The 114,395-nt window shown below is 62.0% G+C and carries 100 protein-coding genes and 20 pseudogenes (1 of these 120 only partly in view); 29 read left to right on the forward strand and 91 right to left on the reverse strand.

The features are described from left to right. Nucleotides 1-44: 44 nt before the first annotated feature. Both KPB06_RS02720 and KPB06_RS02725 read right to left on the reverse strand, forming a co-directional pair. A complete protein-coding gene (locus tag KPB06_RS02720; protein WP_275920323.1) occupies nt 45-1,241 on the reverse strand; it encodes a hypothetical protein in 1,197 nt (398 codons plus the stop codon). 158 nt (nt 1,242-1,399) lie between these two features. Continuing rightward, nucleotides 1,400-2,446, reverse strand: coding sequence for a helix-turn-helix domain-containing protein (locus KPB06_RS02725; protein ID WP_200161380.1), 1,047 nt, complete (start codon nt 2,444-2,446; stop codon nt 1,400-1,402). Nucleotides 2,447-2,604: 158 nt separating this feature from the next. Here KPB06_RS02725 and KPB06_RS02730 point away from each other — a divergent pair, with 158 nt between their 5' ends. Genes KPB06_RS02730 through KPB06_RS02740 form a run of 3 tightly spaced genes read left to right on the forward strand, consistent with a single transcriptional unit; the run spans nt 2,605 to nt 3,853 of the window. After that, nucleotides 2,605-3,009, forward strand: coding sequence for a plasmid fertility inhibition factor family protein (locus tag KPB06_RS02730; RefSeq protein ID WP_200161381.1), 405 nt, complete (start codon nt 2,605-2,607; stop codon nt 3,007-3,009). Nucleotides 3,010-3,047: 38 nt separating this feature from the next. Continuing rightward, on the forward strand, nt 3,048-3,617 hold the full coding sequence (locus KPB06_RS02735) for a hypothetical protein (protein WP_275920324.1): 570 nt from the start codon (nt 3,048-3,050) through the stop codon (nt 3,615-3,617). Continuing rightward, nucleotides 3,614-3,853: a hypothetical protein gene (locus KPB06_RS02740; RefSeq protein WP_134257871.1), complete on the forward strand. Its 240-nt coding sequence runs from the start codon at nt 3,614-3,616 to the stop codon at nt 3,851-3,853. The genes KPB06_RS02735 and KPB06_RS02740 overlap by 4 nt, the downstream gene beginning before the upstream one ends. A 152-nt stretch (nt 3,854-4,005) precedes the next feature. Here KPB06_RS02740 and KPB06_RS02745 read toward each other — a convergent pair whose 3' ends face one another. The 13 genes from KPB06_RS02745 to KPB06_RS02805 all read right to left on the reverse strand — a co-directional run bounded on the left by KPB06_RS02745 (nt 4,006) and on the right by KPB06_RS02805 (nt 16,701). Next, on the reverse strand, nt 4,006-5,403 hold the full coding sequence (locus KPB06_RS02745) for an AlbA family DNA-binding domain-containing protein (RefSeq protein WP_134257872.1): 1,398 nt from the start codon (nt 5,401-5,403) through the stop codon (nt 4,006-4,008). Between the two features lie 47 nt (nt 5,404-5,450). After that, complete coding sequence (locus KPB06_RS02750; protein WP_134257873.1) at nt 5,451-6,494, reverse strand: hypothetical protein; 1,044 nt, start codon at nt 6,492-6,494, stop codon at nt 5,451-5,453. Between the two features lie 358 nt (nt 6,495-6,852). After that, nucleotides 6,853-8,697, reverse strand: coding sequence for a phage integrase family protein (locus tag KPB06_RS02755; protein ID WP_134257874.1), 1,845 nt, complete (start codon nt 8,695-8,697; stop codon nt 6,853-6,855). 3 nt (nt 8,698-8,700) lie between these two features. Next, nucleotides 8,701-9,042, reverse strand: a complete 342-nt coding sequence (locus KPB06_RS02760; protein ID WP_038785438.1) for a hypothetical protein — start codon at nt 9,040-9,042, stop codon at nt 8,701-8,703. Between the two features lie 72 nt (nt 9,043-9,114). After that, nucleotides 9,115-9,732, reverse strand: coding sequence for a hypothetical protein (locus KPB06_RS02765; RefSeq protein ID WP_134257875.1), 618 nt, complete (start codon nt 9,730-9,732; stop codon nt 9,115-9,117). A 72-nt stretch (nt 9,733-9,804) separates the two neighbouring features. Beyond that, nucleotides 9,805-10,608: an HNH endonuclease gene (locus KPB06_RS02770; protein ID WP_134257876.1), complete on the reverse strand. Its 804-nt coding sequence runs from the start codon at nt 10,606-10,608 to the stop codon at nt 9,805-9,807. Between the two features lie 116 nt (nt 10,609-10,724). Then, complete coding sequence (locus KPB06_RS02775) at nt 10,725-11,156, reverse strand: hypothetical protein (RefSeq protein WP_134257877.1); 432 nt, start codon at nt 11,154-11,156, stop codon at nt 10,725-10,727. Further along, on the reverse strand, nt 11,131-11,346 hold the full coding sequence (locus tag KPB06_RS02780) for a hypothetical protein (protein WP_134257878.1): 216 nt from the start codon (nt 11,344-11,346) through the stop codon (nt 11,131-11,133). Before KPB06_RS02780 ends, KPB06_RS02775 begins: the two co-directional genes overlap by 26 nt. 574 nt (nt 11,347-11,920) lie before the next feature. Next, a complete protein-coding gene (locus KPB06_RS02785; RefSeq protein ID WP_275920325.1) occupies nt 11,921-12,247 on the reverse strand; it encodes a hypothetical protein in 327 nt (108 codons plus the stop codon). Between the two features lie 282 nt (nt 12,248-12,529). Beyond that, nucleotides 12,530-12,940, reverse strand: coding sequence for a type II toxin-antitoxin system VapC family toxin (locus KPB06_RS02790; protein ID WP_275920326.1), 411 nt, complete (start codon nt 12,938-12,940; stop codon nt 12,530-12,532). After that, nucleotides 12,937-13,179 (reverse strand): antitoxin, encoded by a 243-nt coding sequence (locus KPB06_RS02795; protein ID WP_175810152.1) that lies wholly within the window; start codon nt 13,177-13,179, stop codon nt 12,937-12,939. Before KPB06_RS02795 ends, KPB06_RS02790 begins: the two co-directional genes overlap by 4 nt. Before the next feature lie 1,348 nt (nt 13,180-14,527). Continuing rightward, nucleotides 14,528-15,496, reverse strand: a complete 969-nt coding sequence (locus KPB06_RS02800) for a ParB/RepB/Spo0J family partition protein (RefSeq protein WP_275920327.1) — start codon at nt 15,494-15,496, stop codon at nt 14,528-14,530. Beyond that, on the reverse strand, nt 15,493-16,701 hold the full coding sequence (locus KPB06_RS02805) for a ParA family protein (protein ID WP_175810155.1): 1,209 nt from the start codon (nt 16,699-16,701) through the stop codon (nt 15,493-15,495). Before KPB06_RS02805 ends, KPB06_RS02800 begins: the two co-directional genes overlap by 4 nt. 781 nt (nt 16,702-17,482) lie before the next feature. Between KPB06_RS02805 and KPB06_RS02810 the strand changes: the two genes are divergently transcribed. Beyond that, nucleotides 17,483-18,865, forward strand: coding sequence for a replication initiation protein (locus tag KPB06_RS02810; protein ID WP_275920328.1), 1,383 nt, complete (start codon nt 17,483-17,485; stop codon nt 18,863-18,865). Nucleotides 18,866-18,892: 27 nt separating this feature from the next. On the opposite strand, the pseudogene KPB06_RS02815 reads toward KPB06_RS02810, so the two are convergent. Beyond that, nucleotides 18,893-18,985 (reverse strand): annotated as a pseudogene (locus tag KPB06_RS02815) (oxidoreductase); the annotation flags it as partial. 127 nt (nt 18,986-19,112) lie between these two features. On the opposite strand from KPB06_RS02815, the pseudogene KPB06_RS02820 reads away from it, so the two are divergent. Further along, nucleotides 19,113-19,229: pseudogene (locus KPB06_RS02820) on the forward strand (IS3 family transposase); the annotation flags it as partial. 208 nt (nt 19,230-19,437) lie between these two features. Here the strand turns inward: KPB06_RS02820 and KPB06_RS02825 are convergent. The 3 genes from KPB06_RS02825 to KPB06_RS02835 all read right to left on the reverse strand — a co-directional run bounded on the left by KPB06_RS02825 (nt 19,438) and on the right by KPB06_RS02835 (nt 22,611). Then, nucleotides 19,438-20,573, reverse strand: a protein-coding gene (locus KPB06_RS02825) for an IS3 family transposase (RefSeq protein ID WP_275920329.1) whose coding sequence is annotated in 2 segments (ribosomal slippage) — nt 19,438-20,309 and nt 20,309-20,573 — 1,137 coding nt in all. Because the reading frame shifts where the segments join, the coding sequence is not laid out codon by codon here. Nucleotides 20,574-20,783: 210 nt separating this feature from the next. Then, complete coding sequence (locus KPB06_RS02830) at nt 20,784-21,653, reverse strand: SDR family NAD(P)-dependent oxidoreductase (protein ID WP_275920330.1); 870 nt, start codon at nt 21,651-21,653, stop codon at nt 20,784-20,786. Beyond that, nucleotides 21,640-22,611 carry an alpha/beta hydrolase gene (locus KPB06_RS02835; protein WP_275920331.1) on the reverse strand — a complete coding sequence of 324 codons (972 nt, stop codon included), beginning with the start codon at nt 22,609-22,611 and terminating at the stop codon, nt 21,640-21,642. The genes KPB06_RS02830 and KPB06_RS02835 overlap by 14 nt, the downstream gene beginning before the upstream one ends. Nucleotides 22,612-22,693: 82 nt before the next feature. On the opposite strand from KPB06_RS02835, the gene KPB06_RS02840 reads away from it, so the two are divergent. Further along, nucleotides 22,694-23,266, forward strand: a complete 573-nt coding sequence (locus KPB06_RS02840) for a TetR/AcrR family transcriptional regulator (protein WP_275920332.1) — start codon at nt 22,694-22,696, stop codon at nt 23,264-23,266. Nucleotides 23,267-23,675: 409 nt separating this feature from the next. Here the strand turns inward: KPB06_RS02840 and KPB06_RS34535 are convergent, their stop codons facing one another. The 4 genes and pseudogenes from KPB06_RS34535 to KPB06_RS02855 form a co-directional block, all read right to left on the reverse strand. Continuing rightward, complete coding sequence (locus tag KPB06_RS34535; RefSeq protein WP_420831923.1) at nt 23,676-24,506, reverse strand: NAD-dependent epimerase/dehydratase family protein; 831 nt, start codon at nt 24,504-24,506, stop codon at nt 23,676-23,678. Then, nucleotides 24,466-25,440: pseudogene (tnpC, locus tag KPB06_RS34540) on the reverse strand (IS66 family transposase); the annotation flags it as partial. The gene KPB06_RS34535 and the pseudogene tnpC (KPB06_RS34540), both read right to left, overlap by 41 nt. 31 nt (nt 25,441-25,471) lie before the next feature. Next, entirely contained in the window at nt 25,472-25,822 is a 351-nt protein-coding gene (gene tnpB, locus KPB06_RS02850) for an IS66 family insertion sequence element accessory protein TnpB (protein ID WP_275920334.1), read from the reverse strand. Then, nucleotides 25,798-26,300, reverse strand: a pseudogene (locus KPB06_RS02855) (transposase). The gene tnpB (KPB06_RS02850) and the pseudogene KPB06_RS02855 overlap by 25 nt, the downstream one beginning before the upstream one ends. 82 nt (nt 26,301-26,382) lie before the next feature. On the opposite strand from KPB06_RS02855, the pseudogene tnpC (KPB06_RS02860) reads away from it, so the two are divergent. Together tnpC (KPB06_RS02860) and KPB06_RS02865 are read left to right on the forward strand one after the other, a co-directional pair. Then, nucleotides 26,383-27,368: pseudogene (gene tnpC / locus KPB06_RS02860) on the forward strand (IS66 family transposase); the annotation flags it as partial. Continuing rightward, nucleotides 27,340-27,783 carry a GNAT family N-acetyltransferase gene (locus KPB06_RS02865; RefSeq protein WP_275920335.1) on the forward strand — a complete coding sequence of 148 codons (444 nt, stop codon included), beginning with the start codon at nt 27,340-27,342 and terminating at the stop codon, nt 27,781-27,783. The pseudogene tnpC (KPB06_RS02860) and the gene KPB06_RS02865, both read left to right, overlap by 29 nt. Here the strand turns inward: KPB06_RS02865 and tnpB (KPB06_RS02870) are convergent. Then, entirely contained in the window at nt 27,778-27,981 is a 204-nt protein-coding gene (gene tnpB / locus KPB06_RS02870; protein WP_275920336.1) for an IS66 family insertion sequence element accessory protein TnpB, read from the reverse strand. The two genes, KPB06_RS02865 and tnpB (KPB06_RS02870), sit on opposite strands and share 6 nt — an antisense overlap. Then, nucleotides 27,969-28,352, reverse strand: a complete 384-nt coding sequence (gene tnpA / locus KPB06_RS02875; RefSeq protein WP_275920337.1) for an IS66-like element accessory protein TnpA — start codon at nt 28,350-28,352, stop codon at nt 27,969-27,971. The genes tnpB (KPB06_RS02870) and tnpA overlap by 13 nt, the downstream gene beginning before the upstream one ends. A gap of 1,135 nt (nt 28,353-29,487) precedes the next feature. Between tnpA and KPB06_RS02880 the strand changes: the two genes are divergently transcribed. Continuing rightward, nucleotides 29,488-30,840 (forward strand): glycoside hydrolase family 28 protein, encoded by a 1,353-nt coding sequence (locus KPB06_RS02880; RefSeq protein ID WP_420831924.1) that lies wholly within the window; start codon nt 29,488-29,490, stop codon nt 30,838-30,840. Nucleotides 30,841-31,877: 1,037 nt separating this feature from the next. On the opposite strand, the pseudogene KPB06_RS02885 reads toward KPB06_RS02880, so the two are convergent. The 6 genes and pseudogenes from KPB06_RS02885 to KPB06_RS02910 all read right to left on the reverse strand — a co-directional run. Then, a pseudogene (locus KPB06_RS02885) lies at nt 31,878-32,837 on the reverse strand (porin); the annotation flags it as partial. A gap of 1 nt (nt 32,838) precedes the next feature. Beyond that, nucleotides 32,839-33,783: pseudogene (locus KPB06_RS02890) on the reverse strand (IS481 family transposase); the annotation flags it as partial. A gap of 299 nt (nt 33,784-34,082) precedes the next feature. Continuing rightward, nucleotides 34,083-34,805, reverse strand: coding sequence for an SDR family NAD(P)-dependent oxidoreductase (locus tag KPB06_RS02895; RefSeq protein WP_275920339.1), 723 nt, complete (start codon nt 34,803-34,805; stop codon nt 34,083-34,085). Next, nucleotides 34,783-35,900, reverse strand: a pseudogene (locus KPB06_RS02900) (alcohol dehydrogenase catalytic domain-containing protein). Before KPB06_RS02900 ends, KPB06_RS02895 begins: the two are co-directional and overlap by 23 nt. A gap of 1 nt (nt 35,901) precedes the next feature. Beyond that, on the reverse strand, nt 35,902-37,203 hold the full coding sequence (locus KPB06_RS02905; RefSeq protein ID WP_275920340.1) for an MFS transporter: 1,302 nt from the start codon (nt 37,201-37,203) through the stop codon (nt 35,902-35,904). 18 nt (nt 37,204-37,221) lie between these two features. Continuing rightward, nucleotides 37,222-37,755 carry a 2,4'-dihydroxyacetophenone dioxygenase family protein gene (locus tag KPB06_RS02910; RefSeq protein WP_275920341.1) on the reverse strand — a complete coding sequence of 178 codons (534 nt, stop codon included), beginning with the start codon at nt 37,753-37,755 and terminating at the stop codon, nt 37,222-37,224. Between the two features lie 177 nt (nt 37,756-37,932). On the opposite strand from KPB06_RS02910, the gene KPB06_RS02915 reads away from it, so the two are divergent. Further along, a complete protein-coding gene (locus KPB06_RS02915) occupies nt 37,933-38,907 on the forward strand; it encodes a helix-turn-helix domain-containing protein (RefSeq protein WP_338083642.1) in 975 nt (324 codons plus the stop codon). A gap of 22 nt (nt 38,908-38,929) precedes the next feature. Here KPB06_RS02915 and KPB06_RS02920 read toward each other — a convergent pair. The 3 genes and pseudogenes from KPB06_RS02920 to KPB06_RS02930 all read right to left on the reverse strand — a co-directional run. Then, nucleotides 38,930-39,448: pseudogene (locus tag KPB06_RS02920) on the reverse strand (transposase); the annotation flags it as partial. A 96-nt stretch (nt 39,449-39,544) separates the two neighbouring features. Then, nucleotides 39,545-40,933, reverse strand: coding sequence for a cation:dicarboxylate symporter family transporter (locus KPB06_RS02925; RefSeq protein WP_275920343.1), 1,389 nt, complete (start codon nt 40,931-40,933; stop codon nt 39,545-39,547). 17 nt (nt 40,934-40,950) lie between these two features. Then, nucleotides 40,951-42,324 (reverse strand): class-II fumarase/aspartase family protein, encoded by a 1,374-nt coding sequence (locus tag KPB06_RS02930; protein ID WP_275920344.1) that lies wholly within the window; start codon nt 42,322-42,324, stop codon nt 40,951-40,953. A 164-nt stretch (nt 42,325-42,488) separates the two neighbouring features. Here KPB06_RS02930 and KPB06_RS02935 point away from each other — a divergent pair, with 164 nt between their 5' ends. The 3 genes and pseudogenes from KPB06_RS02935 to KPB06_RS02945 all read left to right on the forward strand — a co-directional run. Continuing rightward, complete coding sequence (locus KPB06_RS02935; protein WP_275920345.1) at nt 42,489-43,220, forward strand: GntR family transcriptional regulator; 732 nt, start codon at nt 42,489-42,491, stop codon at nt 43,218-43,220. A gap of 131 nt (nt 43,221-43,351) precedes the next feature. Then, entirely contained in the window at nt 43,352-44,893 is a 1,542-nt protein-coding gene (locus KPB06_RS02940; RefSeq protein WP_275920346.1) for a methyl-accepting chemotaxis protein, read from the forward strand. 60 nt (nt 44,894-44,953) lie between these two features. After that, a pseudogene (locus tag KPB06_RS02945) lies at nt 44,954-45,423 on the forward strand (transposase); the annotation flags it as partial. A gap of 353 nt (nt 45,424-45,776) precedes the next feature. Here the strand turns inward: KPB06_RS02945 and KPB06_RS02950 are convergent. From KPB06_RS02950 to KPB06_RS02975, 6 genes are all read right to left on the reverse strand, one after another. Beyond that, nucleotides 45,777-45,995: a tautomerase family protein gene (locus KPB06_RS02950; protein ID WP_006480105.1), complete on the reverse strand. Its 219-nt coding sequence runs from the start codon at nt 45,993-45,995 to the stop codon at nt 45,777-45,779. Between the two features lie 58 nt (nt 45,996-46,053). Continuing rightward, complete coding sequence (locus KPB06_RS02955) at nt 46,054-47,505, reverse strand: MalY/PatB family protein (RefSeq protein WP_420831920.1); 1,452 nt, start codon at nt 47,503-47,505, stop codon at nt 46,054-46,056. A gap of 138 nt (nt 47,506-47,643) precedes the next feature. Next, a complete protein-coding gene (locus tag KPB06_RS02960; RefSeq protein ID WP_275920348.1) occupies nt 47,644-48,753 on the reverse strand; it encodes an alkene reductase in 1,110 nt (369 codons plus the stop codon). Between the two features lie 154 nt (nt 48,754-48,907). Continuing rightward, nucleotides 48,908-49,588 (reverse strand): DsbA family oxidoreductase, encoded by a 681-nt coding sequence (locus tag KPB06_RS02965; protein ID WP_275920349.1) that lies wholly within the window; start codon nt 49,586-49,588, stop codon nt 48,908-48,910. Nucleotides 49,589-49,657: 69 nt separating this feature from the next. Then, the gene (locus tag KPB06_RS02970; protein WP_275920350.1) at nt 49,658-49,999 is read right to left on the reverse strand and encodes a carboxymuconolactone decarboxylase family protein; all 342 of its coding nucleotides are present in this window, start codon (nt 49,997-49,999) and stop codon (nt 49,658-49,660) included. Nucleotides 50,000-50,124: 125 nt separating this feature from the next. Continuing rightward, nucleotides 50,125-50,688, reverse strand: a complete 564-nt coding sequence (locus KPB06_RS02975) for a TetR/AcrR family transcriptional regulator (RefSeq protein WP_275920351.1) — start codon at nt 50,686-50,688, stop codon at nt 50,125-50,127. A 247-nt stretch (nt 50,689-50,935) separates the two neighbouring features. Between KPB06_RS02975 and KPB06_RS02980 the strand changes: the two genes are divergently transcribed. The 5 genes from KPB06_RS02980 to KPB06_RS03000 all read left to right on the forward strand — a co-directional run bounded on the left by KPB06_RS02980 (nt 50,936) and on the right by KPB06_RS03000 (nt 56,363). Continuing rightward, nucleotides 50,936-51,490 (forward strand): OsmC family protein, encoded by a 555-nt coding sequence (locus tag KPB06_RS02980; RefSeq protein WP_275920352.1) that lies wholly within the window; start codon nt 50,936-50,938, stop codon nt 51,488-51,490. 145 nt (nt 51,491-51,635) lie between these two features. Then, nucleotides 51,636-52,406, forward strand: coding sequence for an SDR family NAD(P)-dependent oxidoreductase (locus KPB06_RS02985; protein ID WP_275920353.1), 771 nt, complete (start codon nt 51,636-51,638; stop codon nt 52,404-52,406). A 144-nt stretch (nt 52,407-52,550) separates the two neighbouring features. Then, the gene (locus KPB06_RS02990) at nt 52,551-53,423 is read left to right on the forward strand and encodes a fumarylacetoacetate hydrolase family protein (protein WP_275920354.1); all 873 of its coding nucleotides are present in this window, start codon (nt 52,551-52,553) and stop codon (nt 53,421-53,423) included. A gap of 351 nt (nt 53,424-53,774) precedes the next feature. Further along, nucleotides 53,775-54,920 carry a mandelate racemase/muconate lactonizing enzyme family protein gene (locus tag KPB06_RS02995; RefSeq protein ID WP_275920355.1) on the forward strand — a complete coding sequence of 382 codons (1,146 nt, stop codon included), beginning with the start codon at nt 53,775-53,777 and terminating at the stop codon, nt 54,918-54,920. Nucleotides 54,921-55,076: 156 nt separating this feature from the next. Further along, nucleotides 55,077-56,363, forward strand: a complete 1,287-nt coding sequence (locus KPB06_RS03000; protein ID WP_275920356.1) for an MFS transporter — start codon at nt 55,077-55,079, stop codon at nt 56,361-56,363. A 245-nt stretch (nt 56,364-56,608) separates the two neighbouring features. Here the strand turns inward: KPB06_RS03000 and KPB06_RS03005 are convergent, their stop codons facing one another. Next, a complete protein-coding gene (locus tag KPB06_RS03005; RefSeq protein WP_275920357.1) occupies nt 56,609-57,604 on the reverse strand; it encodes a hypothetical protein in 996 nt (331 codons plus the stop codon). Here KPB06_RS03005 and KPB06_RS03010 point away from each other — a divergent pair. From KPB06_RS03010 to KPB06_RS03030, 5 genes and pseudogenes are all read left to right on the forward strand, one after another. Beyond that, nucleotides 57,570-57,698 (forward strand): annotated as a pseudogene (locus tag KPB06_RS03010) (IS3 family transposase); the annotation flags it as partial. The gene KPB06_RS03005 and the pseudogene KPB06_RS03010 overlap by 35 nt on opposite strands. Before the next feature lie 48 nt (nt 57,699-57,746). Beyond that, nucleotides 57,747-59,144, forward strand: a complete 1,398-nt coding sequence (locus tag KPB06_RS03015; protein WP_172843443.1) for an IS30 family transposase — start codon at nt 57,747-57,749, stop codon at nt 59,142-59,144. 4 nt (nt 59,145-59,148) lie between these two features. After that, nucleotides 59,149-59,460: pseudogene (locus tag KPB06_RS03020) on the forward strand (integrase core domain-containing protein); the annotation flags it as partial. Between the two features lie 783 nt (nt 59,461-60,243). Beyond that, nucleotides 60,244-60,732, forward strand: a pseudogene (locus KPB06_RS03025) (IS110 family transposase); the annotation flags it as partial. A gap of 172 nt (nt 60,733-60,904) precedes the next feature. Further along, nucleotides 60,905-62,053: a glycoside hydrolase family 53 protein gene (locus tag KPB06_RS03030; RefSeq protein WP_275920358.1), complete on the forward strand. Its 1,149-nt coding sequence runs from the start codon at nt 60,905-60,907 to the stop codon at nt 62,051-62,053. A gap of 44 nt (nt 62,054-62,097) precedes the next feature. Here the strand turns inward: KPB06_RS03030 and KPB06_RS03035 are convergent, their stop codons facing one another. The 6 genes from KPB06_RS03035 to KPB06_RS03060 form a co-directional block, all read right to left on the reverse strand. After that, on the reverse strand, nt 62,098-63,396 hold the full coding sequence (locus KPB06_RS03035) for a sugar efflux transporter (RefSeq protein WP_275920359.1): 1,299 nt from the start codon (nt 63,394-63,396) through the stop codon (nt 62,098-62,100). A gap of 4 nt (nt 63,397-63,400) precedes the next feature. Further along, the gene (locus KPB06_RS03040) at nt 63,401-65,371 is read right to left on the reverse strand and encodes a beta-galactosidase (RefSeq protein ID WP_275920360.1); all 1,971 of its coding nucleotides are present in this window, start codon (nt 65,369-65,371) and stop codon (nt 63,401-63,403) included. Nucleotides 65,372-65,407: 36 nt separating this feature from the next. Next, nucleotides 65,408-66,259: a carbohydrate ABC transporter permease gene (locus KPB06_RS03045; RefSeq protein WP_124555436.1), complete on the reverse strand. Its 852-nt coding sequence runs from the start codon at nt 66,257-66,259 to the stop codon at nt 65,408-65,410. A gap of 11 nt (nt 66,260-66,270) precedes the next feature. After that, entirely contained in the window at nt 66,271-67,188 is a 918-nt protein-coding gene (locus tag KPB06_RS03050) for a carbohydrate ABC transporter permease (RefSeq protein WP_275920361.1), read from the reverse strand. A gap of 82 nt (nt 67,189-67,270) precedes the next feature. Further along, nucleotides 67,271-68,509, reverse strand: a complete 1,239-nt coding sequence (locus KPB06_RS03055) for an ABC transporter substrate-binding protein (RefSeq protein WP_124555438.1) — start codon at nt 68,507-68,509, stop codon at nt 67,271-67,273. A gap of 63 nt (nt 68,510-68,572) precedes the next feature. Further along, the gene (locus KPB06_RS03060; RefSeq protein ID WP_275920362.1) at nt 68,573-69,727 is read right to left on the reverse strand and encodes an ABC transporter ATP-binding protein; all 1,155 of its coding nucleotides are present in this window, start codon (nt 69,725-69,727) and stop codon (nt 68,573-68,575) included. Nucleotides 69,728-69,962: 235 nt separating this feature from the next. Here KPB06_RS03060 and KPB06_RS03065 point away from each other — a divergent pair, with 235 nt between their 5' ends. Beyond that, entirely contained in the window at nt 69,963-70,988 is a 1,026-nt protein-coding gene (locus KPB06_RS03065; protein WP_275920363.1) for a LacI family DNA-binding transcriptional regulator, read from the forward strand. Between the two features lie 24 nt (nt 70,989-71,012). Here KPB06_RS03065 and KPB06_RS03070 read toward each other — a convergent pair. The 3 pseudogenes from KPB06_RS03070 to KPB06_RS03075 all read right to left on the reverse strand — a co-directional run. Then, nucleotides 71,013-71,398, reverse strand: a pseudogene (locus KPB06_RS03070) (DDE-type integrase/transposase/recombinase); the annotation flags it as partial. 295 nt (nt 71,399-71,693) lie between these two features. Continuing rightward, nucleotides 71,694-71,788: pseudogene (locus KPB06_RS34465) on the reverse strand (IS3 family transposase); the annotation flags it as partial. Next, nucleotides 71,784-72,050: pseudogene (locus tag KPB06_RS03075) on the reverse strand (transposase); the annotation flags it as partial. The pseudogenes KPB06_RS03075 and KPB06_RS34465, both read right to left, overlap by 5 nt. On the opposite strand from KPB06_RS03075, the pseudogene KPB06_RS03080 reads away from it, so the two are divergent. The 4 genes and pseudogenes from KPB06_RS03080 to KPB06_RS03095 all read left to right on the forward strand — a co-directional run. Continuing rightward, a pseudogene (locus KPB06_RS03080) lies at nt 72,004-72,276 on the forward strand (helix-turn-helix domain-containing protein); the annotation flags it as partial. The pseudogenes KPB06_RS03075 and KPB06_RS03080 sit on opposite strands and share 47 nt — an antisense overlap. Further along, nucleotides 72,275-72,713 (forward strand): annotated as a pseudogene (locus KPB06_RS03085) (ABC transporter); the annotation flags it as partial. The pseudogenes KPB06_RS03080 and KPB06_RS03085, both read left to right, overlap by 2 nt. Nucleotides 72,714-72,862: 149 nt before the next feature. Then, nucleotides 72,863-73,243, forward strand: a complete 381-nt coding sequence (locus tag KPB06_RS34635; RefSeq protein WP_476695703.1) for a hypothetical protein — start codon at nt 72,863-72,865, stop codon at nt 73,241-73,243. 17 nt (nt 73,244-73,260) lie between these two features. Then, nucleotides 73,261-74,538, forward strand: coding sequence for an NAD(P)/FAD-dependent oxidoreductase (locus KPB06_RS03095; protein ID WP_275920364.1), 1,278 nt, complete (start codon nt 73,261-73,263; stop codon nt 74,536-74,538). Between the two features lie 100 nt (nt 74,539-74,638). On the opposite strand, the pseudogene KPB06_RS03100 reads toward KPB06_RS03095, so the two are convergent. From KPB06_RS03100 to KPB06_RS03180, 17 genes and pseudogenes are all read right to left on the reverse strand, one after another. After that, nucleotides 74,639-74,752, reverse strand: a pseudogene (locus KPB06_RS03100) (transposase); the annotation flags it as partial. Nucleotides 74,753-75,058: 306 nt separating this feature from the next. Then, nucleotides 75,059-76,084 (reverse strand): IS110 family RNA-guided transposase, encoded by a 1,026-nt coding sequence (locus KPB06_RS03105; RefSeq protein ID WP_275920365.1) that lies wholly within the window; start codon nt 76,082-76,084, stop codon nt 75,059-75,061. A gap of 81 nt (nt 76,085-76,165) precedes the next feature. After that, nucleotides 76,166-76,650 (reverse strand): annotated as a pseudogene (locus KPB06_RS34470) (SOS response-associated peptidase family protein); the annotation flags it as partial. 675 nt (nt 76,651-77,325) lie between these two features. Further along, nucleotides 77,326-78,219 carry a hypothetical protein gene (locus KPB06_RS03115; RefSeq protein ID WP_027811104.1) on the reverse strand — a complete coding sequence of 298 codons (894 nt, stop codon included), beginning with the start codon at nt 78,217-78,219 and terminating at the stop codon, nt 77,326-77,328. 8 nt (nt 78,220-78,227) lie between these two features. After that, a complete protein-coding gene (locus tag KPB06_RS03120; protein ID WP_153260042.1) occupies nt 78,228-78,365 on the reverse strand; it encodes a hypothetical protein in 138 nt (45 codons plus the stop codon). A 261-nt stretch (nt 78,366-78,626) separates the two neighbouring features. Further along, a complete protein-coding gene (locus tag KPB06_RS03125) occupies nt 78,627-80,069 on the reverse strand; it encodes a DUF1173 domain-containing protein (protein ID WP_275920367.1) in 1,443 nt (480 codons plus the stop codon). 15 nt (nt 80,070-80,084) lie between these two features. Further along, the gene (locus tag KPB06_RS03130) at nt 80,085-80,297 is read right to left on the reverse strand and encodes a hypothetical protein (RefSeq protein ID WP_275920368.1); all 213 of its coding nucleotides are present in this window, start codon (nt 80,295-80,297) and stop codon (nt 80,085-80,087) included. 29 nt (nt 80,298-80,326) lie between these two features. Then, nucleotides 80,327-80,995, reverse strand: coding sequence for a hypothetical protein (locus KPB06_RS03135; protein ID WP_275920369.1), 669 nt, complete (start codon nt 80,993-80,995; stop codon nt 80,327-80,329). A gap of 14 nt (nt 80,996-81,009) precedes the next feature. After that, on the reverse strand, nt 81,010-85,578 hold the full coding sequence (locus KPB06_RS03140) for a beta strand repeat-containing protein (RefSeq protein ID WP_275920370.1): 4,569 nt from the start codon (nt 85,576-85,578) through the stop codon (nt 81,010-81,012). Between the two features lie 379 nt (nt 85,579-85,957). Beyond that, a complete protein-coding gene (locus KPB06_RS03145; RefSeq protein ID WP_275920371.1) occupies nt 85,958-86,440 on the reverse strand; it encodes a protein-disulfide reductase DsbD N-terminal domain-containing protein in 483 nt (160 codons plus the stop codon). After that, nucleotides 86,437-86,910 (reverse strand): hypothetical protein, encoded by a 474-nt coding sequence (locus KPB06_RS03150; RefSeq protein WP_175810088.1) that lies wholly within the window; start codon nt 86,908-86,910, stop codon nt 86,437-86,439. The genes KPB06_RS03145 and KPB06_RS03150 overlap by 4 nt, the downstream gene beginning before the upstream one ends. Before the next feature lie 50 nt (nt 86,911-86,960). Continuing rightward, nucleotides 86,961-87,470: a hypothetical protein gene (locus tag KPB06_RS03155; protein WP_275920372.1), complete on the reverse strand. Its 510-nt coding sequence runs from the start codon at nt 87,468-87,470 to the stop codon at nt 86,961-86,963. Nucleotides 87,471-87,596: 126 nt separating this feature from the next. Next, nucleotides 87,597-87,995 (reverse strand): outer membrane protein assembly factor BamE domain-containing protein, encoded by a 399-nt coding sequence (gene bamE / locus KPB06_RS03160; RefSeq protein ID WP_275920373.1) that lies wholly within the window; start codon nt 87,993-87,995, stop codon nt 87,597-87,599. 55 nt (nt 87,996-88,050) lie between these two features. After that, entirely contained in the window at nt 88,051-88,467 is a 417-nt protein-coding gene (locus KPB06_RS03165; RefSeq protein ID WP_275920374.1) for a hypothetical protein, read from the reverse strand. An 8-nt stretch (nt 88,468-88,475) separates the two neighbouring features. Next, nucleotides 88,476-90,455, reverse strand: a complete 1,980-nt coding sequence (locus tag KPB06_RS03170; RefSeq protein WP_275920375.1) for a zeta toxin family protein — start codon at nt 90,453-90,455, stop codon at nt 88,476-88,478. Nucleotides 90,456-90,469: 14 nt separating this feature from the next. Continuing rightward, complete coding sequence (locus KPB06_RS03175; protein WP_027811093.1) at nt 90,470-90,730, reverse strand: hypothetical protein; 261 nt, start codon at nt 90,728-90,730, stop codon at nt 90,470-90,472. Nucleotides 90,731-90,763: 33 nt separating this feature from the next. Then, a complete protein-coding gene (locus KPB06_RS03180; RefSeq protein ID WP_275920376.1) occupies nt 90,764-91,390 on the reverse strand; it encodes a phospholipase D family nuclease in 627 nt (208 codons plus the stop codon). A 263-nt stretch (nt 91,391-91,653) separates the two neighbouring features. Here KPB06_RS03180 and KPB06_RS03185 point away from each other — a divergent pair, with 263 nt between their 5' ends. Further along, on the forward strand, nt 91,654-92,040 hold the full coding sequence (locus KPB06_RS03185; RefSeq protein WP_275920377.1) for a hypothetical protein: 387 nt from the start codon (nt 91,654-91,656) through the stop codon (nt 92,038-92,040). 43 nt (nt 92,041-92,083) lie between these two features. Here KPB06_RS03185 and KPB06_RS03190 read toward each other — a convergent pair whose 3' ends face one another. The 24 genes from KPB06_RS03190 to KPB06_RS03305 form a co-directional block, all read right to left on the reverse strand. Next, nucleotides 92,084-96,025 carry a conjugal transfer protein TraG N-terminal domain-containing protein gene (locus KPB06_RS03190; RefSeq protein WP_275920378.1) on the reverse strand — a complete coding sequence of 1,314 codons (3,942 nt, stop codon included), beginning with the start codon at nt 96,023-96,025 and terminating at the stop codon, nt 92,084-92,086. After that, nucleotides 96,022-97,467 (reverse strand): conjugal transfer protein TraH, encoded by a 1,446-nt coding sequence (locus KPB06_RS03195; protein WP_275920379.1) that lies wholly within the window; start codon nt 97,465-97,467, stop codon nt 96,022-96,024. Before KPB06_RS03195 ends, KPB06_RS03190 begins: the two co-directional genes overlap by 4 nt. After that, a complete protein-coding gene (locus KPB06_RS03200) occupies nt 97,467-98,276 on the reverse strand; it encodes a conjugal transfer protein TraF (RefSeq protein ID WP_275920380.1) in 810 nt (269 codons plus the stop codon). The genes KPB06_RS03195 and KPB06_RS03200 overlap by 1 nt, the downstream gene beginning before the upstream one ends. Further along, entirely contained in the window at nt 98,273-98,467 is a 195-nt protein-coding gene (locus KPB06_RS03205) for a hypothetical protein (RefSeq protein ID WP_175810098.1), read from the reverse strand. The genes KPB06_RS03200 and KPB06_RS03205 overlap by 4 nt, the downstream gene beginning before the upstream one ends. Before the next feature lies 1 nt (nt 98,468). Next, on the reverse strand, nt 98,469-98,963 hold the full coding sequence (locus tag KPB06_RS03210) for a hypothetical protein (protein ID WP_275920381.1): 495 nt from the start codon (nt 98,961-98,963) through the stop codon (nt 98,469-98,471). A 58-nt stretch (nt 98,964-99,021) separates the two neighbouring features. Further along, on the reverse strand, nt 99,022-99,414 hold the full coding sequence (locus KPB06_RS03215) for a hypothetical protein (protein WP_275920382.1): 393 nt from the start codon (nt 99,412-99,414) through the stop codon (nt 99,022-99,024). Continuing rightward, nucleotides 99,411-100,691, reverse strand: coding sequence for a conjugal transfer protein TraN (locus KPB06_RS03220; protein WP_275920383.1), 1,281 nt, complete (start codon nt 100,689-100,691; stop codon nt 99,411-99,413). Before KPB06_RS03220 ends, KPB06_RS03215 begins: the two co-directional genes overlap by 4 nt. After that, nucleotides 100,688-101,833, reverse strand: coding sequence for a hypothetical protein (locus KPB06_RS03225; protein ID WP_275920384.1), 1,146 nt, complete (start codon nt 101,831-101,833; stop codon nt 100,688-100,690). The genes KPB06_RS03220 and KPB06_RS03225 overlap by 4 nt, the downstream gene beginning before the upstream one ends. Before the next feature lie 140 nt (nt 101,834-101,973). After that, nucleotides 101,974-102,762 carry a type-F conjugative transfer system pilin assembly protein TrbC gene (gene trbC / locus KPB06_RS03230; protein ID WP_275920385.1) on the reverse strand — a complete coding sequence of 263 codons (789 nt, stop codon included), beginning with the start codon at nt 102,760-102,762 and terminating at the stop codon, nt 101,974-101,976. Continuing rightward, a complete protein-coding gene (traU, locus tag KPB06_RS03235; protein ID WP_275920386.1) occupies nt 102,759-103,790 on the reverse strand; it encodes a conjugal transfer pilus assembly protein TraU in 1,032 nt (343 codons plus the stop codon). The genes trbC and traU overlap by 4 nt, the downstream gene beginning before the upstream one ends. Beyond that, nucleotides 103,787-104,479, reverse strand: coding sequence for a hypothetical protein (locus KPB06_RS03240; protein ID WP_275920387.1), 693 nt, complete (start codon nt 104,477-104,479; stop codon nt 103,787-103,789). The genes traU and KPB06_RS03240 overlap by 4 nt, the downstream gene beginning before the upstream one ends. A 46-nt stretch (nt 104,480-104,525) precedes the next feature. Continuing rightward, nucleotides 104,526-105,146: a type-F conjugative transfer system protein TraW gene (traW, locus tag KPB06_RS03245; RefSeq protein ID WP_275920388.1), complete on the reverse strand. Its 621-nt coding sequence runs from the start codon at nt 105,144-105,146 to the stop codon at nt 104,526-104,528. A gap of 65 nt (nt 105,147-105,211) precedes the next feature. Then, nucleotides 105,212-105,496: a hypothetical protein gene (locus KPB06_RS03250; RefSeq protein ID WP_275920389.1), complete on the reverse strand. Its 285-nt coding sequence runs from the start codon at nt 105,494-105,496 to the stop codon at nt 105,212-105,214. Nucleotides 105,497-105,546: 50 nt separating this feature from the next. Next, on the reverse strand, nt 105,547-106,056 hold the full coding sequence (locus KPB06_RS03255) for a S26 family signal peptidase (protein WP_275920390.1): 510 nt from the start codon (nt 106,054-106,056) through the stop codon (nt 105,547-105,549). Nucleotides 106,057-106,270: 214 nt separating this feature from the next. Beyond that, the gene (locus KPB06_RS03260; RefSeq protein WP_275920391.1) at nt 106,271-106,639 is read right to left on the reverse strand and encodes a TrbI F-type domain-containing protein; all 369 of its coding nucleotides are present in this window, start codon (nt 106,637-106,639) and stop codon (nt 106,271-106,273) included. A gap of 2 nt (nt 106,640-106,641) precedes the next feature. Next, a complete protein-coding gene (gene traC, locus KPB06_RS03265) occupies nt 106,642-109,236 on the reverse strand; it encodes a type IV secretion system protein TraC (RefSeq protein ID WP_275920392.1) in 2,595 nt (864 codons plus the stop codon). A gap of 14 nt (nt 109,237-109,250) precedes the next feature. Continuing rightward, the gene (gene traV, locus KPB06_RS03270) at nt 109,251-109,931 is read right to left on the reverse strand and encodes a type IV conjugative transfer system lipoprotein TraV (RefSeq protein WP_275920393.1); all 681 of its coding nucleotides are present in this window, start codon (nt 109,929-109,931) and stop codon (nt 109,251-109,253) included. A gap of 2 nt (nt 109,932-109,933) precedes the next feature. After that, nucleotides 109,934-110,845: a DsbC family protein gene (locus KPB06_RS03275; RefSeq protein ID WP_275920394.1), complete on the reverse strand. Its 912-nt coding sequence runs from the start codon at nt 110,843-110,845 to the stop codon at nt 109,934-109,936. Next, a complete protein-coding gene (locus KPB06_RS03280; RefSeq protein WP_275920395.1) occupies nt 110,842-111,117 on the reverse strand; it encodes a hypothetical protein in 276 nt (91 codons plus the stop codon). Before KPB06_RS03280 ends, KPB06_RS03275 begins: the two co-directional genes overlap by 4 nt. Then, nucleotides 111,114-111,467: a hypothetical protein gene (locus KPB06_RS03285; RefSeq protein ID WP_275920396.1), complete on the reverse strand. Its 354-nt coding sequence runs from the start codon at nt 111,465-111,467 to the stop codon at nt 111,114-111,116. The genes KPB06_RS03280 and KPB06_RS03285 overlap by 4 nt, the downstream gene beginning before the upstream one ends. A 2-nt stretch (nt 111,468-111,469) precedes the next feature. Further along, nucleotides 111,470-111,928 (reverse strand): hypothetical protein, encoded by a 459-nt coding sequence (locus KPB06_RS03290; RefSeq protein ID WP_275920397.1) that lies wholly within the window; start codon nt 111,926-111,928, stop codon nt 111,470-111,472. Beyond that, nucleotides 111,925-112,353 carry an HNH endonuclease gene (locus KPB06_RS03295; protein WP_275920398.1) on the reverse strand — a complete coding sequence of 143 codons (429 nt, stop codon included), beginning with the start codon at nt 112,351-112,353 and terminating at the stop codon, nt 111,925-111,927. Before KPB06_RS03295 ends, KPB06_RS03290 begins: the two co-directional genes overlap by 4 nt. Beyond that, nucleotides 112,350-113,201, reverse strand: coding sequence for a hypothetical protein (locus tag KPB06_RS03300; RefSeq protein ID WP_275920399.1), 852 nt, complete (start codon nt 113,199-113,201; stop codon nt 112,350-112,352). Before KPB06_RS03300 ends, KPB06_RS03295 begins: the two co-directional genes overlap by 4 nt. Beyond that, nucleotides 113,194-114,395, reverse strand: the 3' portion of a protein-coding gene (locus KPB06_RS03305) for a TraB/TrbI/VirB10 family type IV secretion system protein (protein WP_275920400.1). 121 nt of this gene lie beyond the right edge of the window; the window shows 1,202 of its 1,323 coding nt (coding positions 122-1,323); its start codon lies beyond the right edge, outside the window — the gene reads right to left on this strand; the stop codon is at nt 113,194-113,196. Before KPB06_RS03305 ends, KPB06_RS03300 begins: the two co-directional genes overlap by 8 nt.

Consider the following 114,395-nt stretch of genomic DNA (forward strand, 5'->3'; position numbering starts at 1 on the left):
TTCCTGCCTGGTGTTAGTCAAAAACACAGTCTTATGCCTACCCGTTATTGTAAGTGGGTGACTGTGTCCGGCGTTTCAGGGGGCTGCTCCAGCGACCTTGCAGCACGATACGCTGCGTGTTGCGCCTGCATCGTCAGGATTTCGGCACGCAGTTCCTCCCCGTATTCGAAGCTGCTTGTCACTCCCTCGGTGGCGTCCTGGACGGCCTTTATCAGGCGCAAAGCCAACACATCGTGAAATGGGTTCAAGCCAATAAAGTTCCCGAGTGTGTTGTCGCTAGGTTGTGCCGCGGAAATCAGCGCAACGAGTTTCTCTGCAGCCGTCAATAGGTCCCATCCGGATACAAATAAGAGAAGCGCGCAAAGGGCGAGAACCGGAGCCCCCTTCGATTCCTCGCCGATCAGATTCGGTCTGCTAAATGCCCGCCTGAGCGGCTGCCAGTGAAAGGCGGCAAAATCGGCCAACGCGATCGTGCGGCCGTAGTGGATTTCAAGCGGCGTCGCGTCGAACATGGTATGACCCATATGCTGGTTAATCAGCGACATCGCTCGCTCTTTCGCATGGAACCAGCCGACGCCAAATGGAAGTATTGCGAGGAACCGCTCGATCACGACGCGATATCGAGTGGACAGCTCGCGTGCTGCCGCGTGCTTCCAGTCGAAATCAAGAAGATCGCCGAAGCACGGTTGAAATGGCAAATCGCTTGCGTGGCCGCGCCGACCTACAAGCTCGACGCACCAGCTGACGGCTGCTGCCGGCCGGGTGATGCGGAACTGATGCGTGGATCGAAGTTCGAAATGCCACTTCCGGAGCGCGCGCATATCGGACTGATCGAACATTTTCCGCTCAATGCCAACGCATACAAGCTGCCCGATCGCACGCGTCAACGCGGACTTTGTTTCACCGAAGTCGACACTGCCCTCCCGCTTAGTGTCGGATGTATCGTTGCGATAGAAGTCACATAGGGGATGATGCGCGGTCTGCTCTCCGGAATCGAGGAAGCGATAATGAGCCTGTCGAACCACCCTCCCGTTGCTGCTACGGCCTTCGCGTATCAGGACAGCTCCTTTCGCGAAGCACGACGGGCACTCGAGCCCCGGCATCGCGGCATCGAGAGCGTCTCGCGTCGCCGCTAGAGAGAGGTTGATCGGAGTGTCTGTCGGCGTCCCCGTGCAAAGGCGCGCCAACTGCTCTACGTCCAGTTCCCGGCCGAATTGTTCTGAATATGCCGTTCGTGTCATTTCGAATCCCCGCTGGTACCAAATCCAATTGAGGTCTTGCCCGTCGACCCTCGACCATACCCTTGCGCATCTCCATGATCGACGCGTCGTTCATGGGTGGTCCCTCAAGGTGGTTGTGTTCGTGGTGTTATCGCGCCCGGCGTGGCCGTCCGTTGTTCCTAACGCAGCGGTTCGGTACGGCCGGCCACTTCGTATAGAAATTCTACGATCGCGAGCAGTTCGTGCAGGCGAGTCGCGACCCGCGGCGACACCAGCAAGTCGACGTCGGACCGGCGGGCATACTCGAGGCGGTCCGGGCCGACGCCAGACATGCCACCGCCGCCGACTTCAAACAGGCTCAGCTCGCCGAGGTCCGTTTCGCCAAACGACCGTTCCTGCAGCTCGTACGAACTGTAGATGTTGTAGATGTAGCCGCGGTCCGTCCAACGGTTCGTATCGACGCCCCAGGCAACGGCAAGCAGCCGCTCCAGGTGCGCCGCCGATCCTGCGGAGCTCGGCGCCTCATAAAACACAACACGTTCTTGAGAAAGCCGACCGGGCTCGCACAACTCGTCAGGCAACGCGACGATCGCACGATGCAGGATACCGGTGGCTCGTGTGTTGATTGACAGCTTACGCTTCAGCTGCTTGAGCAGCTCCGCCGAGGACTTGCCGTGCGTTAGCGGGTGTGCCGCGATGCGAGGATGACCGTGCGACGGTGCACGTTGTTCGAGATGGATAACATTGCCGCGCGAGAAGGTCACGCGCTCGCCAATCCGAAAGCCTTCATAGTGGTCGCCGGCATCCTCGACCCCGACGAATTCCGTCACGAGCGCACTGTAGCGCTCGTCATGAGAGGGCGGCTCGGGCGCGGGATCCTTGCTAACCGTCGCACGCAGCAGCGGTCCCTGAATGGGCTGCAATTCAACCACGTCGCCCGGCTCGATCGTGTCGCGGACCGTGTCGCGCTCGGTGTCCCAGCCGCGTGTCGGATCGGTCCGGAACTCGAAGTCGATCGGCTGGCGGGCTCCCCATACGCGCAGCAGCAATTCCCAATTCGCGAGTGGCATCTCGGATTCGCCGGCCTCCCAGCGCTGATACTGGCGTTCGGTGACGAGCAACAGGTGCGCCATCTGACCTTGAGTGCGACGACTGCGCAGGCGCAATGCGCGCAACGTCTCGTTATTGGGTTCCCCGATCGTGAGGTGTTCCGTTCCATTGGCCATGCCGCCTCCGTTAAACGACAGAATGTCGTTCCCATAACCTTAGCACGACATTTTGTCGTGTCAAGGGTAACGAGAGGCCGAGCGGTGCCACCGGAATCGGTCCCTGTGCCGCTTCCACGTTACAGTGGCGGTGGAACAACCACAACGCGGGCACAGCGATGGACTTCGAGCAGCTGGTTTGGATACAGCACCCAATCGGCAACGGCTGGACCGACGAGCCTGATCCGGTCATCTGGGCCGCCGTGGAATCGCTCGACGCGGTATGGCGCGGCACGCCCGAGTACGTCGGCCGAAAGGGTCTCGGATCGGACCAGGATGGCAGATACGAGGCGGTCGGCCAGTTTCTGCGCAGCGCGATCGGAGCGCGCCCAATTTTCATCCCGACTGTTTCGATGGTCGACGGAACGGTCTCTTTCACGGACGGACGCCATCGGTTTGCTTGGCTGCGCGATCACGGCCTGCGAGCGTTGCCGGTCGAGGTTGACGAGGACTCCATCGAGACCTGCAGAACTTGCTTTGGGACCACCGAGCGCGTTGGGCGATTTGATCTCGTCGCGCGTTAGGCCGCATTCGATCGAACCAATTTGAAGAAAGGGGGGCTATGTCACTCACGTTACTCGATCCGCGGTTCGTGCGGCGGGTCTGTTTGCTCTGCTGCCACTGCGTGCGCAATATCGCGTACTACCGTATGGGCTTCGTCAACGAGGATGGCTCGGGTGCGCTGAAGCAGCACACGCAATTCGGGGCAACGGTCAACGGCAATATGCTCGATATCGCCGTGCTCGAATGGTGCAAACTGTTTGCCGACCGCAATGCGGTTCATCACTGGAAGCGCGTGATTCGGGACGACACCGAGCGGCAACGATTTCTTGGCGACATGCTGCAAGATGCAGCCACGAGTCCGAACGACTGGAAGCGGTACCTGGACACCGTGCGCGTCTACCGTGACAAGTTCGTCGCACATCTGGACGACCTCGACGAGATGCACACTCCGTCACTGGCGATCGCATTGAAGTGTGTCCTCTTTCTGTACGCGCACATCCGCTCGAACTTCCCCGCATCAACACTTACGATGCCGGGTCGCGCGCCCCTGCCGGAAGACCTCTCCACCTACTACGGGGACTGTCTCGACGAGGCACATCAGGCATACGCCGCAGGGAAAGGCGTATGAATGGGCAATTTTTGTCACCGATGCTCGCCGCGTGGGGCGCAGTGCTCTCGACGACACTCGCAGGAATCAAGCTCGGGGAACTGTCGCGAGATCGGCATCGCATCGACATCAGATACTCGTTCTGTACCGACGAGCAGCTCGGTAACACCATCACCATCCGCAACCTGTCCGGGCGGCCTCTCATCCTGTCCTACTGGGAGCTTCAGCTTCGTCACGGGCGCTGGCCGCGGGCCTGATATTCCACGTTGATTTCACCTGAGTTCGACGTGTTGGCCGATTGCCGAATTGAACCGTATTCGAGCTACCCCTTGGTGTTCGCCGAGGCAGACCACTTCAGCTTCGACTGGGCGACGCGTCGCGGCGGCTCCCCCAATCCTGAAAAATCAAATTAGAAGTCCGCTTTGCGTTCGACCAGCAATCTCGATTTGTCTTCGATAATCTTTGCCCCGAGTTCAAAACCTTTGAACAGTGAATACAACGGCTGCAGCGATCGAGCCAGCAACCCACCAATCGCGGAAAGTGGCGTGCTCAAGGGCACAGACTGAAACACCGTGATGGTGTCCTGATGCGCTATTCTTCCCGGGGAGATGACACCGCCTCGGCGGTCGTACCACGCAGCCAACTCGCGGCCGTTAAGACCAGACCAGCGAAAAGCGAATTCCAGCGTGCAGTCGTCCTCTGAACATCCCATCGCCTTGGCAAAAGCCAATCCCACGGCGATGGCCTCCGCGCAGTCATAAACAGGTAGCGCGTAGTCGAATGCTGTGCCTGGTGTCGGGCTGTAGTTGGTCAATTGGGAATCATCGAACAGCGCCCGCAAATAATAGAAATGGCCTTCGGTACCGAAACGCTCGAAATCAATGTGACGGCCGTGCGCGAGCGCAATCAGTGCTTCCCAAACACCGTCGATTACATATGGGCGATCCGCCTCGTGTTCGAAATCATCAGACACGAGCCAAACTGGCCAACCGGTGTACTCGGGGTTGCTTGACTTCATCAGGTTCATGAACCTGCTGAAATCTTGCTTCGGAATCGGGCCGTCCAGGTACATCGCCACTTCCCAATAGCCGGTCTGCGGCACTAGCAAACTGCGCTGCTCAACTGCCGCCGAAAATCGATCCTTTCCGGTGTCCAGTAGCTTCTGCAGGCGCCCCTGCTCGGCGGGCACCCCAGCATCGACGTCACCCATCGCGCCGAATATCGCCGTGACCGTCTCCGGGGTGAGGCCACTCAAGTGACGGCGGACAAAGCGACCGATATCCGCCTCCCGATTGTCGAAACAGATGTCAATCAGCGCGGGCCAGTCATTCCATTGCACTTTGGCACTGCTGGGTACTCGATTGGCGTTTAATGTCCGGACGTAAACGTCGCCCACCGCAACAACGCTTTTGTCGTCCAATTTCAGGTCGGACTTTGCCGCCACCGGCGTCCGGACACCGGGAGGGATTATGATTACTGGATACATCACGGCATCCCGCTCGACGAACTCGACCGCTACGTCGAATTGCTCCGATGCAAATCGGGCAACCAAAGCAAAGATCTTGTCAGGATGGAAGGTACTCCTCACATCTAGCGGGACACGCGCGAGGTCCGGTTTCAGCGACTTGTCGTCGAAACCTATGAGCAAGTAACCACCGTTCGCATTTCGTAGCGCCAGCATGCCACGAACGAGCTTCATTTTCCCTTCTGGGGAATCGGGATCAAACCATGTCTTAATTTCGACCGAGAGGCTTTCGCTCGGTCGTTCGACGAGTGCTTTGACGCGCGAGCTGTCCACATCTGCCACTGCGTTCTCCTTTCAGAAGAGATGAATCGACTACCATCGTGCTCGACCTATCGATCCCGAAGAACCTCATCTGGCCATTGAAGACCTCGGGTGGCCATGATCCGCCCGCCCGTGCGGAACTTGTTCATCACGGGGAGCAGCGACTGCGCTAGCTTCCGATTGTCGTCGGAGATGAGACCAACCGGGCTTACATAAACATCGCTGCGGTGGATCATGAGGCTGCGCAACGGGAGCCACCCCTCCTCACCCAAGTTTCCGGCCAGCCCGCGCCGGAGAGCATTAGTTACAATATCAACCAGTTCGAGCCCGGGCTCAGGCTCGCTCGAAAACCGAAAGCTCTCGCCATACATCAATTGGAGATCGACGCCTGCTCCGTACGCTCGGTCCCCAGGCGGCGCAACATCGCGGAGATAGGCAGGTAGTTCGGCTAGGATGAACCGCCGGAAATGCCGATAATCGCCGCCGGGTAGCATCGCGCCAGGCCGTTCTAGAGACATTGCCTGTAGCCATATGACCAAGGTCTTCGACCACCAATCTTCCCAATCGGTGACCACGGCTGGGGCCTTTGCATCGATGATCCAGTGGAACTCGGCAAGTTCCTTCGGGAACCGCTGACAGTGGTACATGATCATGTCCTGCATGATCCGATAGAGCAGGTCAATCGTCACTGCGCCTTGTACATACAGTTGATCGGGGAACCCGGCCATCCTCGCCTGTAAAGCGGCAACGGAGTCGCGCAATTCCTGCGTGTGGCCATCGGTAAGGTTGGCGGCGAGACTAGCGCTTCGGCGATTACGGTGCGCGGCTATGTCGTCGGTCGTATGCCCGGCAAGATCGATCATCGACGCGCAGAAAATCGCACCGTTCTTGCGGAGCAATTCCACTACCGCCGCGACCTGCGTTTCGTTGAGCTTGCTTCCTTTTACCTCTCCCTTGCCGTTCTTCGGAAGATTGATGCGTAGCCGCTCATATTTTCTAAACAGTTTAGACAGGCTGTGCGAGGTGAGGATCAACGCACCAATCGTTGAGACGGCCGGCGCGCCTGCGCCAATGCCCGTGAAAGTCCCAGATTCGTCGATGAAGATATGCAAAGCCCCTCCGGGGAAAACCGTATCCGTTAAACAGAATTCGGAGGCCGATCACGCAACAGTTCGTCAGTTTTCTTGAAAAGGAAAATTTCTGCTGCGGAGATAGTCAACAAAGTCTCGATCCATCGATACGAATCGAATCTATAGCGCCTCCCTCGATTCGCCTTCCTTATCGCAGATAAGCCGGGTTGCGACTTTGGGTGCGTGTCGAATCTGACGAAGCTCGATAACAGGTGCCTTTGCCGATCTGTCATTTCATCGATTTCGTATCGTGTTTCGAGGAATTATGGCGGCAAAGCATCGCTCATCACAATCGGAGGCTCGGCAAACCTTCAGCTCCCCGGACGGGCGAGTGCGCCACTTAGGCAGAACGTCCGAGCCGGGCGTGGTATTTCGCCGCCTCCCGGCGCATCCGCGCCTCTTCCGGCGACACGTAGATCGACGTCGTGCCAAGCGACGCGTGGCCGAGTGTGCGCTGCACGACCTCGAGCGCGACGCCCGCGGCCAACATCTGGGTGCCGACCGTGTGGCGGAAGGCGTGAGGCGACGTGCTGGCCAGCTTGCGCCGCTCTGGCTCGGTCAGATCCTCCATCACCTCCAGCAGCTGGGCGATCGCCCATTGCGTGAGTCCGCGCGCGCCGCGCACGGAATAACCCGCCCCCGTTGCACTGCCGGCTACCGCTTCGGTAGTGTCGAGGGGTTCGCCGAATTTCTCGCGCGCCCGCGGCGTCGGCGGAATCACCAGCGGCGCCACCAGCGGCAAGCCGGGCGGTTCGGTCGCGGCCGCCGCGTCGAGATCCTGGCCGCGGTCACGCCAGTGCGCGCGCAGCGCGTCGACGCACTCGTCGCTGATCGGCACGTAACGCTGCTTGTTGCCCTTGCCGATCACCTCAAGCAACCAGCTGGCCGGCGTGTCGTCCTCCGCCGGCATCCAGACGAGCGCGGCACGCGTCACGGCGGCCGCCTCGGCGATCCGCAGGCCGCCATCCCCCATCAGCAGCAATAGCGCACGCGCGGCGCGCCAGCGCGGTCCGCTCGGGCCTTGCAGCTCGCCGCGTTCGGCCAGCGTCGCGCGTACGCGCGTCCAAAGGCTGAGCGGGAGCGCCCGCTCGACCTGCAGCTTGCGCACACGCTTGACGACGCTGGGATCGGAGACGGCCGCCCACGGGTTACCGGCCAAATACCGCACCGCGACCAGCCACGCGAACGCCGCGCGAATCGCGCGAACCGCATATCGCTGGCTTTCCGGTGCGAGGCCGCCCGGCGCGAATGGCCGCCACTGGCGACTCGTGCGCGCGACTGGCGGCCCCGTAAAGCGCTCGCCCGGCGCGGCGAGGAACGCCTTGTACGCCTCGCAATCCTCGACGCGCATCGATGACAGCGCGACGCCGCGCTCCGCCACGCACCACAACACGAGCCGCTCGAGCTCCTTCTTGTAGACTCGCTGCGTCGCGGGCCGGTCGTCGTAGCGATGGAGGTACGCGCGGACCGCATCCAGATCGTGCGCGGCACCGAGGTACGCGAACACGGGCGCCCGGTTCGCACCGTGCACCCCGGACAGCGCGTCGGGCAGCGCGAGGCGCTCGAGCGGCGCCAGCTGTCCAGCGCCGGCGGTGACGCCTGCGGACGTCGGCGCGAGCGCGTCGCCGGCGTCGACTTCGACCTCCACAGCGGCGCCGATCGACGCCGCGTGACGCCGGAGCCAGGCAACCAGCGCACGTGCCCGGCCAACACCGATACGTGGTACCGATCGCCACCACTGCCCGCCGCGGCGGTTCACGAACGCGACGAGCTCGCCGAGCGTGTGGATGCCCTCGCCCTCCAGGCGCGCGGCGACGATCGAGCGGAACCAGCGACCGACCGGATGTTCGGCCTGTGGCAGCGCGACTGCCCACTGCGCGGCGACCTGCTCAATCAGCTGCAGCGACACGGGCGTCAGGCGCGGCTCGCCGTATTTCTCGATCGCCGCCTGCAGGTGAGATTTCAATATCGGCGACCCGTCGCGCAGCGCGGCCGCAACCAGGTCATCGCGCATCGTGCGTAACAGCTGCGCGACATCGACCGGCTCGGCGGCATCGCGATCGAAGTACAGCCGCTCGATCGTCTCGATCGGCAGGCCTTTCACGCGCGCGCGCAGCGCCGTGAATTCGGTGCGGCTGTAACTGCGCAAGGCCATCTGGGCCAGCTGCTGGGGACGGTTGGCCATGGTTCAGGCGGTTGCGGGTTGCGCTGTGACGCCGAAGGCCTCGGCCCAGGACGTGTCGGTGACGGCATCGAGGGTCGCAATCGCCGCCGCGCGTGCTGCGTCGAGCGTCTGTGCCTCGCTGCCCGGCACATGCCGGCCCGTGAGGACGTCGGACACCGTGTAGACGGGCGCCGCCTCGATCGGCAGGCCGACGATGGCATGGATTGCCCACGTCCGTCCACGATGGTCAAACGGGATGCCGATGACTTCGACGTCGCCGGTTTGCATCGCGAGCGAAAACACGATCGCGTCGACGCGACGGGGTACCGGGCGCGCGGGCGGCTTCGTGGATGATTTACGGGCCATGAATTCAACTCCTGTACGGTACCGTCAGGTGGATTTCGTCGATCGGCGCTGCGAAGCGGTTCGCGTCAAGCATCACCGACCTCGCTGGGCGTTCTGAAGAATTTCGACGACGGCGGAGGTGCGCAGGGCCGCGCCGATCGCGGCATAGTCGGGATGGTCGCCCCGTGTCTCCGAAAACACGCACTCGCTGCCGAACCCCATCGCGAACGCCATCGCCTGCGCGGGCGTGCTCTGGTCGAGCACCGTGCTGGCCACCACGTCGGCGATCACCGCCTGCTCGTGCGGCGCCGGCGCACGGCCGAGCATCGGCTTGGCCGCGTCGCCTACACCGAGTGCGACCAGGCTAATCAGATCGATGCGCGGTAGATAGGCCGACAGCTGTTCGGCCATGCCCTCCTCGAGCGCCAGCGTGAAACCCTCGCGAAACAGCGGCGCCCGCTCGTACGCGACGCGCAGACAGCGCATTTCGCGCGCGTCGACCGCTATGTCGACTAACCTGAACTCGTGCCGGACGTCATATGCCTCCAGGCGGACATTCCGGTCATCTCCAGTCAGCTCAGCGCGCGCCAGGACACTCACGCTCACGGTTGGCGAACTGAGCGTGTTGGCCGAGCTGACCGGGGTCAGCTGGATCATGTAGTGCGGGCCTGCGAGTATGACGCCGGCCTGCAGGCGCTGGACTTCGATCATGGTTGGCTTCCTCGTTGGTTGTTGGTCAAAGCCGTCGCGGGTTGAATCGATGCGACACGACGGCGTGTGAAATCACGCTGGTCCGGCCGGCGTCAAGGGGTCAGCTTCGCCATCGGCCGCACCGAGTCCAATCGGTGCGCGACCCGGCACACGTTTCGTGTTGCGTGCCGCGATCCAGTCCGGCGCGTCGTTGGTCGCGACAAACAGGCTGCGTGCCGTCTCGCCTTTCTGGCGATCACTACCGAGCTCGACGCCGCCAAAGAACTTCATCTGCCATAAGGTGATGCGCGGATTGGTGCGCAGATACACGCCGCTGTACTCGAACACGCCGTTTCCGAGCGTGTGGTCGACGCGGCCGCCGGCCTCGCATCGCGCCAACAGGTCTTCGAACGTCGCCTGCCCCGGTCGCGTAAACATATTCGCGGACGCCACCGCGTGCGGTGCAATCTGGAGATGCCAGTGGTGCCAGGCGAGCCCGAGCGCGATGTAGCAGCACAGGATGGCCAACTTCTCGCCGTCGAACGGCACCGACATCCCGGTGGCCCAGCTGCCGTCAGGCTGTCGGATCAGGCGATCGCGCTGCCCGATAAACAACGCGCGGCGCAACGCGTCGTTCTTGGCCAGCCGCGGACCGAGCTGCGTGGCGAGCGCCTCGATCGAATCACCGTGCACGCCCCCCATCAGCAACACGGACAGCACGTAATGTTCGAGGCGCGACTTCGTCGTGTTGCATTCCAGGCAGGCCGGCACCATCGGCAGGTTGTCGCGTCCGCTCGTCAGAAAAAACTGGCGCGCGATCACGTGGTCCGCCGTATGCGCGCCCTGCTCCAGCCCGCAGTACACGCACGTCTTATTTCGAAATCGCTTGCTGCCCACGTGGTCTCTCCTGGTCAGTGCGGATCCGCGCGGTCGCGTCGACCCGTGTGGACGTCACGATGGACAGTGCGCCTGGTCGGTCGAATGCAACGTTCATGGTGGATGTGCCCGTCGTGTTATTGCGCAGCCGGCTCGTCGAGTGACCGTGGTCGAGCAGTACTTTGCTCGAGGGCCGTGAGGTAGCGATGAAACGGAACGCGCGCCAGCTGCGCGTCGTGAACAACCAGCGCGACTGCAATCGCCGTCCGTTCGACTTCGGTGAGCGTGAACCGCTGGTCGCGCTCGGCGCGCGCGACACACGATTCGATCGCCGCCGCGGCCTTTTCAAATGCCGACGCTTGCGTGTTCTCGATCCGTTGCGCGATGTCGATGACGTTCGACAACGTCGACAAGGATTCGATACCGCCCTGCCCCGCAGCCAGGCAAGTCTGCGCGAGGTGGTGCTTGAGCGATAGCCTGCGGGTTTGCGCCGTCGGCAGCGGCAGCAGCTGAGCTTTGCTCAGCGGCGCACGGCGGGGCCCCTTAGACACGGGTGCGGCACCAGGCACGAATGCCGGTTTGCTTAGCGCCGAGTCCGAGGAAGCGCGGCGCCCACACGGTTTCGATCGACACCACTTCGAGGACATTGGGCGCATGCGCGAGACGCGCATTCAAGGCGTCGATCGCGGCGTCCAATGGTGCCTTTCGGATGTTGGTGTCGAGCTGGAAAAACGGAATTTCGATCAGTTGAATTGTCATGGGGGTGGGTCGTGTTGGGCCCGCGCTATGCACGCTGGCCGGTCCGCTTACCTGGGGGCGCGCCCGACGAACATGGTGCCGCAGCGCGCGCAACGATAGACGTAGTCCCCGCTGTCGGAGAGGATCGAGGGCGAGTGGCCGCTCGCGTCCGGGCGGTGCATGCCGAGCCAGCAGGTGAGCCAAGAGAACATCCGATGCTCCTTTTCGGTCAGGGCCGCCCGCCCTTCACGGGCGGGCGGGATAGTCAGTGTAGGCCCGTCATCAACAACGCCAGTTTCCACGTCCAGTACACCAGCGCGGCGCTGGCCGCTGCGCCGCGCAGCATGAGAATCACCGTTTCCAGTTTCATGTGAGCACCTGTGCTCGTCGTGAAGGTGCCCCTACAGGTGTTCAAGAATGCGCTGTGCCGGCGCCCTGGCCGATAGTCATCGAACGTCAAAACAAGGGTTTTCCCTTGCTCTTCTGAGGTGTAATCCGGCCCCACGGCATTTTAGACCATTAACCGCAATGCCGATAAGGAGAGTTATCGGCATTAACCGCACAAAAAGCCGGCCGCAGCCGGGTTCGACGTCATTCAGGACCGCATGATCAGATACACGGCCAGCAACGGCAGGCTCGGCAACCAGTCGTCCAGGGTCGTACACACGCGCTCGTAGGCCGCGTCGAGCCCGGAACCCTCCGGGGCGTTCGGCGCGTCCGGAAACAGGCGCCGGCCGGTCTCGATCATGTCGTCGCAGAGGAACCCGTACCGGCCCTTTTGCAGCATGGTCCACAGGGCATCGTAGCGCTCAGCCTCGAGGGACATCAGACCGACCGACATCGCGTCGGCGATCCGGAATTTCATGTAGGCGATGCACCACTCGAGGAACATCTGCTGGACAGCCGTCATCGGCGTTGTCACTTCGCCCTCTCCTTCGCCACGCCCACCTATCGCAGGGCCGCGATCGGCAAACCTGATGCGCCCTCTCGTTGGCCGGCGCTCAGGGCTCGCGCCGGGACGCACGCGGCAAGCGTTACCGCCGCGAGCTGCGGCCAGCCGAGCGCGACCCACCCGACAGTCAATTAAAAGGCAAAAATCGCAGCACCGCCGAATCCGTTCATCCCCGCTCCTATTCTGTTCTCAGGCGCACTGTCGTGCGTCGGTGGCTCCCATCGACGTGCCGCCGGCGGCCGCCACGCCGTGTTACGTCGCCGGCCGCAGCCAGTTTTCGACTGGCAGCCCGGCGACACGGGTGAATTCCGCCGTGTTGTCGGTGACCAGCACGGCGTCGACCGCCAACGCATGCGCGGCGATCAGCATGTCGTTGGCGCCGATCAGCTGGCCTTGCTTCTCGAGCTCGGCCCGCAACCGCCCGTAGCACCGGTCCGCGTCGGGCTGCAGCGGCAACACGGTCAGGCTCGCGAGCAGCTGCTCGACGCGTTGCGCGAGCGTCGACGAGCCGCGCTTCCAGACGCCGAACCGCAACTCCGCGGCCACGATAATCGAGGTGCACACTTGTTCGGGCGGCGTTTCCCCGATCCGGGTGGCGCATGCGCCGCGCGGGTCGCGGATCACGTTCGACAGAATGTTGGTATCGAGCAGATACAGCGTCATTCGATGTCAACCGGTTCGGGCGGGAGGTCCTCGATGTCCGGAAAGGTCTCGTCTAACGGGGTCCATTGGGCGAACAGCTCACGCAAGGGCGCGGCTTCCACCGGCTCGATAATCAGGCGCCGGCCTTCCCGGTGGATGGTGACCTCAGAGACCAGCAGCTCGAATTCGCGCGGGATCCGCACGGCCTGGCTGCGCCCGTTACGAAACAGGCGCGCATGGCGGGTGTCATGAGTTGGCATGGTAGTGATCCCTAGTCGGCTTGCATATGCCACAGCATATACAACCTGAATTGAATTCGCAAACAGCTGCCGCAAGCTCGCCACTACCGGCAGGGCTATGGTGCGCGAGCCTGTTACTGATTACTGAAACCGTTGTGCTCTGACGTTAAAGAAGATCCCTTCGACCACCTATGGGACTTTCTGTGTCAGAAGTGTGCCCCGACAACAGCCAGCCTCTGGATTGACTCAATATCCCGCTAGAACCGCGCCGTGGCCACCTTCTTGGACGCGCATAGGAGCATGTGCCGCAGCCTCCCCTGAGCCAGTCACCGCACTAGGAACGATGTCTTATTACATACCCTTGAGCCCTCTCCGCAACCACACGCGGCCGTTCATCAGTGGGCTTCTTTTCGATCCGATGCCTCGAGTCGAAGCCGAGCCGCGGTGCAACGAGTTCTGCGTGAGGGTGCCAGTTTTGCCCTTGCGCATTACCGCATCGTTCAGGATCGGGCGGTGGGCCGACCTGAGCGTCGCTAGGCAGGTGACTTACAACGGCCCAATGCCGACCTTCATCGCAGCCGAATACGTACCGGCTCCGTTGAGGTCAGAGAAGTCGATCAGCACGGTAGGATTGGATGGGAGGCTTGGCCGGGCGATTGTCCGGCGGTTGAAGACCCTCGCTTGCTCGCCGCCGTCGAACGGTACGTCAGTGGGAATGATGATTCGGAGGAGCGCTGTCGCTTCCTGACGTACCTCCCCCTTCTCAACTGGCTTGCGAGGCAGTGGCCGCGGCATGGACTGCAACTCGGTGGATCGACGGCCGCCTGCAGGATTCCATTGTCGTCGCTGATCAGGGTTGGCCGATGCGGTGGTGAATCTCCAGATGATTTCGCAGGGCAAGGCGGCCAGCGATTTGGTAGGCCGGGCGGCAATTGCCAAAGAGGCTCGACGTCGCGACCACGCAAGCCCTCAAGAAGAAGGCGCCTGATCTCTACACCGTGCGATCGAATTTGTCGCACGCGGGGAACACGGACATTCCTGACGTCCAGCCTGCGAAGGAGTTGGCTGAACTCGTGCTCAATCAGATAGTCCTGCAACCTTCACTTCTCGACGTCCCGAGGGACCCGAACTACCGCACCGCAAGTTAAAGCAAGCCGCCTTCGGTTTGAATGAAAGGCGTGACAGAACATTCGAATCGACGCCTAGGTGTTCCAGACACTACAGCGATCGGTTCGAAGCTGGCTGTCCCCAGTGGGGACACCCCCTGAGAAACGTGTGGCATCGGATTACGCTCGCGGCGGCCGTGTCCCCATTGGGGACACGGGACGGATAGTAAAAAATCCTCGAGCTGCGAGCTTGGATCAGGGGCTCAGTCTCGCTCGGAAAACAGCTGTGAAATAAGCGCCCGGATTTTCTCTTCCTTTTCTGCCGTCAGCATCCCCGCCTTGATCTTCACCGTAAAGCTCCCCCCGTCCCGGGTAATTGACCCAGCCTGGCTCTTTCCGGCAAAAATCTTCTCGATCTTGCGGTCGCTCACGGCGCTCGCCTTACCGTCATTCTCGATCGCGAGTTTGATTTCTTTCGCAAGCTTCGTCTGATCGAGCTCGCCAGCCACGACCTTTACCCATAGCTCCGCGGCAATCTCAAAAGCTCGGCTTTCACGGTTTCGAAGCGCCGCAACAACATCCTCGGCCGCATGGGCGCCGAGGAGGCGAGGCTGAAGATCGAGATCCTTGATAACGAATTCGGGCAAATCGCTGAAAGCCAAATACCGATAGAGCTCCGAGCGAGAGATCCCGAGCGCCTCCGCCATCCTCTTTCGGTTCGGAAACTCCTTCTCTGTACTTCGGATCGAGCGAGCAATCTCATAGTCAGTCAGCCCGTCACGAACAACGTTTTCGACCAAGGCGAGCACCGCCATATCTCCGTCCGAGACGTCGGCGACAACCGCCTTGATCGCTTCTTTCCCGATCATCTTGTGTGCACGCCAACGCCGCTCGCCGGCCACGATTTGATAGCCCGACGCCACCTTACGGAGAACAATTGGTTCAATCAAACCCGACTCACGGATTGATTCCGCGAGTTCGGCAAGCTTCGCCTCGTTGAAGACCCTGCGAGGCTGCCACGGATTAGGCACGATGTCCGCGACGGGCAATTCGTGAGAAGCAGTGCTCCGCTCAAGCTCCAAGATTCTGGCCTGCGCTGTCGCCAGCGCGCCAGCCATACCAGGAGCGGTCCTTGGGGTAGCAGGCTTCTCCGGTTGCGCTGTGAGCTCAATGTCCTTGGCCGCACGCAGACCCGCCGTCTTGCTCATCATTCGTTCTCGCAGATTACTCACGCCTCCGCCCTCCAGCGCGCGACCGACTGATCGTCGATCCATTTACAGTGGTCCATCAACGGTTGTTTCACCCGTGCTAAAGTCTTCGCGACGCCGTCCGATCTCGATAGATCGAAGACCGTCGAGAGGGCAAGTGCGCCATTGCTCATCACTGAGCTAGCGGGGATTTCGGTTGCCGAAAGCCAATCGCCGTAGGCTCGCTGAGCCCACACCCGAACCGCCGGCGCAGACGACACAGCGCCGTAGTCCACCTTCGATAGCAATACCGAAATGAAGTCATAAGTCTTGTCGAGCTCATGGTCGACAAAACCGGCTGCAATTTCGGAAAACAGCGACCAAAAAGACACCGAAGAGATGAAGTCTAAGCTTTCAGGAACCAAAGGCATGACCATCGCGTCGGCAGCCATAAGCCCGTTCAGTGTCAAATAGGACAGGGACGGAGCGGTGTCGAGGATGATGTAGTCGTACTCCGAACGAAGAGGCTCGATACCGCGACGAAGTACCGACCAGAATTCGTACTGGGGATTTTCCTTCTGTGCTGTCGGAAGGTGGAATTCCGCATCATGCAGATAGTTGTGCGCGGGAATGACATCGATCCCATCCCAGTAGGTGGATTGGACCTTCGCCGCGAGCCCACCCTCGATAGAAGGATCGTAGATAAACGGAAGCACGGTGTCTTCCCACGTCACATCCTTCTCCGCATACAACCCGCAAAGTTCTGAGAGGGAAGCCTGCGGGTCGAGGTCAATGACGAGGACACGGCGACCACGCAAGCTAAGGGCCTGCGCCTCGCACATCGTTATTGTCGTCTTCGTCGAACCTCCCTTGAAGTTCGCCGTAATCAGGACTCGGCCGCGATGCTTGCCCTCGCCAGTGACGAGCGCGGTCTGATAGATGTTCGAAGCCTTCTGTACCCATGTGCGTGCCTCAGCCAGCGTAAAGATGCGGGCACGGCCCGAACCGTGCGCTTCGCCAGGCGGTAATTCACCGCCTTCCTTCGTCGCCATGTAGTTGATCTTCTGGCGATCAAGTCCACACATCTCGCTCAACTCGCCGATCGTAAATACCGGCGGAGTCTTGCGGGGCCGCGGAGCCAAGATGTCCTCACGAAGCTCGTCCGTCATCACGGACAATCGCTTCGCGAACTCGCCAAGCTGAGATAGCTTCACCTGCCGCTCGACTGCGGGCAACTCGCTCATTTTCATTGGATGCTTCCTCCTGAGTTCAACGGTGAGGTTTTTTTTTCACACTCACTGGAGATTTATACGGTTCTGCACTTTTTCGACACGAACCGTAGAATACTCGCTAGACCGAAGAATGACTATGTAATTCGCGTCCAGATCCGATTTTTTCTAGGCAGCCTCGACATTGCCTTGCCCGGCAGGCTTTTTCACCCGTAAGGTGAGGTGGATTGTGGGGCAGCCCAGTGGTGCGTGGCCCTGGGCTTCTCGCCACTGCGCACAATTTCCCTCACCTTAGTCGGACTATGCGGGGGGTAATTTTTCGCCGCTCACACACCTACACAATCCACCTCACCCTCGAACGCGTCCTGCGAGCCCGGAATCTTCGGGACAACAGCTTGCGCGGGCCTTTTCGAGCACATGCTGGAGCCCCCGGAGTCTGGCGTCTTTTTTGTATCACTTCGGCAAAGTTGGTTGTTGTTGTAAACAAAAGAAAACCTACCGACCACAAACAGCGATAGAAAAACACTGATAAATCAATGTCTTAGATCGGCAAGGTGAGGGGTTGTGTGCTGACGGCGCTGTGAATTGAGATGCAAGGTGAGGGGAAATCCACAGCAGAGTGAGAGGAATTGGCTGATATGGTGAGGTTCTTGGGCGGGATGGTGAGGGGAATGGGCTCAAAGGTGCGCAAATTTGTGAGCCCTTCTTGCGAAAGGTGAGGTTGTGTGTGTTGACACGTCACTTTGTCGTCGGTACCTTACGCTCCAACATGGCAAATGCAGCGTGAGGGTGGAGAAACGGCATGGCGGAAAGAGGGCAATTGGCAACGTCTCAGCAGCTGGCGCTTGCCCTTTTCGACGATGCGTCGGCCGAGGGGCTGCCGGTCGACAGCGCTCGCTCCGACATTGGTTTTTCGCGCGATAACGTCCTCATTCGTATCGTCGACCTTGGAGTGGCCGCCCGCCGCTTGATCGACGCAGCTTACTTCATTGTCGCTTACGACGATCGACCCCGTGATCTTTACGACGTGGAGTTGGACTACTTCAAATGGCTCATGCGCTACTCAAGCCGCAACAACACTCACCTCCAGCAAGTGATCACAGAAGCGCAAAAGGCTCTTATTCAAGCGACAGGGCCGACAGACGCTGACGATGAGCGGCCCTTCGGCTCGACACAACTGATCGGCAGAATCTCCTACCAGGGCGGCCGCTTTCAATTCCGTGTACCGCCCGATCTCATTGGGATTATCCGAGGGAAGGGCCAGTCGCACTGGTTGAGTCTGCGGATCACCTCGATGTTCACCTTGTCGTACGCACGCGTCTTGTACGACCATCTGCTTCCGCGCGCGGACGAAGGGCAGACCGATTGGATCCCGCTTGACGAACTGCGTGGATGGCAAGGCGAGATGGGCGCGAATGCGCAGGTGTTCAAGTACTTTAAACGGGACTGGCTTGAGCCGGCAGTGCAACAGATCAACGAGGTTTCTGACCTCTCTCTGGCATACGAAACGCGGAACGTACCGGGCTCGCGAAAGATTGGCAGTCTTCGATTTCGAATTAGCCGCAAAGATCTCGCCGAGCGGGTGCTGCATACGCACGAGCACGCCAAGGAGATCTATCAAACCTTAAAGCAGGAGTTTGGCCTTTCGACAGCGCAATTCAATCAGATCGTTGGCGACCGAGACACCTACACCGATGAACGTCTTGAGCAAGCCATCGACCGCACCCGTTTCAGCTTGAAAATGGGCAAGGTGACGAAGAGTCCGGCGGGCTTCTTTATGAAGGCTCTCAAAGAAGGTTGGGTAGTGTCCGATGCTGAGCGCGAGATGGTGCAGGTTCAGCAGTCCCTCATCGAGCGTGAGCAACAGGAGGCCGCAGCAAAGACACAAGCTCAAAACCGTGTGGCACTGCAGGCCGTGGCGCACGAGGTGAGTGCGCAGGAGCGGATAAGCGATGAGGTTCGGCAGGGCTGGGATGCATATCAGGCCGCGTCGCCGCAGCAACGAGAGGAATGGCGTCGCAACTACAAACGTTCGCCGGCTGCAAAGCTGACGATGCGTCGATTGAGTATCGACCCGATGGCCGACTTGAATGACGCATCATTTTCGCAATATGAAACCCTGCGAGCAGCGTTCTCGCTCTACGTTTTCATGCAGACGCGCTCGGTCCGCTCGAACGTCGGGTAAGAACGTGGAGTAGGGGAAGTCAACAGAAGACTCGCCGACCTCATGAAGGGCTGCTGCCACGGTCGTGCCGATTGCCCCAGGCCCTACGAGGGCGATCGTTGGATTTCCTGTCATCGTCATTGTCGTCCCGGTAGTCTGTACGGGTCTGGGAGCAGGCAGGCGCACCCATCAATATCCGTCAGGCACATGATCTGGAGCTGCACATCGCGCGCGACGTCAGCACATTGGCGACCACGCTTCAGGCAGGCAGATCGTCGAGGTACTGAACGCCTACGTTTGCTGGTACAACGAGAAGCGGATCAAGGGCTCCATTGGCTACCTCAGCCCCATCGAGTACCGTGAAAGCCTGGGCATAACGACGTAAATCAGTCCAAGAAAAGAGCTGCCTCCCCTTCTGGGGAAATTACGTCCGAGGTTGCACATGCATGCAACTCACCCGCAGTCGCGGCACCAATGCCGCCTGCAGCACCCGTGATAAGCACGACTTTTCCCTGAAGATCGTAAGCCACTTAGAGGTGGCCTCACTCGTTCGGACAGTGTTCTGAGATTTTTAAGTGGAACGTCCGAGGCAATCATGCTGCCAATTTGATCGCAGGCAGCGTCGCGAAGTATGCCTCATCCGGCGTGCGGTCGGCCAGGTTCGAGTGAGGCCGTTTCCGGTTGTACAGATCGATGTATTCGCCGATGGCGCGCCGGGCATGGCTGACCGACTCATAGGCCCGCAAATAGACTTCTTCGTACTTGATGCTGCGCCAGACGCGCTCCACGAACACGTTGTCGCGCCAGGCACCCTTGCCGTCCATCGACAGACGGATGCCTCGACCCAGCACGGTCTCGGTGAACGCGCCCGCCGTGAACTGACTGCCCTGATCGGTGTTCACGATGTCCGGCAGCCCGTAGCGGGCGAACGCTTCTTCAAGTGCCTCAACGGCATGCACGGCTTCCAGCGTGATCGCCACGCGATGCGCAAGGATCTTGCGACTCGCCCAGTCCACCTCCGCCGTCAGGTACACGAAACCGCGCGCCATCGGAATGTAGGTCGTGTCGAGTGCCCACGCCTGGTTGGCCCGCTCGATCTTCATGCCGCGCAGCAAGTACGGCCAGATTTTGTGCTGCGCGTTGCCTCGGCTCGTGTTCGGCTTGCAGTACAGCGCCTCGATGCCCATGCGCTTCATCAGCGTACGCACGCGCCGGCGGCCGATCTCGTGTCCCTCGCGACGCAGCAGTCGCGCCAGCATCCGCGCGCCGGCAAACGGAAACTCCATGTGCAGTTCGTCGATCCGTCGCATCAGCAGCTGATCTGCTTCGCTCATCGGCCGTGGCCGGTAATACGCGCTCGATCTTGCGATGCCGACCAGCCGCGCTTGCTGCGAAACCGGCAGCGCATGCGTACGGTCGATCATCGCTTTGCGCTCAGCAAGCCCGCCTTGGTGAGCGCGCCTTCTAAAAAATCGTTCTCCAGGGCCAACTGACCGATCTTGGCATGCAGCGCCTTCAGGTCAACCGGAGGCTCGCTCGACGACGCCCCGGCCGTACCGAACACGTCGGCCGCGCGTTCCTGCAACTGCCGTTTCCATTCCGTGATCTGGTTCGGATGCACATCGAACTGCTGTGCCAGTTCGGCCAGTGTCCGTTCGCCTTTGACCGCTGCCAGCGCCACCTTCGCTTTGAACGCCGCTGAGTGCGTCCGTCGGGTTCTCTTCGTCATCTTTCCGGTTCCTTTGCCAGCATTATCGCTGGCTCAAGGCCCCGGCCGCCCCACTTATCCGCCTGTCCGAATTTGCGCGGCCACCTCTCTTTGTCCTGCTCCTCTGCTATTGGATTTCCATTGCCGCGCAAACACGGGGCGATGGATGCCGGGCCATCGGCTCCGCTGATCATGCGAAGCCGATCGGTTGCCACGGCCACCGATTGCCATTCATTTCGCCGGAGCGTGCGCGGCCGAATCGTTCCAGCCAGTTGCCGACGCGAGACTGATGGCGCGTTCAATGTCCTCGCCGCGAAAGCCGGCGCGTTCGACGAAGCGCCTGAAGAAGCCAGGTGCCTTGGCCACGATTGTGTTGATCTTGGGTACGACGATCATGTCCGCGCGGCGCTCGATGCCTGCCACGATGTCCCGCACGACCTGCTCGCGCGGGATCATCTTCCAGAAGCCTCGATCGTTGCCTCCCCACAATGCCCGGCCGGCAGGATCGGCAACGACATCGTCCATCAGGGGTGTCGGGAAGAACGTCGGATGCGCGCTGCCGACGCCGATACCCAGATGACGAAGCTCCAGACGGATGCTGTCGCACATCGCCCAGACGCCCGCCTTGCTGGCCGTATAGGACGCCTGTAGCGGCGAATGCACAAACGCGGCCATTGACGAAATCGCCAGCATGTACCCGCGCTGTTGTTGGACGAATGGCAAGCCGGCCCGGAACGTACGCCACACGCCGTTGAGGTTGATGTCGATGACACGATCAAACGCGGCCGGGTCGAGGGTGGCCATTGGGGCCATGGTGTCAATGCCCGCGTTTGCGATGACCACATCGATTTGACCAAAGTGATGCGCCGCATGGGCCATTGCGGCTTCCAGGCTTTCGAAGTCGCGGACGTCGGCGGTCCAGCCAAGAACGTCGGAAGGGTGGCCGAAGCTGCGAGTTTGCGCCGTGAGCCTGTCTGCCTCCAGATCGAAAAGGGCGAGGCGCGCGCCCCGTGCGTGCAGCGCTTCGGCCAAGGCCGATCCCAGACCTCCGGTGGAACCGGTAATGGCCACCACCTTGTTCGCCAGCTTATAAGTCGACATGTGCGTCTCCTTGCTTCGTTGGAACGTGGCGGTGGAGAAACGCCAGTTGGTCGGCGACCACCTGTTCGAAGTCCTTGCCCACATAGATGTCGAAGTGGCCGGCCCGATACACGCGCACTTCCCCTTTGGGCGCGCGCCTGGCATACCGTTTCGTCGGCCCCGCCGGAGCGACGGAATCGGCTTCGCACACGCAAAACAGAATCGGACAGGAAATGTCGCCTGCTTTGCGACCCGGGCGGTGCCGAACGATGTTCAGGCCGAAGCGTGCCGCGACCTGATTGCGAAATGCAGTACCGTCAGGTACGAGCGCGAGATAGCCATCCAGGGCATCCGGTGCGGTCATCAACGCGGCAGAACCAGGTCGACCCGCCGTCGGCACCATCACCGGCGCCCGGCCGACGAGGGACAGCATGACATCGCATAGAGCCAGCGCGGTAACCTTGAGCGCGCTACGCCAGTTCAACGCGAACAACGACGCGACCCCGTCCGTGAACGGGCATTGCGCGATGGCCCCGGCAATCGTCCGGTCGCGTGCCGCAGAGAGAATCACGTGACCGCCGCCGAAGGATGTTCCCCACAGGACCACCTGATCCGGACGGAGATTGCTGTTCCCGCGTGCAAAAGCGATCGCACCCGACCAGTCTTCCAGTTGACGAGCGATATCGAGCAATTGGCGCGGGGAGCCGTCGCTCGCGCCGAAATGTCGATAGTCGAACACGAGGCACGCATAGCCGTCCGCGCAAAAGCGTTGCGCATAGGCGTCGAGCCGCATTTCCTTGATTCCGCCCAGTCCGTGCGCCATCACGATGACGGGAAACGGGCCCGTCCCGCGAGGCTCGTACAGCCAGCCACGGCAATGTTCTCCGCGGCTGCCTGCTGCGAACTCGACACTTTTTCGCCCGGTCATGTGTCCCCCAAGGTGTGCGAGAATAGAGTTCGATCCAATGTTGTAATGCATTCTAACTTTGTAATGCGATCCATCTAGTGAGGTAAACCCCCGTATGGAATCGAGAACTCAGCGTCGGGCTGCCGCGACCCGCTTGGCGATCCTGCAGGCCGCCGAGACTTTGCTGATGGACGGCGGACTGGACGCGGTCACGCCTGAGGCGGTGGCGACCCGAGCGGATGTCGCGGTGCAGACGCTCTATAACCGTGTCGGTGGCCGTTCCGCGTTGCTCATTGCGGTGGCGGAGCGCGCGTTGGAAGAAAACCGCGAGTACATGGACGCAGCCTATGCGTCCGATGGCGATGTCGAGACGAAACTGCGTTGCGTGGCGGCTGCTTATGCGCGGTTCGCCAAGGAGCGCCCGCACCAGTTCCGTATCCTGGTCGAACCACCGAATGAGCCGGAGGCGCTCGCGCGCATTGCTGCCCTGATCAGACAGCAAAACGCCAAATTGGCCGCATTGATCAGCCGAGGTATCGACGAACGGTGGGTGGATGCAGACGTCGAGCCGGAACACGCGTCGACGGCGCTGTGGGCAATGATGAATGGCGTTATCAGCCTGATGTGGCGCCCCGATAGCCTTCGGCTGGATGTCGATCACATCGGCGATCTATTGGGTACCGCGATCTCATTGTTGATCGGCGGTATCAGGAGGCGGGGCGATTGACGCGTTGAGCCCGGACAACTCGGCACCTGCAAAAACTTTAAGCAGCTCACAACCGGTCTGTCGTCAGGCGGCCTTCCAAGCAATTGGTCAGCATGACTGCCCGGTCAAACTCGGGCTTCGCGGAACGCGTGACCGCGACTGCGGGCGGTGCAAGTGTGTCCCGGGCGAGTTGACACCTGTCTTCGCAACGCCGGGACCGGTGACGACTTTATTTTCGTCTAGGAGGCGCATGATGCATGCCAGTTTATAACGACACAAGAATCGTGCTGAAAAGATTGTCGTAGTAGCCGGTTTTCCAGTCCGGTGCGACCCGATTGGAACCGGGAAGGTCTCCTCCTGACGAGACGTCAGAGCATACCTTCACGCGCAGCTTGCCAGGTCGTCGCCACTTCGGGCCTAAAGCCCAAGCTTAGCGCCAGCGATCCGTCCAGAACGCCGGACCAGGGATGGTTAAGCGGCTCGGCGCTCGGCTCCATGGCCTTCCGGCCATCACGCTCAAATCGAAGATAGTCATCGGAGCATCGTCCACCGTGTTGACGACGCGACCGTCCAGGACGCCACCGAGACCCATTTTTACGAAGGTTGCGATGTCACAGTGATGGATCATGCTCAGGCGATTGGCCGGGTGCAGTTTCAACAATTGTGCAATATGAGGGATCTGCCCGATATGGCCATCCGCGTCGCCATAAACAAAGCCGAAGCGTAATATCGACCAGTTCAAGCCGCTGTCGCGTAGCAGCTTTTCGGCTGCGACCTTGCTGGCGGGGTAGTCGCGTTTCGGTGCGACGGGGTCTGTTTCCTGTGAAGCCTTGGGGCTCTCGTCGTTGTAGACCAGACCGGTGCTCGCCATGATGAACCGGGCATGGGCCGCGTGTTCCCTGACGGCCGCAATCAGATTGCGGGTGCCGTCGAGGTTGACTGTCCAGATATCTTCGGGCTTCGGCGTGCGCAGGACGGCGGCAAGATGGATGATAGCTTCCACGCCTTTCACGGCCTCGACCAGCGAGGAAGGATCGAGGATATCGCCCTCGACCGTCGTAACGCCTGACGGACCGGCTTTGCCGGCGCGCACGAGCGCACGGCAGTCGATGCCAGCTTCCGGATACTTTGGCTCGACAGCATCGGTCTGCCGCAGCCAGCTGCGCACCGTGGCCTGCGCCCCGCCGACCGTATCGGAGAACAGCCAGCCCTTCCGGCCGACGACGATCGTGGGCGATGCCGTTATAGAGTTCGTAGCCATCCGTCATCAGCGCAGTGCCGGGCTGTACGCCGCCATACAGCTTCTGCGCATGTTGAGCACCGCGCCCGGGCGAGTAGGAGAACATCCGTACAGGCGGTCCTGAGCCGTTGACCTGCGCCCATAGGTAGCTCTTCGCCGGCGGTCTTCGTCCCGGTTCTTTCAGCACCTGTAACGTTGTCTCGTCGCCGTAGATCAGGTCCGATTCGAGCAGCGCGTCGCGCATCAGGTTGATCACCGGCTGCGTGGCCAGACCTACCCACACCACGCTGGCGGCCAGCGTATTCGACGAGATGTCACCGTCGAAGCGACGCAGCAGTGTGGCCTGACGATACAGCGGCATGCCGTACTGGTACTTGCCGGTGATGATCCACGCCAGCGCGGATTCCGTGAGCAGCCCGCGCGGAATGATGCGTGTCGGCGCCGGCGTGACCTTGATGCCGAGATCGCAGCATGGGCACGCGTATTTGACCCGTTGGTGCTGAACGACGCGCACTTGCTCGGGAATCACGTCGAGCTGTTCGCTCGTTTCCACGCCGATCTCGACGAGAGCATGGCCATCATGCGCGGAGAACCGTTCGGACTCGGGCAACTCGTGCCGCACCACCTCGCGCGGCAGGTTCGGATCGAAGGGTTTGCGCCCGCGCTTGCCTCGCGTGTGGGCGGCGACCGATGTGCCGGGCACGTCCTCGCGCGCGGGCGCGTCGGTAGCCGTCGCAAGTGCCTCGGCTTCGTTGAACAGGCCGAGCTGATCGGCATGGCGCGCTTCGCTCGATGCGCCGAGCAGTTCGTGCTTGTAGGCCCGCAGCTTCTCTTCGGCCAGATCGCGCTGAGCCGTCACGGGCCGAAGCTCACCGCGCAGCGCATCGCGTTCGGCGCTCGCGGCAATCAGCGCCTCGTACTCCTCGGCGCTCAACATGACGGGGTTGTTCTGCATGACCGATTGGACCATGCCACCTGCGTGGTGTTCAGCTCATCCGCGCGTAATATCGCTGGGGATGCTTCTGGATCACGGCCAGGTCGATGCCGTCGAGCAGCCAGTGCAACTGCTCGGTGCTGAGCGTGATCGTGTCGCCACCGTTCGGCCAGACGAAGCGGTGGGCTTCGAGTCGCTTGAGAAGCAACCAGAATCCGTTGCCGCCCCAGCCGAGGATCTTGACTCGATCACGACGGCGGTTGCCGAAGACGAACAGCGCCGAGGTCATTGGGTTCAGGCGCATCGTCTGTTCGACCAGGATCGACAGCCCGTTAATGCCCATGCGGAAGTCGACCGGATCGCGATGCAGGTAGACCTTCAACCCTTCGTCGAACCGGAACACGGCAGCTTCCCGAGCATCTGGATCACCGTGGCCAGCTCATCGACGCTCGCCTCGCCAAGATCAAATTCGACACCATTCGACAGGCGCACATGTAACGAGAGCGCCATCAACGACGTGTCCGGTGGCAGGACAGGGGAAACGGCGGGCACTGTCGATGGCGCGGTGACGACAGGGACAAATGCCTGCGCTTCACTCACCGGAACACGACGCGCCGAACCCGGGATGTCGATCGATACGCCGTCTATCACCAGCGGTCCGGTCTAGTTGGCGTTTGCAGCGTATGCTGCTGATAGCGCGAAATCCAGCGACGCAACTGGTTCGGGTTGACGTCGTGATCCATGGCCATTCGGGCAATCGACACGCCCGGCTTCAGGCAAAGCTCGACCAGCTCTTGGACGGCCGCCTCATCAAATTCCCGTCGGCCATCCCGTCGGCGGCCGACCACCAGTCTGCTTCGAAGGTCCTGTTTCTCTGTCATCACGGTCTGAATGCATGTGTCCACGCGGACACTTAGCTTCTGACCTTCTGCCTACCATTGGTAGGGCGTCGTTGATTGACGGCTTACGCTGTATCGCCAGGCCACGCTGCTGCGTCGCTTCGGCGGCGACATCTCGTCGAACACGCTGGCCGCCAGCGTGGTCCGAGTGGGGCTCGCCACGCAACCGGTGATCAATCTGATGCGCGACGCGCTGCTCGAATCGAGCCTGATCTACGGCGACGAGACAACGTTTCAAGTGCTGAAGGAGCCAGGACGCAGGCCGCAGGCGAAGAGTTACCTGTGGGCTCAGGTCAACGGGTCGGGGCCACCTGTGCGGATGTTCTCGTACTCGCCGGGGCGCGGCGCCCAGCATGCGCAGAAGCTCTATGCTGGCGTGCAGCCTGGCACCGTGCTGATGACTGACGGATACGAGCTCTACAATGGAATCGCCCACGATCACCAGCTTGTGCATCTCGGGTGCTGGGCGCACGTGCGCCGCGGCTTCATCAAGGCCGAGGAGTCGGTGCCGAAGGCAGCACGCTCGCCGGATCTGCTAACCACGCGCTTCGTCGTGCTGATTGGCAAGCTGTTCGAGGCCGAGGCGCGCACCGCGAAGTGGAAGCCTGAACGTCGGCAGCGCCTGCGTGCGCGATACAGCGCCCGCGTGCTCGCCCTCATCGATCGCATGCTGGCGAGCATCTGCCCACCATCGTGCCGTCGAGTCTGCTCGGCAAGGCACTGCAGTACATGAGCGGACAGTGGCCCAAGCTGGTCCGCTACGTCGAGAACGGCGACTGGCCGATCTCGAACAATCTATGCGAGAACGCGATCCGGCCGTTCGTCGTCGGCCGCAAGGGCTGGCTGTTCTCCGATACGGTCGTCGGCGCGCAGGCCAGTGCCAACCTGTACTCCCTCGTCGAGACCTGCAAAGCGAACGGCGTCGAGCCGTATCGCTATCTGGTCTCGCTGTTTAGGGCATTACCGAAGGCAACAACTCTCAGCGACTACGAAGATCTTTTACCTTGGAGCACTGTACGTGATGAAGTCATCGGACATTCTCATCCGTGAATCGCAATTATCGGATCACGCAACAATCGCACTCTTGCTGCAGCAACTAGGCTACCAGACAACTCCGGCGCTAATCCTCGAGAAGATTGAAGCGGTTCTTCCGAGTCCGGTGGACAAAATCATTGTGGCATCCGTGCGAGAACAAGTCATCGGTAGTATCAGCCTCCACGCACTACCTCTGTTCCACGCGGCGGGCAATCTCGGACGCATAACTAGCATGGTCGTCGACGAACGATATCGGGGAAGCGGAGTTGGTAGCGGACTAATTGACGCTGCAGAACACTGGTTTAGGCAGGTCGGATGTGTAAAGTTGGAAGTGACGAGCGGCGACCACCGACCGGCTGCTCATCACTTCTACGAGCGGCATGGTTTCTTGAGGGACGGCCAGCGACTCTCCAAGAAGCTCCATTCATAGAGGGGCGTCATTACCTGACCGCTTACGGATCAGGACCTTCATGCGGTTGGCGCGGCGATTGGCGAACAGATAAGCATGGTGTGGGTGCGCGGCACCGAATACCTTGACCACGCGCGCCAAGGCCGTGTCGAAACCGGCACGCATGTCCAGCGGATCGGTCGCCAGCCAGATCTCGTCGACGCGGATCACCGTATCCACTCGCGCAGCCAGGCGGCACACTGGGCGGCTTGGGACACGGGCCAACTGACCGTGATCGACTGATCTCCGCGGCGCACCTCGACGCGGATCTCTGCCGAGTGCGGACTCGGCGCTCCCACTGGCACCGACACAAAGGCTGTCAGCGACGGTGGCGTGGCCGGTGGACGACCCAGCGGTCTCTTGGGAAGTCGCCCCTCCGCCTGATCGATCCAGCGCCGCAGCAGATTCGCGTTGAGCCGGTGTTCCAGCGCGACCGCAGCAACCGATACGCCGATTCCCTGGCACGCAGCTACCACCTGCGCCTTGAACTCCTCGCTGTACCGTTGCCGGCGACGACGCTCGGGGAGTGCTTCCGATTCGATAGTGTTCACGTGTCCGCTTATTCGTTAGGTGGACACGATACTCCCAAGAGCTTTACCCCAACTCAAGACGGGTTGCCCGGCCGCTTACCTTCATGCGGCAATTTGCTGCGAGTGTCGACGAGGCAAGCAGGCTGGTTACTTGTCCGCCAACCTCGCCTGCGGGTATGACCGTTATCATCCTGAAAGCAGCCTTAGGCTTGGCGCCTGGCTGATCGACCGAACTGGGTCGTTCAGAGCCTTTCGTGTCCTTCCAGAACCGACATTGGCCGCCCCGCGTAGATCCTGACATCGAGGATGGATGGACTAGCGAGATAAGCGCGCTTATCACGACGGCACGATTACGAGTCGAAACTCACAATCGGAGCAACGCGTGCCCTCGACCGCGCTCGCGCAAACAGGACGATGCGGAGTTGACAACTGGCTTCGCGACGCCAAGGTCGGTGACGCTTTTAATTTGCGGCGCACAACGTCATGAATTCACGACGGTTTTGCTGCTTACCGTCGGTGCGGGGCGTCGAAGTGACACTTTTGCTTCGCAAACGGTGGCACTTTTATTTTGTACCACCATCGGGTGGGTAATCTACCCGCGACTTGCAGATGGTCTTGTTGTAAAACAATAATTTTAGAGAAGGGATTTTGAAAGAATATAATTGTGAAATTTAATATCCGATCCAAAATGGCGCATATTTTCATCTCTGTAAATTACTAAATCCTTTAGCTCGCGCAAGCCGAATTCAGACATAAAAATGCTGGACAACCCATGGTTGTATGACGTTATACTTGTCTCATCGGTATGGCGCATCAACGAAATCTGCTGCGTTGATGGAAGATTGAAGTAGAGAAAAATAATTCGCGAGGGCGAAGTGATGGTCATGCCGATTTGAAGTATCTATTCGAACTGTCCGCGGGGCAGCCTCACACTAATCGCGCATACAGATTTTTCAGCCGCGTGAGTGATCACTAGAATTAGTTATTTTTGATAAGGCGGTGCTATGAATCTGGTATTTTATTAAATCTGTGTAAAGACGCAGTATCGAGATCCTAAAGTCGGAGTGTCGCCCATTGCTATCGGTATGAGGCGGGGGAGTGGGCGTTTGCGTCCATGCTATCTATTCAACGAAAAGGAAAAGCAATGAAAATTTATATGGCGCGGGTCACGTTGGCGCTGCCAATTCTGTTTGGTCTCTCGGCTCAAGTATCTGCGCAGGCAGCTACTTGCACGCCACAGTGGAGCAGCTCTGCGAGCACCAATACCACCAACCTGCAGAACGCCATTAAGCAGTGCGCCGCCACCGGTACCAGTGATGCCCCGGGTCTAATCGACTTGGGCATCAACAACGGCATCTCGACGGCGGTGATCACGAGCGTGAATCTGGCAAGCAACATTGTGCTGAAGTTGGAGAAGGGCTTCACGTTGAAGGGTTCGCCCTCGCAACCGTCCAACGGCGCGATGCTTACCGGCAGCAATCTCTCCAACCTGACTATTACCGGGACCGGCGCGATCGACGGCGACGGCCAGGACTACTGGCCGCCTGCGGTCGGCAAGAATAACACCGCCCGGCCGAAGCTCATCGCGATCACAGGCTCGAACCTGCAGATCGGTTCCAACTTCACCGACACCGGCGCACCGCAGTCTATTGTCGGGTTCCCGAGTTCGTCAAACTCCACGAGCAACGCCCTTATCATCCGAAATTCGCCGAAGGAACAGCTGGTGATCGAATCTGGCTCGAAGAACGTCACTATCGACGGCGTGTGGATCTACGCCAATCCGAACCGCAACGCACATGGCGACGATCTCGCGCCGAACACGGACGCGATCGACATCATCGGCACCCAGACCGCGATCATCAAGAACTGCCTGCTCGATACCGGAGACGACGATATCGCCATCAAGTCCAACGCGGGTGGCGCGGCGACCTCGCACGTCAACATCAGCCACTGCGTGGTGGGCGGCGGCCACGGTATTTCGATTGGCGGGCAGGAAGCGGCGGGCACCACGCTGGCGAACCCCGGCGTCTCGCAGGTGAACGTCGACACCGTGCAGTTCAGTGGCACAGACTATGGTTACCGAATCAAGACTGACCAGACCGCCAAAGACAGCGGCGCGACCACTGGCGTTACCTACACGAACACCTGCATGCGCAACGTCCAACAGCCCTTCCTATTCACCTACGCTTATGCCTCGGGCACTGGCGGCGCCCTGCCGATCATCGCTGACGTCACGATCGACAACGTGATCGCGACCGCCATCAAGCAGCAAGGCGCCATAATTGGGCTTGACAACGATCTAATGGGCACGGGTGATCCGGGAATCCGCATCACCAATAGTCAGATCAGCGGCGGCGATGCCTTCTCGGTAACAAATGGCGAACTGCATGTGGGCAACCATAGCAGCGTGACGACTTCGATCGCTGGGAACGGTCAAGTGGTACCGATCATCGATACCGGTGCGACCTTATCATGCCCCAGCAGCATCAACATTCCGCCGCAGATTTGACTTGCATCCGACAACGTTGAAATGCGTGGGAAGACTGATCGTGCGATCGGGCAGGCCAGCTTCCCACGATTTGCCGTGCGAACAGCGAGGTAATTAAATCACTTGTCATACGGTTGATCGCGCTGAGTCCGTGGGTGCCGGGCCGAATCGCACATTGACCGTCAGACGTCTGATAAAGCGGTCATTTCTGCAGGCGAAGTCGGCCCGCAAGCAACCTGCCTGGGTGCCTCATCGATACTCGTGGCTAACTGCTGCATGAAGGAAGTACTGAAACCAAGTTCCGACGAAGACATGCCATTGCGTAAACTTTAGCGAAGTTCTAGCGAATATTGCCTATTAACATATACAGATTTTCCAAAGCCGCGAAGGGGCTGGCCCGCGCAGGTTTAGCGAAGTACTGTACCTCGCAGTAGCGTTGTTCAGTCCATCGTTGGCGAGCATGGTGAATCCCGAGGCATCGCAATTTGACGCTTAGTCGGAACCGCGGTGGACCACTCCCATCGCTTCAATTCCCAATACCGTCGTGCTGACGGAGCCGGCGTATTGAGTATCCAATACAACGTGAAGTGACGCTCGAGCATTTTGTCGTCGGGGAGTCTGCGCGTATGCTTGTTGTCTTTTGTCGGAGAGAGCATGTCACGCTGAATGAACAGGCGCACGGCGTCCTAGTCACAAGCAACTGAACATACCTCCATCCTGCTACAGAAGGGTGCATAGTGAACCATGCATGAAGAGGGGGGTGGTCGATCGCGGATTCCGCGTTAGACGCCGATTTTGCATCGATGCAACTTGTCCTTCATGGCAAAGGTAACGAGCAGCCAAGCAAGGTCCGGCACTGGCTCATACGGGCGATAATGCGTGTACCGCCCATTGTGCGACTGGCTATAACGTGTGCTGGTTATTACTCGTGTGGATCCGAAGGCCTTTTAGGTGATCGCGGTGAAATGCGTGAGCCGGCTGCGTAAAAGCTGCAGCGGGCCGCACTCAGCGCGGGCCGCGCCCGGGACAATCTGGGCCCGATGGCCGTATTCCGTAGTCTAGAATCGCGTGCTAATTCCGACCCGCGCGACCGACTGCGACACACCGCCGGACGCGCCGTCCGGATCCATCACGCCGTTGATTTGTGCGTGGTTGCCGGCGCTCGCGCGCTGATATGCGCCCGCCACATAGACCATAGTGCGCTTGGTCAGCCAATATTGTGCGGCGGCCGATACTTGCTGCGCATGCGCGTTGTCGAGCGTGCTGTTGCCTTTCATGTATGTATAGGTTGTTCCGATCTCCCAGGCCGGCGATGGCTTCCACGCAAAGCCGCCTTCCGTCGACCATACGGCAGCGCCGCTGCTAGCGTTGCGCACGGTCGTCACGAGCACTTTGCCCGTCACTGCGCCCATCGAATAATGCGCGCCAGCGCCCCAATTTCGCACGCTGGTCGGCAGTAGCCCCGGCGACGCGCCATATTTCTGATTCGTATAGGCCGCGCCGGCGCCGAACGGACCGTTGTCGTAGCTCGCACCGACGCTGATCGTGTTGTTCGCGCTGACCGACCCCGCGACGTTGCCGAAGCCATACAGCGCGCCGATGGTCAGTCCCGACAGGGACGGGCTCGTGTATTTGACCGAGTTCGCTACACGATTGCTGCCAGCGACGCGGTCCCAGTCAAATGCCCCGGTCGGGTTGTTCGGTAGCCCGAGTTTGTCGAATGGCCCGTTGCGAAAGCCGTACAAGCCGACGACGTCCTGCGCGATCTCGTTGCCGCTGGCGGCCAGCGAATCGACCATGAACTCGTATTGGTTGCCGAGCGTCAGCGTGCCGTAACGGTCGTTTTGCAGCCCGACATAGGCCGTGCGCGCGAATAACCCGACGCCGATCATCGAGCCGTCTGCGAGCGAGAATTGACTGACGAGCCGGAAGATCGCTCGCGTGCCGGCGCCGAGGTCCTCCTTGCCTTCGAAGCCGAGCAGGTTCGGGAAGAATATGTTGTCGTCGAATTTCGCGTTTGTGAAGCGTCAAGAGGTTGTTTCTCGACGCAGGAAGTCTCGCCATCGGCGCAATGCCGCCGATGGCGCTATGAGCTCGATGCCAGTTGTAGTGATGCTGCCAACTCGCCAAGGCTTCGATGCGATGAGCCGAGCTTTGGTACGTCCATGCATAGGCCCACTCACGTAAAGCCGATTGGATGAAGCGTTCAGCTTTACCGTTGGTCTGCGGACGATACGCCCGCGTAAATTTGTGTCGGATACCCAGTTCCTGGCAGGCCCGAGCAAATTCGTGCGAACGGAACGCCGAACCGTTGTCCGTCAGCAACCGGCGCACACGCACGCCGAACCCGGCGTACCACGCAACGGCGTCACGCAGGAACTGCACAGCACTACGTTTCGTCTCGTCGGGATGCATCGCCGTGAAGGCAACCCGGGCGTGGTCATCCACGGCGACAAAGAGGTACTCCCAACCCACGCCGTCCACCGTATCGCGCCGATTACCGGTGACACGATGGCCAGGACGCGCGATTCGACCGAGCTTCTTGATGTCGATGTGCAGCAAATCGCCTGGCGCCTCGTGTTCGTAGCGCTGAACGGGTTCGCGCGGTTGCAGGTCGCTCAACCGGGATAGCCCAGCACGCGCCAGTACGCGGCTGACGGTCGAAGCAGACACGCCTGCCTGTCGGGCGATCTGGCGCTGCAGCAAGCGCTGCTGGCGCAATTCCACGATCAGCAAGGCCGTCGCCGGGGCGATTGAACGCGGGGAGCGGGCCGGGCGCGACGAGGCATCAGCCAGCGCTGGTGCACCACCGACCAAATAGCGGCCCAGCCATTTACGCACGGTCGGCGCTGTCACGCCATGATCGGCTGCGGCCTGCTGCACACTCGAACCGAATTCGGTGATCTCCTGAACCATCTCAAGTCGACGCGCGAAAGTGAGTCGGGCATTCTTATGGGTGTTCATCCGGCTGGGTTCCTGGAAGGTTGGGTGTTTGGCGACTTCCAGTCTCCCAGACTCAGTCCGGATGAACCATCGATACAACCTATTGAAGCTTCACAGCTAGCAAGGTCTTTCTCGTCATCTCCAAATGCTCCTCACACGTTTCCGGTCATGCCGAAATATTTATATCGCATTACTGAATAATATGAAGGTCATGAATCAGGCGGCTACCGATTCGATCGCGTGGGGATCGGGCTGGAACCGGATCGCACACCCGAGCAGTGGCGCGCAACGGGTGCGTCGATGCCTGCGTCCGCCGGCCGCTATACCGTCGAGTATCCGCCGTCCACTGGCACGATCGCGCCGGTCACGAACGCCGCGCCGGGTGAGCACAGAAACAGGATCACGTCCGCGACTTCGTCGGCTGTGCCCCAGCGGCCTAGCGGCGTGCGTTCTAGGATCTTCTGCGACGCCTGGGGGTCAGCCATCAGCACGCCGCTCAGCGGCGTGTCGATCCAGCCGGGCGCGACCGCGTTTACGCGAATGCCGCGATCGGCCCACGCTTGCGCCAGCGAACGCGTGAGCTGCGCGATGGCACCCTTGCTCGCGCTGTACGCAGGCCGATCCTTACTGCCGAAGTAGGTGTACATCGATGCGACATTGACGATGCTGCCACCAGATAGGGACAGTGCCGGTAACGCGGCGTCGGAGGCACGCATCACTGACGTCAGGTTCACGTTCAATACGAGCTCGAACTGGTCCATACGGTATTCGTCGGCGTGCCTGCTGATGCCCACGCCGTTGACCAGGACGTCGATTCGCGACAGCGAGGCAATTGTGCTCGTCAGTGTACCGCCGTCGGTCACGTTCAGCTCAATGCGCCGGATGCGTTCATGCACGGGCGCATGCGGGCCGTTGGCGTCGAGCCCAATCGCGATGACCGATGCGCCAGCTTCCGCGAGCCGCAGTGCGGTGCGCGCGCCGATGCCCGATGTGCCGCCCGTCACGACGGCGGTCTTGCCTTCAAACGTCAATGTACGATTCATTTTCGATACTCTCGACAGTGTGTTCGCAGCGGAGTGATCGCTGCGCGGTGGAAACTAGAATCTTGATCTGCGCACGATCGGCGAGCAGCGCGTCGAAGCCGTCGTCGACGGCGTCTTCGAGCGCGACAGTACGCGTGACGATGGACATGAGATCGAGCGCGCCCGACCCGTTCAGCAGCAGTAGGTCTTCGTACACGTGCCGGTAGCCGACGCTCGCCGTGAAGGTCGGCTCGTCGTTGAGCGCGCGGAACGCGAAACCGGCATGCGGCATCAGACCGACCTCACGAGGCGGCCGCCCTTGCGCAGCCCCTGCATCTCGGCCTCGAACGTGGCGGTCAGGCCCGCCGCCTCGAAGCTCACGTCGACACCGAGCTCGCCTGCCGCCTCGCGGATCGCGTCGCGCAGCACCGGCGCGTCGAGCGCGCGTGCGTTGAACCCGTGCGTCGCGCCGAAGCGCGCGGCCGCGGCGAGCCGCTCCGTCGACACGTCGACCGCGACGATGGTCGTCGCGCCCTGCAGCTTCGTGAGCAGAATCAGCAGCAGGCCGATCAGCCCGAGCCCGAACACCGCGCAGGTGTTGCCGAGTCGCAGTTCGCCGCGCTGAAGCGCATGCAGCGCGACGGCTGCCGGTTCCATCACCGCGGCCTGTTGGAGACTGACGTCATCGAGAAGCCGATGCAGCTTGTAGGCCGGCACGACCGCGAAGTCAGCCATCCCGTCGTCGCCCATCAGGCCGGCGAGGCCCATCGATACGCACTGGTTGTACGAGCCCGAGCGGCAGTACGCGCACTGGTGGCAGTGATACTCGGGCTCGACCGCGACGCGGTCGCCCGGAGTCACCGTCGTCACGCCCGCGCCGACCTCGACGACGGAGCCGCGAGACTCGTGACTGAGCGTCAGCGGGGCGGTGCGGCCGGACAGCGGAAGCGGCGTGTCGACGGGAATCCCGTGCATGCCGCCCGCATATTCGTGCAGGTCGCTGCCGCAGATGCCGCAATACGCGACTGCGATGCGGACCTGGCTGTGCCAGGCGCGCGAGGTGTCCAGATCGACCACGCGGAGGTCGCGCGGGCCGTGCCATTGAAGTGCACGCATATCAGCGTCGACCGAGGTTCTGGACATCGAGACGGGCGGTGGCGCCGGTGAGCGCGCGCTTGCGAAGTACGGCGGGCGCGGTTTCGACGAGGCCGAACGACAGCACGCACGCGAGAATCGCGCCGGCTGCCGATGTCCACATCGCGAACTGCAGGCCGTACTTGTCGGCCGCGAAGCCGGCGACGGTCGGCGCGACGAAGCCGCCGATCAATTCGCCTGCGCCCATGATCAGGCCGAGGGCGCTGGAGATCGCGCGTGGGGGCACGGTTTCGGCAGGAATAGTCGCAATGAATAGCGTGAAACAACCAAGGCCCGTGTACGTGGCGAACACAAGCGTGCCAAGCGCCCAGACCGAAGGGACGTGGATCATCGCGATCGGGCAGAGGGCGGCAATCAGCGCGAACGCAATCATCGTCGGCTTGCGGCCGATCCGGTCGGAGATCGCTGGTACTGCAAAGCCCCAGAACACCCACGCGGCGCCGAGGCACGTCATCACGATGCCCATGCCGGACGGCGACAGGTGGCGGTCCCCGACGAGGAAAACCGGGGCGAACGAGATGATCACGACGAACCACGTGAGGAAGAAACAGCTAATCAGCATACACAGCAGGATGTTTCGATTCTTCAACAACGACCAAGGGCTGACCGTCGTGCGGCCTGCGGCGTGTGCGGTCGCGCCTTCGGTCTGCGCGTGCTGTGCGCCACCGGGTGGTACTTCGCGTACCCAGTTCCAGATGCAGTACGCGATCAGGACGCCGGGAATGCATGACACGTAGAACGCATCTCGCCAGCCGTAGGCGGTGGCGATGCCGATCACGGCCGGCGGGCCGATCATCGCGCCGAGCAGCCCCGCGGCGGAACCCTGAAGCAAGCCCATGTTCAGCCCTCGGCGGCTTGGCGTCGAGCTCTCGATCATCAACGATTGCGCCAACGGCAGCACGGGACCTTCTGCGATGCCCATCAGCGCGCGAAAGGCGATCAGGCTCGCGAAGCCGCCGACGAGCCCAGACAGCGCCGAGCATGCCGAAAAGCCAAGCACTGCAGCGATCAACAGTGGCTTGCGCGTGCCACGTGCGTCGGACCACGCGCCGGTCGCAGCACCCGACAGCGCCCACGTGAGTGCGAGCGCGGAGGACACCATGCCGAGCTGCGTATTCGTCAGATGCAGCTCCGCAGACATGAACGGGAACAGGAACGATAGCGCGAGGCGGTCGAAGAATACGAAACCGAACGTCATGAACAGGATTAGCAGGAGCTTGTTCTCGTACGTCCATGTGAGCCGGGGAAACCGATGAGATGTCATGGTGGACCTCGTCGCACGTTAGCGAAACAGCTTCTCGATCGCTCGTGCGCCGAGACCGACCTTTTCGTAATGCGCCTTGCACATCGCGATGTACGAGTGCACATCGAAATAGCCATCGGGGTTGCCTTCTTCGTCGAGCCAGATCAGTGGTCCCTTGACGATGAAGAACGCACGCATCGGCTCGGGATGATCGAATGCGACGAGCGTATGGCCTTCGCCTGGTGTTTCGTACACGAAATCGCCTTTCGTCGCGACCCAATCGTGCTCGAGGTAGCCCCACTTGCCGGACAGTGTGTAGGCGAATACCTCGTGTGGGTGATAGTGCCGGTTCACGAGGCCCGCTTCCTTTGCCATTAGGATGTCGCACCATTTGTTTTGCGATGGCGAAATCCACAGCGGCCGTGACGAAACCGTTTCGGTAAACGGAACGTAATAGCGCTCGTCTTCGGTGGCCGCGTTCGAGATGTAAGCTTCCGGCAGGGCATCGGGCATGAACGGATTGGCAATCGGGGGGATGTTTCGCCAGAATTCGGCTAGGGCTTGGTCGACCATGGTTTGTCTCCTTGTGTTTAGGTGTCTTGGGCTCGACTGTAGCCATCCGACACGCACCGCTCTTGACTGGGCTGGACAAATTGCTTGATCGGGCCGGACATTGCACTGCACTAACAAATAGACGAACCATCCTCCCATCCGTGCCGCGCCGCTCGATGGGTACCAGCAGGAGGCAACGTGACGCATAATTCGACGGTTTTTTCGCGCACGCGAGGCTCGACGGCCGACGTGCCCCCCCGCGACCGGATGGCATACTGGGACGCAATATGTGCGGCGACGCTGGTCGGCCTGCGTTGCTCGTCGCTGTCACCGGCCGGGCTCGAAGTGGAGAAGACCGACATCGCGCTGCCGGGCCTGGGCATCGCGGATATCAGCGGCCAGGATCACCTAATCGAGCGTAGCCCGGCGCTCGTGCGTCAGTTGCCGAAAGAGTCACTGTTTGCGTGCCAGATTCTCAGCGGTCGCGCATACTTTATCCAACGCGACCGGTGTCTGCTTGCGGAAATCGGCGACATCGTCGTCTACGACACGCGTGTGCCATATCTGTACGGCTTCCTGACGCCAATGCGACAGCTATTGATCGACATCCCGCTCACGACGCTCGACGACAGGCTCGATGCGGATCTGGCCGCGCTACCGCTGCGCATCACGCCGAAGCCGGGTGCCGGTGCGATGCTCGGCACGACACTGCGCACGAGCGTCGAGCGCTTCGTGCGGGACCCCGTCGAGCACGAAGCGGCGCGATTTGCGGAGCACACGCGCTCACTGGTCGTGGAACTCATCGATGGAGAAGTGAACGGCACGAGTGCATCGCGTACGTCGCTGTCGTATCTCCTGACGGCGAAGCAGTACATCGCGATGCATCTCGGCGAGCCGGAGCTCGGGCCGCAAGCCGTCGCCGATGCGGTCGGTCTGTCGCTGCGGCATCTGGGCCGCCTCTTCGCGGCCGAAGGAGAGTCGATGACACAGCACATCTGGTCCGAGCGGCTGTCTCATGCCTACCGCGAGTTGACGGATGCGCGGCTACGCAAGACGAGCATCGGCGAGATTGCGTTTCGCTGGGGTTTCTCGAGCCAGGCCCATTTCAGCCGCGCGATCCGCGAGCGCTATGGCGCGTCGCCGGTCGCACTTCGCGACGCGACGCGCGTGTGATGGATACAACTCAGGGCCGGGGCATCTTGACCCGCAGCGCGTCGAAGAACAACACCGGATACATCGTCTCCAGTGAGCGGCTCTGCCAGCTCAGCGCTTCGGCTGTCACCTCGTCGGTGAGCGAGGTGATGAAGTCGGGAGACACCTCGGTGCCGTAGCTCTCGGCCAGAAAGGCCTGAATCTCGCGCACGCTCATGCCGCGGGCGTACATCGCGATGATGCGCTCGTCAAAGCCGGTGAAGCGGCGCTCATGCTTGGGAATCACGATCGACTCGAAGCTGTCGTCGCGATCGCGGGGGACTTCGCCCCGAACCGGACCACGATCGGTGATGACCGTCTTGCCGCGGGCGCTGCTGCGCTCGTTGGCCTGACCGGGCGGCTTGCGCTGGCCCGACGGGTAGCCCAGGTCCATATTCATCTCGGCACCCACCGCGCGCTCGATGACTGCCTTGTTGAACACCAGCATCAGGTCCTGCACCTCGGCCGGTGCCATCGGCCCCTTGACCAACTGGTCTAGCAGTTCCTTGGGCAGTTCAGGCAGCGGCCCGCAGGCTGCTGCCTGACGCGCTACGGTTGTCTTTTTTCTTCATCGGCATATCCATGAGTTTTACCCGCGCCATGCGTTTGATCGCTTGCGTTATCGCGGCGTCGCCGGGCGAGGATTCTCCGGACTGAAAGTTTCTGGCGAGAGAATCTTGTTCGTAGCGCGCTCATACGCTTCAGCAACATCCGGATAACGTTCGGGATAGAGATGACGCTTGGCGACTTCGATGTCGAATGTGCCCGACCAACGCGCGACCACCACGGTAGCGACGCTGTTGCCGATCGTGTTGCACGTGGCGATCGCCATCGACATGAAGCGGTACACGCCGAAGATGACCGCGAGTCCTTCAACGGGAAGAACTCCGGTGGATGTGACCGTCGCGGCGAATACTACAAACGATCCGCCCGAAACGGTCGCCGCGCCTTTCGAAGTTAGCAGCATGAGCAGCAGAATGCCGATCTCATGTTCGATCGTAATGGGAACGTTGTACGCGTGAGCGATGAACATGACGCCCATGGACATGAAGATCGACGTGCCGTCCAGATTGAATGCGTAACCCGTGGGCAGGACAAGGCCCACTGTCTGTTTTGCGCACCCGAGGCGTTCGAGCTTGATGAGTAGCCGCGGCAACGCGCTTTCCGATGATGCGGTACCGAGCACGATCAGGATTTCGTCCTTGATGTAGCGCATGAAGCGCCACATGCTGAAGCCCGCGAGCTTCGCCGCGATGCCGATCACGACGACGATGAATAGAGCGATGACGGCATAGAAGCTCAGTACGAGTTGCGCGAGAGCGACGAGCACACCGGTGCCGTTGCTGCCGACCGCGAATGCCACCGCGCCGAAGGTGCCGAGCGGCGCAAGCTTCATCACTAGGTTGATGAACGAGAACAGCACCTGCGAAACGAGATCAAATCCTTCGTTGATGCGCATGCGGCGGCTTTCCGGAATCGCGAGAATGCCGATCCCGACCATGACGGCCAGTACCACGACCTGGAGCAATTCACCCTTTACGAACGCGCCAATGAAGTTGTCTGGCACCAGATGCATGACGAACTCGGTGAAGCCTTGCGGAGCCGCTTTTGTCGCGATGACGGGCACCGCGCCGGGGGTGACAGCCGTCATGCCTTTGCCTGTCTGCAACAGATTGCCCGCCAGCAAGCCAAAGGTCAGCGCGATCGTCGACACCGCCTCGAAGTAGACGATCGCGCGCCAGCCGACGCGTCCGGCGCTCTTCACATCGCCAGCGGAAGCGATGCCGTGCACGATGGTGAGAAACACGAGTGGCGCAACGCCCGCCTTGATCAGCGCGAGAAAGATATCGCCGAGGATTTTCAGCTGCGCGCCGAACTTCGGAAAGATCAGCCCGACGGCAATGCCAAGCGCGAGGGAAATCAGGACCTGCATGCCCAGCCTGCGATACCACGCCCGCTTGGCTAGTGGCGCGACGGACTCGTTATGTGATGTGCTGTCGTTTGTCATGATATGGCTCCCACCGTTCATCGGATTTCGGTCGACAGCGCGATGGCGCGATCCACCATTTGCGGCGCGAGGCCCAAATAGTTGGCGGGATCGGTCATTGCGTCGATCGCGCTGCCATCGAAATGCTGGGTGACTTCGGGCAGTTTCGCCAGCGCTTCGGCCAGTGTGCCGCCGCTCTCGTTCACGGCGCGACACGCATCGTAGACAATGTCGTGCGCCTGCTGGCGTCCTGTGTACGGTGCCATCTGCATCATCACCGCTTCGGCGACGATTAGTCCTTTGCTGATGCCGAGGTTGTGCTTCATGCGATCAGTGTCGACGATCAGTCCGCGCAGCGCGAACTTAGCCTGGTGGAGCGCACCCGACGCGAGGATGAAGCTTTCGGGAATGGCAATCCATTCAGCGTGCCATGGTCCCGTTGCCCGTTCGAAGTCCTGGATCATCGCGTCGACCATCAGGCCGGCCTGCTGCCGGACAGCTTTCGCGGCTGCCAGCATGAGTTCGCTCGAAATGGGATTGCGCTTTTGCGGCATCGTGCTGCTCGCGCCACGTCCCTTGATGAACGGCTCGTACACTTCGCCAAATTCGTTGGACGCCATGATCATAATGTCAGTCGCAATCTTGCCGAGTGAACCGGTGACGAGCGCGAGCAGGTTGACGGCCTCCGCGAATCCGTCGCGAGCCACATGCCAGGTGGTTGCGGGGACACCGAGTCGCAGCTCTGCGGCAAGAGCCTCCTGCACCTCGAAACCCTTGTCAGCCAGCGATGCTAGTGTGCCGGCCGCGCCAGCGAATTCGACGACGGCCACGCGCGGGCGAAGTTGCGCGAGGCGCTGCTGATGGCGGTCGAACATTGCGAGCCAGATCGCCGCTTTGTAGCCGAATGTGATGGGCAGCGCCTGCTGCAGATGCGTTCGACCCGCCATCGGCGTGTCGCGATACTTCTTCGACAGATCTACCAGGATGCTGCGCAGTTCGCGGATATCGGCATCGATCGAGTCGAGCGCATCGCGGACCTGAAGCGCGGCGGCTGTATCCATGATGTCCTGCGTCGTAGCGCCCCAATGCACATAGCGGCCTGCTTCGCCGCACATATCTACCAATTGGTGCACGAGCGGAAGGATCGGGTAGCCGACGATGTCCGTCTCCTCACGCATGTGATCGAAGTCGATCCGTTCGATCAGTGACTCGCGTGCGATTACCGCGGCGGCGCCGGCTGGAATCACGCCGACGCGAGCTTGCGCCTTCGCGAGCGCTACTTCGACATCGATATAGCGCTGCACCAGCGCGAAATCGGAAAACAGGGCGCGCATCTTTGCGGTGCCGAAGGCGTCGCGAAACAGAATCGAATCGAAGACGGTGCTGGAAAGTGGGGTCGTGCGAGTAGTCATGACGAGGTCTTGAGTCGAAGGAAGCGGGGTCACTCGGTTATTGGGCGCGAGGTCGAAACGTAATATGTCCGGACATATTGAATTTAGTATGTCCGGACATGTTGTTCAAGCTATGATTTACCCTGAACTAGCACCCCCCCGACTATTGGCAGCTTCTATAGAGCATGAAAAGACCCCATTACGCTGACATCGCTCGCGACCTGACCAAGGGGATCGCGAGCGGTTGCTTTCCGGTTGGCTCCTATCTACCCACCGAACTGCAATTGCGCGACCAGTACAACACGAGCCGGCATACGATCCGCGCGGCGCTGAACGAGCTTGAGCAACTCGGATTCGTGACGCGGCGCAAAAACGCGGGAACGCGCGTTGAATCGGCCCAGCCGAAAAACGACTTCCGCCCTTCGCTGGCTTCAGTCGAGGATCTGGTGCAGTTCGGTTCGGAACATCTGCGAGTCATTCAGTCGGTGGAAGAGATTATCGCGGCGGGCAAGCTCGCCAAAGTTCTCCACTGCGGAGAAGGTACGCGTTGGCTACGGGTGTCGAGCCTGCGAATTGAACGCGACAGATCACGTCCACCTGTTGGGTGGACGGATGTCTACATCGATGCCTCGTATCGGGAAATCGCCGAGGAAGCGGGAAGGGCGCCCGACACGCTGATCAGTTCGTTAATCGAGGCACGATACGGCCGCTGTGTCGTTGAAATTCAGCAAAAAATCCAGGCCTTGAATGTCACGAAAGAGATTGCGGGCCGCCTCCAGATACCCGTCGGTTCGGCAGCACTCGAGATCGTACGGCGTTATATCGATTCGACGGGCGTGGCGTTTGAAGTATCGGTGAGTGTGCATCCCGCCGATCGGTTTGCTGTATCGATGAGGCTGAAGCGCTCAGGCGTGTGATTCTAAGCTTGCGCTGGCAGGTAGGGTTTATCCTTATCATCATTGAGATAATAGGGCCGATATTAATATGTACGGACATATTCCTGCAGTTTATGCCCTCGAGGGCCCCATCTCATTCAGCGGATCTACAAATGTTTTCGAGAGTCTCAATCAGGGCGCGGATCTCGCTCGCCTTCGGCTTACTGGTCGCTTTGGTGTCGATTGTTGCCGCGTTCGGTCAGTGGGGAACGCAAGCGGGGAAGTCTGCACTCCGTGAAGTCTATGCCGTGCAGCTGTCGTCAGCAGTAGCGCTTGGCGATACCAAGTACAACCTGGCGATCGCGCGCGTCTCGATGGACCGGGCGCTTTTGCATCCGGAATCGCCGGATGTCAGGGTGCTTCTGCAAAAGGCGCGCGCCTACCTCGCAACGTCAAAAAAGGCCTACGGCCGCTATCTTGCCCTTCCGAAATCGACTGGACAGCAAAGGCTGGCGGACGCTGTCTCGCTGACTTTGGACCGGCTGATCAAAGGGGCAATCGAGCCCACGCTGCAGTCGCTTGAGACGGGCGATGCAGTGGCGGCAAATCGGGTCACCATGGAAGTGATGCCGCCGCTGGCGCTCGCGTTTACCAAAAGCACCGACGCGCTCAACGACTACCTGATGACGAGCGGCGCATCGAGCTACGAGGATTTTCAGTCGACGCTCAGCACGGTGAGCGGCGCTTCGATCGCGGCGCTGTGCACCGCTATTCTTCTGTCGCTGGTATGCGCGATTGGACTGCATCGCGCGATTGGTCGGCCGTTGACGAGAGCGCTCGAGGTCTGTTCTGCGATGTCCAACGGGGACCTATCCAGCACGGTGCAGGTCGACGGCCGCCATGAGATGAGTGCGCTTATGCAAGGTCTTTTGTCGATGCAGGACGGCCTGAAATCGACTGTCACGACCGTGCTCTCGAGCAGCGAGTTGATGGCAACTGCAACGAGCGAAATCGCGTCAGGGAACGCGGATCTGTCGCAGCGCACAGAAGCGCAGGCCGCAGCGCTGGAACAAACGGCGGCAAGCATGGAAGAACTCACAGCAACCGTCGCCCAAAATAACGAACGTGTCGGATTTGCGACCGATTATGCCAACAACGCGTCGGACGTTGCGAAGAGAGGCGGCGTTGTGATGGACCGCGCGGTGCGAACCATGGCAGGCATATCGAATCAGTCGACAAAGATCGCGTCCATTATTGGCACGATCGAAGCGATTGCCTTTCAGACAAACATACTGGCTCTCAACGCCGCCGTGGAAGCTGCCCGCGCGGGGGAGCAAGGCCGTGGATTTGCTGTCGTTGCCGCCGAAGTCCGCACGCTTGCACAGCGCTCCGCCAGCGCGGCAAGAGAAATCAAGATGCTTATCGATGAAGCCGTAACGGGTGTTACAGAGGGATCAGGGCTGATCGACCGTGCCGGCCGAACGATGACGGAGATCGTCAAGTCGATCGAAAAAGTGAGCGACGTCATGCAGGAAGTGGTGGTGGCGTCGAATGAGCAAAGAGATGGGATCGAACAGGTCAACCGTGCCGTTTCTCAACTCGATGAAACGACACAGCGGAACGCAGCGCTGGTCCAGGAAACTACTGCGGCAGCGCTGTCACTTGCGGCTCAGGCACAGACACTCCGGTCGGCAGCGAGTCGCTTTCGGATCTAGTCTTACAGTGTCAATATATTCATGCCGTTATAGGATTCTTCATCCACGGCGTGAGGAATGATGGACTGGGAACGTCATTCGATGCGGGTCCGGAACATTTGTGTGAAGCGCTTGGGCATAAAGATCGCGAATCAGGATTCAAGGGCTATTGCCGAGCGCTGATGCTGCCGATTCGGCGCACGAGTGTCGAGCCGATGGCGGCACATCTGCAACCGGAGCATGTGAGCGCGCGGCACCAGTGGCTGCATCATTTCGTGGCGAAGTCGGAATGGTCCGATTCGGAGCTGCTCGAGCAGGTGCGGCGCTGGGTGGTGGCGCACCTGGACCGGGCGCGGGTTGTACTGGATCATTGACGACACGGGATTTCCCAAAAAGGGTGAGCATTTGGTCGGCGTGGCACGGCAATGCTGCGGTCAGCTGGGCAAGCCGGACAACTGCAAGGTTGCGGTATGCCCGTCGGTGGCGACGAAGACGCGAGCCTGCCGGTGTCGTATCGACTGAAACTGCCGCGTGAATGGAGCTCTGTCGCTGCCGTCTACTGCTCACGTCGTGCCCATCCGATAGCATCGCGACTCCCCGTCGTCGTCGACCTACGCTACGGTGCTGATCGAGTGCTTACCAGCATTCTTCGGCCAGTAATACTTAGACGACTCCGGTAGCGGGGGCGCCATTGCGTCAATCCAATACATCGAACTGGGGTTCGGGTGCCTGCGGCAGTGCCGGGTATCGTATAGGCTAGCCCTGCGGACGAATTGCCTATCCTGTGACCTGGCTGACTCGATCGATCCGCGTTATAGGTCGCATGCCGTGGAAGCAATGAAAGGCTCCAACGGCGTAAGCGATGGTCGCTTCACTGCCGCTGGAGCCCGGTGGGGCCAGCGAGTTACTGGCCAGCGGCCAGTGCCTTAACTTTTTCGGTTGTCAGTGCGTTGCCGGCAATTCCCCAGTCACCGCTCTTGACTTCTTCAACAATGACCCAGGTAACGGGCCGCATGTTTTCGCCCTCGATCGACACCATCGCGTCGGTCAGGGTAGAAATGATTTTTTCCTTGTCGGCTGCGGAGAAAACGCCTTCGATGACTTTTACATTGATGAGCGGCATAAGTGTTCCCTGGATTTGTTTGAGTTGATGGCGCTGTCTTGCCTTGCGTCTGCTTGATTCAATGGTATTGGCTCAAAATTGCATCGCGGATTCGTTCCAGAGACAGTTGGAGCTGCGCCCGAGGGCACGCAAGATTGAGTCGCACTCTTCGGTCGCCGTTCTCGACGAACATTTCACCGCCCTCGAGAATGACACCCGCCTTTTCAAGAAAGAATCGCGTGAGGTTGACTGAATCGTCGAAATAGGTCCGCAGGTCGATCCACGCCAGATAGGTCGCTTCCGGAACGTGGAATTTCGCTTCTGGCAAGTGATCACCCAGAAAGCGTTGAGTCAAGGCGAAGTTCTCGTCGAGATACAGCCGCAACGCATCCAGCCACGGAGCGCCGTTGCGATACGCGCCGATGGCGGCCGCGAGACTGAGCGGATTCACGAATGGGTAGTGGCGACGCTTCCATTCCGAGCGCAGTTCCGGATCCGGGATGATGACGGTTGCGATCATCATTCCCGCGAGATTGAACGTCTTGCTAACCGCCATGCACGTGATGATGTCGGAGCTACCCGGGAAAAGCTTCGCTAACGGCGTATGTGCATTGCCGGTTCTCAGCAAGTCGCAATGGATCTCGTCGGAGACAATCTTCACACCGTTTGCGATACAGAGTTCACCCATGCGACGCAGCTCATCGTTTGTCCAGATTCGGCCGGTCGGATTATGCGGGTGGCACAGGAAAAAGAGCTTCACTGCCGGGTCACTCACTTTCGCTTCGAAGTCGTCGAAGTCGATCGTGTATTCGCCATCGTCGGATGCGAGCATGCGCGACGTCACGAACTCGCGGCCGCGCTGCATCGCTGCGTGTTTGAAGTATCCGTAGGCCGGCGTCAGACCAAGCACCTTGTCGCCGGGTCGGCACACGTACTCGACGAGCGCGAAGAGTGCGGGTATGACGCCGAGTGAGACCTGCATTTCCTCGCGAGCGAAATGCCAACCGTATCGTTGCGCGCACCACGAGTGGAAAGCCTGATAGAGCTGCTCGTCCAGGTCGGCTGTGTAGCCGAAGATGGGATGTTTGAGGCGCTCGGTAATGGCATCGATGGCGGCATCGGGCGCCGCGAATTGCATGTCGGCCACCCACATCGAAATCAGCTCTTCTCTCGGCATCTCTAGCGCAAGTGCAGGTGCATCCGCTCCGAACAGATAATTCGCGAAGCCTTCCTCCGCGATCGCATTTGTGTCGCGGCGGGAGATCGAGCGATCAAAGTTATAGCCCATACTGAATTCTCCATGTACGAGATCAAGCATTCGACGAGCCTCGCGCGATGCAGCTACTTGTCTATCGCACCGACGTACGACGGCATATCCGCTTGACCTTTCGGCCCCATGACGCGCAACAGCTTCGATGGCCTGCATTGACGTCGATGGGGCGGTCTGAATGTGGCATGCAACGTGAGGCGACGCGTCGACCGGTCCGGACCATGGGCGGCCGGCGTGGTTTCGCCAGATCTTTGGACGCATTTTTAATGCCGACGGGAAGTACTTCGAATGACCTGAAAAAGTTGATTCGAAGACTTCCCATGCAAGCAGTCCGAGCCGCCGTACCTCATCTCACTTTCATGTCGGGGACCGAACTGGTGCGTCGGCATTTCAGTCCGATTACGCGGTTTCCTGCTCGAACGTCGGATAATCGGTGTAGCCCTTGGCACCAATGACGCCATAGAAGGTCGCCCGATCGGGCTCCGTGAGCGGCCAGCCGTTCTTCATCCGCTCCACCAGATCGGGGTTGGAAATGAAGGCCGTGCCAAATGCGATCAGGTCAAGCTCTCCCTTCGCGAGTTCGGCTTCGGCCAGTTCCTGTGTGAAGCCGCCGGCGCCGATCAGCGTGCCCTGGTAAGCCTTGCGGAAAGCCGCACCAAAGCCATCCGGCGTACCGGCAGCGGAGATAGTCGTCTGATAGTTCAGGTGCACGAACGCCAGCTTTCTTTCGTTCAAGGCAGAGGCCATGCTCGCCCATGCATCCGCTTCGCCTTCGAAGGCCTCCATATCGTAGATACGCCCGAACGGCGAGACGCGCACGCCTACCTTTTCACCGCCAATGGCGTCCGCCAGGGCGTCGATCGTCTCAAGCAGAAAGCGCTGACGATTAACGATGGAACCGCCATACTGGTCGGTGCGGGTGTTTAGCTTGCTGCTCAGGAACTGGTCGAACAAGAAGGCATTGGCCGCCATCACTTCCACGCCATCGAAGCCTGCGTCCATCGCCCGGCGCGCGGATGCAACGAAGTCCTGAGTGACACGCTGCACTTCTTCCGTGGTCAGCGCGCGCGGCACGCTCGGGAGGACCGGGCCTTCCTTGCCGGGTTCGACCCATGCGTAGACCATGGTCGTCGTCGCCGGCACTTCGCCCGACGACACCGGAGCCGCATTGCCAGGCTGGATGGAAACGTGGGACAGCCGGCCAACGTGCCAGAGCTGGGCAAAGATTTTGCCGCCCTTTTTGTGCACGGCATCGGTGACTTTTCGCCATCCTTCCGTCTGCTCGTCGGTGTACAGGCCCGGCGTATACAGATAGCCGCGACCCTCTTCGGAGACCGGAAGACCTTCGGTGATGATCAAGCCGGCGGAAGCACGCTGCGCGTAGTAGAGCGCGGTGAGGTCGTTGGGAATGTTATCGGGCGTACGCGTGCGCGTCATCGGTGCCATCACGACGCGGTTGGCGAGCTGCGTCCCGGAAAGATCGTAGGGCGTAAACAATTTGCTCATCATGTTGCTCAAAATGAAGGTGCGCCAGGGCGCTGGTTAAGTGTGGCGCTGAATGCGAAATGAACTGGACGGTTATCGAATCGCGGTGGATCGCTGCTTCACGCGGATATTGAACAAATCCCGAAAATTGGCTCCCCTATGAATCGGGCACAGCCGCCTAGCCAGCACATCCGTCGATGCTGCAACTCATGCCTCCGGTGTCTTCGCTTTCGTCCGGTACGTTCTCGGCGGAGTCGATCAACGCTTTTTCGAACACAGCGACTTCACGTGCGCCCGACAGGTACGTTCGGTTGTTGAAGACAAACAGCGGAACGCCGTTTGCGATCCGATTCGCTTCTGCTTCATCTCGCGCGATTTCGGATACGATCTCGCGATCGTCGAAGGAGAGCGACGCAGCGGAAATACCGATGCTCTTCGCGAGCTCGACGAGCGCGGTTCTGTCGAAGATGTCCACACCGTCGGTCGTCGCGGCCCGGTAGATCGCTTCGATCAATCGTTGTTTGTCTTCAGGCTTTTGGACGCTTTTGACGAGGAAGTGCGCGTCGCTCGTGTCACCAAAGCGCATGGTCTCGAATCGGTAGTTCAGACCTTCCTGGGCGCCGGCCGAGCACACCGCATCCATCATTCTTTGCGCTGCCGCGGGGTTTCCGAACTTGGCATAAAGCGCGTCTGTAAAGCCAGTCGGAACCATCCCTCGCGCGAGACGGTAGGACTTGTGTGTCACGGCAACGTCGACGTGCTGCGTCATGCCTTCTATCGCTTTTTCCAGGCGTCGTTTTGCGATCCAGCACCAGGGGCAGACAAAGTCCGACCATACTTCTACATTGACCCGCTTCATGTTTCATCCTCAGCTGGAAATTGCTGCTTAGTGGCGCTCCGCTCGCAGCGGTAGCGCCGGGCAGGACATTTACTCGCGGCCGAGCTGGTCCAGTGCGTCGAGCACATGCGTGCTATAGACCAAAGCGGCACCGGCATTGAGATTGATGGCGACACCGAGGGCTTCTGCGACTTCTTCCTTCGTCACGCCGAGCTTGTTGGCTTCTGCCGCGTGAAAAGCGATGCAGCCGTCGCAGCGTGTGGTGATAGCGACTGCCAGCGCAATCAGCTCTCGCGTCTTTGCGTCGAGGTGATTTGTCTTGGCGCCGGCGGCACCGAGCAAACCGACGCCTTTGAGCGTGTCCGGGGTGTACCGTGCAAGTTCATGCACGCGGCGGGTGACGGCGCCGATTGTTTCAGTCCAGTTTTCCATGGTTTCTCTCCAAGTAACAACCAACTAGTTGGTAGGGTTCGAGGCCAAATAAAAGAGCCATGTCCACGTGGAAAACGGCTCTACGGTTGGTGCAACGATGAATAGCTTGGGAAAGCGATTCGTTTTTATGCTGCGGAGACGATGAGTCGGATAATGCCGCGGTCGAGCGTTTCGCCATTCTTCATCGCCCACTCGACAACGCTGGCTCCCTCAAGAACGCTCAATACCTGATGCGCCTTCTGGTAGCTTCCCACGCCAGCGGGGATCGCGCCGTCGCTGATGCCCTTGTCGATGACCTTGGTCAGCCAGCGCAGTTGCAGCTCGAAAAACCGATGCGTGAGCTTCTGCAGTTCGGGCGGTAAAGCAGCCATCTCGGCGGCAAGTGCACCGCAAAGCGGGAGCAGGCTTCCGTCACTGCTGGCGCGAAAGGTATCGAAAAATCCGTTCAAGCGACCCCAGAAGTCCTCATTCTCGCGGTCGATTCGCTCGAACGCTTCCACCACTCTCGCGACATAGGCTTCCACGATTGCAACGCCCAGACCTTCCTTCGTCGGGAAGTGGTGGTGAATGCTTGCCTTCCGGATACCAACGGTTTCGGCCAGATCCGCATAACTGAACGCGGCATAACCCATCGAGCGCATCAGGCCCTCTCCAGCTTGAACCAGCGCGTCGCGCGTACCTACTGCCATGCATCCTCCGGCTCACTCCCAAACTCAATGAGGCACAGTCTACCTACTAGTTGGTTTCTTGTCAACCATGGCGGCGCACCTGGTCTTTTGCAGTGAGCCGCAGCCGCGGCAAATTGTGTGATCAATCTCGCAGGAACACCGCGACCGCCGGGGTGAGAAAGATCCTTGTGAAGCTACCAACTAGATGGTAGGCTTCCGGTGAGTTTCAATTTTCCCTGCGCGAGAGCGCCCCCAGGAGGACCACCAGATGAGTACCCACCCGAACGGAATCGACGTACCGGCTTTGCAGCAATTCGTGCAAGAGGTCGCCACGGACCCCACGAAGCGGAATGCACGCTTCAACGTCAAGACGAAATGGGCGCACCAGACGCGCTCCGTGGCAACCGTCAGCCACTATGAGCTGGGCGGGGTAACCCACCAGCGGCATTTCGAAATCGCAGCGGATGAACCCACGCAGCTTCTGGGTACGAATAGCGCGCCCAACCCGCAGGAACTGCTGATGGCCGCGCTCAATGCCTGTTTGACGGTCGGCTACGTCGTCAACGCCGCCGCGATGGGCATCACTGTCCACAGTCTGGAAATCGAGACGGATGGTGAGTTGGACTTGCGCGGTTTCCTCGGGCTCGACGAGAGCGTGAACCCGGGGTACGACGAAGTGAGCTACGTCGTTCGCCTGCACACGGACGCTTCGCGCGAGCGTGTCGAGGAGTTGCACCGGGTTGTGACGAAAACTTCGGTCAACCGCGCGAATTTCTCGAAGGCGATCCGCGTGGTCTCGACGCTCGAAGTCCACGAAGGCTAACCGGCGCACGTATTGCGATGCCAGCCACGTCCCGCGTTCTACGCGGGGCGAACTGATTCATGGACGCGACAAGGCGAGTGATGGTGCGCTTTGGCACGGCCGCGCATACGGAACTGGTCCAGACATTCAAATTAAGGAAACCAAAATGAACGATTTTTCCGGTAAAAAACTTCTTGTCGTCGGTGGCACCAGCGGTATCGGGCTCGCAACGGCCAAACAAGTACTGAAAAGTGGCGGTAGCGTCGTCTTGACGGGTAACAGAAAAGACAAGGCTGAAGCGGTGCGCGCCGAATTGAGCGGGCTCGGTCCGGTCTCCGTGATCGCGGCGAACCTTATGACCGAGGAAGGCATGAACGCCATCCGTGCGGAGATCAACGCGAATCATAAAGATATTTCGCTGTTGGTGAATTCTGCGGGCATCTTTGTTCCGAAAGCCTTCATCGACCACGAAGAATCCGATTACGACATGTACCTGTCGCTCAATCGCGCCACTTTCTTCATTACGCAGGACGTGGTCAGGAACATGCTCGCTGCGAAGCGCCAAGGCGCGATCGTGAACGTCGGGTCGATCGGCGCGCAGGCAGCGCTGGGCGACTCGGCTGCATCCGCGTATTCCATGGCGAAAGCAGGTCTGCACGCGCTCACGCGCAATCTCGCGATTGAACTTGCCGATGCGGGTATTCGGGTGAACGCTGTCTCGCCGGCGATCGTACAGACGTCGATTTACGAAGGCTTCATGGCGAAGGAAGACATTGCCGGTGCGATGAAAGCGCTCGAGTCGTTTCATCCGCTCGGACGCGTCGGTACGCCCGAAGACGTTGCAAACACGATTGTCTTCCTGCTTTCGGACAAGACCTCGTGGGTAACCGGTGCCATCTGGAATGTGGACGCGGGGGTGATGGCAGTGCGCAAATGATGGTCGTTTGGAGGGGTACGCGCTAGCAGCTGATGTGCAACGGCAACGAGATGAAAGAAGGACCACCGCCACTTCCAGCGGTGGTCCAACAGGACATTGAAGGAGCTGCCGACGCCTTCATGGACGTCGAGCAAGGAGTGTGCGATGCGATTTGCAATCTATAAAAAGAATGGGCACCGCGGCATCGCGGTCGAGCACAGGGGGCAATGGTTTGGGCTGACCGCAGAGGACACCGCTTATCCGGGCGATCTGGATTCGCTGCTGGCGCAGGGCGCCGACCTTGCCGAAGTTGCCGCGCGTCTCGCGCGTGGAGCGCCGGTCGATCTTGATGCGGTACGCGTACTGCCGCCGTTCGGGCGGCCCAACAAGATCCTATGCGTTGGCTTGAACTACCTCGACCACTCGATGGAAACCGGGTTTGCGAAGCAGACTTACCCAACCGTGTTTGCGCGGTTCGCATCGAGCCTGATTGGTCACGGCGAACCGATCGCGTTGCCGACACAGTCGTCTCAACTCGACTACGAGGGCGAGCTGGTGGCGGTGATCGGCAAGGCTGGCCGCGGCATCACGCGCGAGCATGCACTCGATCACGTCGCCGGTTATTCGCTTTTCAACGACGTCACGCTGCGTGATTACCAGTTCCGCACTCCACAGTGGACGATGGGGAAGAACTTCGACGGAACCGGAGGATTCGGGCCGTGGTTCGTCACGGCCGATGAACTGCCGCGCGGCTGCAAGGGGCTGCGGATTCAGACGCGCTTGAACGGTGCGGTTGTGCAGGAGGCTTCGACGTCGGACATGATCTTTGATATCGAGACACTCGTCGTGATGTTGAGCGAAGTGATGACACTTCAAGCTGGTGACTTGATCGTCACGGGTACGCCTGCCGGCATTGGGATGGCGCGCGAACCGCAGCTCTGGATGAAGGCCGGTGACGTGTGCGAAGTCGAGATCGAGCAGCTCGGCGTGTTGCGCAACGCGGTCATGCCGGCGGCGATGGTTCGGTGTGACGCCTGACGGATGCGTGTGGCGCACTTGGCGGCCAAACGCTCGTCCCAACCTGCGCTGCCTGCGGCAAGAGTGCTTTCGGTCAAGGCCCCTGCGAAGTTGGCCCGGGAGCCCGTGACACCCAACTTTTTCGGTTGGCCGGGGCGGTTCAGTCGTGTGGGCCGCCGCCGGCTGTCCGGATTGGCTAGGATTTCGTGACAAGTTATAGGATGTCTCATGAGATTGTGCGCCGAAATCTCGTCCCCTCTGGTGTGGCTATATGCGAGTCAACTTGCATTCAGTCGATTTTAGTCATACGATGACTGACTATTTGAGTGGTTCGGCATGATGCCGCCGATCCGCCGCATCGGGAATTCGTTCGTGAAAATCGTCGCCATTGAAGTCATCCGCCTGTCGCTCGCGTTCGACGCGGGCCGCCTTCCCGTTACCGGTGCCCAAGCGGCCACCGCCGATACCTACAACGCCGCCGACCGTACACTTCGCTGCATGGAGTCGCTGCTGGTCCGACTCACCGACGACGCAGGGCGTGCGGGCTGGGGTGAGGCATTCGGCCATCTGGTCAACCCCGTCACCTTCGCCGCGCTTGAGGGTCCGGTCGGCCGCTGGTTCAAGGGCGTCGAGTTCGAGCCGACCCGGCCAGGGATCGCCGCATTGCGCGATGCGTCCGATCGCGCGCTGCATGCGTTCGGGCGGACGGGGCCGGTGTTGTACGCGTTGTCCGCGATCGATACTGCGCTGCACGACCTCGCCGCGCAGGCGGCCGGCTTGCCGCTATATCGCTGGCTCGACGGCCATCGCGACGAAATCGACGTGTATGCGAGCCTCGTCAGCTACGACAACGATCCCGACGAAGTCGCCCGTCATGTGCGGCGCGCGTGGGACGAAGGGTTCCGGCGCATCAAGCTGCACGAGACGCAGCGCGAGGCGATTGTGGCAGCGCGCGCCGCGTTTCCGGCAGGGGGCGAGCTCATGGTCGACGTGAATTGCCCATGGACCACGAGCGAGGCGGTCGGGCGCGTGAGCGAGTTGGCCGACCTGCGGCTCGGCTGGATCGAGGAACCAGTCTGGCCATGCGACGACGCGCAGGGCATCGCGCGCGTGCGTGACACGGGCGTGCCGGTTGCGGCTGGCGAGAACGCGTCCGGTGTCGCGGGTTTTCGCGACCTGTTCGAGCATGGCGCGCTTGACGTCGCGCAGCCGAGCGTCGCGAAGATCGGAGGACCGACCGGCATGGCGGAGGTGATCGCGCTCGCCGCGGATCACGGCGTGCGCGTCGTGCCGCATTGCTTCTATTACGGTGCCGGGCTGCTTGCCACTGCGCATGTCGTCGCGACCCTGCCGGCCGATGTCGCGCTGGAAATTCCGTATCTCGACTGGCCCGAGCGGCTGCACGACGCGCAGAGGCCGGGCGCGCGGCTGCGCTTGCCTGGCGTGCCGGGGCTGGGATTCATTCCGGACGAAGCGGTGCTGGCGCGCAACGCGATTGCGCGCGCAACGATCGGTTGAGTGCCAGCCGGGTGCGTGCGGCGCCCCCGGCATTTCGGACGCGTGTCGTAGCGGACGCACGCGTGGAAAGTCGCTGTCGACGTACCGGCGGCGTGACCGAAAAACATGAAGCCAGGCTGACGCGCACGCAGGCGCCGCCGGTCAACAGGAGACAACATGAAAACGCGTTACCGTTGGTGGATCGGCGCACTGCTGTTCGGCGCCGGCATGCTCAACTATCTCGACCGCGCGGCGCTGTCCGTCGTCGCACCGATCATCAAGCGCGAGCTCGGCATCGACGACGCGCAGATGGGCATCCTGTTCAGCAGCTTCTTCATCGGCTATTGCGTGTTCTGTTTCATCGGTGGCTGGGCCGCGGACCGTTTCGGGCCGCGTCGCGTGTTCGCGTGCGCGGCCGGCGTGTGGTCGCTGTTCTGCGGCGCGACCGCGCTGGCCGGTTCGTTCGCACACCTGCTCGTCGTGCGCGTCGCGTTCGGGATCGGGGAAGGGCCGATGGGGACGACGACGAACAAGGCAATCTCGAACTGGTTCCCGCGCCGCGAAGCGGGGCGCGCGGTCGGCTGGACCAATGCGGGGCAGCCTCTCGGCGCGGCGATCGCGGCGCCGATCGTCGGACTGGTCGCGCTGCAGTTCGGCTGGCGCGTGTCGTTCATCGTGATTGCCGCGCTCGGTTTCGTGTGGCTCGCCGCGTGGTGGACGTTGTTCCGCGACGATCCGGCTTCCCATCCTCGTGTATCGCCGGACGAGGCGCGCGAGATCGCCTCGGACCGGATGATCGATGTGTCGCCCGACGTTCATGCGATCGATCGCGCCGCGCGTCCGCTGCTGCGCGATCTGCTGTCGCGGCCGGTGCTCGGCGTCGCGCTCGCGTTCTTCAGCTTCAACTACGTGCTGTATTTCTTCCTGTCGTGGCTGCCGAGCTACCTGACCGACTACCAGCATCTGGACATCAAGCAGATGAGCGTCGTCGGCATCCTGCCGTGGCTTGGCGCGACCGTCGGCTTCGTGGCCGGCGGCACCGTTTCGGATCGCATCTACCGCCGCACCGGCGACGTGCTGTTGGCGCGCAAGATCGTGATCGTCGTCGGGCTCGCGGTTGCGGCCGTCTGCGTGCTGCTCGCGTCGCGCGTGAGTTCGCTCGGAGCGGCCGTGACGCTGATCGCGATCGCGAGCCTGTTCGCGTTCATGGCGCCGCAGGCGTGCTGGTCGCTGCTACAGGAAATCGTGCCGCGAGAACGCGTCGGGTCGGCGGGCGGCTTCGTTCACTTGCTGGCGAACCTTGCGGGCATCCTGTCGCCGAGCTTGACCGGCTGGCTCGTGGAGTATGGCGGCGGCTATGCGAGCGCATTCGTGCTCGCGGGCGCGTCGGCGCTTGCCGGAGCGGTGATCCTGACGTTCGCGGTGCGCGCGGCAGGTGTGGCGCGGATGCGAGGGGCCGTCTGACGCTGCGGCGCGATAGCGCGTGTTGCGCTCACGTGCTAGCGCGGATCCATGCGACGGGATCGCGTAGCGCAATCGGCCCAAGCGGTGGATCGTACATGCGCGGATGCTCGAGCGCCTTCCCGCGATTCAGCGATGAACCTAAATAGAGCCGGCGAGGTTGTCGCGCCCCGCCGGCTGAAGTGGTCCGATTCAGGAGGCATGTCGGACCGGAGAATTTACTCAGTTGAGTAGATTTCGTGCAAAAACTACTTCGTTGCGACCGTCGCAGCCGGAGGCAAGATGACAGTGGAGGCGATGCTGGCCGATTTTCCTTGTGCTGTCGAATGCATGGCCTGCGCGAACGCCGACTGCACTTCCGGCCAGCAGTAGACTTTTGCCCATGCGATCACCGCTACCAGAACCGTCGCAGTCGTCAGCGCGAATACCTTCCACGTGCGACGGGATTTGGGCTTCTCACGTTTTGCTGCGGCACCAGCCCATCCGAACTGCGACGGTTGCATTGCACTCGTGAAGCGAATGTCGTTCACGAACACCTTGCCGATTTCGTACCGGCTGTGAGCCGGTATCGGCGGTTGCGTCTGCTCGGGCTGCGCTGGCGTTGCCTGCGCGCCGATGCGGGCTCGCGGCGGCTCGAAATCGGCGGCGACGGCCGCGACCCGAAGGGACAGCTGGTCGAGAAACGCGCTGACGTCCGCCTGAAAATACCCGAGCACGTCGATGGCCCCTTCATCCAGATGCCCTGCGATCGGTGCGATCTGCGATGCAAAGAGCCCCGGCAATTCGGATACGTCGCCTAGCTCGATGAGCAGGTGATGTTTGACGAGGCCGCCGATGATCGCCGCGCAAATACACGTGAGTGCGCATGTCGCTTGTGCCGGCACGGCGATCTGCGCCGCAAGGTAGTCGCCGAGTTCCGTCGCGTCGTTGCCGGTCGCGTGTGCCACGAGCGTGAAACCCGCGTGCTCGAGATCCTTCAATTTGCTGGCCGAGTCGACCCAATCCGCACACTCGTCACGTATGCGCGGATTGATATTGCGGGACATGAGCGCACCGAAGATCGCGATGGTTTCGTGGCGGCCTTCCGATGCGCGCACGGCCCGCGCTGCAATCACGATCGGACCGGCCTGGCTGAATATCTGTTCGACCGCCTGCGGCGGTAATCCGACCTTGTGCGCGATCTTCTGGCGAACGGCCTCGTCAATGCATATCGTCGGCTGGCGAGTCAGCAGTTCGATAACCACGGACTTTGTTCTGGATGCACTTGAACAAGCGCTGTACGCCCGCCAACCGGGCGAGGACGGGACTTTGATACACCACTCTGATAGAGGGGCCCAAGGCGAATTCAACCGGTCGTCGCAACACCTTTAATCGAGGAGGTGTTGCATGGGGCGAAGCGCAAAGCGGGTGTATCAGTTGACAGGCCGAGGAGCGATGCACTCGCCGGGCGCACCATCGCTTCGGCATGAAACCGAGCGTCTATTTTGGAAGCAGATCGCCACCGGTATCACGAGCGAGAGAGCAGCAGAGACAGTTGGGGTATCGCCGGCGGTAGGTTCGCGTTGGTTCCGCTATCGTGGCGGCATGCCACTTTTCATGACGAATCCGATATCCGGTAGGTACTTGTCGTTCGGTGAGCGAGAAGAGATAGCATTGCTGTCGGCCCGAAGCTTTGGCGTGCGCGAGATCGCCCGTCGTATCGGACGCAGCCCATCAACGGTTTCGCGGGAGCTCACGCGTAACGCTGCCACTCGTGGTGGCTGCCTTGAGTATCGTGCTTCGGTTGCGCAGTGGAAGGCGGAACGGTTTGCCAAACGACCAAAGCCGGCGAAACTGGCGACCAACGCGCAACTGCACCACTACGTACAGGAGCGCCTGGAGGGCAATGTGCATGACGCCGATGGTCGCGAGATTGTCGGGCCTCGGCAGGCACCGTTCAAGGGGCGAAACAAGCCACGTCGCGGTGACCGCAAATGGGTCAATGGCTGGTCGCCTGAACAGATTGCTAACCGGCTGAAGATCGATTTCCCCGATGATGATTCCATGCGCATCTCTCACGAAGCCATTTACCAAGCCCTATACATTCAAGGACGCGGCGCGCTCAAGCGCGAACTGGTGGGCTGCCTGCGCACCGGGCGCGCGTTGCGCGTTCCCAGAGCCAGGGCGCAAGCCAAGGCGTGGGCACACGTAAGTGAGGACGTGATGATTTCCAGCCGCCCAGCAGAGGCAGAGGATCGTGCGGTGCCGGGCCATTGGGAGGGGGATCTGCTCATCGGCCTGAACCGGTCCGCTATCGGGACACTGGTGGAGAGATCGAGCCGTTTCACCATGCTCGTGCACTTACCTAGGGAGAGCGGCTATGGGGTGATTCCGCGCACGAAAAATGGACCCGCGCTGGCCGGCTACGGAGCTGTCACGATGGCCAATGCGCTCAAAAAAACTGTGACGGACATGCCTGCCCAGTTGTGGCGATCATTGACGTGGGACCGCGGCAAGGAACTGTCCGATCACGCTCGCTTCACGATCGAATCCGGCGTGAAGGTCTTCTTCGCGGACCCGCACAGCCCATGGCAGCGTGGCACGAACGAAAACACGAACGGCCTTCTACGACAATACTTCCCAAAGGGCACCGACCTATCCCGGTGGAGCGCTCGAGAGATTCAAGCCGTTGCAAATACATTGAATACCAGGCCCCGGAAAGCGCTCGGCTGGAAGACGCCGGCCGAAGCTCTGGACGAGTACCTGAAATCTGTTCAACAATTTAGTGTTGCGACGACCGGTTGAATCCGCCCAATACGTCAGCATTCGCTACAGCGAACGGCTGGCTGAGGCCGGCATCGAGCCGTCGGTCGGCAGCCGGGGCGACAGCTACGACAACGCGCTAGCCGAAACGATCAACGGCCTGTACAAGACGGAACTGATTCATCGGCGCGCCCCTTGGAAAACGAGGGAATCCGTCGAACTGGCTACGCTGGAATGGGTCGCCTGGTACAACCATCATCGGCTGATGGAACCGCTCGGCTATATCCCGCCTGCTGAAGCTGAGGCAAACTACTACAGGCAACTCAGAAATGCCGCTGACGTGTCAGCATTAACTTAAACCAACCAGCCTCCACGATTCCCGGTGCGGTTCACCGACGACGAAGAGCCAGAGCCTACTGTCGAAGAAACGAAACTGGCCTGCGAATATGCATAGCTTCGGTCAACGAAGCCATAGAATGTGTGTCGGCCAGCGAAGAACGACTCGCAGCGATGGAAGCCCACGAAATGAAGCACCCTTGGCGATAGGACTTTGTCGATGTCAGCGACGAGCGGCGTGCGCCGAGTATGGAAGAAAACGCGTACTCTTCGCGGGTTCAGGTCCGACCGCTCTGCGTCGGCCGTCCGCAGATACCGATCCCCTCGATCAATGTCCTTGCACCTGATCCATTTGTTCGATGGACTCGGTAACGATATCGAGGATATGCCGAACGACTTCTTCGCTCGACATGCCAGAGTCGATGTACTCTTGAACGCTCATTGTTCTCGGGAGACGCGAACTCCCGTCGCTATCGACAATGAACACTTTGGCGCTCGCCTTCCCAGTCGACAGCACCACTTGGACGTTCTTCCTGCATACGATGGCTTGCATGCATACGGTAGGCATCGCATCCTCTCCACAGACGCAATCAATATGCCCGGAAGTATGGAACATAGCGATGGGAAAGATTTTGCAAATTTCACGGGATGTCAGCGATTTTTTCTTTAAATAAGGTCACATCGAGGGCCGCCCCGTTACTATCTTCGCGCCCCGATAATCGGGGCTATGGCCAGCCAGGCCCGGCATGATTCTCGCCCCCAGTCGCAGTCATGATCCGGGGGGTGTTGTCACCGGGCCTGGTGGGTGCGCCGCATCGCTGATTTGCACGCCGGCGAAGCCAAGACCGATGCTCGCGACGCCGCGATCATCGCCGAAGCCGCTCGCTCGATGCCGCATACGCTGAGCTCGCTTCGACTGGCCGACGAGCAACTCGCCGAACTGACCATGCTCTGCGGCTTCGATGACGACCTCGCTGCTCAGGTCACGCAAACCAGCAACCGCATTCGCGGGCTGCCTACCCAGATCCATCCGGCGCTCGAGCGTGTTCTCGGACCGCGCCTTGACCGTCCAGCGGTACTCAATCTGCTTGAGCGCTATCCGTCGCCCGCCGCGCTTGCCGGCACCAGCGAGAAGACGCTCGCCAATCGCCTGACCAAGCTCGCTCCGCGCATGGGCAAAGGCTTAGCGGCCGAAATCGTTCAGGCACTGAGCGAACAAGGCGTGACCGTGCCCGGCACGCAAGCCGCCACCATCGTCATGCCCCGTTTAGCCCAGCAGCTTGCGGCATTGCGTAGCGGACATGCCGGTCGCCAGATAGTAGGCAACGCACGCGTTCTTTGCATCGGCATCGGCGGCTGCGCTACGCTCGATCTGGCCTCTCATCGAGGCTGAAATTTAAGCGCTTAAACCGAGGAGGCCCGCGATCGTGCGATCGATCGACCGGGTCCGACACTGGAGGATGACGATGAACAGACGATCGATGTTGCGCTGGAGTGTCTCGACCGCGGCGCTCGCATGCGTCGACCTGGCCGGCGCGCTGCCGGCCATCGCGCGCGCGGCGGGTGGCATCCCGTTCGCGATGGGCGCCGACGTGTCGACGCTGCCTGAGCTCGAGGCGCACGGCGCGCAGTACTTCGACCGCGGCCGCGCGACCGATTGCCTGAAGATTCTGCGCGCGCACGGTGTCGATTCGATCCGCATCAAGGTATGGAACGATCCCGGCAATCCGGCATTCTTCCCGGCCAACCAGAGTGATGCGGCCGGCTACAACAACGCGGCCCATGTCGTCGCACTCGCGAAGCGTGCGGCGGCGCTCGGGATGCGTATCCTGATCGATTTCCACTACAGCGACTGGTGGGCCGACCCCGGCAAGCAATACCCGCCGCATGCGTGGGCCGGCAAGAATCTCGCCGACACGTGCGCGCTGCTCTCGGCCTATACGACCGACGTGCTGCGCCAACTGCAGCGCGCCGGCGTGCGGCCAGAGTGGGCGCAGATCGGCAACGAGATCACGGGCGGCATGCTGTGGCCGCTCGGCCGCTACGACCAGTGGGACAACCTCGCGCAGTTGCTGAAGACGGGCCGCGATGCGGTGAAGGCCATCGATCCGCGCATCAAGGTGATGCTGCACATCGACAGCGGCGGCGACAACGCGAAAAGCCGCTGGTGGTTCGACAGCGCGACGCAGCGCGGTGTCGCGTTCGACATGATCGGCCTGTCGTACTACCCGCAGTGGCAAGGCTCGCTCGACGACCTGCGCAACAATGCGAACGACCTCGCGGTGCGATACGACAAAGAACTGATCATCGTCGAGACCGCGTATCCGTGGACCACCAGTGACGGCGACTCGGAACCAAACGCGATGACGAACACCGGCTCGACCGCGTTCCCGCCGTCGCCGGCCGGCCAGGCGCAGTTCCTCGCGGCGGTCGTCGATATCGTGAAGGGCGTGCCGGGCAATCGCGGCAAGGGCGTGTTCTGGTGGGAACCGGAATGGATCCCAACGCCGGGTGTCGGCTGGAAGCTCGGCGCCGGCGATCAATGGGACAACAACACGTTGTTCGACTTCCACGGTCACGCGCTGCCGTCGCTCGACGCGTATCGCCAGCGCTGACGCATTCGCGTCGTCACCGCATCACCGCACCGACGCATCACGCGTCAGTGCGGTGCATCGAAGCGGCGTCGGGCAGATGCCGTCGTGTCGCCTGCGCCACTCGCACCGCCCCGTTCGCCGTGCGCGTCCTGCGCGAGCAGTGCGAATGCGACGAGCGCGAGCACGCAGCACCCCGCGCACGTCGCGCGATAACCGAACAGGTCGACGCACGCGCCCGACAGCACGCCCGATGCGATCGAGCCGACGCGCGCGGTGCTGAAGAACATCGCGGTCGCGGTGCCCGGACGCGTCGGCATCAGGTCGCACACGCGCGTCATGCCGAGGCACGATGTAATCGCGACCACGCAAGCGCTCAGCAGTTGTAGCGGGAGGATCATGTCCACCCGCGTCACCGCCGCGAGTCCGATGAAATACGCCGCATGCACGGCCGCGCACGCTGTCAGCCAGCGCGCCTTGTCGAGCCGCGTCGACCAAATGCCGAGCCAAAGCATCATCGGGATCTCGAGCAACGCGGCGAGACCCAGCGCGGCCGACACGTTGCCCGGCGATCCGCCGAGCCCACGCACGATGTACAGCGGCAGCACGATCATCGTCGCGTTCGCCGCGAGCCCCATCAGCGTGAGCGCGACGAGGGTGCGCCGCACGCTTGCGCGCGGTGCAACGACGATCTCCGCCGGTGCCTCGGCGGACAGCGGCGCAGCATGGCTCACTGCGCGTACATGAGCCGCCGCCGGCCGCCGCGCGGGCTCCGGAATCCGCGCGATGATCGCCGCGCATGCGACGAAGCCCGCTGAAGCAGCGAGAAAAAGCCCGACAAAACCCGTCTGCGCGAGGATCAGCGCGCCGAGCGCGGGACCGAACACCCATGCAACCGACAGCATCGTGCGCAGCGCCGCCGACGCGAGATCGCGCTGCGCATTGTCGTCGACCGGCAGCACCGCGCGCGCGAACGCGAAGATCTGCGACAGCGACACGGCCCCTGCACCGAGCAGGATCGTGCCGGCTGCGATCACCGGCCCGTGCGCACGCAGCACGCATAGCAGCGCGAAACCGAGCGCGGCCGCCGCGAGCGAGACGACGAGCAACGGCCGGTGCCGGTCGCGGCGATCCGACCAGCGCCCGGCCCACGTGCTCGCGACGACACCGCTCGCCGCGATCAGCGTCATGAAGATGCCCGCGAGAAATGGCGACATCCCCGCCGCCTCCACGCCGAACAGCGACAGGTACGGCGCCGTAAAGGACATCGCGACACCGAGCATCAGCGCGGCCGCGGACAGCGGCAAGAAATGCGCGATCCCGGCGAGGCGCGCGAAATGCGACTGTAGCAACCGCGGCGACTGCATCGCGTCAGTTCGGCTCGACCCATGCGGCGACGTCGACCGCGCCGAGTTCGGGGCCGCCGAGCACGAAGCGCGCACTGTCCGGCGCAGGCAGCGTGCATGGCGCGTCGCCATAGTTGAGCGCGAACACGAGGCGCCCGCGCCGGCGCAAGCGCACGCCATCCGGCAACGCGCGGACCGGCAGTCCGGTGTCGCGCGCGCAGCGCGCGACGACCGCACGCAACAGCGCGTGGTCGAAGCAGGCGGTTGCCATCGTCACGCGGCCGCGCCGCACGAGCGCGGGCACGCCGTCGTCGCAGGCAGCAAGCACGTTGATGCCGGTCGCCGATTCCATATCGACGTGATCGCGCCATTTCAGCGCATGGCCATCGATACCGTCGAACGCGACGCGCGGTGTGAGCGACGGCCGCAGCGACTCGACCTGGCCGATTCGCACCGGCAGCACGTCGCGCAGCTTGCCGGGTGCGAGGCCCGGCGCGATTGCGAATTCCGCCGTGCGCGAGCCCGTGCGCGGCCCGAACAGCCAGTGCGCGTCTCCGCACGCCGCCTGCTCGACGACACGATCCGGCACAACCGGCAGCGTCGGCGCGACGACGAGTGCATAACGCGACACGTCGGCATCGGCAGCGACGACGTCGACGTCGAGCCCCAGTTCGCGCAACGCGCGATACCAGTCGAACGCATGCTGCTGGTAGTCGAAGTCGGCGCCGTGCGGCTGAATCCGGATCATCCAGTCGGCCGCGTAATCGAACAGCAGCGCGACGCGTGCGGGCTCGTGCGTGCCGGTGACGAGCCCGATATCCAGCGCGGCCAGTTCGCGTGCGACGCGCGCCACTTCGTGGCCGCCCGGCGACAGCCGGTCGTCCGGCGCATTCAGCCCCGAGTGCAGTTGCTCCTGCGCATACGGATACTGTCGCCAGCGGAAATACGACACGAGTTCCGCGCCATGCGCGAACGCTTCCCACGTCCACAACCGCACCGCACCGGCATGCGGCACCGGGTTGTACGGCCCCCAGTTCACGGGCCCCGCCTGTTGCTCCATCACCCACATCCGCCCGTTGCCGACGCCGCGATACAGGTCGTGCGAGAACGCCGACACGTCCGGGTGGCCAGTACGTGCCCAGCGTCCCTTGTCCGCTTCATCGAGCGGCAGCACTTCGGTGCGCGGCACCGGGTAGCTGTCCCACGCGGCAACGTCGAGGCCGCCATGCGCGAACGCATAGTGATCGAACTCGGTAAAAAAGCCCATGAAGTTGTGCAGCACGTCGCGGCCCGGCGCGTGCGGACGGATCGCGTCGACCTGCGCGGCATGAAACCGCGCGACCTCGTCCGACTGATAGCGCCGGAAGTCGAGCAGGTGTGCGGGATTCGCGTCGGTCGGCGTATGACGCGGCAGTTCGATCTCGTCGAAGCCGCGATATTCCATGCTCCAGAACACGTTGCCCCACGCGCGGTTCAGCGTGCCGATGTCGCCGTAGCGCGCGGCGAGCCACGTGCGAAACCCTTCGAGCGCCGCCCGCGTATAGCTCGGCAACGTGTTGTGACAGCCGAGTTCGTTGTCGGTCTGCCACGCGATCACGGCAGGGTGTGCGCCGTAGCGCCGCGCCATCGCGTCGGCGATGCGCACGCAGTGCTCGCGATACACGGGGCTCGCGATGTCGTAATGGCGGCGCGAGCCGAACTGCCACACCGCCCCGTCCGCGCCCACCGGCAGAATCTCCGGATGACGATCGACGAGCCACTTCGGCGGCGCGGCCGTCGGCGTGCCGAGCACGATCTTCAACTGCTGGCCGGCAAGCGTGTCGATCGCTTCGTCGAGCCACGCCCAGTCGTAGCGGCCGGGCGCCGGCTCCATCCGGCTCCACGCGAATTCGGCGATCCGCACGCGCGTCAGACCCAGTTCGGCCATGCGCTGTGCGTCGCGCTCCCATTGTTCGCGCGGCCAGTGTTCGGGGTAGTAGCAAACGCCGAGGTGCATCGTGGATTCCTTGCTGAAGAAAGAGGATGGGACGGATCAGCCCTTCGTCGCGCCGAACGTGAGCCCCGCGACGAAGTGCTTCTGCATCGCGAAGAACATCGCGACCGACGGCAGCGCGGCGAGCACGGAGCCTGCCGACACGATGTTCCAGGCGGTCGTCCACTGCCCTTTGAGCGCGGCGACGCCGACGGTGATCGGCGCCGCGTCGTCGCCTTGCGTGAGGCACAGTGCCCAGAAGTAGTCGTTCCACACGAACGTGAACACGAGGATCGCGAGCGCCGCGAGCGCGGGCCGCACGAGCGGCAGCACGACGCGCCAGTAGATCGCCCACTCGGACGCGCCTTCGACGCGCGCGGCCTCGATCAGCTCGAACGGCAGCTCGCGGATGAAGTTGCGCAGGAACAGCGTGCAGAAGCCGGTCTGGAACGCGGTGTGGAACAGCGCGAGCGCCCACACGGTGTTGTACAGGCCGACGGCGAGCATGATCTGCCGCACCGGGATCATCAGGATCTGGATCGGCACAAAGTTGCCGGCGACGAACAGCCCGAGCAGCACGAGATTGCCGCGGAACCGGTAGTTGGCCAGTGCATGCCCGGCGAGCGACGCGAGCAGGATCGACGCGGCCACCGACGGCACCGTGATCAGGAGGCTGTTCGCGAAGTAATGCAGCATCGGCGTCTGCGTGAGCGCGGCGCCGTAGTTGTCGACGAGCGCGAACTGCTTCGGCCAGCTCCAGTAATGACCGGCGATGATCTCGTCGGTCGAGCGGATCGACGTGACGAGCACCGCGAGCAGCGGCACGAGCCACAGCGCGAGCGCGCACGGCAGCGACAACCGGTAAAGCAGGCGGGCGGGACGTCCCCAACGGGACACGGGCATCGGGTACATGTTGGCGATCCTTACGATTCGACGCGCACCAGCTTGCGCAGCTGCCACACGATATAGACGAGCATGATCGCGAACAGCACGACGGCGATCGCGGCCGAATAGCCTTCGCGGTAGTACTTGATCGCCTGGTCGACCATGAAGTAAGCGAGCACGGTCGAGCTGTCGAACGGGCCGCCGCCCGTCATCACCGAGATCAGGTCGAAGCTGCGCAGCGCGCCGATCACGGTCAAGACGACCGCCATGAACGTCGCGGGCCGCAGTTGCGGCAGGATCACGTGCCACAGCAGCGTGAAGCCGCGCGCGCCTTCCATCCGCGCGGCCTCAACGATTTCGCTGTTGATGCCCGTCAGCCCGGTCAGATAGAGAATCATGCAGAACGGAATCTGCAGCCACAGCGCGGCGGCGATCACACCGTACGTCGCATAGCGCGGATCGCCGAGCACCGGGATCCCGTGCCCGACGATCAACTTCAGCAGCCCGAACGTCGGGTCGTAGAACCACGAGAACACGAGGCCGACCACGACGCCCGGCAGCACGAACGGCGCGAAGAACAGCGACTTCACGAGCCGGATGCCGAACACGTTCTGGTTCAGGTACAGCGCGAGCGCGAGGCCGAGCGGCGGCGCGGCGAGGAACAACACGAGCCACAGCACGTTGTTCTTCAGCGCGACAGTGAACGTGTCGGACTGCAGCAGCTCGCGATAGTTGTCGAGCCCGGCGAACGTCATCGGCGTCATCCCGTCCCAGTGATGGAAGCTCAGCCAGATGCTGCTGACGATCGGGTACAGCACGAACACGGTGAAGAGCGCGAAACCCGGCAGCACGAACCACAGGGCCGCGCGGTTGCGCCGCCGCGCGAGCGACGCGCGCGCGGGCCGCCGCGGGCCGGCATCGCGGCGCGCGGCGCTTTCGGAAAGGCTGGTTGACATGAGATGGCCTTCGATGAAACGAACGTGACGGTGACGACGCAGCACCGGGCCGACATCCTCGCCGGCCCGGCCGCACGGCGCATTACTTCCGGTAGATGCGCTTGCGGGTCTGCTCGAGGCGCTGCAGGATCGCATCGAGCTGCGTCGGATCGGACAGGAACTGCTGCATCGCCTTCATCCCCTCGTCCGCCATTTCCTTCGTCATGTCGCGGTCGTAGAACTGCGCGATGCCGCCCGGCGTCGTCGCGAGCGTATGGAATCCGATCTTCGAGATCGGGTCCTGCGGCTCCGGCGCCTTGTTGTTCGACGGCAGTTGCCCCATCCCCTTCGCGAACTCGCCGCTGACCGCCGGCTGCCCCATGAACGCGAGGAAGCGTCGTGCATCGGCCTTGTTGTGCGCCTTCGCGGGGACGATCAGCACATTGACCGGGCCGTCCTCGGCAAGCGGCACCGACGCGTCGATCACCGGAAAGCGGAAGAAGCTGATCGGGTTGCGCGTCGCGCTCAGCAATCCTGCCGAATACCAGGTGCCCATCAGCGTCATCGCGGCCTGGCCATTGACGATCAGCGGGCTCAGCGAATCGACGTCGTAGGACAATGCGTTGTCGATGAAGTACTTGTCGTCGATCAGCTTCTTCCATGCCGCGTACACGGCCCGCACGCGCGGATCGGTATAGGCGACGTCGCCGGCCATCAGCTTCTGGTGGAACGTATAGCCGTTGATCCGCAGGTCGAGGTAGTCGAACCACGCGGCGAGCGTCCATGCATCGCGCGCGGCCACCGCGATCGGCGCGATGCCGGCCGCCTTCAGCTTGCGGCACGCGTCGAGAAACTGCGGCCAGTCGGCCGGCTCGCCGTGAATGCCGGCCTTCTCGAACAGGTCCTTGCGATAGAACAGTCCGTACGCGTCATAGCCGAGCGGCAAACTGTAGAGCTTGCCGCCGTAGGTCGACGACTGCTTGACGGACGCGTACGTGTCGTTCCAGCCGTTCTTCTGCCAGTCCGCGCTCAGGTCCTCGATCAGCCCGCGCTTCGCGAAGTACGCGAGCCGTTCGCCGTTGTTCCAGCTCAGCACGTCCGGCGGATCGGTCGCGAGCCAGCCGGACATCTGCACCTTGTACGCCTCCTCGCCGACGTAGCTGACCTTCAGGTCGATATCCGGATTCGCCTTGTGGAACTGGTCGAACGCGGCCTGCCACGTCGCGCGCTGGTTGCCGCGCGCGGCAACGTTCACTTTCAGCGTGCCCGCGTCGGCCGTGCCCGCGGCGCACGCCGCGGCAGTCGTCAGGGCAAGCAGCAGTCGGCTCGCACGAAGTCTCATCGTCGTCTCCTTATGTCGGTATGTTGAATGCCGCGTCGCACGCGGCCGGTCGGCATGGCGCCGCTACGCGAACGCCGCTTCGGCGTGAAGGGCCGGCAACGCGATGCCGGCTTCGTCGAACAGATGGCAACTCGACGGCGGCACGCGAAACGCATGCCGCTCGCCGCGCCGCAACGCGGCCTGCCCCGGCAGTTTCGCGAGCAGCGGCGCACCGTCGGGCTGGTCGAGATGCACGTACGCGGCTTCGCCGAGCTGCTCGACGAGCGCGATGTCGCGCACGATCGACGGCAAGCCGGCATCGCCGGACGCGGCGAGCATCAGGTGCTCGGGACGAATCCCGAGCGTCACGCGCGCGCCGCGGCCGATATGGCGCGGCAACGGCCGATCGCGCAGCGTCAGCGTTTCGCCGGTGCCTTCGAGCGTCAGCCGGCAGCCGTGCGCATCGTCCGCGTCGACGACGGCCGGCAGGAAGTTCATCCGCGGCGAGCCGATGAAGCCCGCGACGAAGCGGTTGGCCGGCCGGTGGTACAGCTCGAGCGGCGCACCGGCCTGCGCGATGCTGCCGAAGCGCGCGACGTCGTCGCCCGCATGCAGCAGCACGATCCGGTCGGCCAGCGTCATCGCCTCGATCTGGTCGTGCGTGACGTAGACCGAACTCGACTGCGTGAAGCGCGCGTGCAGCCGCGCGATTTCGACGCGCGTCTGGCCGCGCAGCGTCGCGTCGAGATTCGACAGCGGCTCGTCGAACAGGAACACGCGCGGCTCGCGCACGATCGCGCGGCCGATCGCGACGCGCTGCCGCTGCCCGCCGGACAACGCCTTCGGCTTGCGATCGAGCAGTGCTTCAAGCTGCAGCACGCGCGCGGCCTCGGTCACGCGGCGGCGGATCTCGTCCTTCGGCGTGCCGGCGATCCGCAGCCCGAAGCCGATGTTGTCGAACACGGTCATGTGCGGAAACAGCGCATAGCTCTGGAACACCATCGCGACGCCGCGCTCCGCGGGCGGCGTGTCGTTCATCCGCGCGCCGCCGATCCGCAGCTCGCCGTCGGTCACGTCCTCGAGCCCGGCGATCATCCGCAACAGCGTGGATTTTCCGCAGCCCGACGGGCCGAGAAACACGCAGAATTCGTGCGACGCGATCTCGAGGTTCACGTCGCGCAACACCAGCGCATGGTCGCCGTAGCGCTTCGAGACATCCTTCATTGAAATGGCGGTCATCGCGTTCTCCTCTTGCCGGTTACACGCATCGGATCGGAAAATTTAAACGCTTAAATTTTGATGGCGCGATTCGCCCGCTTCGCCGTACCATGTCGTCTCCTTCCTCTGATGTGTCGAGAAATTAGCGTATCGGCTGTCCCCGTGCAACTTGTGGGACGCACTCCCAGAATATGAGCAGACACTCTCCCGCTTCACTTCCGCTGCATCACGCCAACCGGCCGATCGGAGGCCGCGCATGGTGACGCTCGCGCAAGTCGCGCAGCGCGCGAACGTCACGGCGGCGACCGTCTCGAACGTGCTGCGCAATCCGCAGAAGGTGAAGCCGGCGACCGTCGAACGCGTGATGGCGGCCATCCGCGAACTCGGCTACCGGCCGAACCTGACCGCGCGCGCGCTCGCCGAGGGCCGCACGTCGACGCTCGCGCTGATGCTGTCGAACATCACGAACCCGTTCTATCCGGAGTTCGTGCTGGCAGCCGAGCGCGAGGCGCGCAAGCGCGGCCATTACCTGCTCGTGTCCAATACCGACGACGATCCGGCGATCACCCGCAACTACCTCGAGCGGATCGCGGGGACGCTCGCGGCCGGTGCGATCGTGATGAACACCGATCTCGCCGAAGCGGAACTCGCCGACATCGCGCGTCACGGCGCATCGATCGTGCTGTGCATGTGGGAACACGTGCATGCGTCGCGTACGCTGCCGTGCGTGACCGTCGATTTCGCGGCGGCGGGCGCGCTGGCGGCCGCGCATCTGTCCGGGCTGCGACATCGCGCGTTCGGCGCGCTCGTCGGCAAGGGGTCGGGCGGTCCGCAGTCGGTGCGGCTGCGCGGTTTCGCCGACGAACTCGCGGCGCGCGGCCACCCGGCGAATACGCTGACGACCGTATCGGCGCACGACTCGATCGAAGGCGGCTACGAAGCGGCCGCCGCGTTGCTGCGGCAGCAGCCTGGCCTCACCGCGCTGTTCGCGACCAACGACCTGATGGCGATCGGCGCGATGCAGGCCGCCGCCGATCTCGGCCTGCGCGTGCCGGCCGATCTGTCGGTAGTCGGCATGACCGATATCCAGCTCGCCCACCAGTTCCGTCCCGCGCTGACCACGGTGCGGTTCCCGACCGCGCAGATCGCCGCGCGGGCGATCGCGCTGACGCTCGACATGATCGACGGGATCGAGCCGGCCGCGGCCGTGCATACGATCGGCGCGCCCGAGCTCGTGGTGCGGGAATCGACGGGGGTGGCGCAGGTGGAGTTGCCCCTGTAATACCGGACACAGCTAAGATTGCTTGACGTAGTCGTGTTTCATCGTCTTCACGCAGCTCTCGTCCATCCCGTTACTTTGTGGGCTGCACACCGGCGTGGTCAATGGCTTGGGGCCGATGGCCGCTGCGAACCGGCGCGTATCGTCAGCCGTGTAGCCCGAACCGATGTCGCTCACCCACTTGATTTCGGATGGCGTATGCAACTCGTTGCCAAACCGATTTTCCACTGCAGCGAGCATCACGTGCGCAGGATGTCACCGCTGTGGCCTGCCGTCGTGGCCGCCCAGGTCATCGCCTCGCGGTCGCAGCAGTCCAGCGCAAACGTCAGGCGCAGCGGCTCGCCGTTGTCACAGGGAAACTCGAATCCATCGGAGCACCATCGCTGATTGCTGCGCGCTACGGCCACCTTGCCGTAGACCAAACTAAAGTTGTCACTGTTTGCGAAGTAAAAATGTCACTTCGCCGCCTCGTGCTGGCGATGAAGGGCGAAACCGTCATGAATTCGCGAGGTTGCACGTCGCGAATTAAAGTTGTCACCGGCCGCGGCGTCGCGAAGATCGGTGTCAACTTCCTAGAGCACGGGAAGTTCCTGTCGCGCGTCGTGCGACACCCGAGTTTTAGCGGGCAATCGTGCTGTTGTGATAAAAATTAAATTGATGTCCGCACAGAACTGACCACTGGGGATGCGGCTTTTTTCTTGGACTGAATTACGTTGTTAGGCCCAAGCTTTCACGGTCTCGATGGGGCTGAGGTAGCCAAGGGAGCCCTTGATCCGTTTCTGGTTGTACCAGCGAACGTAGGCGTGACAGGTCGACGCCCAGGTCTTTTTTTAGGAGTTCATTCGCCTTCTTCAGCAGGTCGTGTTCAAGCTGCAGATTGCGAATGTCGCGCCGGAGCTGTTCGACCTGCCGTTCCAGTTCGTCCCGATCCGTCTCTGCGCTTGATCTCTTGTTGCGTTTCATGGGCGCAGCGGCCTCCCGGCCGAGTAACTGGTTCTTCCAGTCGTACAGCGTCACCCTGTCGACGTCCAGCTTTCGCGCCACCGCCTGTGCAGAATTGCATCGGCAAGGGCTGAGTATTTCGGCCATCGCCGCTCGACTGGGTATGGACCGCAAGACCGTTCGTAAATACATCAGGAATGGCGTTCAGGCGCCACGTTACGGTCCGCACGCACCGCGACCGTGCGTGGTCGATCCGTTCGTCCACTACGTCACCGAACGTGTGCGCGAGTTTCCCGACCTGAGCGTCAAGCGACTGCTGCGCGAGATTCGGGCCATGGGGTACACCGGTGAACCTCGCGCGCGCACTGGCGGCCGAGCTCCCCGACCTGATCATGTGCGACGAGGTTACGTCGGCGCTCGACACAGTAGTCGGCGCCGCGATCATCGAGCTGATGCGCGACCTGCAGGCGAAGCTCGGCGTGTCGTGCGTATTCATCACGCACGACATCGCGAAGGTCCTCGCGATCAGCGACGACATCGTCGTGCTGTACGCGGGCCGCCGCGTCGAAATCGGCAGCCGCCATGCGCTGTGCGCACCGCCTTACCACCCGTATTCGCACCTGCTCGTGTCTTCCGCGCCCGAACTGGCTCGACGCCGCCGCCGCGCACTGCCATCGGCCGTTGGTGCAGATCGGTGCGCAGGTGCTGTGCCATCGCAGCGAGGAAGATCGCGCGCGTTTCCGGGCGGAGCCAGCGCCGGCCGGCGTTACGCCGGTGCAGCTGTAGTTCGCGGCGCGCGAACCGTTCATCGCGCGGCGTGGCGGACGGAACGCCGCATAATCTGCCGCGGCGGTCATGCAAAACGGCAATGTGTACGCGTGCCGCGCGCGAATACGCGGCAACTGCGGTTTTTGACGGTGATTAAATGATTCCCATTGAGCGGTCGCCGATCGTCATCGCAGCAAGAGACGTCGCGGATCGGCGATGAAATCGCGTCCGACGGTTTCTACGGTGGGCTGCTGCAGCGCAACGGCGCGCGGATGCACATGGGCAAGTTCGGCGTGTGGCTCGCGCAAGCGACCGTGCACGCCGCGGCGCGCATTTACGAACACGCGGCAGCGACGCAGCTCGAGCGGTGTGGCCCGGCCCGGGGACGGCTCATCGATTTGGCATGGGGCAAGGTCGTGGATTTCCAAGGTGGCGCCGTCACTTGCAATGAGGTGACGGCCTGTCGACGATGCGCAGCGTTGCGCGCCGCGGGCGAGCGGCGACATCGATGCGGTGAACAGCCGCCACTTGCGGTGGTCCGGCGCTGACGGAATTGGAGTGTGTGATGCGGTTCGTTTCCTATTGGCTCGATACGTCGCAGCCATTCGTGAGCCGTTCGCCGGAACTGCCGGACGGAAGTTGCGACGTGGTCGTCGTCGGCGGCGGCATTACGGGTTCGGCCGCCGCGCTGGCGCTGGCCAAGAAAGGCGCGCACGTGATCGTCTGCGAGGCGGGCACCGTCGGGCAGGCGGCATCGGGACGCAACGGCGGCATGTGCAACAACGGCTTCGCGCAGGATTACGCGTCGCTGTCGCAGCGCATCGGCACGGAACTGGCCAACCGGCTCTATCTCGCGTTCGACGCGGGTGTCGACACGGTCGAGCGGCTGGTCAGGGAAGAGTCCATCGATTGCGATTTCGTGCGCCGCGGCAAGCTGAAGCTCGCGGCGAAGCCCGAGCATTACGACAAGCTCGCGCGCAGTCAGGCACTGCTCGCGGCGAGCGTGGACCCCGACACGCGCCTGCTCACGAAGGCGGAGCTGCGCGACGAGGTCGGCTCGAACCGGTATCACGGCGGGCTGCTGTTCGGCAAGAGCGCCGGCATGCATGTCGGCCGTTATGTGCGCGGCCTCGCCAGCGCCGCGCAAGCTCGCGGTGCGCATATTCTCGAGCATGCGCCGGTGCTCGGCCTGCAGCGGCAAGCGGGCGGCGCATACGCGGTGCGTACGCCGCTCGGCGAGATCCGCGCGCGCCAGGTGCTGCTCGCGAGCGGCATTTCGCAGGTCGGGCCGTTCGGCTGGGTGCGCCGCCGGATCGTGCCGGTCGGTGCGTTCATCATCGTCACCGAGCCGTTGCCGAACGACCTGCTCGACCGCTTGCTGCCGACGCGCCGGATGGTTACCGACACGAAGAACTTCGTGAATTTCTTTCGCGTCACGCCCGACAACCGGATGCTGTTCGGCGGGCGCGCGCGGTTTGCCGCGTCGAATCCGCGTTCGGACGAGAAGAGCGGGGCGATCCTGCGGCAGCAGATGGCCGCCGTGTTTCCCGAGCTGGCCGACGTACGCATCGACTACTGCTGGGGCGGGATGGTCGACATGACGGCCAACCGGCTGCCGCGCGCGGGCGAACGCGACGGCGTTTACTACTCGATGGGCTATAGCGGCCACGGCACGCACATGGCCACGCTGATGGGCACGTTGATGGCCGAGATCATGGACGGACGCGCCGACCTCAACCCGTGGAAAGTTTTCGACTGGCCCGCGATTCCGGGCCACATCGGCAAACCGTGGTTCTTGCCGTTCGTCGGCGCTTGGTATCGACTCAAGGACACTCTTCAATGAATTCCCCAGTTGTTCACCTAATGCAAGCCGGAAGGCTCGATCGCTTTTTCATCGACGGCGATTGGGTGCAGCCCGACGGCAGCGACCGGTCGCGGTCGTCAGACTCGGCATCCTTGCCCTGAACCTGGTCAAGCAACCGATCGATCAGCTCATCGGGAAACAGCTTCGGTGCCTTCGGGTTCTTGCTCTTCTTGATCACTGTTGCATCGGTCATAGGACGTTAGTTCCGTTATCGTCTCATGACCTCGGCACACTAAATCTATGGTCACTCCCGTTTTTGCAAGGCTGATTTTTGATGTTGTGGATTGGCTTGCGTAAATCTATCCGGCGTCGTTGTGGAGATAGCTCCCCGCGCCACGATGAGAGTCGCGCCTGACGATCCTGAAAAAATCTTCGGCTTCGGAAGCCAATTTAGTGTTCAGGTTGTCCGTCAGGCCGGTGTGCCGTTCACGTCATCAAATTTCAGCGATCGCAAAACCAGGTGGGTGCACTTCGGTAAAACGTATGCGGAGTCCGACGCTCAGCTTGACGTCGGATCCACTCCCGCATTGAACGTGGTGTGGCGGGTAGCGAGAGCCCAGGCCGTTCGTGCCAGCTTGTTGGCCAACGCACAGGCCACCACGTTGGAATGTCGGCGTGCAAGCATGGCGCGAACCCACTCGGCCAAGCGGCCGGATTGCCGCTCGAGCCGCAGCATGTAGGCTCTGGCGCACTGCACCAGCAGACGCCGGATGTTCTTGTCACCTCGCTTGCTGATGCCTAGCAGGTTAGCCCGGCCCCCTGTGCTGTACTGGCGAGGCACCAGGCCGATGGAGGCAGCAAAGTCCCGGCTGCAGGCGTACTGCTTGCCGTCGCCCATCTCGGCCGCCAGCACGCTCGCTGTGACAGGACCGACACCGGGAATCGACAGCAGGCGCTGACCGAGGTCGTCGTCAGCGAGCTGCCGGACCATTTCCCTGTCGATCTCACCGATCTGTTCGCTGAGGTACTTGAAGTGCGCATGTAGCCTCTCAAGGATCGAGATCAGGCGTGCAGGCAACGAATGCTCGGCAAGCACTGCCGGTAGACCGGCGATAACGGCCTGACCAACCGGTAGGCTGATGCCAAATTCCAGCAGGAAACCGTGCATCTGGTTGGTCGTCTTCGTGCGGTCGCGGATCAGCGATTCGCGCACCCGATGCAAGGCTGATAGCGTTTGCTGTGATTCGGTCTTTGGCGTAACGAACCGCATGGCCGGGCGCGATGCCGCCTCGCAGATCGCCTCAGCGTCCACGAAATCGTTCTTGTTGCTCTTGACGAACGGCCGCACGAATTGCGGCGAGATGAGTTTGACTTGGTGCCCCAAACCAGCCAGTTTGCGGGCCATGTAATGCGCACCAGCACAGGCTTCCATCACGACGGTGCACGCGTGGAAGGTGGCGAAAAACTCGACGAGCTGCTTGCGGCTTACCTTCTTGCGAAACACCGCCCGACCGAGCTGATCCTGACCGTGGAGGTGAAACGAGTGTTTGCCCAGATCGATTCCAACCAGCGTCACGCTTTGCATGATGGGTCTCCAGAAACAAAACACCCTACAGCGTAACTCGCAAGTAGGGTGGGAGTGACCATCTCATTAAATCTGACAGGCTCGTTTTTCTTCCGCTTCGGTCCAGCCCGGTATGCGGCATCGATACCGCATCGGCACGACCAGGCGCTTGCCGCCTAGTTCGATCAGCACGGGTGCGTACCAGCCGGGGAAGATCCGCGAATCACGCTCCTGCAGGTCCTGCCTGCGAAGCTCGTCGAGCCCGCGCGTTGCCGCATCGATCTTGTTCGTGGCGATCCGCACGTCCTCGCTGGCTTTCTTCGTGATCTTCGTGGCGAGCTCCTTCTCGGCGCGACGAGCCTCGCTCGCTGCTTGAACAGATCGGTCTCGAGCTTCCGTGTCCACTGACTCCGATACGCGGCGATCGCAGCAGTGATCTCTTCGTCAACACCAGCGAACGCGGCGTCGACCGCTTTCGGGATCTTGATGTCGCTCCCGACCGCACGCGCGAAAAACAGTCGGCGGAACGTCTCGATGTCCATGTCGGCGCCGTAACGTCGGACGTACTCTCGATAGTTCGCCTGGATCTTTGCCTAGGAGCACATCGCCGTCTCCCATAACCGTTGCCCTTTCGACAGAGTATCGCGCTCAGGCACGGGCCGAACAGAGTTGTGCGGATTCCGGTAGGGTTGGGGAGGCCTCGTTCTTGTAGACACGGGGGCATGGAGTGGCAGGAGGATAATGTTGGCGGGGGCGAGTTGCTCGACCGTTAGTTGCGTATCAAAATCGCCCCCTCTCTGAAAGCTAAGCTGCCGGGGATAGTCGATCGCGCTTGCGGGCAGTCGGGCGCGCACGCGCGCGCGCTGATTTCGGGGTGCGGCTTTGACGCACCCCGAAATCTTTTGTCGCGCCGTTAGCGGTGCGGCGGCCAGCGGCCGCCGTAGCGCTTACGGCCTGCCGGTGGAAAGCGCATGCAGCCCGTGGGGGTTTCCTGCGAAGCGGGCGGAGCCCGCGTGACACCGCGGCATTGCCGCGGGTCGATATGGGGTATAGGTAGAGATAGGTTCTGACTAAGCCCCGACACTTAACGGCGAGCCGTCCCGACAGTTAAATGCACTTATCCACAGTTGCGAACGGCCAGGCGGCGACACGGCGTCAGAATCCAGGCCGCAAACCAGCGAATGAGACACGAAATGCCGGCAGAAGACGGCACGACGGCGGATCCGCGCAAGCGCCATCCTCGCGGTAGCGATATTTGGACGCTAGGCGGGTGGGGCGAGCTGGTTATGCGCGACCCGGAAACACCGGTCGCGGTCCCAGTCCGGGTAGATATCTTTGAGTTCGCCGGCGCGGATCATAATCGCGCGCTCGAGATCGGCACGACGATCGTCGTCGGAGCGCGTGCTCCGAGCCACGGCCTTGGCCTGAGCAGCGGCCAGTTTGTCGGTGAGCAGAGTGCGCAGCTGGCCGGCACTGGCATGGGCCTTCCGCTCGGACTTGCGCGCGGCATTACGCCGGCGCTGCGCACGCAGGTGGGCGCGAGTGCGCTCATGGCGCAGCCACTTGCCCAGGCCGAATTGTTCGAACAGTGCAGGCGTCACGTAGCGAATGGCGGCAAGCCCACGATAGCGCGGCCCTTCGTCGCCGACCGCCACCTCGCACTGCGGCCGGCTTTTCACCAGCCGTGCGGTGACCAGGTCGCGCAGCGCGCGCTCGGCACGGCGCACCGAGAGACCCGCCTGCTCGGCCAGGTAGGGCAGGGTGAAATCCACCCAGCCGCTCTGCGCCGGCACTGCAATACGTAACGTCGAGACATCACAAAATTTGACGAGCGCTCGCACCAGTTGCACGCACGCTATACGGCGCTCGCTGCGCTGCTGGCGGCGGCTTCCATTGGCAGCGTTCAGGGCCGGCAACCAGGCCTGCGGCGTTTCGAGATATCGGCCGAGGCGCAACTTCAACTCGCGCAGCAGCCGGGGGCTGTTCGCCGGCGCCGGACACGGAATATCCGCCGGCCAAACGCGCTCGGGCAGCGACGCGCGTCGACGGGGGGCGTGCGTAGGCGCGGCCATCCAGTCGTCGCTGGCGGCCGGACAGGTCGGATTCATCGGGGCGTGCGCCAGATTCGGCGACGTACCGGGAATCAGCCGAGTCATGAGCTGGTTCAGTCCGTACCCGATACCCTCGAATTTTGGATATCCGGGTCGCCGCCAGCCGCTACCACGGGGCGGAGCGGCAGCGCCGTTGCATCTGTTTTCAATGCCTCACCGACAATACGGCCAATGTTGTTCTGGATCATCATCTGATGTGCTGATTCGTTAAGTTGCTGTCACATAGATGACGCTTGACAGGGCACGCTTCTGTTCTAGAATCCGAACTTTCTGGTTTGACGCCTGCGACGCCGAAGGTCCTGTCGTACGTCATCTTGGTCGCGCCCCGAGTGCAATCGGGGCGTTTTTTTTGACTGGCCTATCCAGTCCTCCGTATTCGTTAGCGCTACACAACATTCCAAAAGAATCGCTTTCAGTCCAGCGGAACTAGGCGATTCCATGACCAGTTGCACTCACAACCAATTCGCCGGTCGATCCTCATCGGTATAGGGCGGTTGATCATCGAAACTCGGGGGCGGCTCATCGACGACCGGTGGTTCGGCGAACAGCGGAGTCGGATCCGATTCCGTTTCGGGCGCCTTAACCACCGTGCGCGTTCTGTTTTCGAACTCGCGCGCAATCGCGGAGCCCGGTACCGCTAGGGCATTGGTGGCCGCTGCCGATGCGAGCGGCCGCGGTTGCCGTTGGGCCTTCCGCGCCGCGTCGAAGGCGGTCAGGGGAAGCGGGGGCATCACTTCGGTCCCCGGCCGCCAGATCCATGAATCCAGTTCCGACTCCGCGATAAGCGTGTCTAGCTCGGACTGGTAGCCGGACGACACGTCGGCCGGCACAACATAGAGCGCCGTACCGCGCTCGGCGTCGGTCAACAACGCCGTGGCGATTGGATGCTTAGCGGTCTGGTTGTAGCGCAGGCACTTCTGGTAACGACGGGTGGCCAAGGCCTTCAGAAGCGCGTTATCGGCGAGCGATTCGAACGGGATCCACGATTCGTTGGTCAGCATCATCGACACCTCCTGGACGGTGGCGATACCGGCCGCTGACAGGCTCGCGGTGGCGATGACCATGAGGTGGGTGCCTTCCGTTGCCGCCCAGATCTCGAGCTCGGACGCGAAGACCTTCTCGATCCGCTTCTTGGTCTTCTCGTCGACCATCAGGCCATAGTCGGGTAGATGCTTGATGACCAGCTTGAAGCCAAAGCGAGCGGTCGCGATTTCCTTGAGCTCACCGATCACCAACACGAAGTGCGGCTTCCCGGATTCGGAAACAGAAATCCGGGCGAGATGCTCGGTGCGTCGCTGGGCGATGCGGTCCTTCTGGTCGCCGACGAACATCTCAGGGACGTACAGCATGTCCTCGAGGCTCATCTTCTTCGCATTCTTGCCCGCGACGGCCAACAGCAGATATTTGCGGACCACAGACCAGTTCCGCTTGCCGGCCATGGCCGGCGACCAGCGATTCAGGCCGGCCTGTTCCCAGAGGTAGTGCAGCAAACCCCGCAAGGTCAGCTTCTTGCCATCCGTCTTGATGCTGTCAGGCTCGTCGCCAGAGGACTCCGGCATCTCCCGCGAGGCACCTTTCGCCAACGCGAAACCGAACTTGAGGGTGACCTCTCCGGATTCCGGATCCTCGACGATGGCCGCCCCCTCTACATCGCCGTAACCGCTCAGGCCGGGCGGGGTTTCGTACGAGTCGCAGCCGAGCTTGTGCTTCGCGCCGGTACCGGGCATACGCTTGACCTGATACCGCCCCTCGAAACGTGCGATGTACATCGGAATCGGTGGGGTCGAGCACAGGCAGAGCGGACGTGTCTTTGCCTCGTGCGCAGCTGGCAGTTTCGCGAGGAAACTATTGCTTCCCGCCTCGTATTCCAACCCGTCTAATTCAAAGTTCTGCATGCCAGATCTCCTGGTTTAAACGGCGGCTGAGCGCTTGGCCGAGCTCCTCAAGGGCGCTTTGGCAGAGCGGGGATCGGCCTCTCGGACATCTAGGCCGCGCGCGCGGGCCTCAATCAGCAACTGGACGAGTTCCACGGCCTCGTCGGCCGTCATGTCGCCAGCGATCGCGGCCGACACGATGCTGTGTGCTGTCACGGGTTTGCCACTTCGAAACACCTGATCGGGCATGGGAAGCTCCGGTATGGGGATGGGGTGGCTCAATCGCTGTCAGGCGGGACGTCGCCGAATACGGTGCCGAGCGCAATCGCACCGAGCAGTTCACGGGCGTAGGTGACCGACGGTATGGCGTCTCCGAAATAGGCATCGACGCCATACGGATTCGTACACCACAGACCTTCGCCGCTGACGAAGTCGAAACAGTGCCCGTCGACGTCGACCGATTTGCCCGCGGCCAGCGCCTGCACGAAGGCGTCGGGCGTTGGGAGATCCAACGCCGGCCAATCGCCGGCTTCGATTGCCGCCTTCGTGTTGGCACGTCGCTCGTCGGCCGCCTTCTCTCGCGCCAGCTCGTTCTCGGCTTCAGCCAAGGCCTCCGCCAGTTCAGCCTCGGCGTTGGCCTGGTCGACCTGCGCCCACTCGACGGCACTTTCGAATGTGTCTCGCAACACGGGCACGTCGGCGAGCAACGGCGAACAACCGAGATCGTCGGCACCGACCAGGACAAGATCTCGGCAGAGATCGCTCGCCCCATAGCGTGCCCGTTTCAGGAGTGCGTTCCGCGCTTCGGATCCCTCATCGGTCGTGCAGATCGCCATCGCGTAGTCGACCCGAGCCTGCAGCGCGCGCTCGAAAGCAATCGGCACCTCAGGATTGCGCAGACCGATGCCTGTCACCACGTCCGGTCCAGCAGGAAGTTTCGAATTCATGGTGATCTCCATGCTTACCAGACGAATCCCGCACCTACACCGGCGGCCACGGTGCCGCGCGTATCGGTCGAGCCGTTTGCCTTCAGAATCCAGTGGCCGGCATACGTTGAAATGCCGAGCGCCATGGCGGACTGCCCGCCGTACGTCCCGCCCCCGATGGCCACCATGCTCTTTCCCGGCGCCGGCGCCTGGGGCAGACTGGCGATCGCGACAGCCGCGGCGATGCCGCCATTGGCGTCACGTCGGTCGTGTTCGATGCGGTTGCTCAGGTTCGTCACCGAGTCGTTCAGTTGCTGGATGTTGACGGCATCGGTCGGGGCCGTTCCGGCCGAGACATTGGCCAGTGTTCGCGTCGTACCTGTCGCCGAGTTGCCGATCGACACCGAATCGTCGCGATCGGCCACCGAGCCGGCGCCCAGCGCCACGGCATTGGCGCCAGTTGTGCTCGCACCGCTGCCGACCGCGATCGAGCCGCTGCCTTGGGCAACGGCACCCACACCGAGTGCAACACTGCGATCACCGGTGGCTGCCGCATTGCTGCCGATAGCCGTCGCATCCGCACCGGTTGCGACTGAACCGGCGCCGGTGCTGTTGAACGCGGCATATTTGAGGCTGCCCTGGCCCGGCTCGGGGAGGCTCTGGCTGAACCTCGACGGAAGGATCGCGCCAAGTCGGGCAGAAAGTGCATCAATCGCGCTGGTATTGGCGGCGACGTTCGCGTTCGTGGCAAAGAGCTGAGCCCCGTTGACCGCATCCGTGCTGGTTGCTGATAACGCGCCGGGCGCCAAGTTATGGATGGTGACGGCCGCCCCGGCTCCGAGCCCTCCAAGCGTCACGCTGAGCTTCGTGGGATCGTCGTAAGACAGTGCGTTACCGGCGATCGTATTGACCGTACCGATAACCTGGTTCAACTGGCCGACATTGACCGCGTCGGTGACGTTCACACCCGCTGCCACACCAGAGACGCGGCGCGCGCCACCCAGGCCGCTGACGTCGATGTTGGTGCCGCCTGTGCCGGCACCGATCGTAATCGCGCCGGCACTCGAGCCGCCGCGTTGTTGCACGAGTCCGACGGTACCCGTAGCGAGCTGGCCAGCCAGGGCGGAGACGCTCTGGTTCGTCGCATAGAGTTGACGTCCCGAGACCGCGTCGGTGCTGTTCGCCGTCAAGGCAGCATCAGCGACGTTGGTCAGGGCGACGGGCGCACCTGCCGTGCCGAAGGTGACCCGCGTATGCGAGGCGTCGTCGTAAGCGACCGCGCTCGCGCCGAGCGCCCTGGCCTGAGATGCCACGCCCTGCAGCTGCTGGAGGTTGACCGCATCGGTGGCGTCAGTGCCGGTAGCTACGCCCTTGACCTGGCGCGCGCCGGCAGTGCCGGCGATGTCAACCGCCGTACCGCCGGTGCTGGCGCCGATCGTGATCGTGCCCGTGCTGGAACCGCCGGCTTGCTGCACCAGGCCAATCGTCCCGGCCGCCAGTCCCGACTGCAGCGCGGCCAGCGTCGCCCCGCCGTTGGCGACGCCGGTGGACAACGACGACACGGCGAGGCCGGTTGACGTCGACAGCATTGCGATCGAGACCGCGTTGGCGCTGATCGCCTGGTTGGCGGTGTAAAGCTGCCGACCAGACACGGCGTCCGTGCTGGTGGCCGTCAGTGTCGCGTCTGCGACGTTGGTGAGCAGGACGGGCGAGCCTGTGCCGGGGACGCCGAGCGTGACGCGCGAATGCGTCGGGTCATCATAGGAGACTGCGCCGGCGCCCACGGCACCCACAGCCGCCGTTACGCCCTGTAGTTGCTGGAGGTTGACTGCGTCGGTGGCACTCGTGCCGGCGGCTACGCCCTTGATCTGCCGTGCGCCCGCAGTTCCGCCGACGTCGAGCGCGGTGCCGCCGGTGCTGGCGCCGATCGTAATCGTGCCGTTGCCGGCACCGCCGGACTGCTGAACCAGCCCGACTGTCCCGATCGCAAGACTGGACGCGAGGGCTGATACGCCGGCGTTGGCCGAGGACAAGCCGGTCGACAGCGACGCCAGGCCATGGGAGACGCCCGTCGAGAGGGAAGAAAGCGCCGTGGTCGTGCTGGTCGACAGGCTCTCGATCGATACGACGTTGCTGGCGATGCCCGTGGAAAGCGAGGACGCTGCCGCCAGCGTTGACGTGGACAGAGCCGCGATCGCGCCGACGTTTGCGTTCGTCGCCTGCTGGGTGGCATAGAGCTGCCGCCCCGTCACAGCGTCGGTGCTGCTCGCGTTCAACGAGGCGTCCGTGAGGTTGGTCAGGCTCACGGGCGAACCTGATGCACCGAGCGTGACGCGGGTATGCGACGCGTCGTCATAGCTAACTGCGCTCGCGCCGATTACGCCCGTCTGGCCTGCCACGCTCTGCAGCTGCTGCAGGTTGACCGCATCGGTGCCGTCGATGCCGGCGGCAACGCCCTTGACCTGACGCGGTCCAGATGTGCCAGCCACGTCGAGGGCCGTACCGCCGGTGTTGGCCGCGACCATGATCGGGCCACTGCCGGTCCCGCCGGTCTGCTGGACCAACCCGACGGTTCCGGCCACCAGGCTCGACGTGAGAGACGACACACTTTCGTTGGTCGAGGACAAGCCAGTCGACAGGAGCGAGAAAGTAGCAGCCGTGCTGGATGAAAAGCTTCCGAACAAGGCCGCACTATTAACCGCGCCCGTCGAAAGCGACGACGTGACCGCCTGCGTTGAAGTAGACAATGCGGCGATCGCACCACTGTTGGCATTCGTCGCCTGCTGCGCGGCATAGAGTTGCCGGCCGTTGACCGCGTCCGTGCTGCCGGCGTTCACGGAGCCGTCCGCGAGGTTAGTCAAAGTGACTGGCACACCCACCGCACCAAAGGTGATGCGCGTGTGGGACACATCGTCGTAGACAACCGCGCTCGAGCCGATTGCGCCTGCCTGAGCCGCCACGCTCTGCAGCTGCTGCAGGTCGACCGCATCGGTAGCGTCTGTGCCTGCGGCCACACCCTTGACCTGCCGCGCGCCCGCGTTGCCGGCGACGTTGAGCACCGTACCGCCGGTACTGGCGCCGATTGTGATCGCGCCCGTGCCGGCACCGCCTGTTTGCTGAACCAGACCAACGGTCCCTGCAGCCAAAGCGGACTGCATTGCCGAGAGTGTCGCGCCGTCGCCAGCCAGGCCAGTCGAAAGAGACGAGATCGATCGGCTTGTCGTAGTCGACAACGTCGCAATCGCGCTGGCCGTGCCCGTCGACAGACTTCCGATCGTTTGTGCGGTCGACGTCGAGAGCGACACGAACCCGGCAGCGGTGTTCGTGGACAAGCTCGTGACCGTCGTGCCGATAACGGACAGTCCGGTTGAGAGCGATCCAAAGCCCGATGCCGAGCTGCTCGACAGGCTCGTGATGCCGGCCGTGTTGCTGGCAAGGCCCGTCGACAGCGACGTGACAGCCTGTGCGGTCCCGGTCGATAACGAACCGATCGCACTGGCCGCGCCGGTTGACAGGCTGCTGACCGTTTGAGCGGTCGACGACGATAGTGACGAGAACCCTGCAGCCGTGCTCGTCGACAAGCTCGCGACCGTCGTGCCGACGTCGGACAGCCCAGTTGAGAGCGAACCAAAGCCTGATGCCGTACTGCTCGACAGACTCGTGATGCTGGCCGTGTTGCTTGCCAGGCCCGTTGACAGCGACGTGGCTGACTGCGCAATACCGGTCGACAAGCTGGCCAACGCCGTACCGGCGCCGGCCACGCTGGTTGAGAGCGAACCTACGCTTGAGGCTGCACTGCTCGACAGGCTCGTGACGTTGGCCGTGTTGCTCGAGAGCCCCGTCGATAGCGACGACAAAGATTGTGAGGCGGTGGTTGACAGCGTAGCGAGTCCGGAAGAGACGGCGGCAACTCCTGTGGCATTGTTGGCGGTCGCAGTCGACAGCGACGTCACGGACTGACTCGTCGACGTTGAGAGACTCCCAACTGCCTGTCCCATGTGATAGAGCTCGGATCCGTTGACGGCGTCGAGACTTGTTGCACTAACGGCGCCGGCGGCAACATTAGTCAGTTGCCTCGGACTTTGCGGCGCACCGAAACTCACCACCCCGTTGGACGTTGATCCCGCCACCGAGTAGTTCTCACCAGCAATACCGAAGCTACTAAGCGGGTGCGCGGCGCCGGTCGTGGATCCCGATCCGATTGCGACATCCTGCGAATTGTTCGCGACGGCGCCGGTTCCGATCGCGACGGAACCATTGCCCGCGGCAGTGGCGGCGGAACCCATTGCCGTTGCATTCGTACCGGCCGCCGTCGTATTGCCGACCGCTACCGCATTCGTCTGCGCGGCGCTGGACGTCCCGAGCACGATCGAATCGGCTCCGGCCGCCGTCGACGCGTAACCAAAGCTCAACGAGCGCGGCCCGGCAGAGGCAACCGCCGTGCCGATCGCAACGGAATAATCGCCAGAGGCAACGGCACCATTCCCATCTGAAAGCGCACCGTCTCCGGACGCCTGAGCATGCACTGGACCAGCCATCGATGCGATCGCCGCGGCGATCGCGATCGATAAACCGCTTGGTGTAGGGCGTTTCGAAAATTTCATTACAATCCCCGCTTAACAACGAGTGCCCGGTCTACGGGACGTTTACGCCTGCGCTCGCGCAGGACCTGGAGCCCTCTGTTCCTGTCCTCCGCCAAGATTCCGGGAACAGAGGGGGTTTCTTTCGGCAACATCGCCATCGATCTGACGGCGCTGCCTTTGGTGAAGCTCAAGCACGGCACCCTCGAAGGCGTCGCGCAGCATCGGATATCGGCAGTCAGCGGAGGGAATTCCCCACCGTGGACGCCAACACACGCACGAGCGAGTGCTATCGCGTGGTGCCGAGCGGCATGGAGGTGGCTGAACCACTCTGGCGATCCGGGGTCTGTCGTACAGACCGCATAGGCGTACTGGACACGCGAGAAGGGAGAAAGGACGGCCGTCATTGCGACGCCTCCGACTGCGACAGCAGTGCAGCAGCAATCACCGGAAAGGTCCGCTGCATCGGCGGATAGCAGATCTGGTTGATTGCACAGCCTTGATAGGTCACCGTGAGGCCGAACATCTCGCGAGCATTGACCGGCACACGTAACGTCACTTCCCGCTCGAACACCTCAACCGGACGCCCAGCGCTCGGATCAGCGACGACCTTGCCGGCGCCGTGCTGAATTGCACCGAGGTGCGCGCGGCCGTCATCACTCGCGACCCGGAAGCGGTCGCCGTAAAGTCGGTAACCGTCGGCGATCGCAAAATGGAGGACGACAGCGCCACGTTCTTCGGTCATGCGAACGCGGAACGCTTGCTCCGGCGACAGAAACCCCTGCGCGTGTGCCTGGCGAGCGAGGACACCGCCAACGATCCACGCAAGCAACGCCACCAACACGGCCACGACGAAGCCGCGCAGAACGCGAGTTCGACCGGTCATCGCGCACCTCGCTGCTTCCACGCCGATTCAGTGCGGGCGAGACCGTGCAAGACCGGCAGCGCCAGTAGGCTCCAGAGGTACAACGTTGCGCCGGCTACCATTCCGTCGAAACACAAGTCGAAAGCCGATTCCGCCAACCCGGCCGCCGGCGAATCGAAGTTCCCGACGATCACGATCATCAAGAGCATGCAAATGAGATAGACACACATGCCGAAACGGTGCAAACCGCGCTGCGCGCGACGTAGTGCGCTCCACGTTCCACGTCGAGTGCACGTCGAACGTACAGCCGGCAAGAACAGTAGCGCCGTAACAAACGCGGCGATGAACACGGGCTCCGTGCTATTCCAGAATCCGAGCGCATCAAGGTAAGCAATAGGCGCAATCAGTAACCAGGTAACGACCGCCAACACGCCGAGCATGATTCGCACATGTCGACGATGAACCGGGGGTTGAAGGGGACGCGTATGCATACGGCTTTCTCCTTTACATGCCGCGTATTTGTCCAATTCCATCGTGGTGTTCAGTTCGCATGCCCACTGACCAAAAAGCGCAGGGCGTCCTGACTGCCTGCCGCCGCGGCTCGACGCATGAGTTGCATGCCGCTTTCCTGATCAGTATCGGTCGCCGCCGTGGTGTGGCCGAAACCCGCGTGCTTTTGCAGGTGCATGCGAGCAACCAGGTACATCGCTGTCGGTTCGCCAGCGTCCGACTCGGCCTGGAGCAAGCCCGGATAGTCGCGATTGAAATGAACGGCAAGCCATGTACCGGCGGAACGATTTCCGCCTTTCAGCGCGGCCTCCATCGCAGGTCGCATGTCGAGGTACTCGCGCGAGCGAGCCCAGGACTGCAAGGGCCCGTTTGTGCCGGTGATGGAAAGCAGGCAAGCCGCCGCCGCAAGCGCGACCGCCGCGCCCTTCAGCATGCGTTGGGCAGAGGGATCCGGATTGGTCAGGATCAACGTGCCTTCTGGCCAGGTGATCGAGGCTGCAGCTCGCCGGCGCTCGATGGAGGATGCGCGATATCGATTCATTGCGGGTGCCTCTACAGAAACGCGAGATCGGGGAAAAAGACCAGCCGGCAAGCCGGCTGGCGTCAAAGGGAAGGCGCAAGGTAAGGAACAGCACCTTCCCGCCACTAAATTGCGATCAGGCAGGCGCTACTGGCCGATGCCTCCCTTGGCCACGTCGGTGGTCTCGGCAAACGTGTATTTCTTGACGACCCCGCTGTCGTCGAACAGCACTGTCAACGTCTTCTTCCGCACGTCAGCGCCATGTGCAAACGCACCGACGATCGGGACGAAGTTGATAGCGTGCGGCGTGGCGTGCGCCAGCTCGTATGTCCAGATCTCGAGACCCGAATCGGTGAATGTGGTCTTGTTCGGTGAACCGAAAGCATCCTGAACGTCCTGCTTCGTGCTCTTGCCCTGCTGGATTTGGGCCTGAACGGTTGATTGCGTCACGGATTCGAGGTGCTCGTTGCCGGTGGTGGCGCAACCGACAAGTAACGAAGTGGCCGACAAGGCGACGATCAGGAGCGTGTTCTTCGTGAATTTCATGGTCTTCCTCTCGGTGTGATCAACAGTCAAAAAAAGGCGGTGATTCGTTGCTGGCCTAATACAGGCGGCCGGATCGCTCCGCTTCACATACAGTGCGATACCAGTCGTCCATGTGGCGCCTGACCTGCAGCTCGACGTAGCTGATGTACGGTCGCCACCACGCGTAGAACAACGAAGCGCCGAGGCCGGCGAACACGTACATCGGCAGCGAAGCGCGCGGCTCGACGACGATCGGGTAGTCGAGGTGGAATCCGTTGGAGATCAGCCGCCCCCAGAGCAACAACGCCGGTGCCCATGCCAACCAGCACAGCGCGAGCCACTGCACGACGTAACGCGTCGCCCAATCGGCTTCGATACGCAGCAGTCTCGGACTGGCCCACAGCCGACGGCGAATGTGTCGACGTTCGGCCAGATAGAGCCGCGTAAAATGCGGAACGGGACGCACACGTCGGGGGCGATTGAAAATAGACATGGCGGGCCCTATCGCTCGATCGAAAGCTGGTGGTCGTGTGATCGGTCTGCGCGTTCTGCTTCCTGAACACGCGCCTTGACCTGGTGCAGCGCGCTGTCCGGCGAATACTGAATGGCGACCTGCTCGCCGACCTCGACGTCGCGGGACAGACGAACGCGCGGATAGACGATGCCAACGGTCTGACCGATCTTGACCAGCGAGTGGTGCGTCGAGTTGGCGAGCACCTCACCGCGGTAGTGGCGCTCCAGCTGCTGCGCATCGCGCAGAATCAGGTTGTGGTGATCGCCGGCCAGGCCGATCGCCCGGCGCGAAACATCGTCCGGCACGTCACCCTCGGGTAGCTGGCCCCGATGGATCTGTTCGGACAGGTTGGCGCGTTCGATTTCGCGGTGGGGAACCGTGCTGATCGAGGTCCGCGTTTCGAGGTGGTGGTAGGCCGCGTCGAGCTCGGGGAAGAGGGCGAGCGCCTGGTCACGGCCCAGCGTGTCGAACGCGCGGCCGCGCTCCGCGTCGCGCGCGTGGTCAACGGTACGCCGGCGCGGCGCGCGCGCCGTATCGACTTCGACCTCCGTCTTTGGCTGATCCGGTTGGCGTGCAGACGGCAGAATGGCCCGTTCGCGTACCGGCTCTATGCCACCCGGATCGACGACGACCACACGACCGTCCACGATGCCCAGATTGTCGACGCCCTGATCGCTCCAGTGGTATCCGCGCTGACGAAGCGCGTCGGCCGTGCGCGCGACGTCGGCCGATGTCACGCCTCGCATATCGGCGCGGGGCATGATTTGGTATCGCAGATTGCCTTCGGTGCCGCTCGCCACCGGCTGCAAGACCTCGGGAATTTTTGGCCGAACGGCAAGATCGCCGGTTCCGAGCCGCACCACATGCTTGTCGTCGGCCGCCAGCACGACCGACGACGCGCCGGCGTCCAGCGGTGTCAGGTGAGTCATCCCGTGCGAGCGAAGCCTGGCCTCGAGGGCGGGCAGATGGCGCGACGCAGCGATTTCCTCGGCGACCGGATCGGGGAAGTGGCCACCGACGTTCGGCACGTCACGCGTCATCGACCGGAGGACGTCGCGCAAGCCGCGCTCCGGTGCCGGCCGCGCATCCGCAGACGCTCCGCTGACCCGTGCTTGCGCATCCCTCTCCGGGACGCGTAGCGCCTGCTCACGACGCAGCGAGATGTCGGCAATTTCCGGCGCCGGCGCGCCTCGGCCTGTACGAGCGTCACGAATGTCATCGAGCATTTGAACGTGATGGGCTATCTCGTCGCGGGTCATCGGACGCTCGCGCTCATGCACGATCGACGCCGCGGCCGCTTGCGGCTCGCGCCATTCACCCTGATGCAGTTCGTTGCGGTATATCTCACGGTGATGCCGATCGACGACCAGAATTCGATCCACTGCCTTCTCACGCTCGAGCAATGCGACCGTTTCCACCATGCCGGCATACGCCTGGTCGTGCTGCTCGCGATTGACCACCCGTCCCACGCCCGTCGTCGCGATTTCGCGCTCGGTACGCATCTGCGCACGCGTAAGCGACACGTCCGCTGGCATGGCCACGCCCCGAACCTCCAGCGTGTAACCGCGGTCCTTGAGCCGCCGCGCCAGATTGCGCAGGCTATCGGGGTTACGCATCGTGCCGTCGACCACAAGATCACGGCGCACGTCGGATGCGGCCGTGGTTAGCCGGCCCGCCCACCGGCCAGCATCGGCATGCGTCAGGTCGGCTGCATGTTGCGGATCCTCGCGAAGAAGCCGGCTGTACTGCGGCAGGTTCTCCCTCATGCGATCGGCGTCGATCAAAACGGCACCACCGCGCTCGTTGAGTTCGCCCATCGCCTGACGCGCAATGGCCGTCTTGCCGGCACCGGGTTGGCCACCGATGAGGATCGCCTTCGGCTCGGCTTGCTCGCGGCTGCCGTCAATCGCCTCGCGCTCCACTCGCGCATACGCGCGCTGCATCACGACATCCGGAATAGTGTCCATGATGGGCTCCGGAATCAGGCGTGACCGATGTTCAAGCGACGGACACGCAGGCCGTAGATGTCCAGCGCACGAGCGATCGCAGCCGCATCATCCGGATGCAGCGCATCGCGAGCGGCAACCAGAGTCTTGCGTTCCGCGTCGGCTATAGCGATGCACTCCGCATCCGGCTCGCTGCGCGACTCCTCTTCAGCGATGACGGCGACATAGTGGGCGATCAGCTGCCCGATCGTCTGGCAGGCGACTTCGAAATCGACATGAGGCATCGTGTTCTCCATTAAAAAGTTCGGCTTACGCGCGTGATTGCGGGGTCAAACACCTGGGTAAGGCTTCGATTCATTCCATAGGCGCGCCCACGCGGCGCGCACGGCTGCGGCGACCGTGGCGTGATGCCAGATGACGAGGACGTTTTCAGCGTTGTGATTGGCACCGGCCTGCGTGTAGTTCATCGAGCCTGTCTGGGTCGTATCGCTATCAGCGACGATGAACTTGTCGTGCATGAGCGGTACGGCCATGTCGATGCGAACCGGTATTCCGGCCGCGACGAGATCCGCGAGCTTCGAGCCGCGGCCGTCAAGCTGGGAGCGGTCGAGGACGACACGGACCTGGACACCAGCGCGGGCGCGCTCGATCAGATGGGTAACGATGCGACGATTGGTGAGCTCGTAAGCGGCGACGTCGAGCTCCGACTGCGCGCTGTCGATCACGCTCAGCGCGAGCGCCTCGGCCTGGCCGTCGGGTGAAGTCGCGAATTGGACGGAGGCGTGGCCGCCAGAGCCTGCGCTTTCAGAATGTGAGGCGTTGTCGGCTGGGTGCTTCAGAGAGCTCGCAAAATGCCCAACGGACGACGACAAATTGCCGAGATCCGGCGTCGGCCCGTCATGCAGCACGTAGTAGCCGACACCGGCCGTGATCGCGAGGAAGAGGAGAAACTTCATGCCGACCTCCCGACGTGGGAGGCGTGGCCATCCGCTGAATAGGAGCGGGCGCAGGCGTCGTCGCTGTGCACCGAGGCGCAAGCAGCAAGAAGCAGGGCAGAAAACGTGAGCGCGACCAGACGCACTCGACTCACCGTCGAGATCGCGCTAATTAAAGACGCAAATGAATTGACACCACGACGAATTACGTCATCAAGGATTAACTTGCCAGTACGAGAAATCAGGCGTAACGTCGATACTAATTGCGTACGGGGGCGCTCATCATGGACTATGTGCTTGCGAATTTCATGGCGATAATGGCAGCAGCGATTTTCTCGGTTTTCACATCGTTTATCGCCTCGCGCAGTGGCCGATTGATTTACCGGAAAATCATGTGGGGCTACCTGACCACGCTCCTGGTTGCGGCCATCGTGATTACGGTAATGCAGCTGCCCTTTACCATTTTGGCGTTTGGCGCTCTCTCTTCCTGCATATTCGGCGTGTTCGCAGAAATCGGTATCGCTGCGAAAGTCGGACACCTCGCCATTACCGACAGGTCGGGCGGTGGATATGACGATAATTTCGCTATGTCGCGTAGCTTTGTCGACGAGTACACCAATAGCTGGAAGCAGTCCTACCACGGGCCGAATGATTCTCTCCGAAATTGGTGACAGTGAGTTCTTCATATTCTGAGGGGGCCGCAAGGCCCCTTTTTCATTGGTTCTTGGGGTCATCGTTTGCAACGTCCGCCCGCGGGATCGACTTGACTCCACGTTCGTCATCGGCCGAATCGCGCCCTAGTCGACCGGGCGACACCAGAGCGCTCGGGGAAGTGACGGCGCCGCTGGCCGCCGACTCGACGCGCGGAACCGATGGGTCGCCTTCGGCGGTTGAGGGATCGGGGTACGGCGAAGGTGTCGTAGGCAAGACAGCCCCAGCAGCAGAAGGTCCGGCTGGCGCGCGATCGATCTCCATCTTTCTTTCAACACCGCCGACTTGTGACTCGACGGTTGGGAGGCCGACGCCGCCGGACGTCGAACTGCTCCGGGCAGCTGTTCCAGGCGCAGTAGGCACCGGCATAGCCCCCACTGGACCAGCGTTAGTAGGCTTGACGTTGTCAATTCGCGAGCCGGAGCTAACGGCCGTCGTTCGCGGAGCCACGACTGAGACCCCGCCGCTGCGCTTCATTGAAGCGGTCGGCACGCCACGTCCCTGACTTCCATCGTCAACCCCTCGGTGACCCCGTATCGGGTCGACGGCTCGCCCTACAGCTTCTTGATCAGGGCTGGATAGCTCCGGAGACGGCCGGCTGTATGTCCCGTCAAGAGCATCGGGCGCTCGACGATCACTCTGCCGATGTGACATGTGGTCATTGCCGGCCGGCAGAGTCACGATCCTGAAGTCAGATTCAGACAGGCGCGGTTGAGTGGCGGGCGAGCCCGTGCCGGGTCCCGCCGCTCGAGCGGCTTCAAGAGTCGGGCCATTTCCCGTCGTTCGCGGATGCAGGAAGTTTTCAATAGGTGCCGAGGTGGACGTAGTTCCAACCGGCTCGGTCGGCTGAATCGAGTTCACCCATGCCGATAGAGGCCCCTTGCTATCAGAAGCTGAGGTCGCCGCCGGCGGAGAGGAAAGCGAGCGGCCCGGCGCCCGCTCGGGCATCATGAGCGGCTTGTTGTCAGCCGACGGATCGACGCGGTCACGCACCTGCTTGATTGGCGCGGCGGACTCGCTTGCGACCCGTTGCTGCATAGCGTCCACACGCTGCTGAGCGTCGGTCACGATTTGGGGCATCGGCGTCGCAACATCCAGGGGTGTCGTATCCACTTGTCCAACCGCACCTGCAAATCGCTGGAACGACGCGGGGGCACTTGCACCAACACCGGACTGGTTGCGTCGGTCCTGGCGAGCGACGTCGATCCCGCTCGCAGGGAGAGCAGACCCATCACGAGCCGTGGTCGGCAACGTCGAGTTGCGCGAAACGATGTCGCGCATCGCTGCATCTTGGGCGACCAGCTGAGCGATCTGCGGAGACGGCAACGTCATCAGCTGGCTGTATCGCATACCGTTGCGCGCAGCGACCGCCTGCAGGTTCTCAGGCGTCATCAGGTTGATCGAGGTATCTACGCGCGAAACCACTTGCGTCGATCCGCGCTGGCGCACGTCTGCGCTGCGAGTGAGATCCGCTGCAACGCGAGAGCCGGACGAAACCTGGTCCGTCAGAGACGCGGAACGGTCGCTGCGAACGTGTTGCCCGGACTCCATCCCCGTCGAGTCCGAATGGATCTGTGAGCCTTCCCGGCTAACTTGATCGCTTTCGGTATAGGCGCCCAAACTTCCGTACTGGTCGACGAACTTCTGTGCATCGGAATTTCGCCAGAATCGCGTATAGCCACCCTCACCCGAAACGTCGAGCCCAAATTTCAGACTGGACCGCCCCTTTCCAGTGCCGCCGCCGTTGACAAAATCTGCCGCGCGCACTTTCGACCGATACGCGTCGCGCACCGCCTGCACTTCTTGTGGCGTTTTTCCGAGCGACTCCGCCTTGCGCGCAAGCCGGTCTTCCTCGGCTTGATTGAATAGTGGTGAGTTCGCCGAGGCATTGGTGGTTCCGTGGGACCCATTGCCGCTCGGGCCCCGACCATTGCCACCTGACGATCCTCCACCGCCACCTCCGACATTGCCAGCAGGTTGCGCATCGTCACCAAACGACTTATCGAAGCCACCACCGAGCATGATGGATCCTCTTCCGCCAAGCGACGTCTGCCCTTCAACGGAATGTGCTTGATCGACTGAGTACTGCTGGTCGTTCGACGTCCGGCGCTCGCCGGACTGTGTCGAAGAGGCCCGCGTACCAGAGCTGGCCTCATCGGCAAGCCGTTGCGAGCTTCCCCGTTCTTGGCTGCTCGAGACGCTATTCGTGCTGGACGCAAGCTGCTCGCGCGCAGCGAAGGTCGAATTTGTTCGGTTTGCCGCGACACCCGTCGAGGTGTCGGTGCCGAGCGACCGCTCGAATGCGTCCTGGGAGGTTGCCGAAACGCCAAGGCTGTTTTGAAACTCGGTTCGAGCGATCAGGCCATTGGCAAAATTCGTGAAGGCCGACCCGGTCCCCGTATCGACGTTCATCGAGCCAGTGCGCGATTGCACGGTGTTGTCGTACTTGTTCGCCGAGGTCACGTTGCGCGACGCGTTATCGATCGACGACGAATCCATGTGCACGTTGCCGATGTTTTCGTCGCCTTGCGCCTGCTGGCCACCGATCTGTTGAGCAGAGCCGGTCAACGCGCCGCTCAGTTGAGAGAACGCGCCTACGACGCCGGCCGACGCGAAGTTCAGCAACAACCAGGCAAGGGGTGGCGTAATAACCACCATGTATCCAAGCAGCGCCTGCTCGTCGAGCAACGTCTGCCCGAACTTCGCCGCCATCCCGAACGGCACCCCGGCCTGAAGCGACATCGAGCGCATCTCATGGCTCAGGTGAATCAGCGACAGCCCGTTGATGACCGCGAAGAGCATCGGCCAGATAGATACCCACGCCACCGTCTTCGCGTACATCGCGAGGATTCGCTTGGCCCCATCCGCGCCGCTGATCAAGCAAAGCACCAGAATGAGCGGGAAAACCGCATAGATAATCGCTTCGGCATAGTTGCGAACAGTCGGTAGCGTGTTCTTGGCCAGAATCGCCATGGAGGCAAGCGAACCGTTCGTCGCCACCGCAGCCTGTGCCGAACTCATCAACGCATTGACCTCGGCCACGCGCGCCGGATCGTTCAGCATCGCGGGCAGCTCCGCGCCCGCCTGACGCCATACGTTGTTGAACATTGCCTGTCGTAGCGCCGACGACGCGTTCTGCGACGACTGGAGGATGAAGCCGTACGAATCTCCGATCGCGTTGACGAATTCCGCCTTCGCCATGGAGGGGTCGGCGATCTCCGGATACATCTCGCTGCCATACATCTGCTCGGCCGCTTGCTCAGCGTCCTGTACGCGCAGCAGCAACAAAGTGCCGGTCGCGGAACACGTGTCCGTCGTAGGGTTCGCGGTAAGGGTGTTCGTCGTCACGTATCGTGCAGGGCTCGTCGACGTGAACACGGTATTGAAGGGGTCCGTGCCGTTCATGATCGTCTTCGGATCAATTGCGCCGTCCTGGATGTCGTAGACCGTGCACTCCTTGAAGAACTGGATAAGGTCGGCGTGCAGCCCCGGATCAGTGATTTCAGCCTTGTTTACCTTCTGCAGCACGGAGATGCCGAAACCCACATCGCCCTTTTTCAGGGTCAGCGTATCCGGCACCGAAAAGATCGTTTCGTACGACTGCGTCAGCACGCGAGAGATGAGCGTGAAGCTCTGGGCAACGGCGGCGAGATACGCGGGGACGTGATCCACCTCCCGAGTCGGCTGCACGTTGTTGACGTCGGTGATGAACACGTTCTCAATAGGCAGCAACAGCAGCTGCGTCATCAGCATCGCGGCGGCGAACCAGCGGAAGATCTCGTAGCCTTTCCGACCGATCGCGACAATCGTCCAGATCACTACCCCGCACAACAGCGTGTAGCGGATGAGACCTGTCCAGGTGCCGCTACCCATGAAAGACGCGATACCCTGCATGACGTAGTACAAGGTATCGACGTTCCCATAGGTGTCGATTTCCATGTTCATTGCGTGCTCCCGCCGTTCAGCGTCTGGCCGAACGCCAACGAGTTCCGAAGCGAAGACGACACATTCGCGTGCACGGCACGCTCGATCGACTGGAGTTGCTCGACCAGCTGCCACGCGTTCGACGTCTGGCTGAAGGCTTGCATCACGACGCTGCGTGCTTCCGATTCGACCGTGTCGATGTTGGCATTGAGCTTCGTGGCCTCGTCGAGCAGCGACGTGCTGGATTTCACGGTGCCGTATCGCGCGATTGCCCGGCGGAGGTCTTCAGCAGATCCGTGGATGTAGGCCTCGGCGTACTTAGCCGCGATCAGCGCCTGGTAGGTGCTCAACAGTTGGTCGGCCAGAGACGAATTGTTCAGGCGCGTGCCGACCGCGATCATTTTGTAGACCGGCAGGTCGGTCATGCTCAGGAACCGAAACGTGTCTGCCGGGTTCGGGATCGCCGAGCGCGATGCGATCGCATCCGTGATCACCTGCAGCTTTTGCTGTACGAGCGTACGGAAGGGGGTGTATCCAATTTCCTGCACTGACGGATTCAGGCACTTCGTCGTCTCGTCGCACACGTACACCTGAATCGTGGTGCCGCTGTTCGCAGCGGGATCGTTACCGACCAGCTCCTGCACCGTGAGGCTACCGATTCGGGGCAGGAATACAGGATTCACCTCCGTGCCGCCAGAATCCGACGGGTCAGGGAAGATGACCGTCCCCACCAGCGACATCAGGAATTCGCGATCCGACGTGCTCAGGTCCGGCAGCTGCTGCAGCGCCTGCCACGTCACATTGCCGTACGGCTGCTTGGCCGCGAGATTGGAATCCGATGCAGTGGCCGTATTGATCGTCTGCGCCGCTTGCGCCGAGCTGTTTCCGGTATTTGTCCAGGCATCGGTCATATCCGAATACAGGTTCGTGAATGGCCCGAGCGTGTCGGCCAGGTTCGCCTGCTCTTTTTTCCATGCAACAGGCGTCACCGCATTGACGATGCCCTCAGCGGCCTGGCACGAGTCGATGTTCATGCGGTTGACGTCGCGGGCGATGGTCTGCAACGACTGCATGACGTTGTCGCAGGTCGGGCAGAGGTTCTGCAGGGCAAGCTTGAATGCGTAGCCCAAGGCGTTCGAGCCGATGTTGCGCAGCAGCGCAACAAACTGCTCCTTATTGATGAAGCTGAACCCGCCGGCAAACAGGTCGATCCCGCCGCAACCCGCACCCCATTCCGGGGCGGTGACGCTCGCGAGCTGGTAAGTCTTGTGTGGCGTGCGCATGAACACACTGCCGCCGCTGTACATATCCATCGTCTCGCCCTGCAACGCCCGCGGGCTCGATACGTTGCCCATGGCGTTGATTGAGTCGAAGACCTGCTGCATCGACATCGCCTGCGCACACACCGGGGCGATGGTAACCACTGCAGCCGTCAGTACGGCAATCCAGCGTGTCGGTTTCATCAGAAAAGCTCCCCGGGCTGCGAGGCAGTGAGAACGAAAATGCGGTCGATGATGTCCTGGAGGGACATCGTTCCCGAGCCGATCATTGCGTGGTCGCCGGTCTCTTTGGACGCGATGAAGAGGGCAGGCACCTGCTGCACACCCCAGACCGACGCCTGACCGTGGTCAGGCGTCGGGTTCGGAAACTCGCCAATACCCCGACCGTCCAGAGAGACCGGCAGCACGTCGATGCCATAGCGCTGCCCGAGCAGCACAATCGTCGGGGCCATCGCATGGCAGTACCGGCAGTCCGAGCGGAAGAAGAAAATCAGGCCGTGCTTCTGCGCGAGTGCACGCAGTTGCCCGTCCTGGTCTGAATCCCGGGTCCGATCATAGGTATGGACAGCGACGTTGTTGGTCGGTCGCTTGAGCGAGTAATCGAGGCTCGGGTTCTGCCATACGACGCGGCGCCATTGATCGGCGAAGACAGCGCTCTTTTGCTGGACGTACTCCCAAAGCTTGATGTACTCCTTGATGTGCTCGGGCGTCGGGTCCATGTTTGCGACGTCGAGTCGGTGCTTCAGTGCCTCGCGCATCTCGTCGGCCGACTTGATCTGATCGAAGTCGTCGGAATCGACCGGTTTGGCCGCGCTCGCACCCGCGGGCGCCGCGGGCTTGTCGTCATCGCAGTACCAGTTGAATTTCTCTTGCCCGTCGCAGCTCCAGGCGGACTTGTAGTCCAACCCGTCTGCGTCCGCAAACGGCGACACCAGCAGCGCTGCAGGAAGCAGGACCGCTACCGCGAGCCGGAATCCACGGAATGCGCTCATGGCCGGCTCCGCTGCGCGTCGACGTCAAAGCCGGCGTCTTCGAGCAACACGGAAATGGCTTCGCGCGACGGCGCGGCGCCGTGCGTTACCCGGAAGGTCGCGCGGTCACTGGCGGCACCAGCAAAGAGATGGCTCGGCAAGTCGGGCGCCGGCGCGGCGCGCATACTGGTGATCGTAATCTGCAGTTTCACTTCACTCTCCTTCGCGGATTGCACGACTCAGTTCGGCACGCGGCCGTCCGATCGAGTCGAGGCGTCTGCGCAGTCCGATAGGCGAGGGCGGGGAAACGCCGAAATCCGTAGCAAGCATGACGACGACAGCAACGAGCCACGCGACGAACAAGCCGTGACCAACCTGAGGGGCGAGCGTCGTGATCGGCACGTCGTCAGTGCGCCAGTGCATACAAATGGCGGCCGACGGCGCGTGGCGAGCGGCCGTATCGGTGCATGTCCGCAGTCGGATCGTGCCCGGATTCGTACCGCTTCCAGCCGCCTGTTCGAGCACGGTCGTTGCCATACCCGTGAACGACCCGTGATTCAGTATTGCGAGCGCGACGACGGGGACGGCAGCCGGCACAATGACGAAAGCGAAGAGGAATCGACGCACGTAGCAGGGCAGGCTGGCGAGCAGCGCATGGCGCCAGTTCGAGCGGACACGCGAAGGGGGAAACAGGCTTTCGATGGACATGATCAACGCTCCTGCGTAGTGAGGGTTTTGAAATCTGCAACCAGTGGGCGGCCCTGCGTCACGGTGTATCTCCTGCAGGTTGCGCCGGCGCCATCGGCGTCAAGCCAATCGGCGGAATTCGATCGCGGCAGTAGTTCATCTTCACGTCCAGACACCCGCTGGTTTCGCCCGCTTCGGTCTGGACGCCGCGGACGTCGAACACCACATCCAGACGCTTGCAGCCAGGCCGCGGCAAGTCGCCGATCGAGCGAGCCGTGACGTAGACCGGACCGTTGGCGTGCAGCTTGGTGATGAGTGAACCCGCAACGGGCCCACGCAGCGCGCCAAACGCTGACCCGTGATCAATCGCGTCGATGAGAACTGCACTGAAGTCGTCGTAGCTGCCGGCGAAGGCGGCGGCCGGCAGCGCAAAAATCGCAGTAGCAAACGCTGCGGAGACGAGGCGCTTCATTGGGATACCCCTTTGCCGCTTCCGATCGATTGCCGCACGCGCTGCAGAATCGCGTCCTCGTCGACGGCCTTGGACTGGATCGAATTGACGAACTCGGTAAAGTCGATATTCGAAAAGTCGATACGCTGGAGTTGTTCGGCCGTGAAGCCCCCGCAGCCGGCAAACGGGATGCCGAGTTGCGCCTTGCCTTGCTGGTTGACAAGCTTCGCGATCAGCGAGTTGAAACAGCAGTAGCTCTTCTTTTCCTCGACGCACACACCGAGCACGCGCTTGGAGCAGCCCTGGTTGTACTGGACACAGAGGTTCTGGCCACGCTTCAGACTTAGGACCTGCTCGTCAGGGGAACAGGCGAGCCACATCTGGATCAGCTGCGCAGCGATCTCGGCCGCGAATACGTACGGATTGAAATCGGCAAGCTGAACACCATTGGTGAGGGAGAACGAAAAACTAAAGCCGTAGGCACCAAAGGTTCCGGAGGTAGACAACGCCCTGTCCGCCCATGCGCCCATCTGCAAGAGACCAGAGTTCACGATCGAGCTATCGACCGTTTCGTACAGTTGGTCAAAGACATACTTCGACCCTAACGCGATGCCTTGCTTCGCCGCCGTTCCGCCAACCGACAGTCCAGCGCTGACTGCGGCGCTTCCGATCGCGTTGTTCGAGTAAGCTGCACCTCCGCCGTTGCTGGTGCAGCAGCTCTTGATCTCGAGGCCGCCCAGCACCTTGATCGAGCAGCTGCTGTCGTAACCTTTGAAAATATTCACGTTACCGCCACCGACACCGTAGGCACCGGCTTCGCGCCCGGTTTCCAGCCCTGCGACGACCTTGCCGAGCGCGCCGTCCGCACCACTACTCGACGAGAAGCATCCGGCACCCGGTGCGCACATCGTGTTCGTGCATTGGGTGACGGTCGTGGTGTGCGCCGGAGTATCGAGACACTGGTACGTGTACTGCATCGTGTCGCAGCTTCCCTGCACCGCGTCGTTGTATGACACACACTGCTGATTCACTAGGCCGCAGCCTTGCTGCTGCAATGGCGTGCAGTCGTTAACGGTGGAAGCGGCTTGGCATTCGTAGGTATCCTGGTAGTTCCAGCAATCCTGGTAGAGCGGAATCCCGTTGATGACACGTGTACCGGCCGGCTCGATGCAGATTGAACCAGTGCGTTGGCAGGTCGGCGCGGCATACGCTGCCGGCGCTGCGAGCAGGGTGACCGTCATTACACTGCCGACGAGGGTGAACGCACGCGCGGCGAACATGAGAGCGCGGATATTCATTGTGCGGCCCGCTGTTCGAACGAGCTGCACTGGTCGATCCAGTTCGGCGTGCAAGTCGCGGCGCAGATCTGGTTCAGCGTGAGCTGAACTCGGGCCTGCCCGCCGCCCTGGAAACCGTACCCGCCTATCGCCGCTTGAATCTCGACGGTATTGACGCCCTCGTGCAAATACGAGCGGATGTCGGTGTTGGGCGCAATGGTCGACGGGTTCCCCTCGTACTCGCTACCGAAGGTGAAGAACGGTCGATACTCCGTGAGACCGCCATCTGCCGTAAAGGCAGATTTATCCGAACACACGCTCCGAATGCCGTTGTAAATCAAATTGTGTGTGAAGGTCACACCAGGCGAGGACGCGGCAAGATAGCCGGTGGTCTGCCGTCCATCAATACCGCCGGCCGACGCCGGCAGCGTCGCCACTCCGCATTGGAGAATGCGCCCGCCGTCCGGCGCATCGGTGTAGACCGTGACGCCGTTAATGTCGACGCTGCGCAGCGTATTGTTTGCCGTGATCTGGCTGATGACTGCGGTACCGATTTGACCAAGGTTCTGGACGCTGAAACTCATCGAGCCGGACACGGTCAGTCCGTTGTAGCCTGAGTTGTCGTGATAGCCCGTGTCAGCGCCGAAGTTCCAGAGCGCAGAGTTCGATGCCAGGCGCGCGGCAAACCCGCCGGTGAAGCTTCCCTCGACGACCCCGCCAGCTGCGCAGCCTTGGTAGGGTTCGGTGCAGACGGGGTCATTGACGCGGTTGCAGGTATAGGTTTGCGTACCCACGGCCTGCTCGCAGGTTTCCTTCCGGTAGGTCGCCGGCACGGTCGACGTCACGTTGTGGCAGTCCTGCGAACTCGTCGTAGACCCAGGGTTATTGATCGTGCCCTTGCTCCCGGTCACGATCGGATCGCTCGCGGTGATCGGCATGCGATTTGGCGGTTTCTTCGCGAGGTAATTCACGGCATCGCATTCCTGACGCCAATAGGCACTCGGGTTGGCAGGCTGCGTCGAGCAATCTGCTTCCTTGCCTGACCCGGCCGGCCCGAGACTGCCCTGCCCACCGCCATACAGCGGCGTTAGCTCGCCGTCCTGGTTCGTGTAGTTCGGCACGTTCGAGCCACCGCCACTGATGCTTCCGTGAGCCGCGTTCATTCCTGACTTACCGAACGACTGGCCTTCAGTGAACGCAGACCCGGTGGATGGGGCGTCCGCAGCAGCGCACACGGCGACCGCAGCTAGAGCGGTAGCGATGGCCAGTGGTGCGCTTCGGCGCAGGGTCGCCCGCATTCCGTTCATTCGACATCCCCCAGTGCACGGAGATATCGCTCGGCGATCCCCGCGTAGGTAGGGCCGCGATCGACGATCTGGCGCAGGGCATACGCGGGCGTCACGTCGCCCGACAAGGAGACGTACGACGCCGGCAGCGCACATCCGCTGCTGTCGACCTGACTGTTGGCGTCTCCACCGCGTGTGACGACATAAGCGGGCACGCGGGCGATGCGATACTGCGTGAACGCCTTCGGGTTGACGACGATGCCGCCGGACGCAATCCCCAGCCTCTGCATTTCAGCGGCCGTGGCCTTCAGCGAGTCGTTCTTGAAGCCCCGGAACACCACAGTTCCGCCGGCCTGATTCATGGTCTTCACCAGGCGTACCAGCGAGGCAGCGGGCATCGAGAAGCTGGCGAACGCGACGAAGGAATCGGTCACACGACGCTGCGTACGGCTTTCGTACCGTTTGGCGACGGCGAACGGATCCGCAGCGGCGGCGGCTGGCGCCGGCGTCGGCAGGTTCGGGAACGCGTGGCCATCGTGAGCTGCATTTGCTGCCGCCTGGGCCATCTGCCGATCGCGACTGCCCTGGATACGGCTCATCTCGGCATCAATCGCATCCGACGATGGCATCACGCCGCGGTAACGCGCGGTGCTGCTGGCTGCCTCATCAAAGGTCGCTCGGCGCGTGGTATTGATCTGTTGCTGCTCACGCGCGAGCGCGCCATTCGACACGGTTTGTGCCGACACGTGAACGGCCGCGAGGGCGATGGTGCCAGCGGCTACGATGGAGAAAGTGAGCCGACTCATTGGGGCAGGTCTCCGAGGTTCGCACCCATGCAGCAGTTGCGCTTGCGGAAAATCTCGTACGCGAAGTCCTCCCCCGTGTACGGGATCATCTTTCCGGCGCCCCAGAGCGCCGACGTGCGGCCATACGGCTGACAGCACTGACCGTTGATCTGGTCGGTTTGCGCAACGGGGTAGAGCATCGTGTACTTGTATTGGGTCTTGTCCATCACCGGCTGCAGGTAGTAGCCGCACATGGCCCCGTCACCTGTCGTGCCCCACATCAAACCCTCGCGATGCAGTTTTGCGGTCATGCGCTCGACCAGCAGTGACGACGCCTGGATCGCGGACACATGGGCCTGAACGTGGCCGTTGAATGGATAGATCGAGCCGTTGCAGCCCGCGCACCAGAAGAGCAGGTTGCTGCCGAAACCCAGGCTCGAGAGCACGCAGTCACCTGCGCAAGCGGCCTGGGCGATCGGACTGCCGAACAGGTAGGTCTCCGGCTCGAGGAGCATGGTGAGATCGTCGTCGCTCCACGTCGGATCGACTTCGGTCATGTACGCGACATCGAAGCTGCCCGTCTCCATACAGGGGTCGTCTAGCAGGATCTCGGTGTAGTACATGACCGGATCGGTGTACCAGTGCACCTGATAGAAGCTCTGCTTGGTGTCGTCCTTCTGCTCGCGCACCTCCCCCTCCGGGGCGTGGATGCCCGGGTTCAGCGAGATCCCGCCGAGCGACACGAAGCAGTAGGGCGAGCGCGTGACGTCGACGCGCCGGATCGGCTCCCAGAAGCTGAACTTGACGCCAAACGTGCCGTTACAGAAGCAGAGGAATCCGCCCGGGTTCGGGGTGTCGTCCTGGCCCATATTGAGGAACGTGACGCTACCGATGGCCATCGGGAAAGCGCATTCCCAGCAGATATCCGTGATCGGATTGGCGAATCGGCCGACACACTGACCCGCATCGGCCGGCGCCGAGAACGAGAAGCAGCTGGCAACCACCGCGATCGCGAGAATCCAGCGGCGAAGGAGAGGGCGCATGCTCATGAAAGCAGCTCCCACATCGCCGGATACACGTGGAAGACGAAGTCGATCAGGTATGCGCCGACGTGATGGCCAAGGCGATAGACGATCGGCAGGAGGATCACTGCAACACCGCCGGTCGCCGCACCGGCAACGCCCCAAGCGGCGACCCAGACCACACGTGACGTTACCGTGGCCAGGATGTCGAGCAGCTTCGCTCCAATCGAACGACGTGCGGACTCAACAACGCCGGAGACGGGAAGAGGCTCATCCAACTGGACCGTATGGGTCGATTCGACGCCGATACCGAGGGCGGCCTTCACCCCCTTCTCGATACGACCGATCAGCTCAACGGCTTCGACCTCGCTCAGATGCTCGGCGAGGACCGCAGCAGGACGGTGGACATCATCTACAGCACCCGCCACAACACGAAAGGTTTCCCCGCTGCTGTCTCCTACGATCTGGCGGTCAGGTTGAACGGATAGACGAGCGACCCTGCTGTCGTACGGGCTCGCGCGCCAGTAGTAAGTTGCGAGCACACCCTTTCCTGAAACGACGACCTGATCATTGGTGACGTCTACGACATACCGGATCGGCTCGACTGTCGCATTGAAGTGCTGAAGAGCAGCAGCGCCGTCGTGGGGCGAGTTCTTCTCGACGACGTCGATAACGGCGGGGTCGGCAGTGAAGTCCAGACGGTCATAGTTGTTCATCGCGATTCCGATAAATTGGGAGGTGACAGGTGGTTTGGTCGCCGGGTCAACGCAGTTGCTCCGCGGGTTCTTCTTCAAGAAGTAGCCGGTTACCACGCTGGCTGATGACGGCCGGCACGCGGGTGATCCCGAAACGCTGGCTAAGTCGACCCTGCTGATCGAAATACACTTGCCGTTTCCACGACTTCGTCAGGTCAAACCACGAACCAGCAGTCAGGATCGGTTTGATGGAATCGCCGGAGCGGGCCGCGAGCGCCTGCACCGCCTTGACCTGTCCCGCATCGCGGCCGTCGAAGAACACCAGGCGCTCGTGCAGCGTGACAATGTCGAGCGGATTGATACGCGTGCCGGCGGCGACGATCACGGCGCCCTCGTCGTTGGTGACGGGCTTGGAGTAGGTGACCGTCGGGTCAATCAGGCGACTCGAGTACTCGCTGACGGTTGAAATGCCCGGCACCGGGGGCAGGGACGTGACGTCATGCAGCGCGCGCTGGCGCGCACGGCGCTCGATGGCCGCCAGCCCACCATTGGCCTGCAGTTCGACCAGGCGATGCTTCAGCATCGCAATCGCATCGTGCTCCGCAATCGGATACGTCGGGCCAACCACGCCCAAGTCCTCCGCGATCGCGGAGATTGGGGACGCCTCCAGCGTCAAACCTGCGATCAAAAGGATTGCTGCGCGTCCCACAAGCTGTCGCGGCTGGAGCCGAACAAGGAGGGAGCGGGTTGACGTTATCCCCGTGTCCAGTATTCGAAAAATAGGGAAGCGACGCTTGCCACAGCCGTGCAAATAAACCAAGCCGCCAACAGCCCCACTCCAAGACAGAGCAGGGTCACGACGGTCGGCACGAAATACGCGGTTCCGATCAGGGCGCTCGCCGGGCCATCCAGCGCCACGTGCGTTTGCAGGAGCTGATACATCTCGCCGTGTGTGACGAACGTGAGCAGCGGCTGAAGTCCGACCGACATCACCAAGGCCGATATCAACAAGCCAATCCCAAGCATCAGAACGATCATCTGAACCTCCATTCGAAGCGCCGGCCGACGTTTTAAGGGCACGGCAGCGGTTAAAAAATTTCATAGGCCTCCCCAACGATTGCGGTTTGAGGAACGGTGCCGGCGATCGAGTACCGGGAATCAAGGCTGTTCGGGTTCGGGGTGGCCACAAAGTAGTGTCCGGGCGGGATCACGCCATCCTCTGTCGGAAACAGCGCCATCCCTGCAAGTGAGAGCGGCTTGGCGTAGCCGATATAGGTCTGATTGACCCAGACGTTGCGACCAACGACGTGCACGACATCGCCAGGCAAACCAGCCACGTGTTTGATGAAGGTCAGTCCCGCGGGGTAGGTCGCCCCACCGTGCCACCGAAATGCGATGGTGTCGCCGAGGCGCGGCCGACAGGGGCCCTTGCGGATGAAGTAGAGCGTCCCCGGCAGACTGGTCGACATGTTGAACGTCAGCCCATACCAGGGCGTGAGCCCCCATGCGACAGCCGCCACGATCGCCAGGGCGACCACGGTGCGAACAAACCGCCGATAGCGAGCCAGGCCGCTGGTGTAGGCGACGAGCGCGATCACTGCTCATCTCCGCGAAGGTCGGCTCTTGCGGCAATCGCACACGCCGATCGACGCAAGACAAAGCAAGCCGTTACGTTTACAAGGGCCGCCGCACAAGTACCGGCCGAGGCGGCCAGATAGTCGCCAACGTCGGTCGGTGCAAATCGCTCGCCCGCCGTTTCTGTCCCGAGCGGGCGTGCAGAAAACTCGGGGTGCACCGTCGATCGGAGACGAGTCATTTGGCGATCCTCTTGGCGATCAGGTCTGTGAGATCGGGCGCATCACCTGCAAGCACGGCAGCTTTGTTGATCACCACGCAGCCACACTGCGCGCCGAGCTGGTCCAGCGCGGCCGACAGGCGCTTTGCGTAATCGCCGGCGTGTTGGGTCGCCTTGTTCTTCGCGTCGTCCGTCATATGGACGGGATCGCCGTTATTGAAGGTCTTCAGCAGCGTTTCCTGCTCATCACTGATGAGCTTCTGCACATCGACCACGACGACCGGCGCAACCTTTTCGCGTTGCGTCCAGAAGTAGACGAGCGGGGTGCCCAGCACCAATGAGGCGCCGATCGATATAAGGCCGGTGAGTACGAGATCGTGTCGCATGGTCACTTCCGTTTGGCTTGGATTAGGGCGCGGATCGCGTCTTCTGTGGACGTGCCGCCGGCACGCAAACGCTGCATGAATTCGTAGTCCGGCCCCTTCGTGGTCGCCATGGCCAGCGTGAATTCGTCAGGGATATGGCGCAGCAGGTGCGTGCCGCCGTTCGGATCGACGAGGACGAACTCGCTATAGCGACCGGGTACCGGGCGTAGCGACTTCAACATGCGTTTCAACCCCGGCGACAGATCCATCACGTCGCCCTTCTCGATCTTCTTGAGCGTGTCGTCGCTTTGCTTGAGGTGGAACTTCCATGCGGAGTTGTCGAACGCGGCCTGCGTTGCCTTGTTCATCCCGGCGTCGGTGATCCCCTGCGTTGCGAAAAAGAAGCTGCCTTCGTATTTGCGCGCACGCCGATAGCCTTCTTCCATGAAGTCGGCCGATTCCTGATCGTCACCGACGATCTGCCAGCCCTCGTCCTGCAGGAACAGCTTCGGTCGCGACCGGTCAAAGCGGTACATTTCGTTGGTGACCTGATTGGTCAGGCCGAGCATGATCACCGTGCGCAGTTGGGGATCGCTGTTGAGGTGCTCGAGCTCAAGTCCAACCACTTCATTGTCGAGTCGTACGTTGGTGCGCCCGTTGACGTAGTCGCCGTAAACCCCCCCCTTGCAGAACGGTTCGAGACGCACGGCAAGTTCATACGCGATGCGCTCGGGCTGCCCATTCTGGTCCTTCAGGCTCAGCAGGGCGTCTCGCACCAACGTGGGACTACCTTCCTGGCCGTAGTCCTTCCATACGATGCGCACTGCGACATCGAGCAACGCGCCCTCGAACGGAGTGATAGGAGCGGTCGGCGATACCATGCGCGCGATGATCGGCCGGATGAATTTCACCTCGCTGTCGAGACCATTTTCGGTATCGATGCCAGCGGTCGAAAACGCATTGATGATGATTCGCGACCCAGGCTTGAAGTCGATGTACTGGCCGTCCCCCATGTCGATCTGCTTTTCGTACGAATAGCCCACGTCACAGATCCGGATGATTCCGCCGACCGAGCGGAACGCTCCGATGATGTCGTTCATGAGCACCGATTTACCGGCGCCGGAAGTACCATCGACAAAGCCGTTGTAGTTCGTTCCGCTCGAGTAAATGTCTACGAGCGCGGGTGTACCGCGACGGCCAAAAAAGAGCAGGCTTGCCCGTCCATTCGTACCCGACCACTCGCCGAGCACCGGTGCCATATCGGTCGCATTTACGGTGGTCTTGGTGGTGATCAACCGAAACTTCTTGAGGTCGTCCCGCATGTCGCTTGTCAGCATCATGGGCAGGGCCGACAGGAATGTCGTGAGCTGCTGGGTCAGCATCGGGAACAGCTTGAAGCGCTCGGAACGCCAGATGCCTTTCGCGGCCGCCACACACTGCTCCATCTTCTTGCGCGGCGCGAAGAGCGTGAGCGTGTGATAGAGCTCACACATCGAGCCCCCTTGCGTGAGCTGCATCGAGACGGCTTTCCAGTCCTGGTTCTGCAGCGCCAGTTCGGGCTGCAGCTTCGCGATCTTCGATTCGGCGTTCTGCGTCGCGCGCGCACTACGCAAAGCGGCCCGTGTCTCGACGGCGGTCTGATCGAGAATCAGGACGCCGAGCGTGATCAGGTACGGGCAGGGGTATTGATGGACATCGTTGAAGAGCGAGCCGACGATGTTGTTCATCTCCCACAGCTCTTTGCTCTTCGGATACTGGTGCACCCCAAAGCTGCGCACAGCGATGCGTGCGTCGGGCTCGTCGGCATCCTCGGGCGGCACTCCGTAGAGCAACTGCTTTGCCTTCACCCGCATGTGGTGACCGAAAGCCGTCAGTTGGTCACGAATGGGCTTGTCGTCGCTGTAGGTCTGATCGATCGTTTCAGTCCCATCGCCAAAGAACGCACCGGGATTAAGGATCGGCCAGAGAAAGCGCAGCAGATCGTTGGGCTCCGCGGTACGGCTTGCCAGGCTTGCGGAACTCAACGTTGCACCCACGACGTCGCGAATATTCTGAATTTCTTCGATCAGCTTCAGATCGGCGAGCGAGCCCTTGCGCACGATCGACAGCAACAGCCGCTTGTCCGTGATCGAGTAGTTTTGGCCAAGAAACAGCGGCTGGCCGAGTTTGCCGCGGATAAACGCGGCGCGGCGCTCGGCCTGTTCCAGATAGAACGAGGGCGCACGTCCCGCCTCGGCGTACTCGCGCCGAAGGTCGACATAGGCGTTCAATGACTCCTCGATGATGGGGTCGCCCAACAGCATCCATTGGAGCCCATAGCCGGCCGGAATCGAGTCATATAGGCCGTGGAGACTGCGGGTCAACTCCGCGTCGGCGCCCGTCTGCGGTGCAACCGCAAGCACGAAGCCAACCGAATCCGTGTTGTAGTAGAGCTCGGTAGCGGGGTCGTACTGGTCATACGGCAGCAGGTTATGAAGTCCGACCGTCTCGACGCGCCGCTGGTCCGCGGCAACGGGGGCGGGCGGTCCGAGATCGTCCTCGGTACCTAGAATTGCTTCGCTGATCGCAGTTCGCGCGAGCGATTTCGCGTCATCGATCCAGGCCTGCAAGGTGCTCATCAATGACTCCTCGATCAATGGTCCGTCGCTGCGGGCATCGCAGCCGCTGCACGGTCGACTGCGCCGGCAGGCGTGAGAATGCCCTGCATGACCCGATCAGCACTCGAGATCGACCCCGACGTCGAATCGCCGTTGGAGCTAGAGGTAGCTGCCTTGCTCCCGCTACTGCTAGCATCCTGCGCAGGAGTCGGCGGCATCACCGGCCGGAACGCGGCCTGGATGCGCTGCTGGTTGTGCGCGATCGACCAGTGGCCAGGATCGACGATCAGATAGACGTATTCCTGGTCATGCAAGTCGGAGTCCGCGTCCTGCCACGGCGCGAACCAGATCCGCATTTCGCGCGAAGCCGTGTGAAGCGGAGCGCCGCTATCGAGCGCTTTGGGGAGAATCCCGGCGGCGCCGACGACGGGTCGAGAACTGGCACTGACCGCAGCACCCGATGCGCTCGATGCCGGGCCGGTATCTCCGGCATAGCTTCCGAGTGCGATATTGGTCGTCGCGCCGGCGCCTGTATGAACGCGCTGATCGGGCAGGTTATGCGCGATCGCGTTGGCATAGATGCCGGACATGCTGCTGCAGAGCACGCCTTCAGGCGCCTTGCAGGCGAATTGCGAACTCGCGTCGTAGCCGCTGAAGCTGCAGCCGGTCAGACTGAGAAGGGCCGAAAGCGTGGCGAGCATGATCTTGTTTTTCATCGTCACTTCGCTCCAAGCCATTGATCGATTGCTTCGGCGCTGGCGGCGCCCGGCAGCACCCGCCCGTCCTCGCTCACGAGCGCAGGCGTGCCGGAAATTCCAATGCTTGCGGCCAGGGCTTCGTTCGCGTCGATGGGATTTGCGCACGACACGAGCTTCGGCTCGACGCGTGGCGGGGCAGGCGTTTTGGCACCGCCGCCAGCCGGAGTCGATCCTCGGTCGCGCATCCAGCGCGACAATGCGAGGGGCATCCACGCATGCCAGGCGGCAAGCCTGTCGTCGGCGCACCAGATCGCTATGGAATGGGCGCGGGCACGCGGATGAATCGATTCGAGCGGGTACATGAAACGGTAGATCGTGACGTCCTTCAGCTTGGAGAGGTCATCCTCTAAGGCCAGACAGTAGGGACAATCGGGATCGTCGAAGATCGCGAGCTTGCGACGGCCGCTACCATGAACCTCGACGAACGCGTCCTGAAGCCGATCCGCAGGGAACCGCACCTTCTGCAGTGCTTGCTCGAGCGGTACGGTCAGATCCTGTTGCGTCACCATGTCGAAGAGGTGGCCAAACAGGAAGTACCGCCCGGTGACGTCCGTATAGGCAACCTTGTTACCCATCACGACCTCGTAGATTCCAGCCGACGGCGTGGCGGCGATCTCGCGAAACTGGGTAGCCGGATAGCGTGCATGGAGCGCCGCCTTGAGCGCAGCTACGCCGGGATCAAGGTTCGGGTCGGCAGGGTTGATCTGCGACGTGGTAGCCTGACCGACGGACACCGTGACACCGACTTCAGAGCTCAGCCCGGCGACACGCGCCGGAACCGTGGATGGCACCGCGGATGTACCTTGGGTGGTGCAGCCCCACGCGATGCACGTCGTCATCAGAAGAGCGAAAGTGAATTTGGCGTGTTTCATTGGATCATTGAGCATGTTGAGGGCGAGGTGCCGGCGGCGAACGTGGGCGGCGACGCTGGAGGGACGGTCATTTGCCGAGATGGCTTTGAAAAAGCGTGATGCTTGACCCCATTGATCGTGCGGCCAGCCAGCTTCTTACCAACGCGCAGCATGCGGGCGTCGCGGTCGTCGTTGGCTGCTGAATCGCTGCCGTCGTAGACCTGGCCATTCCGTTTGGCCCACGCTCCGAACCACGTGCGGTCGCACCACTCGATCTTGCTGATCTCGGTCATCGCCGCACCATCATGCAAAGGTCCGCCCGGCGCTTGATCTCAGCCGCGTATACGGTCAAGTCGCCGGTCAACACAACATGCGTGCGCGGTGCGGCCGGCACACCGACATACTCTTCAACAGGGGAATCCGCGGTCCGCTTATCTCCGGCAATGCAGACGTTGTAGCCCCGCGAATTCGGAACATGCGCAATCGAGAGCGTGCCCTGCGAGACCATCGCTTCGAGCAGCGGGCGAATCCGTGCCGCGCTCAGGTGAAACTCGCTTGCCAACGCGTAGGCTGCATAGGCGACACGTGGGCGCATGGCAGCAAGTACATCGTTGGCAGTCGGCATATATTTGGCACGAGGCATGGTCAGTCCTCCAGGGGCTTGCGGCGTTGCACGAAGTCCCACAGCGCTGCCGGCAAGAACCGCGCCTCTGCACCTCGCTGGTCGAGCATCATCGCGACGTTGGCAACATCCACGGGATCGCCCAACGCGACGACCTCGATAAGCTCGCTCGCAAGCGTCATCGCCGAGACGGTCGCGGGGTCGCGCCATCCGCTACGGCCTTCTTGACGCTTCTTGGCGAGCTTGCGTTTCATCCGCGCAGCGAAGAGGTCAACGGCGACATCGTCCGGATGTACTGAGCCGGCGCGTCGGTTCCAGGCGGCTGCAGCGGCAGCGGCGTCGTTGAAGAGCAGCACCATCTGATAGCCGGGGCACGCGAGTTCGACGCAACTCCCACCGAACATCGCCTCGGAAACACGCATGACCGCGTCAAGGTCGCAGTACGGACACGGGACAAGTTGATAATCGCGGGGAGAGTTCATTGAAGTGCTCCAGAGACGGCCGCGCGCGCAGCGACCCGCTCGAAATAGAAGACGACAGGCGCCCCGGTTTCCTCGATCAACCCGTAGCACTTCGCCAGGCGATAGATCGGGTGATACGCGTTGAGGGAGGCGACATGCTTCATGAGCGCTTGGCGCCACTGCTCAAGCGACATCTGCCCCTTGCTGATGTTGCAAGGCGGACAGGACGGCATGTAATTCGACTCGACGTCACGCTCCGGATGCCTCGACGGGCCGCTCACAAGCTTCCATTGGCCATCCGCGGTTCGCTTGGTCTCGACCGCGCGTACAACCGGGTCTACATGGTCGCCATGCCACCGATCGGGCAATGGCACTCCACAGTACGCGCAGCGGCCGTCGTATTTGCGCCGGAGCCGATCGCGCTGTGCTTTCGTCAGTCGGCTCACGCTTTATGCTCCACGGCAGGTGCGGCAGCATCCTGGCAGGCGACTCCACGATCCGCGCCTGCGTCCAGCTTGACGGCGCCGGCGCGGCGCGCTTCGGCCGTGGAACGGATCACAATCTCCACCTGTTCCCAGAGCCAGGGCTTGCAGTCGCGCGCAAGTTCGTTCGGAAAGCCGGTAATGCCAATGGCACCGGCCGGCGTCCTGATGTCGAGTTGGCCGCCCATGACCGGACTGCTGGAAATCTTCGTGAGCTCGCCACCTGCAACGATCTCGGGCGACGCAGGGGCAGGCGCGATGGCCTCGCCCTTGTACCAGTGCATCATGGCGAGCAGGCCGATATCGATGGGGTCGCCCTTGTCGACGTGCGAGCGCAACATCGTCGACAGGTCATCCCGTTGCGCGCCCCACCAGCCGGTACGCCCCTGGGCTCTCCCCACTGCCATCTTTGCCTTCAACTCGCTGGTGAACCCGTCGAGTGCCGCGTCGTCGAACGCTGCCGCACTGGTCAGCGGATTCGCGTCGGTCACGTCGGTAACGGCTGACGACCCAAGCTCGTTGCTGGAGAGGTCCAGCAGATCCGCAGCTTGCTTAAGAAATTCCAGGAAGCCCGATTGAAACGCGGGATCGCCGCGAAATCGATCGGCACCGATATCCGCGAATCCCCGCACGTGCTCGGCAACGAGCAAAGCCGCACCGAGCCAACCGGCAAGCGCCCGGCGCATTTCCGGTTGGTGGTAGTTGCCGTCTCCATCCGGCCTGAACGACGCTTCGTGGTCCGCTTCGTCCGCACACCGCTGCATTGCGGCCTCGAACGCGGCCATGGTCACGCTCTTCGTTTCATCAATCATCGGTGTAGCCCCCATCGTTAGCACGGCCATCGTTGGCCAAGCCATCGTTGATGTTGCTGATATCGGAGAGGGCGCCGTCGTATTCGGCTCCCTTTGTCACGGCGAACTCGACAATGCGACCACCGTCCGTTTCGATCACAGGGAAAAGCTTCTCAGCCGTGCGGATGTAGTACAGCTTAAGAGCGTCGGCGCCTCCAGAGACGCCACTGCCGATAGCAGCACGGCCGACCTGGCTCGGATTGATAATGGAGGTCGACCCAAGGGCGGTGTTACTGAGGGTGTTGGCGGACTGATTGAACGCTTGCCCAATCCCGGACGAGATACCGGCGAACACCGACATGGCCAATGCCGATCCTGCCTTCGAGACTAGCCGCCCTCGCACACCCTCCTTGCCGTCCTCGCCCATCACGTTGCCCTTGATCGGCATTTCCACGGTTCGGCCGTTCTTCAAGATGCAGTCGAGCGTTTCGCCGCGCATGTGAGTGCGCTCGCTAGACACATCGCCATACGCCTGCGTCAGAATCCGGCACTCCGTGATGTCGAGCTTCCGGCTGTTCGGCAGATTGGCTGGGTCCAATACCTGGAGGAACACGGGAAGGGGGTCGTGCTGCGCCTCACCGCCCGTTGGGGCGTCGACACCGTTCATCATGAATACGCGAACAAATGAGGAGCCCGGGATGAAGCTGACTTTCTTCTTGCCGTTGGCCTTCAGGCAGTCCTGCTGTGCGCGTGTCGCCTGATCCAACGGCAACGACGAGTAGCGGGGGTCGACGCAGTCGGCCCCGTTGCCGATCGGTGTATTGAATTGAATGATGGCGAGCTTTGGAGGGGCGGCAGCCATGTCGACACCGGGCTTGCCGGATTTGCCGAATGGCGAATTCAGGATTGCGCCCGTCTTGGCCGGGGCCCCGTTGAGGGGAATTGGCTTGTCCAGGGCCGCGTGGTCTGCCGTCGCTCCGGACGCGGGCGCGGGCGCGCTTGCCGGCGTGCTCTTCATCGCGTCGATCCGCTTGCTGAGCTCGTCCTGGGCTTTCGACAAGGCTTTCATCTGCGACACGGCATCGTCGGCGCGCGAATCTATACTCGACATCCTGCGCGTAAGATCTGCGAGTTGCGCCTCGGAGTGAGCCCGCCAGGCATTGCGATCGTTCTGGTCGCCGAGGCTCGTAAACGGCACCTTCGTGGTGAACTGAC

Source organism: Burkholderia semiarida, from assembly GCF_029268935.1.
GTDB lineage: Bacteria > Pseudomonadota > Gammaproteobacteria > Burkholderiales > Burkholderiaceae > Burkholderia > Burkholderia semiarida.

What these genes read in the sequence shown, in the direction of transcription:
- KPB06_RS02970 (WP_275920350.1), bottom strand. Translation starts at nt 49,999, where the DNA reads ATGGAAAACTGGACTGAAACAATCGGCGCCGTCACCCGCCGCGTGCAT.
- KPB06_RS02940 (WP_275920346.1), top strand. Translation starts at nt 43,352, where the DNA reads ATGTTTTCGAGAGTCTCAATCAGGGCGCGGATCTCGCTCGCCTTCGGC.
- KPB06_RS02835 (WP_275920331.1), bottom strand. Translation starts at nt 22,611, where the DNA reads ATGCATTACAACATTGGATCGAACTCTATTCTCGCACACCTTGGGGGA.
- KPB06_RS03250 (WP_275920389.1), bottom strand. Translation starts at nt 105,496, where the DNA reads ATGATCGTTCTGATGCTTGGGATTGGCTTGTTGATATCGGCCTTGGTG.
- KPB06_RS03145 (WP_275920371.1), bottom strand. Translation starts at nt 86,440, where the DNA reads ATGACCGGTCGAACTCGCGTTCTGCGCGGCTTCGTCGTGGCCGTGTTG.
- KPB06_RS02930 (WP_275920344.1), bottom strand. Translation starts at nt 42,324, where the DNA reads ATGACTACTCGCACGACCCCACTTTCCAGCACCGTCTTCGATTCGATT.
- trbC (WP_275920385.1), bottom strand. Translation starts at nt 102,762, where the DNA reads ATGAGTCGGCTCACTTTCTCCATCGTAGCCGCTGGCACCATCGCCCTC.
- KPB06_RS03275 (WP_275920394.1), bottom strand. Translation starts at nt 110,845, where the DNA reads ATGAAACACGCCAAATTCACTTTCGCTCTTCTGATGACGACGTGCATC.
- KPB06_RS03140 (WP_275920370.1), bottom strand. Translation starts at nt 85,578, where the DNA reads ATGAAATTTTCGAAACGCCCTACACCAAGCGGTTTATCGATCGCGATC.
- KPB06_RS02735 (WP_275920324.1), top strand. Translation starts at nt 3,048, where the DNA reads ATGTCACTCACGTTACTCGATCCGCGGTTCGTGCGGCGGGTCTGTTTG.
- KPB06_RS03260 (WP_275920391.1), bottom strand. Translation starts at nt 106,639, where the DNA reads ATGCGACACGATCTCGTACTCACCGGCCTTATATCGATCGGCGCCTCA.
- KPB06_RS02980 (WP_275920352.1), top strand. Translation starts at nt 50,936, where the DNA reads ATGAGTACCCACCCGAACGGAATCGACGTACCGGCTTTGCAGCAATTC.
- KPB06_RS02935 (WP_275920345.1), top strand. Translation starts at nt 42,489, where the DNA reads ATGAAAAGACCCCATTACGCTGACATCGCTCGCGACCTGACCAAGGGG.
- KPB06_RS02960 (WP_275920348.1), bottom strand. Translation starts at nt 48,753, where the DNA reads ATGATGAGCAAATTGTTTACGCCCTACGATCTTTCCGGGACGCAGCTC.
- KPB06_RS03040 (WP_275920360.1), bottom strand. Translation starts at nt 65,371, where the DNA reads ATGCACCTCGGCGTTTGCTACTACCCCGAACACTGGCCGCGCGAACAA.
- KPB06_RS03285 (WP_275920396.1), bottom strand. Translation starts at nt 111,467, where the DNA reads ATGCCTCGTGCCAAATATATGCCGACTGCCAACGATGTACTTGCTGCC.
- KPB06_RS03115 (WP_027811104.1), bottom strand. Translation starts at nt 78,219, where the DNA reads ATGACTCGGCTGATTCCCGGTACGTCGCCGAATCTGGCGCACGCCCCG.
- KPB06_RS03215 (WP_275920382.1), bottom strand. Translation starts at nt 99,414, where the DNA reads ATGAAGCGCCTCGTCTCCGCAGCGTTTGCTACTGCGATTTTTGCGCTG.
- KPB06_RS03225 (WP_275920384.1), bottom strand. Translation starts at nt 101,833, where the DNA reads ATGAACGCGGCTCACGGAAGCATCAGTGGCGGTGGCTCGAACGTGCCG.
- traU (WP_275920386.1), bottom strand. Translation starts at nt 103,790, where the DNA reads ATGAGCATGCGCCCTCTCCTTCGCCGCTGGATTCTCGCGATCGCGGTG.
- KPB06_RS02730 (WP_200161381.1), top strand. Translation starts at nt 2,605, where the DNA reads ATGGACTTCGAGCAGCTGGTTTGGATACAGCACCCAATCGGCAACGGC.
- KPB06_RS03220 (WP_275920383.1), bottom strand. Translation starts at nt 100,691, where the DNA reads ATGAATATCCGCGCTCTCATGTTCGCCGCGCGTGCGTTCACCCTCGTC.
- KPB06_RS02755 (WP_134257874.1), bottom strand. Translation starts at nt 8,697, where the DNA reads ATGGCCAACCGTCCCCAGCAGCTGGCCCAGATGGCCTTGCGCAGTTAC.
- KPB06_RS02765 (WP_134257875.1), bottom strand. Translation starts at nt 9,732, where the DNA reads ATGATCGAAGTCCAGCGCCTGCAGGCCGGCGTCATACTCGCAGGCCCG.
- KPB06_RS03240 (WP_275920387.1), bottom strand. Translation starts at nt 104,479, where the DNA reads ATGAACAACTATGACCGTCTGGACTTCACTGCCGACCCCGCCGTTATC.
- KPB06_RS03210 (WP_275920381.1), bottom strand. Translation starts at nt 98,963, where the DNA reads ATGTCCATCGAAAGCCTGTTTCCCCCTTCGCGTGTCCGCTCGAACTGG.
- KPB06_RS02895 (WP_275920339.1), bottom strand. Translation starts at nt 34,805, where the DNA reads ATGAATCGTACATTGACGTTTGAAGGCAAGACCGCCGTCGTGACGGGC.
- KPB06_RS02975 (WP_275920351.1), bottom strand. Translation starts at nt 50,688, where the DNA reads ATGGCAGTAGGTACGCGCGACGCGCTGGTTCAAGCTGGAGAGGGCCTG.
- KPB06_RS03050 (WP_275920361.1), bottom strand. Translation starts at nt 67,188, where the DNA reads ATGTCAACCAGCCTTTCCGAAAGCGCCGCGCGCCGCGATGCCGGCCCG.
- KPB06_RS02740 (WP_134257871.1), top strand. Translation starts at nt 3,614, where the DNA reads ATGAATGGGCAATTTTTGTCACCGATGCTCGCCGCGTGGGGCGCAGTG.
- KPB06_RS03045 (WP_124555436.1), bottom strand. Translation starts at nt 66,259, where the DNA reads ATGTACCCGATGCCCGTGTCCCGTTGGGGACGTCCCGCCCGCCTGCTT.
- traC (WP_275920392.1), bottom strand. Translation starts at nt 109,236, where the DNA reads ATGAGCACCTTGCAGGCCTGGATCGATGACGCGAAATCGCTCGCGCGA.
- KPB06_RS03015 (WP_172843443.1), top strand. Translation starts at nt 57,747, where the DNA reads ATGGGGCGAAGCGCAAAGCGGGTGTATCAGTTGACAGGCCGAGGAGCG.
- KPB06_RS02990 (WP_275920354.1), top strand. Translation starts at nt 52,551, where the DNA reads ATGCGATTTGCAATCTATAAAAAGAATGGGCACCGCGGCATCGCGGTC.
- KPB06_RS03165 (WP_275920374.1), bottom strand. Translation starts at nt 88,467, where the DNA reads ATGTCTATTTTCAATCGCCCCCGACGTGTGCGTCCCGTTCCGCATTTT.
- KPB06_RS03060 (WP_275920362.1), bottom strand. Translation starts at nt 69,727, where the DNA reads ATGACCGCCATTTCAATGAAGGATGTCTCGAAGCGCTACGGCGACCAT.
- KPB06_RS02725 (WP_200161380.1), bottom strand. Translation starts at nt 2,446, where the DNA reads ATGGCCAATGGAACGGAACACCTCACGATCGGGGAACCCAATAACGAG.
- KPB06_RS02760 (WP_038785438.1), bottom strand. Translation starts at nt 9,042, where the DNA reads ATGGCCCGTAAATCATCCACGAAGCCGCCCGCGCGCCCGGTACCCCGT.
- KPB06_RS03065 (WP_275920363.1), top strand. Translation starts at nt 69,963, where the DNA reads ATGGTGACGCTCGCGCAAGTCGCGCAGCGCGCGAACGTCACGGCGGCG.
- KPB06_RS02905 (WP_275920340.1), bottom strand. Translation starts at nt 37,203, where the DNA reads ATGACATCTCATCGGTTTCCCCGGCTCACATGGACGTACGAGAACAAG.
- KPB06_RS02780 (WP_134257878.1), bottom strand. Translation starts at nt 11,346, where the DNA reads ATGACAATTCAACTGATCGAAATTCCGTTTTTCCAGCTCGACACCAAC.
- KPB06_RS02965 (WP_275920349.1), bottom strand. Translation starts at nt 49,588, where the DNA reads ATGAAGCGGGTCAATGTAGAAGTATGGTCGGACTTTGTCTGCCCCTGG.
- KPB06_RS02985 (WP_275920353.1), top strand. Translation starts at nt 51,636, where the DNA reads ATGAACGATTTTTCCGGTAAAAAACTTCTTGTCGTCGGTGGCACCAGC.
- KPB06_RS03190 (WP_275920378.1), bottom strand. Translation starts at nt 96,025, where the DNA reads ATGAACATGGAAATCGACACCTATGGGAACGTCGATACCTTGTACTAC.
- KPB06_RS03030 (WP_275920358.1), top strand. Translation starts at nt 60,905, where the DNA reads ATGAACAGACGATCGATGTTGCGCTGGAGTGTCTCGACCGCGGCGCTC.
- KPB06_RS03180 (WP_275920376.1), bottom strand. Translation starts at nt 91,390, where the DNA reads ATGAAGTTTCTCCTCTTCCTCGCGATCACGGCCGGTGTCGGCTACTAC.
- KPB06_RS03175 (WP_027811093.1), bottom strand. Translation starts at nt 90,730, where the DNA reads ATGGAGAACACGATGCCTCATGTCGATTTCGAAGTCGCCTGCCAGACG.
- KPB06_RS02790 (WP_275920326.1), bottom strand. Translation starts at nt 12,940, where the DNA reads ATGACGCTGTATCTGCTCGATACCAACATTCTGTCGAACGTGATCCGC.
- KPB06_RS03300 (WP_275920399.1), bottom strand. Translation starts at nt 113,201, where the DNA reads ATGATTGATGAAACGAAGAGCGTGACCATGGCCGCGTTCGAGGCCGCA.
- KPB06_RS02805 (WP_175810155.1), bottom strand. Translation starts at nt 16,701, where the DNA reads ATGAAAATGAGCGAGTTGCCCGCAGTCGAGCGGCAGGTGAAGCTATCT.
- KPB06_RS03280 (WP_275920395.1), bottom strand. Translation starts at nt 111,117, where the DNA reads ATGACCGAGATCAGCAAGATCGAGTGGTGCGACCGCACGTGGTTCGGA.
- KPB06_RS02810 (WP_275920328.1), top strand. Translation starts at nt 17,483, where the DNA reads ATGGCGGAAAGAGGGCAATTGGCAACGTCTCAGCAGCTGGCGCTTGCC.
- KPB06_RS03135 (WP_275920369.1), bottom strand. Translation starts at nt 80,995, where the DNA reads ATGAATTCGAAACTTCCTGCTGGACCGGACGTGGTGACAGGCATCGGT.
- KPB06_RS03170 (WP_275920375.1), bottom strand. Translation starts at nt 90,455, where the DNA reads ATGGACACTATTCCGGATGTCGTGATGCAGCGCGCGTATGCGCGAGTG.
- bamE (WP_275920373.1), bottom strand. Translation starts at nt 87,995, where the DNA reads ATGAAATTCACGAAGAACACGCTCCTGATCGTCGCCTTGTCGGCCACT.
- KPB06_RS03000 (WP_275920356.1), top strand. Translation starts at nt 55,077, where the DNA reads ATGAAAACGCGTTACCGTTGGTGGATCGGCGCACTGCTGTTCGGCGCC.
- KPB06_RS02795 (WP_175810152.1), bottom strand. Translation starts at nt 13,179, where the DNA reads ATGCCAACTCATGACACCCGCCATGCGCGCCTGTTTCGTAACGGGCGC.
- KPB06_RS03035 (WP_275920359.1), bottom strand. Translation starts at nt 63,396, where the DNA reads ATGCAGTCGCCGCGGTTGCTACAGTCGCATTTCGCGCGCCTCGCCGGG.
- KPB06_RS03105 (WP_275920365.1), bottom strand. Translation starts at nt 76,084, where the DNA reads ATGCAAAGCGTGACGCTGGTTGGAATCGATCTGGGCAAACACTCGTTT.
- KPB06_RS03185 (WP_275920377.1), top strand. Translation starts at nt 91,654, where the DNA reads ATGGACTATGTGCTTGCGAATTTCATGGCGATAATGGCAGCAGCGATT.
- KPB06_RS02880 (WP_420831924.1), top strand. Translation starts at nt 29,488, where the DNA reads ATGGCGCGGGTCACGTTGGCGCTGCCAATTCTGTTTGGTCTCTCGGCT.
- KPB06_RS03120 (WP_153260042.1), bottom strand. Translation starts at nt 78,365, where the DNA reads ATGATGATCCAGAACAACATTGGCCGTATTGTCGGTGAGGCATTGAAA.
- KPB06_RS02830 (WP_275920330.1), bottom strand. Translation starts at nt 21,653, where the DNA reads ATGTCGACTTATAAGCTGGCGAACAAGGTGGTGGCCATTACCGGTTCC.
- KPB06_RS03200 (WP_275920380.1), bottom strand. Translation starts at nt 98,276, where the DNA reads ATGAGCGCATTCCGTGGATTCCGGCTCGCGGTAGCGGTCCTGCTTCCT.
- KPB06_RS03055 (WP_124555438.1), bottom strand. Translation starts at nt 68,509, where the DNA reads ATGAGACTTCGTGCGAGCCGACTGCTGCTTGCCCTGACGACTGCCGCG.
- KPB06_RS02720 (WP_275920323.1), bottom strand. Translation starts at nt 1,241, where the DNA reads ATGACACGAACGGCATATTCAGAACAATTCGGCCGGGAACTGGACGTA.
- KPB06_RS34535 (WP_420831923.1), bottom strand. Translation starts at nt 24,506, where the DNA reads ATGGCTACGAACTCTATAACGGCATCGCCCACGATCGTCGTCGGCCGG.
- KPB06_RS03125 (WP_275920367.1), bottom strand. Translation starts at nt 80,069, where the DNA reads ATGCAGAACTTTGAATTAGACGGGTTGGAATACGAGGCGGGAAGCAAT.
- KPB06_RS03095 (WP_275920364.1), top strand. Translation starts at nt 73,261, where the DNA reads ATGCGGTTCGTTTCCTATTGGCTCGATACGTCGCAGCCATTCGTGAGC.
- KPB06_RS03155 (WP_275920372.1), bottom strand. Translation starts at nt 87,470, where the DNA reads ATGAATCGATATCGCGCATCCTCCATCGAGCGCCGGCGAGCTGCAGCC.
- KPB06_RS03150 (WP_175810088.1), bottom strand. Translation starts at nt 86,910, where the DNA reads ATGCATACGCGTCCCCTTCAACCCCCGGTTCATCGTCGACATGTGCGA.
- KPB06_RS02910 (WP_275920341.1), bottom strand. Translation starts at nt 37,755, where the DNA reads ATGGTCGACCAAGCCCTAGCCGAATTCTGGCGAAACATCCCCCCGATT.
- KPB06_RS02955 (WP_420831920.1), bottom strand. Translation starts at nt 47,505, where the DNA reads ATGCGTCCAAAGATCTGGCGAAACCACGCCGGCCGCCCATGGTCCGGA.
- KPB06_RS02950 (WP_006480105.1), bottom strand. Translation starts at nt 45,995, where the DNA reads ATGCCGCTCATCAATGTAAAAGTCATCGAAGGCGTTTTCTCCGCAGCC.
- KPB06_RS03130 (WP_275920368.1), bottom strand. Translation starts at nt 80,297, where the DNA reads ATGCCCGATCAGGTGTTTCGAAGTGGCAAACCCGTGACAGCACACAGC.
- KPB06_RS02925 (WP_275920343.1), bottom strand. Translation starts at nt 40,933, where the DNA reads ATGACAAACGACAGCACATCACATAACGAGTCCGTCGCGCCACTAGCC.
- KPB06_RS02865 (WP_275920335.1), top strand. Translation starts at nt 27,340, where the DNA reads ATGAAGTCATCGGACATTCTCATCCGTGAATCGCAATTATCGGATCAC.
- traV (WP_275920393.1), bottom strand. Translation starts at nt 109,931, where the DNA reads ATGAAAAACAAGATCATGCTCGCCACGCTTTCGGCCCTTCTCAGTCTG.
- KPB06_RS03290 (WP_275920397.1), bottom strand. Translation starts at nt 111,928, where the DNA reads ATGAACTCTCCCCGCGATTATCAACTTGTCCCGTGTCCGTACTGCGAC.
- KPB06_RS03195 (WP_275920379.1), bottom strand. Translation starts at nt 97,467, where the DNA reads ATGAAACCGACACGCTGGATTGCCGTACTGACGGCTGCAGTGGTTACC.